Source organism: Novispirillum itersonii (assembly GCF_014205675.1).
GTDB lineage: Bacteria > Pseudomonadota > Alphaproteobacteria > Rhodospirillales > Rhodospirillaceae > Novispirillum > Novispirillum itersonii_A.
Genome location: NZ_JACIIX010000010.1, coordinates 1 through 113,925, shown reverse-complemented (window position 1 = coordinate 113,925; position 113,925 = coordinate 1). Strand labels below are relative to the sequence as shown.

The window sequence follows — 113,925 nt, the reverse complement described above, 5'->3', positions numbered from 1 at the left end:
GGTAGGGCGCCACTTCGTGGAAGCCCTCGCTCATGTTGGCCGACGGAGTGGCCCATTCCACCGCATCAACGCCCTTACGCTGCAACAGGGTGTAAATCTCACCCGGCGGAACCACGGTCGGCACCGCGCCGAAGCTGTCCTTCAGCACCGACGCCCATGCGCCGGAGGTGCGATATTTCAGCCCCTTCAGATCGTCAACCGACCGGATCGGCTTGTTGGAATGGGCAAAAATCTCGGACGTACCGACCCCGACCACCATGCTGTGCAGGCCCATCTTTTCCTTGCGGAACGCCTGAAGCAGCTTTTCGCCATCTCCTTCATACAGCCAGGTCAGGGTCCCTTCCGGCCCCATACCACCCGGAAAGCTGGCAAAGACCGCGTTGGTCGGATCGGCATTCACCAGAAAGGACGGAGTGGAATGCCCGGCTTCCACCACACCGTCCTGCACCGCCTCGTACACCTTGAAGGCGGGCACCACCACCCCGGCACCAAACGGCTGGATCTTGACCCGTCCGCCGGTCAGGCGGTCGGCGTTGTCAGCGAAGCGCTGCATGAAGTTGTTGTAAAAGAACGATCCTTCCGGAACGGCCGCGGGCATACGCCATGTCACAACCGGATCGGCGGCCTGTGCCTGCGACAGGCCGAGAACAAAGGCAGCAAGGGCTGCGGCCAGCGTTTTTTTCATTATGTAGCCTCCTGTTATCCACCGGTGATTGGAACCAGAGAGAGACAAGCCCGGCGGAGTTGTTGATTCGATTTCATGTATATTGGATACAGTATTTTTCTTGTCGACAACAGACCGAACATCGTTCCAGAGGCCTCCGGCGAACGAATCCCCTTCTCCCCTCAAGACTATACGCCCTCAGGTTTTGTCTTCCTTTCTGCACCCCTCACTGGAAGAAAAGACAAAGCTACAGGAAATCACCAAAAAAAACGGGAGCAGGACATCAGCCCTGCTCCCGTCGGTTCCGTCTTGGAAACCGCCCTTACCCGGCGGTGTAGGTGGTCTTGACGGTGGTGTAGAATTCCACCGCATAGCGGCCCTGTTCGCGCGGGCCGTAGCTGGAGCCCTTCCGGCCCCCGAACGGCACGTGGTAATCGACCCCGGCGGTCGGCAGGTTGACCATCACCATCCCGGCTTCGGCATTGCGCTTGAAGTGCTGCGCCGCCTTCAGCGAAGAGGTGCAGATGCCTGCCGACAGACCGAATTCGGTGTCGTTGGCAACCGCCAGCGCTTCGTCGTAATCGGCAACCTTGATGACGCTGGCAACCGGCCCGAAGATTTCCTCGCGGCTGATCCGCATCTGGTTGGTGGCCCCGATGAACAGCGCCGGTTCCAGATAGAAACCGTCGGTGTCGCGGGTCAGACGCTTGCCGCCGAAGGCCAGTTCCGCCCCTTCAGCCTTGCCGATAGCAACGTATTCTTCGTCCTGCGCCAGCTGGCGGGCATCGACCACCGGTCCGATGTGGGTGTCCGCCGCCAGCGCATGGCCGACGCGGACCCCTTCCAGACGCTTCACCACCGCTTCGACGAAGCGGTCATGGATCCCGGCGGAGACGATCAGGCGCGAGGATGCGGTGCAACGCTGCCCGGTGGAGAAGAAGGCACCGTTGACGCAGGCTTCCACCGCCGTGGTCAGGTCGGCATCATCCAGCACCACCATCGGGTTCTTGCCGCCCATTTCCAGCTGGAAGCGGGCACCACGGGTCACGCAGGCCTGCGCCACGCGGGCACCGGTGCCGACCGAGCCGGTGAAGGACACCGCCGCCACCTTGCGGTTTTCCAGAATCGCCTGCCCGACCACCGAGCCCGGCCCCATCACCAGATTGAACACCCCGGCCGGGGCACCGACCGCCTTCAGGGCGCGGTCGATGATCTCCGCCAGCGCCCAGGCCGAGCCCGGCACCAGATCGGCGGGCTTCAGCACCACGGTATTGCCGTAAGCCAGCGCCGGGGCAATCTTCCACGCCGGAATGGCGATCGGGAAGTTCCACGGGGTGATCAGGCCGATCACGCCCAGCGGCTCGCGGGTGACGGTGGTTTCAACGCCCGGACGGACGGAATCCAGCAGATCCCCGGCATTGCGCAGGGTTTCCCCGGCGAAGAACTTGAAAATCTGGGCGGCGCGCAGGGTTTCGCCAATGCCTTCGGCCTTGGTCTTGCCTTCTTCGCGGGCCAGCAGGGTGCCGATTTCCTCGCGGCGCTCGGTCAGTTCCTGCCCGACCCGTTCCAGCACGTCGTGGCGGACCTGCGGCGTGGTGCGCGACCACAGACGGAAGGCCTGCGCCGCCGCTTCAATCGCCGCCTCGGCCTGCGCCTTGCTGCCGGAGGCATAGTGACCGACGGTATCCGTCACATCCGACGGGTTGATGTTGGCGGTGGTGCCGTTGTCCCCGGCAACCCAGTCCCCGGCGATCAGATTAAGCTTGTCGGTCATGGCGGCTGTTGTCCTGTGATCCTGAAACGTCAGAAAGATGTGGTGGTATAAAATAAACGCAGGGACGGGCAGATCTGAAATAACAATACCATCTGGCCGTCATAGCAGAAGCCCGTCGCCCCGGCGCTGTCGGGGTGATATCAGAATGCAGGCTTTTGTATATCATTTGTCCATACAAACGCCTGCACCGCCCCCGTTACGGCAGCAGGAAGCCCTTGGTGTAGGGCTCTTCGTCATACAGGAAGATGGTGTTCAGCCCGGTGACCCAGGCCTCGCCCTGAATGCTGGGGATAATCCCCGGAGCCCCGCCGACGGTGGTCAGCGCTTCCACCCGGCCATGGAACAGGCTGCCGATGATGCTTTCATGGACAAAATCCTGCCCTTCCTTCAGATCGCCGCGGGCTGCCAGCTGGGCCATCCGGGCCGAGGTGCCGGTGCCACAGGGGGAGCGGTCAATGCCCCGGTCACCATAGAACACGGCGTTGCGGGCATGGGCCTGCCGGTGGCGCGGCTTGCCGGTCCACTGCACATGGCTCAGGCCCTTGATGGCCGGGTTGTCGCGGTGGACGATTTCGTACTTCTCGTTGACCAGACGGCGGATCAGCGGGCTGAGGCGCTGGATGTCACCGGTCGACAGGTCTTCCATATCCCGGAAGTTCGGCTGGGATTCGACGATGGCATAGAAGTTACCGCCATAGGCGACATCAAAGCGCAGCTCGCCCAGCCCCGGCACCTCCACCGACAGGTCGGTGGCATGCAGGTAGGAGGCAACGTTGCGGATCCGCACATGCGTCACCTTGTCGCCCTGCATCTCATAGCGGGCCTCGACCAGACCGGCGGGGGTATCCAGCTTCAGCAGACCCGGCACCTTCGGGCGGACCAGCCCGTGTTCAATCATCACCGTCACCGTGCCGATGGTGCCGTGGCCGCACATCGGCAGGCAGCCGGAGGTTTCGATGAACAGGATCGCCACGTCGCAGTCCGGGCGGGTCGGCGGATAGAGGATCGAGCCGGACATGGCATCGTGGCCGCGCGGCTCAAACATCAGGCCGGTGCGGATCCAGTCATACTCCGCCAGAAAATGGGCGCGGCGCTCCATCATGGTGGCACCGTCCAGCTGCGGACCGCCGCCCGCCACCAGACGCACCGGGTTGCCGCAGGTGTGGGCATCAATGCAGAAGAAGGAATGCTTGGCCATCAGTTCAGGTGTCCTGTGTCAGAAGTCAGGGCAGAAAATCAGGGGGGGGGGGGGGGAAGGGGCAGACGCTCAGAAGCGCTCCACCGCGAAGGCGGACAGCTGCGGCACCGGGGTCTGCCCCTGCGCCAGCCCGGCCAGCAGTTTGCCGGTCACCGCCGCCCCGGTCAGGCCGAGGTGGCCATGGCCGAAGCCCAGCAGCAGGTTGGACAGGCCGGGAGCCCGGCCGATCACCGGCAGCGAATCCGGCGTGGACGGACGTTGCCCCATCCACTGGGTGCCGCCCTCGGCATTCATATCCGGCAGATAGCGGCGGGCAATGGTCAGCAGGGCATCCGACCGCTTGTAATTGGCGTCGGCTTCCAGACCGGCGAATTCCGCCGCCCCGCCGATGCGCAGGCCGATCGCCAGCGGCGACAGCACAAACTTCCCCTCCGCTGAGGTGACGGGCCGCTTCAGGCTGACCCCGGAGTTGGGCAGGGTGGTGTTATAGCCGCGCTCACTTTCCACCAGTGCCCGGATTCCCAGCGGCTTCAGCAGCTTCGGCGACCACGGCCCGGCGGTCAGGGCGACAGTGTCCCCGTCCAGCGTCCGCCCGTCGCCCAGATGGATCAGGCAGCGGTCGGCAGGCCCCCGGCTGAGGCCGGTCACCACCGCATGCTCAATCACCCCGCCCAGCGCCCGGAAGTGGGCGGTCAGACCGGAGACGATCCGCCACGGATCACTGACATGGGCGGTCTTCGGGCAGTACACGCCATGGCGCAGCACCCCGCGCTGCACCGCCCCGGCCAGATCCGGCTCCATCTCCACCAGTTCCCCGGCGGACAGGGCCTGAGACTCGATCCCATGGCGGCGCTTCAGCGCCCATTCGTGGGCATCGGCATGGAACGCCGCATCGGTTTCATAGACCGTGAGGGCTCCGGCCTCGGTGACCTCGGCGGTCATCCCGGCGTCGCGCAGCAGCTCCGGCCACGCCTGCCAGGCCCCGTCCATCAGCCACGCCAGCGCCTTGGCCGCCTGCTCCACCCCGGCCGGGGTTCCGGCCCGCCAGAATTTCCACAGCCATGGGATCAGCGCCGGAACATGGGCCGGGCGCAGCGCCAGTGGCCCCAGCGGATCCAGCAGCCACTTCGGCACGCTCCAGATGATGCCGGGGGCCGACATCGGCGCGATTTCGGTGACGGCGATGACCCCGGCATTGCCGAAGGACGCTTCGCGCCCCGGCTCGCCGCGTTCCAGCAACGTCACCGCATAGCCCGCCCGCCGCAGGGCAATCCCGGTGGAAACTCCGACCACGCCGCCGCCAATGACATAGGCTTGCTTTTGTATATCAGACTGCTGCACAGACATACTCACCCCTCCATACAGATGATAGACAGCCCCGGCGGTTACAGCACCCGGAACCCGCCCCCCAGATCATCGTCCGCTTCCAGAAGAAACTCGCAGCGCCCGGCATAATGGCCCTTGCCACCGACCCGGGCCGTCACCGCCGGAACCCCGCCCAGCCACGATGTGCCGACCACACTGCCGGTAAACTCAGACCCCGTGATGCTGCGGAAGCGCCGCACCTGTCCGGCCGCAATCTGCCCCCGCGCCTGCTGAAGGGCCAGGCGGGCGGTGACACCGGAGCCGGTCGGGCTGCGGTCCACCTGCCGTTCGGCAAAAATACAGATATTGCGGGTCGGCTCCTCCGACCACGCATCGGCCCCGTCGGTCAGAATGGTGCCGTAAAGGAAGGCCAGATCGCCGCTGTCCGGGTGCGACGCATCGGGATAGGCCAGCGACACCTGCGCCCGGGCGGCCTCCGCCACCGCCCACGCAGCGTCGGTCAGGGCGGCAACGGGGGAGTCCATGGTCAGGCCCAGCCGTTGCGCCGGGAGGATGGCGTAGAACGCTCCGCCATAGCCGATATCCAGCGTCACCGCGCCGTAGCCCGGCACCTCCACCCCCACATCCAACGCAGCGGCAAAGGCGGGCACACTGTCAAACCACGCCGCCCCGGCGCGGCCATTCTCCACCGCCACCGACACCTCGACCAGACCGCAGGGACATTGCAGGCCAACCCGGGTCACCCCCTCCCGCCGCCTCACCTGTCCGGTGTCCACCGCCCAGCGCGCCACCGCCAGCGTGGCGTGGCCGCACATGGTGGAATAGCCTTCATTGTGCATGAACAGCACCGCCAGATCGGCCCCCGGCAGATCCGGCCGCACCGGAATCACCCCGTACATGTCGGCATGGCCACGCGGCTCCAGCATCAGGAAGCGGCGGTAAGCATCCAGATGGGTCTGCACATGGCGGCGCTTGGCCAGAAGGGTGTCGCCGGGGATCTCCGGATATCCGGCGGTGACAATCCGCACCGGCTCGCCGCCGGTGTGCATCTCCACCGTCTCAAACCGCAACGGCTGTCGGTCGGACAGGATCAGGTCTGTGGGCAGTCCCGGCGGCACGGCAGTTCACTCCCGGCTGGAAGATCATCCGGCAGGATTCGCCGGTTCAGCGTTTGTAGCGCCAAACCGGGCCGTCGTCCACGGGCAAGAATACTGTATATTGGATACAATGCTAAAAAAGCGGAAACCCCCGCCCGGAAACACCACGGGCGGACCGGTTGCCCGATCCGCCCGCAAAAACAGCAGACTCCACTCCGGCCACCGCCGGGGGATCTTACTCGGTGTATTCGATGATGGCGATTTCACCGGCAACGGCGGCCTCATACGGGGCCTTCAGTTCGTTGTCCGGCACTTCGTCGATTTCACCGACCTGATCGAGCTGGATATCGTCGAAACCGTCTTCTTCCAGCGCATCATAGGCGGCGTCAACGGCGGCATCGGCATCTTCAGCGGTCAGCATGACACTGACGTTCACCGGGGCGGCATCTTCAGCGGCATCTTCCGGGCGGGCCTGACCCAGCACCACATAAACGACGGTCTCAGACATGGAGCATCTCCATCAAGCAATAAGGGCTCCCGCCCCCGTCAGGATCAGGTGCGGACAATGGATGAGGCATAGCCCGTCAGCGGCAATCCGTCCAGCGACATTTAACCGCAGGCACCCGCAGGACGGATCTTTCCGCATAAAGGCGGTCTGTTGCGGAACAGGACCCGTCCTTCCCGCATCACGCGCAGCGTTCTCAAGACCACAGAACCATGATAAGTACCACAACAGTATAAGAGGTAGGACCATCCGACGGACGGACCAGCGGACCAGCCGACACACCGGGGCAGCGGAGTGACGGAGGGACGACGGACCGGTCGGACCGGCCAGACAGACCGCAGCAGCGGCATGGCCGGGAGCAACAGGGCAGACCACAGACAGGGCATGGCAGTGGATATCAGGACTCTCCTGCTGGTACAGGCGATGACCCTCACGCTGGCGCTGGCGGTGATGGTGATCCTGTATGTACGCTATCGTTCATTCCGGGGGCCGGGCTGGTGGGTCAGCGGGGCGGCGGCGGCGGCGGTCAGCCTGCTGCTGATGCTGGGCCGCAGCGCCGTTCCGGCGGACTGGTTTGCCCATCTGGGCGGGCTGGCGGTGATCGTTTCCTACAGCCTGTTCTATAACGGGATGCGTCAGTTCTCCGGCTACCGGGTTGAACCGTGGCTGCCGCTGGCGGCGCTGGTCCTGTCGCTGCTGTCACCGCTGCTGGTGCCGGTGTTTGAACCGGCGCAGGCCCGGGGCATCGTTCTGTCGGTCGCCCTCGGCACCCTGTCGGTCAGCACCGGGCTGACCCTGCTGCGGGGCCGCCACCGCCCCGGCGAGTTCGGCCGCCGCTTCACCTGCATGATCTGGCTGCTGAACGGGGTGATGATGTTCGGCCGCACCGTGCTGCTGATCAGTGACCCGGCCATGGCCGATACCTCCGGCCTCCAGAACGGGGTCGGCGCGGTGCTGATGTGGAGCGTGCTGTTCTGCTTCGCCATGGCGGCCGGCCCGGTGCTGATGACCACCGAGCAACTGGCCGACAATCTGGCCCGCCGCACCCGCGATCTGGAAAGCGAGATCGAGGAACGGCAGATGATCCAGCAGCGCCTGTCCGACAGCGAGGCCCAGTTCCGCCGCCTGATCGAAGCCGCCCCCTTTCCGGTGCTGATCCTGCATCCGCCGCGCGGCACCATCCTTTATATCAACCGCCTTGCCGCCGCCCTGTTCCGGGCCGGACCGGCAGAGCTGCTCGACCGGCCGGTGGAGGCCTTCCATCAGCACCCCGCCGCCGCCCGCTCCTTTGTGGCGGAAGTGACTGAGCGCGGGCTGGTGCTGGATCAGGAGATGCTGGCCCGCGACGCACAGGGCACCACGCTGGTGCTGCTGGTGTCAGCCGTCCGCCTGCCCTTCCACGGGCAGGACTGCATCATGGCCTGTGCCAACGACATCACCGCCCGCAAACAGCTGGAACAGGCACTGGAACAGGCCCGCGACGATGCCGAAACAGCACTGGACGTGCAGAAGCGCGCCATGAGCGAACAGCGGAATTTTCTGGCGATGGTATCGCATGAGTTCCGCACCCCGCTCAGCATCATCAGCAGCTCCGCCGACAGTCTGGCCGCCCTCCATCCCGAGGAGGAATCCCGCCTGACCCGGATCAACCGCGCTGTCCTGCGCATGCAGGGCCTGATTGACACCTGCCTTGCCCATGAATGGCTGGAAAGTGCCACGCAGGCCCGGCGGAGCGACCGCGTGGAAATCGTGCCGCTGCTCCAACGGCTGGCAGAAGAGGTGCGGGCGCTGCACCCCGACCGGGTTCTGGATCTTGATCTGTCGGCACTGGCGGAAGAGTCCCGTTGCCCGGACGGGCCGGTGATCACCGGGGATGCCACCCTGTTATCGGTGGTGTTCTCCAATCTTGTTGAGAACGCCGTCAAATATTCCCCCGCCCCCGCCCCGATCCGGCTGGAAGCGGCGGTGGAACGCGATGACATCCTGACCCTGCGGGTCAGCGACAGCGGCATCGGGATCACCCCGGAGGAACGGGAGCGGATCTTCGAGAAGTTCTTCCGCTCCACCCGGACCGAACGCACGCCCGGTGCCGGTCTCGGCCTGTATCTGGCCCGCCAGATCATCGGGGCCCACGACGGCGACATCAGCCTTGAAAATCCGGCCTCCGGGACTGGCACCGTGTTCAGGGTCTGCCTACCTCTGGCCGCTCCGGTTCCGGCGCAGGCCTGAGCCCGTCCCTGCCCCCGCCTCCGTCAGACCAGCGGCCGTCCGGCGCTGGCCGGGTGGTCCGGTGGTGGCGTGCGGCGGAAGAACGGGGCTCCCTTGCGCCACAGCCGCAGGGCTTCCCAGTGGATTCCCCCCAGCACCATCAGCCACAGCAGCGGGTGGCGCAGCCACAGCCGCAGAATGGTTGCGGCGGTCACCGGCTGTGCCGTGGCGGTCAGGGCGGCGGTCAGGCCATGGTCCGGCCCGTCCAGCCGGATGCCGACACTGATCTGGTCCCCGGCCACCCACGCCCCCGGCGGCTGGGTCCGGAAGCGGTAGCCGCCGGTCAGTGGCAGAAACGGCGAGACATGAAAGGTCTTATCCGCCCACGACCGCACCACCCGGTACGCCGCATCCTCCCGGCTGACCGGCACCACATAGCTGTGACGGTCGCCGAAGGTGTTGTTGACCTGATACAGCACCGCCCCCAGCGTGCCGTCGGCCCGGTGGCAGAAATACACCGACAGCGGATTGAACACTCCCCCCAGCACCCGGGGCATGGCCAGAAGATGCACCGGCCCGGCAGCGGCATCGGCCAGACCCTGATCGTGCAGGCGATCCCGCACCCAGTCGATCAGCCCGCTCCGCCGCCCGTCTCCGTGATCGGCCTGCCGGAACGACAGCAGCCCCGGCCCGTCAACCCCCAGCAGCGGCAGACCGTGCCAGCGGCCCCGGCGGCGCAGCTCCGGCAGGGCCGTCAGGTCAGTCAGCAGCCAGAACACCCGGTAGCGCAGGCGGTGGTGGACCGCCCCGTCACGGCGGTGCACCACCGCCCCCTGATACAACAGTCCGCCCTGCTCCATCACCGCAGTTCCCTTTCCCGGCCACCGCAGAAACACGGGGCGCTTTGCCATCTTTACGGGCTTCGCCGGTCTTTGTATCACTCTGTCCGTAAGATTACGGACAGATAACCGTCCGGGGCAGCAATTCCGGGGATGTCGCATATTCGCGAAACACCTCTTGCAGGGATGCCCGCCCCTCCCCATAGTATCAGTGTGACCGCGGCGGCGGCCTTCCCGCCACCGCCCGGCCTGATGACCGCTTCGCTTCTTCGGGCAGACTGCCCGTTCAGGAGAACACCCGACCATGGCCCCGACGCGAGATGATCCGCCCCGGAAGCCCGCAGCCAGACCCCCGGCGAAAGCTGCCCTGACGTCCGTTCCGCGAACCGGCGTCAAACCCCGGTCCGCTGCCGGAGCCACCATGATCCCGCCCCGGTCCTCCCGGGCGCAGGACGTGCGTGACGCCGCCAAACGCTGGCGCGAGGCGCTGGTGGCGCAGGGACTGGTGAAGGTGGAGCTGTGGGTGCCCACCGACCTGAAACCGGAAGCAAAAAAGCTGGAGCAGGCGCTCCGGCACCGGGCCGTGATCACCACGACCCCCCATCCGTCTCTGGAGAATGCGATGACAATGGTGAACGAAGCGCCGTGGACGGTGCAGAGCCTGAAACAGGCGCTGGAAGCCTCTGAGGCGCCCGAGGTGGCCGCCATGACCCTGTCGCTGACGCCGGGGCTGGATCCGATTCTCTGCGTCGAGATGAACGACTTCGGCGATCTGCCGGTCTATGTCAGCGTCAACGGCATGCAGATTCTCGCCTCCACCCTGCTGTGGCCGGTGACCAGCGAAGCCGACGCCGCCGCCTTCAACGATTTTGCCCTGCGCAGTCACAAGCTGATGCCGCTGTCGACCTTCGGGATCGTCACCATTGACGGCACCGACTATTACGAACTGTTCGGCGCGCTGAGCGCCCACGCCACCCTACAGGACATTGTGGTGGAACTGGTGACGCTGGCGGAAAACGCCCTCGATGTCGCCGCCGCCCGGGCCGATGCGCTGGCGGCCTGACCGCCCCCGCCTCTGCCTCCTGCCCCTTCTTCCGTTTTCAGGACACACCGATCATGAGCCTGTTCCGCAAACTGTTCAGCCTTGGCAAGGGCGCCGTCACCGAAGTCGCCGAAAGCATTGCCGACAGTCAGGCCCTGCGCATCCTCGATCAGGAAATCCGCGACGCCGAAACCGCCCTGTCGAAGGCGCGGGACGAACTGGCCGCCCTGATGGCCAAGCGCGCCCTACAGGACCGCAAAATCACCGAGCTGAAAGAGCAGATCGCCGGGTACGAAACCAAGGGCGGCAAGGCCCTGTCGCTGGGACAGGAAGATCTGGCCCGTGAAGTGGCGGAACGCATCGCCGCGCTGGAGCAGGAACTGACCGCCGCCACCACCAGCGCCGACGCCTACCGCACCGCCGAAACCAAAATGCGCGCCACCATCACCCAGACCGAAGGGCGGATCACCACCCTGAAGCGGGAGATTGACACCGTGCGCGCCACCGAAGCGGTGCAGAAGGCGCAGGCCGCCGTTGCCGCCAAGCATTCCGGCGTCAACACCGCCCTCGGCGATGCCACCGCCTCGCTGGAACGGCTGAAGGCCCGTCAGGCCGAGCAGGAAGCCCGTTTCTCCGCCGCCGAAGAGCTGGACCAGCAGAAGACCGGGGCCGATCTGGACCAGCGCCTTGCCGCCCTCGGCATCGGCGACAGCGGGGCCAACCGCACCGACGAGATTATGGCCCGTTTCAAGTCCAAGTCCTGATTTCCCGGTCATGGAGCGCCTGTCCCTTCCGGCCCGGCCTGACTGGCAGGCCTTAGCCGAACGGCTGGGCTTCGGCTTTCACACCATGTATGGCGCGCCGTACTGGGATGAGACCGTCGCCTGGCGCTTCAGCCTGACCGAGATCGAACGCGATCTGGAGGACCCCACCGCCGCCCTGCACCAGATGACGCTGGCGGCGGTGGACCGGGTGATCGGGGATGAGACCCTGCTGCGCCGTCTGGCGATCCCGGAACGGTTCTGGGACTGGATTGCCGCCTCGTGGGCACGGCGGGACCCGTCGCTGTACGGGCGGTTCGATCTGGCCTATGACGGCAGCGGACCGGCGAAGATGCTGGAATATAACGCCGATACCCCGACCAGCCTGTATGAGACCGCTTTCTTCCAGTGGGTCTGGCTGGAACAGGCGATGGAACAGAGGATCCTGCCGCCGGGGGCTGACCAGTTCAACGCGGTGCAGGATCAGCTGATCGCCCGGCTGGCGGACATCCTCCCCCCGGACGCCCTGACCCATTTCGCCAGCGTCAGCGGATCGGACGAAGACCGTGGCACCGTGCTGTATCTGGAAGACTGTGCCCGGCAGGCCGGACGCCATCCGGTCTATGTGGCGATGCAGGACATCGGCGTTGACGCCGCCGGACGCTTTGCCGATGCGGATTCGGTGCTGATCCAGCAGCTGTTCAAGCTGTATCCGTGGGAAATGATGCTGCGCGACCCCTTCGCCGAGCATCTTCTGACCAGCCCGACCCGCTTTCTGGAACCGCCGTGGAAGGCGATCCTGTCCAACAAGGGGCTGCTGCCGGTACTGTGGCAGATGTTTCCCGGCCACCCCAACCTGCTGCCCGCATGGTTTGCCGAAGACGGCCCGCCTGACGGGGCGGATCTCTCCGCCGGATGGGTCCGCAAACCGCTGTTCTCCCGCGAAGGGGCCAACGTCACCCTGCTGACCGCCGCCGGAACGGTGCGGGAAGAGGCCGATGGCCCCTATGGTGCCGAAGGCTGGATCGGGCAGGCCTATGCCCCCTTGCCCTGCATCGCCGGACAGCACATGGTGGTGGGATCGTGGGTGATCGGGGATACCGCCTGTGGTATCGGCCTGCGCGAGGACAGCAGTGCCATCACCCGGGACCTCAGCCGTTTTGTCCCCCACTTCATTCAATGATCCCCAGCGTTCCGGGAGCCGCCGATGTTTAAGTCCCTGAAGTCCCTGTTCACGCCGGACCCGCCCAAGCCGGTGGTGCCCGAACTGCTGAACCTGACCATCGGGCGCGGCGCGGAAATTGACCCGCTGATGCTGCGCCTGCGCGACAGTGCCAGCCTGTTCTCCCTGCCATCGCCGACCCTGCTGTTCACCGCACAGGGGATGAGCCAGCTGGAGGACGGGCAGTGGGTACACCGGATGTATACCGATGACAACGTGATGCTTCAGTTCGTCTGCGCCCGCTGGGATGGCGACGATGCCATCCGCGACGTGACGCTGTTTGTACCGTACCGCAGTGACTACCCGGGCGATGAGTCCGGCCTGCGCCTGTGGCACGACCGGCTGCGCCAGCCGGTGCTGACCCTGCCTGAGGGGCTGACCTTCCGCCGCCTGTGGTTTGATGGCAGCGATGCCGCGCAGGACCCGGTGGTGCTGACCGAAGACGTCTACGACGACCGCACCCAGACCACGGCCCCGCGCCGGATTGAACAGACCTGCATGCTCTATCAGCGGACTCTCGACGGCGGAGACCACGACCTGCTGCTGGCAATTCTGGAACGCCACGGCAGCGACACCAGCGTGGAGCTGATGGCCGGGATCGCGCTGGAACCCAGCCACCTGAAGGTGTAAACAGCCTGACCGCCGGGCCTGCTCCGGCGGTGACAAAGGGTTGATCCTGCCCCCGCATGATGGGACAACGGGGGCGGGATTCTGTCCTGCCTCCTCTGTTCCACAACCGGACCGACGTCGATGCTCTTCTCTCCCGAGGCCTTTCCGCTGCAAAACCTGCTGTCCTTCGCCGCCTATTTTGCCACGGCGGCGGTTCTGCTGTTCGTCTTCCAGTGGATTTACACCCGGGTCACCCCCTATGACGAAGTGGCGCTGATCAAGGCCAATAAGGCCGCCGCCGCCGTCACCTACGGCGGGGCACTGATCGGCTTTGTGCTGCCGCTGGCCAGCGTGATCGCCCATTCGGTCAGTCTGGTGGATATGGCGGTGTGGTCGGTGATTGCCGGAACGGTCCAGCTTCTGGTGTTCTTCGCCGTGCGGCTGTTTTATCCGGGCCTGTCGGCCAGCATCACCGCCAACGAACTGGCCCCGGCCCTGAAGCTGGCCTTCGTCTCTGTCGCCGTCGGCATTCTCAATGCCGCCTGCATGACCTATTGACCGGGGGCTGGTACACAATGAAACGGTCCCGCGCCCTTGCGCTGACACTCATGGCCACCGGCTCCTTCACGCTGGCCGCCTGTAATGACGACCCGCCCGCCGATGGCAGCGCCGACGCCGGAGACGGCGAATACGCCTCTTTTCAGGCCTGTGTTGACGGTGGAAAATACACCGCCTCCTACTGCGAAACCACGCTGGGGCTGGTGCCGGACCTGACCCCGCAGGACAAGGTCTATGCCACGGTGCAGGAGTGTGTCGCCGTTCCCGGCAACACCGTCGAACAGTGCACCAAGGCCTTTGATGCCGCCAAGGAGTCCCTGCCGAAGTTCCTGTCGCAGACCGACTGTGAATCCGCGCTTGGGGCCAATGCCTGCCAGACCGTCACCCACAACGGCACCTCGTTCTGGACGCCGTTCCTGACCGGCTATGTGGTGTCGCAGGTGATTGATGGCCTGACCGACCGCCGCTATGGCCGCCCGGTCTACCGCAGCCCGGACAAAAGCTGGCGTCCCTATCCGGCCTCACCGTCGCCGTCGGGTGCCAGCGGCAAGAAATATGATTCACAGTCGTGGTCGGGAACGTCGCGGTCGGCCTCTCCGCCCCCCAAGGCGGAACGCACCACCGTGATCAGCCGCAGCGGTTTCGGTGGGGGCAGCAGCAGCTGGGGCGGATAAGCCCCCCAGCTTACGGGCGCCCGAGGATCACAATCCGCTGCGGGCGGGCACCCATGCCGGTTTCCTTGCGGGCGATCGACTCTTTCTGGCGGAACAGCGCCTGCCGGAAGGCTTCCCCCTGCCGGGCCTCGCTGATGGTCAGCACCAGCCCGGAGGCATTGGACAGGCCATAGGTCAATTCCGGCCCCCCGGCGGCGTAAACGCGGGCCCGGTACGCATTTCCCAGATCCGGATCGGCAGAATGATACCGCCCGACCGCCCCTTCCCAGCTGCCGGTATCCTGCCGCAGGAACCGCAGAAAGCGGATGGCATAGGCCACATTCTTTTCCGGATCAAAGGCATCGCTGACGCTGGCGAAAGCATCGGGGTGGTACATCAGGTTGACCTGCATGCAGCCGACATCGATGCTGCGCACTCCCCGCGCCTGCAACCCCTGCACGAGGCGGACCGCCTCATCCTTGCTGTCCAGATAATAGCTGCGGCTTTCCGCATTCACCGTCCACGGCCAGGACGGTGCCACTCCGGGACGGCCACTCTCCACCCGGGCGATGGAGCGGACCAGACGGTCCGGGATCGTGGTTTTGGCTTCGGCCTCAGCAATCGCGGTCTGGCAGGCGATTTCCGGCGGCAGGGAACTGGCCTGCGCCGCAGAGGCTGCCAGACTGATCAGGGCCAGACACAGGCATCCGGCGAGCGGTTTCCACCAGCCGCCCGTCCGCATCAGCCCAGATCCGACATCGAGTACACCGCCAGCAGCATCGATACGACGACAAAGCCGACGGTCCCGCCCATGAACAGGATCATTACCGGCTCCAGCAGCGACACCATCACCTTCAGGCGGCCCTGTACTTCTTCCTGAAGGGAATAGGCGGTGCGGGAACAGATCTGTGCCAGATTGCCGGTTTCCTCACCGACGGACACCATCTGCAAAGCCGAGCGCGGGAAACCGACCACCGGCTCCAGCGACGCCGTGAAGCGTTTGCCGCGCCGCACGTCGTTCAGCGCCCGTTCCAGCCCGCTGCGGACAATCCGGTTCCGGGCAACGCCGATGGTCAGTTCCATCGCCGGAGCCAGAGACACCCCGTTGCTGAGCAGAACCCCCAGAACGGTCAGAATATTCGCCGCCTGCAACTTGCCGAGAAACGGACCGATACTCGGCAGATTCAAGGCCATCCGGTCCACGGAAACCTGAAACGGCACGCTGCGCTTCCACAGAAAGACCAGCAGCCCGACCACCAGCGCAACCGCCACAGTGATCATGCCACCGTAACGCAGAAGCATATCGCTGAACCAGAAGATGCCGCGGGTGGTGGCGGGCAGGACCTCCATCCGGTCTTCAAACAGGGTGCGGAACACCGGGATCACGTAAATCCCGAGAGCACCGATCGAGGCAAGACAGGCAATCACCAGAATCACCGGATAGGTCAGGCTGGCGACGATATCCCGCGACAGTTTCTGTTTGCGCTTATAATGTTCCTGTAGGTTATCAAGGATCACGTCCATCTGGCCGGAAACCTCGCCCGCCCGCAGCAGCGGGATCAGCAGCGGATCAAACTGCCCGGCCTCCGCCAAGGCCTGCGACAGCGACAGGCCGCGCTTGACGCCCTGCCGCAGGGTCACCGCCAGATCCGCCACCTTTTTGTCTTCAGCATTTTCAGCAATGATCTGGAGGGACCGGTCCAGCACCACGCCGTTGGCGATCAGCTCCGACAGCTGGGCAATAAAGCCGACGGTGACGCTGGAGGCGATCTTGCGGACCGCCACCTCCTTGCACTCCAGCAGGATCAGGCGGCGGGCCTTCAGCTTCTGCTCAAGGGCGGCGCGGCTGTCCGCCGACTCGCGTCCTTCCTGATGCTTGCCATCGCGGCCAACGGCGGTGAAGCGGTACTGCGGCATCAGCGGGCCACCCGCAGGACTTCTTCAACCGTGGTATGCCCGGCCAGAACCGCCTTCATCCCGGTGGCAATCATCGTCTGGAAGCCCTGCTTCATCGCTTCCGACTGCAAACTGTCGGCGGTCGGGTTGGTCAGGATGGCGTGGCGCAGCTCCGGCGTCACCACCAGCAGTTCGGTGATCGGCAGACGGCCACGGTAACCGATCTCACCGCATTCCGGACAGCCGACCGCCTCGTGGATCACCGCATCGCGCGGCACGCCGTAGCGGTCGGCCAGACTGGGATCCATGGTGGTGGGGCGGCGGCAGTGCGGACACAGGCGGCGCAGCAGGCGCTGCCCGGTGACCGCCAGCAGGCTGCTGGAGATCATATAGTCGGGGATGCCCATGTTCAGCAGACGGCTGATCGCCCCGACGGCGCTGTTGGTATGGATGGTGGACAGCACCAGATGGCCGGTCAGCGCCGACTGCACGGCGATGTCAGCGGTTTCCTGATCGCGGATTTCCCCGATGAACACCACATCCGGGTCATGACGCAGGATCGAGCGCAGAGCCCCGGCGAAAGTCATGCCGATTTCCGCATTCACCTGAATCTGGGTCAGGCCGGGGATTTCGTATTCCACCGGGTCTTCAACGGTGATGATCTTGGTGGTGCCGTTGATAATGTCTTTCAGGCCGGAATACAGACAGGTGGATTTCCCGGAGCCGGTCGGGCCGGTCACCAGAATCAGACCGTGACTGTGCCGCAGGCAGTTGCGGAAGCCGCTGATAAAGTCCTGATCCATCCCCAGCTGATCGAGGTCCAGCACCTGCTTCTTCTGGTCGAGCAGACGCAGGGCAACGTCTTCCCCGAACTGGGTCGGGATGGTGCTGACACGGATGTCCACGTCCTTACCGCTGGTGCGCAGCTTAATGCGGCCGTCCTGCGGCAAGCGGCGTTCCGCGATATCGACCTGTGCCAGAATTTTGATACGCGACACCACCGCCGGATATTCTTCGATGGTCGGGGCCGGGCGGTTGTGCAGCACGCCATCCACGCGGTAGCGCAGGTCAACCCGGGTGCGGGACGGCTCCAGATGGATATCCGAGGCCCCCATCTTCACCCCTGCCCCGATCAGGTCGTTGACCTGACGGATGATCGGCGCTTCCAGCGCCAGATCCTTCAGGTGTTCAATATCGGTGGAAGCGTAGGTTTTGCTCTCTTCCTCTCCATCTCCCATCTGGAAATGGTTCTCAAGGCGGAAGACAATTTCCGCCTCGGGGTAGAGCATCAGCTCATAGTCCGGGGCCAACTGGCGCAGCATCAGCAGAAGACCGTCGTCTTCCGGGTCGGACAGCACCAGAATCGGTTTTTCCCGCCCGCCGATCGGCAGCAGACGGTTGAACAGCAGGAATTCCGGGGCAAACGGCGGCGGTTCCAGCACCTGTCCTTTACCATCCCACACCGCCAGCCCGGTCATGGTGGAATAAACGGAAAACAGGTGCTCGTCCGACAGGGCCCCCATGTCAACCAGCGTCTGCCCGAGAGCACCGCCGGTGCGGGCCGCCAGCGTGGTCGCCTGCACCAGAAGGTCGGAGGAAATCAGGCCGCTGGCCTGCAAAGCCTGAAACAGGCGCCCACCGCTGGGCGCCCGTTCAGAAGTAGACAGCTCGGAGGGGGGGGCGCCTTTGGAGAAAAGGCGCTTCACCTCACCAATTGCCGATGTCAGCATTATCGCCCTCGCCACCGGGTTTGCCGTCCGCGCCCAGCGAATAGAGATCATACCCGACGGAGGCCTTCTTGGCCGGGAACTCATAAACGTACGGGTTGTTCCAGCCGTCCTTCGGCAGGTCCTTCTTGCGCAGATACGGGCCGGCCCAGGTGCTGACCGAGTCCGGCTTCTTCACCAGCGCATCCAGCCCTTCGGCCTGTGTCGGGTAACGGCCGGTATCAAGACGGAAGGAATCCAGCGCCGTCGACAGCATCTCAATCTGCGCCTTGGTCGACTTGCCCTTCGAGCCTTCCAGCTGGTTGAACAGCTGCGGACCGACCAGAGCCGCCAGCATGGCGATGATCGCCATCACCACCACCAGCTCGATCAGCGTGAACCCCCGCTGGTGCCGACGCCGGGAGGACTGACGGCGCAGGCGGGCGGTCAGGAGGGAAAGATTAAGGCGCAACATAGATGATTTCTCCGTGCAACGGATCCGTCCGAACCGTAAAGAGCACCGTGTCCTGTAGGCGGTCCTTGCGGACAATCGTAAACTCCGACCACAGACCGGTCCCGTCGGGATAGAAGGTGGTCACCATCTGCTGGTTTAGATACTCTGATTTTTTCGGGCGCACAATTCTCAAATCCCGGTCTTCCGCCAGCTCCAGCACATCGGGGCCGGGCTCGGTGATCAGCCTCCGGCCCTGCATCAGCACCCGGATCACCTGCCCGCTTTCAATGGCGCGGGCATGCTGCTTTTCCAGAAAAGCGACCTCGTTCGGCTGGGCCGGACGGTATGGGACGGTCAGCCGGGGCAGCACAGCGGCGGCCCCCAAGGCGATGATCGCCATCACCACCACCATTTCCAGCAGGGTAAACCCCTGCTGGCGCTTACCTGCCGACGCAGTCAAAGCGGAACTCTTGCTGGGTGGCGTCAAGCGGGGTGACCGACCGCAGCATCGCCTTGTTGTTCCCACGCTGCGCACAGCGCTGATCCGCCGCTTTCCATGCCGTGGGCTTGGCCTTGGGATCGGTGGCGGAGCCGACGATGGTGAACATCGACTCACTGGTGCCACCACTGTACTGATCAACGTCCTTGCCGTTCACAAAGAAGATGAAATTCTTTTTGAAGGCCACGGTGTTGCCGTTGTGGATCGAGACGGAGATGATGATCTCGCCATCCGGCAGGTCCGCCGGATCAGCTTTGGCCGTCTGCGGGCGGGCTTTGCCGGTGATTACCTGCACGTCATACTGGACCCGCACCGTCGACTGCGGATCGGTGCTGACGGTGAAGCCGTCATTGAGGAACCGGGCGGTCAGCAGGCTTTTGAAGCCCCGGGAGAAGGCGCTGTCATTGCCGCTGTCCACCGACAGCGGATTGTTTTCCCAGTTGGACAGGCGCAGCCACAGGGCCACTTCCCGTTCCACATTGCCCGCGACCACATCCCAGTCCTGCGCGGACTGGACCTTTTGCTGGTCCTTACCGGGGGCAGAGGTCACCGGCGGCGGAGCCGAGGAACAGGCGGACAGCGCAACCGCCAGACCGGCACAGACAAAGCCATACCACAGTCCGCTCCGGCGCGGTCCACCCTGTCGCGGTCCACCCTGCCGGGCGGATGCGTTTTTGATGGTCACGGGCAGAACAGGAGCGCTATGGTCTGCGAACAGTTGGCTCATGGCAGGGCTGGTCTTTCTGTCTTGTCAAGGCACACGCACACTACACGGAGACGGCAGGTGAAACAAGTCCGGGCAGGGCTTTATGGGCTTTTCCGCCTGCACCCGTCGCCGGGGCGGCAGGCTCTGCGGCGGCAATGGTTTCTCGGGGTTCCCGTCCTGTGGATCTTCGCCGCCGCCACCGGCGGCGATCCGGCCGGGCTCGTGGCGCTGGCCATTCTCGGGCCGCTGGCATGGCTGCTGCTGCTGTACGACATGCGATACCTGATCCTGCCGGACGGGCTGGTGGCCCTGCTGGCCCTGTCCGGTCTGGCCGTCAACGCCACCTTCGCCGGACACCCCGGAGTTCCCGGGCTGACCGAGTCTACTCTTGGGGCCTGCTTTGCCGGACTGCTGCTGGAAACCGTGCGCAGGCTGTACCACCTGATCCGGGGGTTTGACGGTCTGGGGTTCGGGGATGTCAAACTGTTCGCCGCCCTTGGCTGCTGGGTCGGCTGGACACAGGTGCCCACCCTGCTGCTGGTGGCCTGTCTGGCGACGCTGGGCGGTGCCATTCTGGCGCGCCTGCGCCCCGGTCAGGCCACAGGCTGGCGCAACCGCCTGCCGTTCGGTCCGGGACTGCTGATCGCGCTGTATTGCGTGGTCTGGCTGTCCCGGAGCGGAGGAACAATCTTAATTGGTGGTGGTTGAAGTCCCGGTTGTCGAGGTCCCGGTGGTGGACGTTCCGGTGGTGGACGTTCCGGTGGTGGACGTTCCGGTCGTCGAGGTGCCGGTGGTGGTGGTGGTAGTCGTTGTCTTCGCCGGGCAACCGGACAGACCCCGCATCGCCCCGGCGGACGCCTTAATGGCGATGATGGCGTCGATGGTGGTCACCCGGCCATCGCCGTTGATGTCAGCCGCCGCCACCGGGTTTTTCGCCCCAAGCTGGGATTTGATATAGTCAATATCCCCCTGATTGGAGACACCATCCTTGTTGGCATCGAACTTGACGGTCCCGGCACAATCGCCGGAGCCGCCGCCACTGCTGCCACCGCCACCGCTGCCACCGCTGCCGCTGGAGGAAGTCTGTACCCCGATGGTCAGATCCTTGGCCACGGTGGCCGGAAACGGGAAGCCACCGTTATAGGTGAACTCGGCTTCCGTCGAGGCTGTTTCCATCAGCTTATAGGTCTTGCCCTCGACCGTGATCCGCAACAGCAGCGCAGTGCCGTTGAAGCTCTGTTCTTTGGACATATCAATCAGATAGGTGCCATCTGAACTCAGGACGCTGCCAGTCCCGGCACTGACACCGCTGGACTTGACGACGGCATAGACACTGTTGCCGGAGGCGACCGTCACCGTTGCTGACGATTTGATGGTGCCAGCCACCCGCAGGTTTGACGGAGTCGAAACAGTCTGAGCCTGAGCGGGTAGAGCCCAAGCGGCGAGAAGAGCACCAGCGACAATCCAGGAACGCACCATCGACCTCCGACTGAACAGTCTTCTGATATACCACCACACCGCTTATCCGTCCATCCGCCCTTACAGGCAGGTCTGGCGCAGGCCGGACCACAGGCCGGGACTGCTGACCGGCAAAGCCCCCAGATCCCGGGATCCGGAACTGAGGATAACCCCATCCACCCCCGGCAGAGCCCGGAGAAAATCCGTGGCGTCATCCAGTTCCCACCGGACTGACCACAGATTTTCCGCCACACCCTCCCTGCCTTGCAGCAGGCGGGCGGGCCGCAACGAAAACGCGTGCAAAGACGGAAGAACTGTAAAGGAAAGCGGCTGGCTTGCAAGGGCGAAGGGGACCCCTTGTTGCTCCACAGCCAGATGAACCCGCGGCGGGCTCTTCTGGACCGGATTTCCGGCATAAACTTCCAGAGTGACGCCCAGATCGGCCTGTTCCGCATCGCGCAGGGTGGCAAAACAGCCCCCCTGCTGGCGGCTGACATGCCAGCCATCGAAGACTCCGGACCGGGTGGCCGCCGTATCGAAGGACCGGGCCAGACCGACCAGCAGCATCTCGGCCCACGTCTTCTGTTCGTCGAGGAAGTCCGGAAGCGGCGACAGGGCGGCGGGATCAGTCATCGGCTGCCGGTGCCGCAGTGGGGCCAACCCGACGGCAATCCCAAAAACCGGGGCATGCCACCGGCCAACGGCAATGCCGACCAGAGCCCCTTGCGCATTGAAGACGCCGCCGCCACTCATGCCGGGCAGCATCGGGATATCGGTGAGGATCAGGGACTGATCCCGCACGGTGGCGAGCCCGCTAACCTCGCCCCGGGCCAGCGATGGTCCGGGGCGATCGGGCCAGAAGGTCACCGCCGACAGGGGCCCGTCCGCCGGGGGATCCATCATCAGGATCGGCTGCGTTTCCAGATCCTGCGGACGGTCCAGCAGGCAGAGATCGGCAGAAGGAACCGCCTCCACCAGCTGGGTCTGCCAGACTTTTCCATCGCGGATCACCCGGATGCTCTCCGCCCCGGCAAGGACATGACAGGCAGTCAGCAACCGGTCCGGACCAAACGCAACGGCATTGCCAGAACCTGTCTGGCGGCTCCAGCCATAGGCCTCAACCCGGACAAAGGCTGCGGTCGGATTGACCGCGCCCTCCCCCATCGTGGCTGCACCCGACGGGGTGGGGCAGACCGCAAGAACACAAAAAGCCACAGCCCTGATCTGCACCAGTCCCCGGCGAAGCATCGTCAGCTGACCGGCCCCATCTGCTGCTGAAACTGCTCCATCAGCGTTTGCCGACCGGCAATCCGCCGGGGCACCCGGCCCCATTTGATGGCAATCTCGCCCTCGCCGGTTTCAGCCCAGGCCCCGATCACCGGTTCCCCCATCCAGTGGGTTGGCGGTTGCAACGGAACACTTGCCCCGGCGGCGGCGAGGGTGCCGTTCAGCTGTGACAGGGTGCAGACGTACAGAACATTCACCGTGGCGACTCCTGCGGGCTGGATCAACGCTTGTTGCGTTCGGATTGCAGAGTCGCCAGACGGTTAACATTTCCCATGGAAAGAATCTGCGCATAGACCAGCGGCAGCAGACCATTCGCACGCCACTCCATGAAGGTTTCCTGCGGAAGAGCCGAAAACTTCTCAACATCCACAACGCGGAAACCCTGCAAACTGGAGATCGGCTGACCGTTTTCCTGCACGGTGATCTCCTGCTCAACCAGAACCGGCTCCAAAGCGGACAGAAGTGATTCTGTATAGACCGCAGCACCGTCAAGATGCGCCAGAAACTCAATAATCGTCTTCAGCGCAGCGCTCGGTTCACCATCCGGTTCAAACAGGGGAGTCCCCTCCCCTTCTTTCAGGGTCGGCGCGGACACTTCAAACAGAACAGAGGCCTCACCGTTCTCATTCCGCCCCTGCAACATAAACGGCCAGCGTCGGAAGTGTGCCGGAATATAGTCAGCAAGCCATTTTCCATCTTCAGCCACAAACAGGTTGGTCCCATGGTCCAGAGACAGCAGCACCTGCGGAGCATAAGAGGCAAGGGGGAACACAATCGGATAGATCCGGGCAGCGTTAACCATTTCGCTGAAAGCAATCGGCGCGGTCGTGCTGTTCTTCGCGAAAGAAAATCCAGCGCCGGGCAACAGGCCCAGAGAGCGGTGCAGGGTAGCATCAAGAGCAATCAGGGACTGAAACATTATAAGGTCCTATCAGCGAGAGGATCTAACCAACCACGCATGAAGCTACTGTGGTTTCTAGCCGCTGCAAACAAAAAAAGAGGGGGGCCGAAGCCCCCCTCCCCTCCTGCCGAAGCAGAAGATCCGGTCGATTAACGGCCGAACTTGAACGCAGTGTTCGCAGCAGAGAAGTAAACGAAGGCACGATCACCCTTGGCCAGAGCGGTCAGAGTGTTGGTGGTCGAGCCCTTGAACCAGGACTTCTGGGCATTGCCAGAGCCGACGACGATGATCGCCGCGACCTTGTTGGTGTCAGCCCAGGTGGACAGGGAGGCAGACGCCACGGCCTGTTCCACGGTCAGCAGGGACCACTTGCCAGCACCGGCGTTGAACGCAGTGCTGTCACCCGAGATCGGGTAGAACACCGAGAACGGCTCGGTAGCAGAGATGGTGGTATCGGTATCAGTGCTGGTGATGCTGTAGACACCGGCAGTGTCGTCACGCACGAAGCTGCCCGACGGATTCTTCAGGGCCAGCGCCAGACCACCGTCAACGTTCTTCAGACCGTCGATGGAAGCGGAACCGATCTGCAGGGCAGAGGCGGTCACGTTGTTCTGGAGCAGGAAGGCTTCGTCGTCCGCAGCACCCGCAGCACCAGCGTCAAAGCCCCAGGCCGTGACCGGCTGACCGGTGGTCGGACGGATGGAGACCAGCAGACGGGTGGCATCGACCGGGGTCGCCTTCAGGACGGCATTGCTGTTACGGGCAATGGCACCCTGGAAGCCGACCAGCTGCCAACCGGTGGTTTCAGACACCGAGGAGGAAGCGATCTTCGCCAGGTTGACGGTGCCGAGGTTGCCACCGATCACACCGGAGGCCACCACGTTGCTGGCGAACGGCAGGTAGTTGGCGAACGACGGAACGGCAGAGGTCAGACCGGTGAAGAACTTATCAGCCGGCTGCTTGGAGGAGACCAGCACGAACGCGTTGGCCGGGGCAGTGTCGGAACCGACCGCGAAGCGGAAAGCACCGGTGTTGGTGACCTGATAAACAGTATCCAGCACCTTCAGGGCCGGGCTCTTTTCAATCACCAGAGAACCGGTGGCACCAGCGGTACCGGTGACAGCACCGGTCGCGACGTTGATGGTCACCGGGTAGACCTTATTGGTGGCGTCACCGGCCGGAACGGTACCAACGTTCAGTTCAGCGTTGACAGCGCTGCCGGTCGCAGCCTGCACCAGAACCTTAACGTAGGCGTTGATGGAAGTCTTGCCCAGCTTGGCAGCGTTTTCCAGCTCGGTGTTAATGGCAGTGAAGTTGGCCGGATCAGCCGCGAGAGTGGTGCTGCCAGCCGCGCAGGAGCACGGAACGGTCAGCGAGCCGCTCTTCACGGTCGGGGCAGTGGCCATATCCACCAGGTCAGCACGGACGATGGTGCCCTTGGCCGCGGCGGCAGAGCCGTCGGTGGTCAGGGAGCCGGTCACTTCCATGGTGTACAGCTTGGTGGAGTTCTTGGCGTAGGTGACCGAAGCACCGTCATCACCGGTACCGAACGCAGCGGTTTCGTTGATTTCAGCCGGGGTGGCGTCGGTCGAAACCAGACGGTTCACCGAAGTGTGGGTCGAACCATCTTCGTTGGTGCCGTTGGTGTCATATTCCACCGTCAGGGCGGTCAGCTTGGTGGAGCCGACGATGCCCGGAGTCGGGATGTTCAGGGTCACGTAACCGGTGGCGGCAGAGGACAGGTCGATGTTGGCCTTCGGGATCGCAACTTCGATGGCGCCAGCGCCGGTGATGGTGGCCTTCACCTTGAACATGCCGTCAACGGTGGCACCGGTGGTGCCGCCGCTGGAGGCCAGGGTGACGGCCTTATCGAACTTCACCAGAACCTGGTCGATGTTGCCATCAACAGCGTTGGTGGAGCGGGTGGCGATCGCCTGAGCGATCTTCGGACCGGAGAAGGACTTGGTGCCGGTGGTGACAGTCTTGGAGCCGTCAGTGGCCAGCACGTTGGCCGGGGTCGCACCGTCGGTATAACCCGGGGCAGCACCCAGGGTCAGCACCTTGTTGGCGACCGAGGACGTCACGTTGGTCAGGGTCAGGGTGGCGTTGGTGACACCGCCGGTGGCGGTGGACACGGCACCCGCGACAGTCGCGGTGACGTTATCGTTCAGGTTCAGCAGCTGCAGGGAAGAACCACCGAAGATGAAGTCGGAGGTCTTCAGGGTCCCGGCGGTCAGCGCTTCAGAAGCGGTAATCACCAGCTTGCCGGAAACCGGGGTCGAGCCTTCGGTTTCGCTGTACACAGCGGTCTTCACCACCGGCGAAGCGCCGTCAGTGATGGTCGAGGTGGTGGTGTTGGCGTGGATATCGCGGACCTGAGCCAGAGAACCGGCACGGTCACCGGACGCAGCGTACACGTTGGTGTAAGCGATCTGCGAGTCGGTCAGGGCGAAGTCGAACGGAACCTGAGACGCGCCAGCGGTGCTGGTGGAACCGGTGTTGGTACGGGCAGCGGCTTCAGAGGTGGGGGTCACGAGGCCGGTGATGGCAGTGTCGCCGCTGTTGGCCTTCACCTGCACGACCTTGTTGCTGCTGTTCGCCAGAATGGTGGCGGCAGTGGCAACAACGTCAGCAGCGGTGGAGGGAGAACCGAGACGCTTGAACAGGATGGCACCGGTGGTGCTCGGCAGGGTGGTGTTCACCGGAGCGCCGAAGGTGACCTTCACGCCGTCCAGGGTGCCGGAGGCATCAGCGTCGCTGGTGGACACGGTCGGGGTGGCAGCCACACCGACATAGGCCACGCCGGTCAGATCGGCGGAGGTGCCGACTTCCTGGTCACCCAGAGAGGTCTTCACGACGGAAGCCTGCGGGGTCGCAGCCTTCTTGGCAATGCCGAGTTCAACCTTGGTGCCGGTCGGGTTGGCCGGATCGAAGGCGGTCGCCACAACGCCGGTGCCATCACCCTGCAGGTACAGTTCGCCGGTGTTGGCGATGCGCAGGGCGTAGTTGGCAGCAACGGTGACGGTCAGTTCCGGCGAAGCGGAATCATTGGTCACGGAGCCGAAGGTCAGGCCGGTCGGCAGCTTGACGTCTTCAGCAACGTTCAGGTTGGTGACGCTTTCCGCCAGACGGATGGTGAAGACGTTGTTACCGTCGCCGCTACGCACACCGCCGGTGGCAGTGTTGTCGTACAGCTTGGTCACGTCACCAGCGGTCTTCAGGACAACCTTGGCGGTACCGGTCGAGGCCAGCGCCGGAGCGGCGAAGGCGGTGATGGCGGTATCGGTGAAGTCCGGCATCACGTTGCCGGCGAGGTCGACCAGAGCGGCAGCGCCGAGGTTGGCAACGCGGTCAGCGTTGTCATAGTTGGCAGAGAAGTCAGCCGGGCCGGTCTTGCGGACGGTCACAACGTTACGGGTGCCAACGGCACCGGTCGAAGTGGTGGTCGCGGAGACAACCGGGTTTTCAACGTTGCTGCCGGTGGTGGCGGAGCCGAGCTGGAAGCGGATGTCAGCGCCCAGCGAGTCAGTGGCGCCCAGGTTGGTCGGGGCCAGGGTGCCAACGGCGATGGACTTGGCAACGCCGGTGTTGAACTGAATCTTGGCGTCGCTCATCACGCCGCTGGCAACGGTCTTACCGATGCTGGCGATGGCCGGACCCTTGTAGGTGCTGGTCAGCGGAATGGCATAGTTGGCGTCAACGGCCAGCATCGCGGTGACGATGGTCTGGTAGTCCGCAGTGGCCAGAGCAGTGGTGATGTCCTTACCGGTCAGAACGGTGGAGACGTTCGTCGTGGTGATGGCGTTATGATCGGTCGGCTTCAGACCCATCACGTTGGCACCGGCGTTCAGGGCGTTCGCGCCACCCGCAACGTTGGCACCATTGCTGGCAGCCATGAAGAACACCACATGGGTGGCGTTGGTCACGTTCTGGATGGTCGGGTTGAAGTCAGCGACGCTGTCGGCCGTGGCGTCAGAAGCGGCCATCTGACCGACGATGACGTTGCTGGCGCCGGTCGCGGCGTTCAGGTAGACGGCATGCAGATAGAGGGTGGAACCGGCTTCAGCAGCAGCAGTGGTCTGGAAGCCCAGACGGACCTTCTGGCCCGGGGAGACCAGCAGCTTGCCGGTGCTTTCCACGTTCCACGGGGCGGCAACCTTGGTGCCGGTCGAGAGCAGGTCACCGGCGAAAGCCGGGGTCACCATGGCGGTCGACGCCAGCAGGGCGGACGCCAGGGCAACCTTCTTGAAAGTCGAGTTCATTAAAGAAGTCCTCTGTGGGTTTAAGAGGGGCGCGGAAAAATTCCGCGCCGGGCTGATCGGGACCTTTTCTTCCTGCGCCCCCTGCGGGTGTGCCCCCCAGGCAGAAGACAGGCGGATAGACCCCTTTCAAATGCCAGCGGACTGTACCGCAGCCACACCCGGATGCCGATTAACCAATGATGAGTATAGAGGAGTGCCACAGGGAGGGGCCAACCACCCCGAATTGAATTGTGACTGCACGATGACGGTTTAAAAAATCAATTTATTTCAGATACTTAAATTAATTGTGACGCAGATCACACCTGAAAGCCATTTCCCCGGGCGTGAGGCGGGGAGACCCTGACCGGACTGGATCGCACCATGGTCTTCAGACTCTAAGGGATCAGGTGCCGAGTCGCCTGCGGGCCATCGCGGGAGGTTTGCCGATAAATGTGAACAGTCAGCAACAATTACCGGCCTGCCCGACCGGGGAAACCCCTTGAAGATCGAGTCGGGCTGTCGGGGCACCGGATCATGGCACGTCCGGCGGGGCCATCCGGACGGCAGGAGAGGCGGTTCCGGCCCAGCTGTCACTGAGGACCCGGGACCGGGGTTCATAAACCACCGTCTGCGCCAGCCCCCCGCCGTCAGGCTTTTCAGAAACCTGAATGGTGAGCGGCATTGTCTCAGGGGCCGAGGTCATGACAGCCTGATCAAATTTGGCCGCCGCCGTCACCCCAATGACATCAGACAGAATTTGTTCCGACTTTTCACCGTTCAGGTGATCAATGGCCCGCTGAACCTCGCTGGGGCGGAGGTCAGCCAGCGCCCCGATGATGTCTGCGGTATTCTCCTTCAGGCTGACCCGGCTGTCCGTTCCCGCCAGCGAGAAGTTCTGCCGCAGGAAATCCACCAGATCGGGAGACGATCCGGCCAGCCAGTACAGCTCAGACCAATCGGCAATCACCGCCTGCCGGGCCTTGTAGGGCGAAGCCGCCGCATTATAGACCGCCTCCGGCACCCCGGCCCCCGCAACGCTGGCATCCCCGCGCCAGTGCCGGAGCGCGATGATCAGCGCCTCTGCCCGGATTTCTGACAGCCCCAGATACTGGAGGTAGCGCTTCAAAGCCAGCGGCGGCAACGTGTTCAGGTTCGGCCGCGCGGAAACCGGCAGAACCGTCACGGAAAATACTTTCCCGCCGATGGTCAGGGTCTGATTGTTGCCAATAGAAAACAGGGCTTCCTGAGTAAAACTGGAGGACTTGCCTTCCGGGATTTCCGACAGGGACTGACGCAGACTCGACAGACGGTTGGTGGTGGTACTGCTGTTCGGCACCTCGATCTTGAACCCGACCTGATTGAGGGTTTCCGCCAGCTGTGCCACCGCAGCGGAAACACCATTGGATTGGGAATACTCGATCTCGGAAATCGAATTCTGCGCCTGCCAGCGGGAATCGGCGGTCACCGTGGTTTTGCCCATATGGCTGGCGACAAAATCGGCGACATTCTCCAGTTCCCGCTGCCGCAGGGGAATCGTCGCCAGCGACTCGGTGACGGTGGTCTTGCCCGCCGACTGCGCATAGCTGGCCAGCAGCAGGCTGCACCCGGCGAGAATCCACAGCACGAAAATCAGCACAAAACCGCGCTGACCCCGGAAACCGCGCTGGCTTCGGGTCAGGCGGGCCGGACCACGGGGCATCATCCCGAAGGACACACCGGTCGAATCCATCGTCATCGCGGTCCCTTTCATCCCGACATGCCAAAAGCTCCGGCGTGTCGGTCAAACTGTTTATTTTGCTTTTCTGTCGTCCTGAGTCCGCGACCGGGGATTCAGGCTGGAGGTCGGCATCACCAAGGGCAGATCCGCCGTCAGCCGCACCAACGGCGGCAGCGCGCTTTCATCGGTCCAGCGTTCCACCCAGTCCCGGCTGTCGCGGTCCCAGCGGTTGAAACCGCCGTTGGCCGGAATGGCGAACAGCGCCCCTTCATAGGCCGTCGGGCTGCCGCGCAGCCGTTCAAGATCAAACTGGCTTTCGCGGTCTTCCAGCTTCCACCACGGCGGCAGCGGAACCTCGCGGTAGCGCAGTTCTCCATGATCAATGCGGTAGAAAGCCACCACCGGCGGGCCATCGTGCCCATACAGGGCGCTTTTGCGGGTGACAAAGGTCAGCCGGTCCCGCTCAAACCGCACCAGATTGAAGGTTTTGTTCAGTGTCAGGTCCTGATTGGCCAGCTGCCCGCGCAGGAACTGCTGGGCAATCCACACCCGCTGCGCCGACACAATGCTGGTTCCGGCCCGTTGCACGGTGGAATACAGGCCGACCGCCATCATCACCACCAGCGCCGACAGCGCCATGGCGATCACCACTTCCATCAGGGTAAATCCCCGGTGCCTCCTGATCCTGCCGGTCATCAGCGGGCCTTGGGCAGCAGGCCCGGCATCAGCAGGGTGACCGTACGGCCCCGGTCACTGGTCCAGGTATAGGTCTGATAGGGGCTGTAGCCGAGACTGATCGGCACGGTGTAGGGGGTGGTGCTGAAATTATCAATACGGGTCAGCGGCTTTGCCCCGGCCCCCTGAAAGACCTCCAGATGGTCTTTGACCAGCCGCACGTCATCTTCTTCTTTTTTGCGGATATCAAACAGAACCACGGTGTTCATCAAGGCGTTGATGTCTTTCAGGTGCCCCTGCACCCGGATGTGATAATCCATGATCGCCTGAGTCCGTTCCAGCACCATAGACCCGACCGCTGTCAGGACCGTCAGGGCAATGATGACCTCCAGCAGCGAAAACCCGCGTTGCGGGGATCGGCGCGACAGAACGGATCGGCGGGGAATCATCACGCGCGGCTTTCTCTGGTCAGATACCCGGGGACAGAGCCGGGCGTTTACTTGCCCTGCAAAGCCCGGCGGGCATCGACGATATCCAGCGAGTTGAAGACACCGTCGCGGTTGACGTCATAGACCTGAATGACCACCGGACCACTACCGGCCTGACCGCCCAGACCGTTGTAAAGCTGCTCGATGTCCTTTTCGTTGAACACACCGTCGCGGTTGACATCCCACGGGGACAGCCCGCCACCGGGGACAGGCGGCTCGGCCTGACCGGGCAGACGGACCGTAACGGTCTTGTTCACACGGGACGGAAACGGGAAGCTGCCCGCGAAGGGGAATTCTGACAGCCGCGTCCCTTCATACAGCCCATAGGTTTTGCCCTGCCACGTCATGGACAGCTGCATCACCCGCCCGTTGAAGGAATTGGACTGCATCATTTCAACAAAAAAGGTGCCGTTGGCGTCGATGACCGCCCCGGTGCCGACCGTACTGCCGTTGTCCCGGTCAATCACCGAAACCACGGCCCCCGCCAGAGAAAGAACCTGCGCCACGTCCGGGCTGACAACCCCGACCACCTGCAGGCTGGATGGCAGTTCCTGCGCCAGCGCCGGTCCGGTGTGGACCGCAGCGGCAGCCAAGGCAGCAAGAAACACCATCGGTGTAAGTCTGGTCATATCCCCATCCGCAAAGGACTGCGCCGAACACCTGTAACCCCGTTCTTTTGTAAAAAAACGTGATCCCCGGATCAAGCGCTATACCGCACACCCAACCTTACGCGATGTGACAGTGGCCGCACGGTACCCGTTTTTGTGAGACAGGCCAAGCCGTCAGGCACACTCTTAAGAAAAAATGTCTGCCCGGCAAAAGCATAGCGAGTCATTGGCGGTCCCCGGAAGCTGACCGCCCACATCCAAACCCGGCCAATCAGACTCTGGCCCCGCCACCGGTGCGGATCAGGGACGCCACCCACTCCACTTCCTCCGCCGTGCAGGCCGGGGTGTAGCTGCTGACAAACACATCCTCCGCCCCGGTTTTCCCCCCGGCCCCATGGGTGAGGACCCGAATCCGGCAGGCCTGCGCCAGCGCGGTCTCCGCCGACTCCGGCAGGGTGAAGTCACTGCCGATCACCACCAGACGCCACGCCTGCGGGTCTTCCTCCAGAATCGCCAGCAGTTCCAGCGGGTCGGTGACCTCCGTCAGATCATCGGTCACCGTCAGCAGCACCTGTACCACGTCATCGCGGGTGGCATCATCGGTGATGGCGACCAGAACCGGCAGATCCTTCAGCGTGGTCCGCGTCGCATCGGCCAGCGGCAGCCAGACGGTGGCGGTGGTGCCCCGGTTCGGCTCCGACTCCAGAGTCAGCTGACCGCCGTGGGCATCGACGATCAGATAGCTGATCGCCAGCCCCAGCCCGCCCTGGCCGGCGGCCTTGGTGGAAAATCCGGGCTCGAAGGCAGAAGCCAGCTGCTCCGACGTCATGCCGTGGCCGCTGTCAGCGACCTTGACCACCAGCCCGCGCTCCTCGGTGCGCAGGGAGACCGTAATGCTGCCGCCCGGCGGGGTCGCGCGGATGGCATTGCCGATCAGATTGACCAGCACCCGCAGAATCTGGGTCGGGTCAATTTCCGCCACCCCACCGGGGATGATATCGGGTTGCAGGGTGATCCCGCCGGCGGTGGCTGCCGCCATCTGCAGGCGCACCGCCTCCGCCACCAGCGGCCAGGCTTCTTCGGTGCGGAGCTCCGGCATCTGGAACGGCTGGCGGGTTCCCAGCTGGTGCAACATCTCGCGGCCACGGGCTGCCGCCTGTAGAATCGCCAGCAGGCTGCTTTCCAGTTCCTCCCGCAGCGGCGGCGGCAGCGCATGGCGGATGTGGGACAGGTTGCCCTCAATCGCCAGCATCAGGTTGGAGAAGTCGTGGGAGATCACCTTCGAGGTCATCTGAATGCCCTTGACCCGCTCCGCCACCCGCTGGCGGAACTTGGCCTGCTCGCGGGAGGTCACATCCTCGGCGATCACGCTGAAGCCGCGCAGTTTCTGCTGCAACCGGATCGGCATCGCCGTCACCTGAATAAAGCGGGGCGAGCCTTTCAGCACCACTTCAAGAATCTGCGACGCCCCCGACCCACTGCGCAGGACCATCCCAATCCCCGGCAGCCAGCGCTCCAACGGCGCATGGGTCATCGCCCCGCCGTCAGCCAGAAGCTGCGCCGCAGCGGGGTTATGGCGCATCACCGTCCCCGCCGCATCCAGCTCGGCAATCACCAGCGGGCTGTGCTGCATCTGGTAGTCGCGCAGCTGGCGTTCCATCTCCAGCCGCTCATTCAGGGCCTGAAGATTGGCGATGGTGGCATGGGCCTCCAGAAAGTCCTGCCGGACCGTATGAATTTCCTGCTCAATCGCATGCCACAGCGAAAACACCTCGGCCACCGGCCGGGCGGGCAACAGCATGTTGCGATACGCCGCCAAGGCGGCATAGGCCACCCCGACCAACATGGCCGGAACCGCCACCAGCGCATAATGTGGTGCTTCCAGATGGATGTTGCGCCCGCCCATCTCCAGCCCGTAACTGAGCAGGGAATAGGACACCAGAAAGGTTGCGATCCCGCAGCCGATGCCAAAGCCAATCGCCAGCGGCACCATCAGGTAGCGCCGCAGGGCCTCGTAAAAGACCGCCACCACCACCGATGCCAGAACAATCGCAAAGGCCAGACTGACCTGCTGCTGCAACGAAAACAGAAAATAGCTGGGCAACGGAATATAGTGCCCCAGTTCCCGCACGAACTCGCTGTGGGCGATGCTGGCGGCGGCGGCGGCAATCAGCGTGAGGATATAGGCCCGGGCCGCCTTGGTGCCATCAAGGGCATAAATCAGCCCGGCCGCCACCACCAGCGGCGGCACCAGAGCCACCAGCGGGGCATTGAACTTCGACGCGCCAAGCTCGCTCCACCACCCGATCTTCAGAAACTGCCAGATCAGGATCGTCTCAACCGCCCCCAGCGCAAACAGCGGGGCCAGCGTGACCCGCGACCGCGCCATATGCAGCAGGACCACCAACCCCAGCGCGGCACTGAGCAGCGCCAGAGCGTAGTACCCGGTGACGGTCACAGGGACTCTCCCCGCCGCTTGCTGCCACGCTTGCGCAGGATGGAGCGGATCTGTACCCGCACGGTATGAATGCTGCGGTCAAGGTCGGCGGCAATCTGCTTATCCTGCAACCCTTCCTTCATCAGCTGGAAAACCTTGCGCTCCTGCGGCGACAGCAGGGTGCCGCGCGGGAACAGCAGACTCATCGCCACAAAGCCGCCGGTATTGTCGTCCCACAGGAACGGGTCTTCGGCTGGCGGCAGGGTCGCGGCCTGCTCAATGGCGCGGACCACGTCATCAAACGGGATGTTCTTCGGGATAAACGCCTTGGCGCCATAATCAAGGGCCATGGCGATCTCATCACGGTCAATGGCGCCGGAAAGGATGACGCAGGGCGGCAGGGCGGCAGGGCGCGGTTTTCCGTCAGAAGATCGGTCCCGAAACTGCCCCCGAGATCAAGGTCCAGCGACAGCAGGTCGTAGGTCCCGGCGTCCAGAAGGCTCCGGCATTCCGCCAGGGTATGCGCAACAGTGACCTGTAGTCCCCGGCCCCGCAGACAGGCCGCGATGCCATCCGTTACCAAAGGATGATCGTCAACGATGAGGATATGCATCCCACATTCCTTTGTTCTTGAAGGACTTCACATAATGAAAGACAATGTGTCTCAGTCTTGTCCAGATCAAAATCCGCAGGCCTTTCCGGCCCGCGCCCACACGGCGCAGGCCCGCAGGAGAGATCTCCCCCCGGCCCGGCGGTCAGGTTGCGCCGGGCCTGCGGCGACAGCGGACCCTAAATCGTTAACGGAATGGCTTTTTTCCGGTAAAGCACTCCGGTGTCTGCGCGTTATGTTTTAAAACCTATGTACTAGCGGGCGTGCCTTGAGTTCCCGTCCACACCCTGCGATAATGCCGCCCCTTTTGTTCGCAGGATGCTAAGGCCTAGACATGGTTCCTGTTTCATGCACATTATCCCCGTGCCTGACAACAGGGTTTTCTATTTTCCTATCTGGTGGCTTGCGGTACCGTTCTCGGACCCGGCCCGCTGCACGAGGCGTGGCAATGACCGAATTTTACCGCTCGAGGGTGGTGCAACTGGGCGGGATTGCAGCTCTTTTGCTCGGAGCCCTTCTGTTCCGCCAGTATGGGGATGTTCCTGCGGGTCTCCCGGATTTTCAGAGCAATGCCTCCCTTGAGGCCAAGGCCCAGTCCATGCGTCAGATTATCGCGACGCAGGAGAGTGTCAGTTCCGCCTATATGCAGGCGGTGGAGCCTTACGCCATCACCATGGCCTCCGCCCAGACCCTGATGCCGAAAGGGCAGGATCCCCGCGCCTTTCTTGAACGCATGGTCCGCGACGCCATCACCCAGCATGGCCCGGTGCGGGACCTGTCATTGGTGGTGGGGGAAGGTGCCGCCAGAGGCGATGGCATTCATCAGCTGCGCATGACCCTGTCGTTTGTCGGCGGCGACCGGACCGCCCTGGGCATCATTTCGGCCCTCGGCCTGCCGGAACGCGGCAGCCTGTGGGATGAGCTGACCGTAACGGCAGACCCCAAATCCAAAACCGTTTCCGTCAGCGGGCAGCTGGTGGCGATGGTGATTGAGGCGGCAGAATGACGCTCTCCCTGATTCAGGCCAACCGCCTGCTTCCTCTGGTAACCGTTCTGATTGCCGTGGCCTCCGGGGCCGCCTCGGTCTTTTCGGCCCTGCCGGACAGGCAGGACGCAAAGACGGTCACCCTGCCGTCAGTCTCCCAGCAGGACCTGCCGGACCACACCCCGGTCTGGCCGGACGGCAATCCGTTCTCGGCCGACGGGGAGCCCTGGATTTTGCCGGACCCCGGACCGAAGGCCACCGCACAGGGGCCGGCCGGACCCGGCAGGGTCACAGGCATCATCAGCTTACCCGGGGGGCCCCAGGGCGTGATGGTCGATAAAAAGTTTGTCCCCCTCGGGGCTCCTCTGGCCGGGGGACACCTCGTTTCCGTCAGCAGCGATCGGTATGTTATTGAAATTGACGGCGTCACTCAAACCAAGCTCCTCGACTCGTCCCGTAAAGAGCGCCTTGACCGTTTGCTGGGGAAACATTGAAATGCGCAGACATGTGAAACTTGTTTCTCTGGCTTTGCTGTCATGCCTCAGCCTGTCCGGCTGCCAGACCCTGGAGCAGCTGTTTGAACCCAAGGCCCCGCCCAGTAAGGAAGAGCTGGTGCAGCGGGATCAGGCACCTGTGGACACCCGGCTTCTGGCCAACCCGATGGCACAGAATAATGCCAACGATGACAAAGCCGTGATGACGATGCCCAAGCGCCCGAACGGCGGGGTGATCGGCGATGCCACTCCGGTGATCCGCAGCAAGACCAACCACGGCCTGCCGGCGGTGTCGGTCAACGAGGAACCGGTTGAGCTGTCTTTTGTCGATGCCAGCCTGAAGTCTGTCATCGAGCTGCTGTTTGATCAGTACATCCACCAGCCCTATACCTTCCTGCCCGATTTCAAGGATCAGACCGTCAGCTGGATTGTCTCCGGATCCTATGACAAGGACACCATCGTCCGCATGGTCGAATCGTTCCTTGATCTGCACGGGGTGAACATCATCCGTCAGGGCGATGTCTATGCCATCTCCGCCAATTCGGCGAAGGCGGCGGAAGACAGTTCTCTCGGCCAGACCAGCGGCACCTGGCGCCTGCGGTATCTGGATGCCAAGGACGTGGTGACCATCGGACGCCAGTTCCTCGCCAAGCCGGACCGCCTTCAGGTCGTCGATAATGCCAATATGGTGGTGGCCATCGGCAGCGGGCCGGAAATGCGCAACCTTGACAAGTTTCTGGCCAACATTGACGTGCCTGCCCTTCAGGACCGCAATGTGATGGTCTATGGCCCGCAGTATCTGTCAGCCCAGGCGATCGTCTCCCTGCTTCAGAACTTCCCGAAGGCCCTTGGCATGCCCATGGCCGGGGAAGGCAAAAAGCTGGTTGAGGCCGAAGTGGTGACCAATGCCCAGCGGGTGGTGGTCATCACCAAGGGCGAGGAGATGCGTCAGGCTGTCCTGAAGTATCTGTCGCAGGTTGACCAGCCGGGCAAGGACACCAAGCAGGTGTTTGTCGCCCCGCTGCGGTCGCAGAAAGCCAGCGAACTGCGGGCGGTGATCGAGCAGGTCCTGACCGCGATGTTCCAGGACCGCGACAAGGTGACGGTGGTCTCCGATGACCGCACCAACAGCCTGCTGGTGACGTCCTCGGCCGACGAATACTATCAGATCCGCAAGGTGATTGACCGCCTCGACAATGTCGCCCCGTCGGTGCTGATCGAAAGCAGCATCATCGAAGTGCAGCTGACCCAGTCGATGGCTTACGGCGTTGAATGGTTCCTCAGCGGCCGTGGCGGCAAGGTGCGCGGCGATATGAGCACCAGCCTGCGCAGCTCCGGCATCACAATCACCGACGGTCTGGCCGCATCGGGCAGCACTCTCGGGGTGGTCAGCCTGAAGGACAATACCTTCGCCACGCTCGATCTTCTGGCCGCCGAGACCTCGGTGCAGGTGCTGTCGCGCCCGCGCGTTCTGGTCAAGGACCAGAAGACGGCGACGATCAAAAGCACCAAGCAGGTCCGCGTCCTGAAGTCGGAACTGCCGACCAACGTCAGCACCAGCGGCACCACCCAGATTTCCAACCAGTATGAGGAAAAGGAAGTCGGGGTGACGCTGGAAGTGACCCCGCTGGTCGGCTCCGACGGTTCGATCACCCTCAAGGTGAAGATCGAAGACTCCAATCAGGGCGCCGTCGATTCCGCGACCAAACAGCCGACCTTCGACAAGCGTGAGGTCAACTCGGAATTCGTTGTCGCCCATGGCGAGACCGTGTTCATCGGCGGCCTGATCAAGCGGCGGAACTCGGCCGGGACCAACAAGATCCCGGGCTTCGCCGATATCCCGATCCTTGGCAATGCCTTCTCCAATCAGTCCAATTCCGATGAAGGCAGCGAGCTTCTCGTTCTCGTCACGCCCTATATCGTTGTTGATCAATATGCCGCCCGTCTGGTCAGCGAGGCCTTCTCCGGGATCCAGACCTCTGAACAGCGGGAGAAGAAGAAATGAGTGTGGCTCTGCTTCCCCGCCGGATCCTGGCGTTGTCCTCCGGCGAGGAACACGAGTTTATGCTCCGTGTCCGCTGGGATGGCGATTTTCACGTCACCCCGTGGGGCAAAAGCCGCTGGCCCGGTCCGGGCACGCTGGTAGCGATTGATCCGGCCTATTGTCTGCGGCGGCGGATGCGGCTGATGCCGCGCACAGCGGCAGAACTGGACGCCATTGCCGCCGACCTGTTTCCGTTTGATCTGACAGACTGGCATCTGGCCCTGTATCAGGGCCCGGACAGTCTGGAGGTCTGCGCTCTTGATGAAAAACAGTATCAGGCCCTGACCGCCGTCGCCTCCACCGCCATCATCGCCCCGGCGTCTGCCGATGCCATCGGCGATGCCCTGCGGCAGCGGTTACGGCACGGAGCCCTGTTCGATTTTGTCCCCAAGACCCGGTTTCTGATCGGCCCGGCCCCGCTGTTCGCCGCCGCCAACGCCACCGCCCTAATTGCCGTCCTCGGCATCATCGCCGGCCTGTTCGTGATGGGGCAGTCGTCGCAGACAAGGGCCCTGCGTGCCGAGATCCTGAGCTTGCAGGATAAGGCGGCGCAGGTGACCCAGCGCCGCCAGGCTACGGCGATGATGGTCCGCAGCGTGAATGAACTGACGGTCTTTGCAAAACAGCCCGGCGGCACCCTCGCCCCTGACCTTGGCCGCCTTCTGGCCGCCGTCCCCGAGGGCACCGCCGTTGATAAGATCCTGTGGAAGGGCCAGAAGCTGGTGATCAGCGGACTTGGCAACGATGCCCTGACCTGGCTTCAGCCCCTCGGGATTCCTGAACAGGCGGTCGAAATCAACGACAATCCGAAACTGGACCGCTTCACCGTTACCCTCTCCTTGACTGCACAGTGAGTTAAACCATGCTGAAAGCGCGCTTTTTCATGCCGGTCCTGCTGGGGGCAGCCCTTCTTTCCGCGTGTGCACCTGCTGACCGTTCCTCGCTGGTCATCGACCGGGACGCCGCCAAGGGGTATGAGCGCCAGCTCCAGCCCAATTTTGACATGACCTCGGTTCTGGTGGTCCGCTTTGATCTGGACGGACAGACGCTGGAGGCCCTGAGCCTGTTCCCGCTGTCCCTGCCGTCAAGCGTCACCCCGGAGACCGGCAAGGCCCGTACCTGGTTCTGGTTTGATGCCGACCGCACCGTTCTGCGGGTGATGACCACCCCCAATGAGGGAGCCATCAGCTTTCTGGAAGTCCCGGTGGCGGACCTGAAACCCGGCCTGTCTCTCGAAATTCCTGTCATACAGGCTGATGGCAGTGCCAGAACCAGCACGGTCACCATCACAGAGCTCCTGAAAAAGCCATAATGTCCCGGCACCTGTATACCGGCGACGGGCGAGTCCGCCCCACCTTTTCCTGAGAGATGGTCCCATGAAACGTTTGGTATCCCGCCTTCTGGTTGTCGCTCTGCCCTTTCTGATGTCTTCGCCGGTCTGGGCGCAGGCTCCGGAAATGCCATCCAATCTCCAGATTGTCGGGACCATCCGGGCCACGGGCGATGCCCCGCCCCCCAAGGCCGGAGATACGGTCAAGGTTGTTGAGGACAAGGAAAACGGGGCAGTCTCCGCCACCGGTTCTGTCCTCGACGATCAGGGAACCTTCTACGTCGAGATGAATAAGCAGGCCCCCTATAACGGCACGCCGCTCCGCCTTCAGATTGTCACTGGCGGGCAGGATTTCCCGCTGAAAGAAGGCAAGGCTGAGGTCCGGATCAGCTTCAAGGGCGGTTTCCCGTTCCCCAAGCGGGAAGACCGGACCCTTTACTACGGCGATGGCTCGGAGCCGGTGGCAGCCCCGGCCGCAGCCAAGGCTGCTCCTGCCACCGCCGCAGGGACGCAGGTCTGTCCGGCCTCCCTGCCGAAGTGTGATGTCAACGGCGACGGGACGTTCACACAGGCGGATCTTGACCTTGTGAAGGCAGAACTGAAACTGAAGACCCCCTCGGCAAAAGCCGACATCAACGGCGACGGTCAGGTCAATTCCGCCGATCTGGTGCAGGGCATCAAAGAACTGAAGCTGAAGAAATAAGCCACGGAAACATGGCCCTTCCTCTCCGTCAGCAGAGAGGGAGACCCCCCGGGCCGGGGATTCTGACCGACCGGTCCCCACCGGTCGGTCGAATTATTTTAAGGCTGGCGCGCGTGGCGTCCGCCACCGGAGGCTGTTACACTGACAGCATCATGCCCCCGGCGCGGAGCCCGCCATGCCTCCTCCCCCGCCAGACACCGGTCCCGCCCCCGACAGCGCCCTGCCCCCTGAGGCGGAGCGGATCCTCTCGATCTCCGGCGATGTCTACTTCCGGGGTCTGCCGGATGGCATCCTGACGGATGTCAGCGCCTCGGTTCTTGGCGTGGTCGGGTACCCGCGCGAGGCCCTGATCGGCCAGCCGATCGCCGCCCTCTACGTCAATCCGGACCTGCGCGGGGCGTTTCTGGATACCCTGCGGCGGAATAACGGAGTGATCCGCGATCATCCGATCCAGATCCGCCATGCCAACGGCCGCACGATCTGGATCTCCACCAGCTGCCACCTGCTGTACGATGCCGACGGTACGGAAACCGGAATTGAAGGGGTGGTGCGGGAAATCACCACCCGCCGGGAAACCGAGCTACAGACCCGCCGTCAGGCCAATCTGATCAGCGCCCTGCTCGATGCCTCCCGCGATGCCATCATGCTGATCGACCGGACTGGTCTCCTTCTGGCGGCCAACCGTATTTTTGCCGCCCGCTTTGGCTCGACACCGGAGGCGATCCGGGGCCGCAACCTGTTCAGCATGTTTCCGGCCGATGTTGCCGCCCAGCGGCGGCAGGTGGTGGATCAGGTCATCCGCAGCGGACAGGCCCTGCACACCCGCGATATCCGCCCGCCTCTGGTTCTGGACAACAACATCTATCCGGTTTCCGGCCCCGACGGCACGGTCGAAATGGTGGCGGTCTTTTCCAGCGACGTCACCGAGCAGGTGCGGGCCGAAGACCAGAATCAGAGCTATATCAAAGAAATTGAACGGTCGAATGACGACCTCGCGCAGTTTGCCTATGTTGCCTCCCACGACCTGAGGGAACCTTTGCGGACCCTGATCAGCTATTCCACCCTGCTGGAGCAGCGCCACGCCGCCGCATTGGATGAAGAAGGACAGGAGTTTCTGGGCTATATCCGGACCGCCGCGCGGCGGATGAATGCCCTGATCGAAGATCTTCTGGCCTTTTCACGGGCCGGACAGGACGACTGCCCCGATCAGCCGCTGGACACCGGGACCCTGGTGCAGGCGGTGATTGATGATCTTGCCCTGCTGACGGCAGAAACCGGCGGCCGGATCCATCTGGAAACGCCCCTGCCCGGCATCATGGCCGCCCCGGCCCCGATTGAACGGCTGTTCCTGAATCTGTTCAGCAATGCCCTGAAATATCACCGTCCGGGTTCCGCCCCGGATGTCCGCGCCGGTTTTTCTCCGGAGACCGGCCATTTCTATGTCCGCGATGACGGCATCGGCATCGCCCCGGAACATCACGCCCGGATTTTTCAGCTGTTTCAGCGCCTTGAGAACGCAGACGGCAGCACCGGAACCGGTATCGGTCTCGCGGTCTGCAAAAAGATCGTCGAACGCCTGCACGGAACCCTTCAGGTGATCTCCACCCCCGGACAGGGCGCGACGTTCCTGTTTACCCTGCCGCTCGCCCCGTCACCGTCAGCGGCCCCGTCACCGCCGGACACGTCTCCGCCGTGGTGATGTCTGCCGGGTCCGCCCTCTTCAGGCTTCCCCTCCTTTAACCCGGAGTTCCCATGCGCCGTTTTCTTCCGTCCCTGTCGGTGTTTCTTCCGGTCCTCTGCCTTGCCCTACCGCAGGCACAGGCCGAAACGCCGCTGTCAGGCACCTATACCGTTCAGGGGATCGCCGCCAACGGCTCCGTTTCCTATGCCGGGAAAACCACGGTGATCCAGACCGGCCAGACCTATCGGGTGGAATGGTCCCTCTCCGGCGGGCGGGAACAGTATGTCGGCACCGGCATCCGCAGCGGCGACACCTTCGCCGTGGTGTACACCGCCCCGCAGAATGCCCCCAATGCCGCCGTCAAGGCCCCGGGGCTGGTGGTCTACACCATCCAGCCCAATGGATCCCTGACCGGTTATTACACCACCCACGGCGCCAAGACCGTCAGTGCCGAGGCCTGGAACCCCACCCGGTTCTGACCACCGCCCTTAGTTTAGTCCCTCAGACCACGCCCAGCTGTTGCAGCAGCGGCCGGATCTTGCCCTGGAAATGGGTCAGCCGGTTGCCCAACTCCACCACGGTTTCCTCTTCCGAGGTCAGGGTCTTGCCATCGGTGATCAGCCGCTGGTTCAGCTCCCGCAGACCGGCCATAGCGGTCAGGGTCGGATCCCGGCCCTCCCGCTCGGCGGCCAGAAACAGCTGGTGCACCCGGTCCACCGCCACACCACCGCCACAGACCGGCGAAGCCAGAACGCTGATCGCCGCCGAATGCATCGCCCGGTCCAGCGCAAAGCGGTTAAAGCGCGCCGTCACCATGGCCCGCCCGGCATCCCCCGCCGCAGACCGGCAGGGGGCAACCCAGTTCTGTGAACACAGGATCACCATCGCCTGCAACAGCGCCGAAAACGGCATGGAGGTGATGCCGGCCCGGTCGACCAGATCCCCGAAGGTGGCAGGCCCCTGCGCCAGCTGGTCGAGAATCGGCGCGTAAATCTCCTGCTTCATATCCACCTTCCCGACCGGGAAGGTAATGCTGGTCGGAACCGTATCCCGGGGCACCACCAGCGCAAAGCGGGTGGCCCGCACCTGCCGGATCTGCTCAACCCCTGGCAGCCGGATTGCCCCACGCACATAAAGATCCCGCCGGAACTGCTGGTTGACCAGATAATCCTTCAGGGTTTCCTTCAACGCCGGATCCGTGGTCTGCCGCAGCAGTTCCAGCCCCTTGGCATTAAAATTCACCACATCAACCTGCTCAGACAGGGTGGCGGTGGCGGCAAACGCCAGCTTGGCCTGCGAGAATTCCCGCGCCACATCGGCGTGATACATCGGGACCCAGTCGCGGTTGAAATACTCGTGGGCCAGATAATTCCGCGACATGCCCTGCAGCCGTTCCAGCCGTGGCCCAACCTGCGGATTGGTCCCGAAATATCCTGATCCGCCTTCCTGTACCTTTTTGGCAAAATCGAGCGAGCGGCCGATCCGGGCGGTGATTTCTCCGGCATCCGCCCCGGCGTGCAGGGTCATCAGCTCCCGCAGCGGCATCATCGCCGCCCAGCCCGGCAGGGCATTGTAGCTGACATAGACCACACCGCCCGGCTTCAGGGTCCGGCGGATGAACTCAACAATCGTTCCCCGGTTCTCCGGGCTGATCCACGACAGAATGCCGTGCAGGACGATCATGTCAAACTGCGGCATCCCACCGCCTTCGCTACGGGCCAGCAGCTCGGCAAAGCTGTCGTCATGCAGGGTCAGGTTGGTCACCCCGGAGCGGTCCGCCAGCTCCCGCGCCCCGACGGCATGCGCCGGGTTGAAATCAGTCCCGAGGAAAGTTCCGCCCGGGTTGGCCGCGGCGTGGATCGTCAGGGAGACCCCCTGCCCGAAACCGAGTTCACAGTACGCGAACCCCCCGGCATCCGGATCCGGGGACCGCAGCCCCTTCGCCAGCAGGGCGAATCGCAGATGCGCCGGATTCAGCTCACGATAGTAACCGTGGGTGTAATCAATATCGGATACATATCCCTCGGACCAGTCGGTCATTCCAGTGCGTCCCCCTAACCAGTGCCGCCAGCCGTCCCCCGGTCTGGCCAGTAACCGGCGAAAGGATAGGCGGCGTTACACTTTTTGCGCAAAGGGTTTTCAGGTCCCGACAGCACCGGAAGCACCGGATCGGGATAAATCAACGCTGATTGAGGAGAAAACTGTGACTTTCCGGCCAAAATCCAAGGTGGGTGATTGAGCGCACAGGGGCGGAAGGGTAGAACTGTAGAGTGTCGTAGTCTGGCCTGCTGGAAACCTTAAGACGGGGACAGGCCCCAGGCTGCGGCGGATGAGCACGGATTTATCAGGTTTATCAGGTCTGCTGCACATGAGTGCAGAGGGCGGAGGGGCATCATGCTGAACGGGACCATTACCGGACTGGAATCAAACGGACAGGCTTCCGGCGCGGACCATGCGCCCGCACCGGGCGGTGCGCATCTGGTCCATGCGGACGGATCCGGCAGCGTTACCATTCCCGGCGGGGCCGCCCTGCTGGGCGGGGCCGACTACAGCCGCTCCGGCTCTGATCTGGTGATCAAGGGGCCCCACGGTGAGGAAATCGTCGTCCGCGACTATTTCGCGACCGATCATCCGCCACAGCTGGTTTCCACCAGCGGTGCATCGCTGGATGGGGATGTGGTGGCCCGGCTGGCCGGGCCGCGTGTCTCCGGGCAGTTTGCGCAGGCCGGGGGCAGCCAGACCGATGCCGGAACCGAACTGGTCGGGATCGGCAAGGTCAAGAGCCTGAAGGGTGAGGTCACCGTCAAGCACCCTGACGGCACCACTTCGGTGCTGAAGGAAGGGGATATCGTCTATCAGGATGACGTGATTGAGACCGGTGCCGGATCCTCCGTCGGTCTGGTCCTTGCCGATAAATCGACCTTCTCCCTTGGTGCCAAGGGCCGGATGGTCCTTGACGAAATGATCTACGACCCCAACGCCGGGGACGGAAAGTCTGCCATCGCCGTGCTGTCGGGGACCTTCTCCTTCGTGTCCGGGCAGATCGCCAAGGCCAACCCGGACGGCATGCAGATCAAGACCCCGGTCGCCACCCTCGGCATCCGCGGCACCACCGGCCATGGCTCGGTGGAAGGGGAAAACACCGCCGTCGCCCTTGTTCCTGATGCCGACGGGCAGGTCGGGGAAATCCTGATCAGCAACAGTGCCGGGATCAGCGTGCTGAACCAGCCGTTGACCCTGTCGACCATTACCGGTGCTTTCAGCCCGCCCTCTCCGCCGGTGGTTGTCCCGCCGTCATCGCTGACGTCAATGTTCGGGGATTCCATCTCATCCCTGCCCAACCCGATGACGCTGGCCCCCACTGATCTGCCTCCGGCGGCGACACAGGGGTCGCGCCCGGCTCCGACACCGGAGCAACAGCAACAACAGCAACAGAACCCCGCTCCCGGAGAACAGCCGCAGCAGCAGGGAAACACCGGCCCGACGCCGGAGCAGACCGCAGGTACGGAGTCTCCCCAGACTCCGCCCGTCAGCGTCAACAGCAACTCTTCGCTGTCCTCGACCCTTGATCCGACTGCCAGCATCGACAAGCTGCTGAATACCGCCATCGGATCGAAAGACCCGATCGTCAATCCGGCACAGGGGGATACCAAGACCGTCTCGGGGGCCACCGGATCAGACAACGCGAACACGTCCGGGCCGAACACCGGCACCGGCACCGGAACCGGCACGGGAAGCGGCACCGGCCCCACCGGGGTAACCACACCGACCCCGCCGTCGTCACAGCAGAATGATCTGCCGATCACCCCGACGACGCCGACAACCCCAACCACTCCGACCACACCCACAACCCCGACCACGCCCACCAATCCGACCACACCGACGGATCCCACAACCCCGACCAACCCGACGAACCCAACCACCCCCACAGATCCGACAACCCCCACAGATCCGACCACGCCCACAGATCCGACGACACCCACCAATCCGACCACCCCGACCGACCCCGGAACCCCGAGCAATCCAAGCAATCCAAGCAATCCAAGCAATCCAAGCAATCCGGGGGGATCGGGTGGATCCGGAGGGGGAACAACGACTCCGCCGACCCCGACACAGCGGAGCGGTACGCTGGTTGACCCCTATGTCAGCGGGGCGACCGTCTGGCTGGACAGTGATAATGACGGGGTGAGGGACGCCGGAGAAATTACGGCGGGGACCAGTGCTTCCGGCACCTTCGTGCTGAACGACTCCAACGGCGGATCGCTGTCCGGCGTCCTGCGGGCCACCGGCGGTACGGACGGTGCCACCGGGGCCGCCATTACCTGGGTGATGTCGGCCCCCACCGGTTCCACGGTCATCACCCCGCTGACAACGCTGGTGCAAAGTCTGGTGCAGTCCGGAAAGTCGCAGTCGGAGGCTCTGTCCACCGTTCAGACCGTCCTCGGGCTGTCGGGGTCAACCAACATCCTGACCATGGATCCGCTGTCGGCCCTGTATAGCAACGGGGCCGATACACAGGCGGCCGCAGTTCTGCGCGCCGGGATGGCGGTGTCCAACCTGATGGCGGTCGGCGTTGCGACGCTGACAACGATGGGAGTCAGCGCCGCTGCCGCCCAGACCGCCATGCTGAACAGCCTGAGCAGTTTCGTCAGCGCCGGGGGGGCCTCAGCGCTTTCCACCGGTCTCGGCGACACCTCCACCCTGACTTATCTGTTCGGTGAGGCCGCCACGGCAACCAGCATCACCATGGACACCACCTTCAAGGATCAGCTGGCACAGGCTCTGGGGTCCATCAACAGCTTTGCCCTCAATACCGCCAATTCGCTGGAAGATGCCGCCCGGGCAGCGGCGCTGGCCCAGCGCACCATGACCGATGAGATCAAGACCCTTGGGACAACCCCGACCGATCTCAGCACGGTTGCCAATTACACCAGCGGCCTTACCTCCTCGCTGACCACCGTCAACATCGGTCAGATGACCCCGAGTCTGGGCGGAACCGAAGGCGATGACACCTTCAACCTCACCACTCCCCTGGGCGGGGTCGCCTACTTCGGCAAGGGCGGTAACGACACCATCTATGGCACCGTCAACAACGACCGCCTGCACGGCGATGACGGCAACGACATCCTCTACGCCGGGGACGGGGACGATACGCTGCACGGCGGTGCCGGGAATGACACCCTCCACGGTGGCGCTGGCAACAACACCTTCTACGGCGAGGGCGGGAACGACACCATTTATGCCGAGGGCACCAAGGACACCGTCATCTTCGACGGCACCTCCTACGGCAACGATGTGATCAACGCCGAGGACAACGGCACGCTGTACCTGCGCTATACCTCTGAGGGCCCCGGTCTCGACGATATCGCCGTCGAACCGGACGGGGCGCTGCGCCTGAGCTATAAGGACGGCTCATACACAAGGATCGAGGGGCTGACCGCCCTGTCACAGATCGGCAGCATCTACGACGGCCACACCAACAAAACTCTGACCATTGGCATTGACGACACGACGGACATTTACGTCGGATCCGATGCGGATGACATTATGTACGTCAGCAACGCCAACCGCATGGTCTTCGGCGGGTATGGCAACGATGAAATCAACGGCAGCAGCAGCAGCGACGAGCTGTTCGGCGGCTCCGGAAATGACATCCTGAACGGCTATCAGGGGAACGACACGCTCCGCGGCGGGCTCGGTGACGACACCCTGTATGGCGGGGAAGGCAACGATACCCTCTACGGCGGCGACGGCAACGACACCTTCAAGATTTCCACCGGCCATGATGTCGTGCAGGATTTCGTCCGGGGTCAGGACAAGATTGATCTCCGTGACTACGCGTCCCTGTTCCTCGGGGAAGGGAAGGGAACCCCGATCAGCAGCTTCGACGCTCTGAAATCCCTGCTGTCGCAGACGGCGGATGGCGACACCCTGATCACCCTGACTGCGGACACCGGTGACGTCAGCACCATGACGATCAAGGGTGTCACCCCGGATGTCCTGACCGTGGATGACTTCCGGATCGCCGCTCCGCCGATTCCCCTTCAGGCCGGCGTTCAGTATTCCAATGTCGCCGCCACCGGGCTGGCAATCAGCTATGGCACGGAAGTGACAGTCTCCCTGACCGGAGACCTTGATGCCTTCTCCCTGGACCTCAACGTCGGCGACAGCGGTGCCACGGCCCAGTTCCTGACCTCCAAATCCCTGAAAATCACCGGCACCACCGCACAGATCAACGCCGCACTGGCCCAGACGGAAAAAACCGGTCTGGTCATCCGCGGCCTGAGCGGCACCAGCGGCACGCTCCAGCTGGCGGTGACCGGTGGCGAGACCTCTGAAGGTGTCCTGAACGTCGTCGCCGAGGACATAATTGATTTCAATGGCACGTCTCTCCTGATGGAAGACACCGGAGCCTGGAGTAAGATCCCGACGGCTCTTACCCGCGGTCGCATCGTCAATCACTCCGGCACCGTCAGTTCCGGTGTCACCCTGACACTGGACAGTTTTGAGACCAGCGCCGGAAACGGTGTCAGCCTACAGGGAACACTGATTACGCATGGCGACAATACGGTCGGAGCCCATACAACCCTTGCCATCTACGGCGGAGGGGCCCTGTGGGGGTATGGTACAACCACCATTGAAGGAGTTCTGCGCCTCTACAGCACGATTGATGCCAGCGGAAACGCTGCCAACGACAAACTGGGGGCCATCCTCGGTGTCAGCAACACCGTCGTGATGGAAGGCAATGACTTCAGCATTGCCAACAAGTTCATCCTACAGGGGCGACTGGTGCTTGCCAGCAGTCTGGATCTTGATTTCAGCGGAAAGACCCTGACCGGCGGCGGCGTCCTTGAACTGGATGACACAATGGTTGAGGTGTCCGTCGACACCGCCAATGCCTCGTTTGACGGAACCCTGGACGTCGGGGCCGGAACATTCTCCATCAATGGCGGCCAGACCTTCTCCGCCGGATCCGTCGAACTGCACCGCAGCCGGTCCATGCCCGGCCGGATTGAGGTGCATGGCGGCGGCACCCTGAACGTGACGGAAGGCGAGCTGCGGAACTCCGGATATCTCCGCACCGTCGGCAACGGCACCGCAACCATCGATGCCCAGAACGGCTACAATGATTACTGGCAGAGCCTGCTGGAGGCCGGGGCCACCAATACAGTCCTCGACGTCGGTACCAAATCCCTTGAAACCAGCGGGATCATCGGCATCAATTCCTCCAGCACCCTGACCCTGAAAGGCAACAGCTTCTCCCTGTTCCAGGGGGACAGCGAAATCCCCGGCGGCCGCCTGATCGGCAGCGGAACCCTGGACGGCAGTGCGCTGAATTCCTTTGTCCTGTCCGGCACCATCCGCCCCGGCGACTACGTCAATACCGAAGCCTTCCCCAGCATCGTCCATCAGACCGGCACCCTTGGCCTGAAAGGGGACGCCTGGTTCACCGAAGACACGCTGGTCGAGGTCCAGGCTGGCAGCAGCAGCTCCGACGCCCTGACCTTTGACGGCGGCCTGCATCTGGCCGGAACCCTGCGGATGACCCTGACCGGGACCCCGCTGTCTCCGATCACCTTCATTTCCGCCACCGCAGGCGGTCTGGACGATGCCCTGCATGGTACGTTCAACCTGCTCGACTTCCGGGGAATCAACAGCGGCCTGCTGATTGATCCCGCCTATAACACCACCACCAAAACCCTGACCCTGACCACCATCACCACCGGTATCAGCAACACCACCAGCGGCATCGGGGTTCCGGACTACGTCTGGAATGACGACAACAGCGGCGACTTCACCATTTCCGGGGCCGATGTGGTGTATGGCAACGGCGGGAACGATATCTTCCGGATCTCCTCCTCTGACACCTCCTTCCATCTGCTGGACGGCGGCGACGGGGCCGATACCCTGAAGATCGCCGGGGGCGGCACCACCTTTGACCTGTCAAACCTGATCGGCCGCGTTCAGGCGATGGACATCGTCGATATTTCCGATGTCAACGCCGGAAAGCTGACCATCCTTGACGCCGCCACCGTCCGCTCCTTCAACGCCGGGGTCGATATCACCGGTCCGACCCCGGTGCACTCCAGTGCCAACGCCATTTCCGGGGACCACGACGCCCTGTTCATCACCGGCGATGCCAACGATACCCTGCACCTGAAGGATCCCGGATCCTGGGTCAGCCTTGGCAAACTGGCCTATACCATCGATGGGGTCACCCAGCTGTACCGGCACTATACCGCCGACAACGGCCAGACCCACCTGTACGTTGATGCGGACGTGACGGTCGATAATCTGACCCCCAATGACCCGACCTATTCCGTCACCCTGCCGTCGGCGTTGACAATGGTGACGGACGGGGAAGCCCTGCTGTCGGTGGACACCTCCGGACTGGCCTCCCTGCCCGCCGACCAGCGGCTGAAGGTCCGGCTGTCGGTTTCTGCCGGGTCTCTCAGTTTCTCAGATGATCAGCAGCTGGCCCGGGAAGCGACAGCAGGCTACGATGTGGTGCTGTTTAATAAAACCGCCGCGCAGATCGCCGATATTCTCGACAGCCTGAACTATGTTGCCTCCGGGTCGGAAACCAACCGCTCGATCATCCTCACGCTGACCGACAGCGACGGGGTCAGCACTGCCAGCTACACCACCATCACCACCAATACCTCGACCACGCAGGTCTGGGTCGGGCTTGGGGACGGCGAAACCCTGAACTCGCCCGCAAACTGGGGCGTGGGTTCGCTCAGCCCCTATGACCGCCTGCAAATCGATCAGGGGGCCGGTGACCAGATCCTGTACAGCGGGCAGTCAATGACCGCTGACTCCCTGGTTGTGAACGGCACCGGCGACGCCAGCAATCCGCTGCTGTCGATTCAGGGGCATCTCACCGTCAACGGCTCCGGCACGTCCTCTGCCTTCAAGGGGGAAGATCTGGCCCTGACAGGCGGAGAACTGACCGTCAACGGCAATGGCACCCACGCCTTCACCGTCTTCACCAATTCCAGCGTCCAGAACGGAACCGGCACCCTTTCCGGAACCGGCCACATGCTGATTGCCGGGGCTCTGACCCTGTCTAACGCGACCCTGAACAGCTCCCTTTCCACCCTTGAGGCCAGCAACACGGGGGGGGACATCTATCTCACCGACAGCACGCTGAACCTCAGCGGTGTCGCCAGCCTCGACATCACCGGAAACAGCGGGAATGACACACTCGACGGCACCCTGACGGTGTCCGGCACTTCCATCCTGAATCTTAGCAGCAATGCCTCGGTGGATATCAGCGGCAAGCTGATCCTGACCGCAGGCAGCACGCTGAACGTCAGCGGTGCCGGTCTTCTGGAATTCTCTGCTCCCAGCGAAAGCGGCCACGCTGACATCGTGCTGCGCAGCGGGGCAATCCTGAATGCCACCCCGTATAACAGCGATCACGGCGGGGCGGCACTGGCGATCAACCATGCCAACCTGTCCATCGGCCCCAATTCTTCGGACACCGCCACACTGGCCGGGAACTTTGAGTTCGGGGGCGATACGGAGCTGAAAATCCGTGTCGAGCATGACGGCTCCACAACGGCCAACAGTTACATCATCAACGGCGATGCCGGCTTCAAGCAGGCCGATGTGCAGTTGCAGCTCGGCTCCTATCTTGGGGATAGCGACTTCACCGCGCTTGACCTCAGCGGGACCATGACCTCGCTGTGGAAGGACATTCACTACTCCAATGTTTCCGACACCCAGATTTTCCGGCCGTATCTGAACGGAAACGACCTGAAGGTGGAAATCATCACCAACGGGATCTCCACAACCAGCCAGGAGGTCCTAAATGATCCCAATGCCAACTATGTCTACGCCGAAACCGGCGCCGACGTGTTCTACGTCAAGGGGGCAGATGTGATCTTCGCCAATGACGGGGATGACCGGGTGTACATCCAGGACCAGAACGGCTCCAACGGACCGGCGTTTGCCTTCCTCGACGGCGGCAGCGGCACCAACACCCTGTCGCTTCAGGTCGATGGTGGCCAGCACAACCTCAACGCCTATGCGCCCTGGGTGCAGAATTTTGACGTGGTCGCGATGGATAAGAGCGGCAGCGCCGAGCAGGTGTACATCGGGGCTGACGCGGTTCAGTCCATCCTTGGCGACAAGGAGACCGCCGATGGTGCCCCGACAGCGCATGCCCTGATCATCAACGGGGGTGCCGAAGACATCGTCAACCTGACCAGTGCGACCGGCAACGACTGGACCTCCGGCGCTGCCTATCTGTCCGGTTACACCGGATACACCAGCACCGACAGTGCCGGGCGGGAAGTCCACCTGTACATACAGGACGGCGTTGTGGTCCAGCAGATGATGTCCGCCTGAGGTTCACAGGATGGTCCACTGACAAACCGCCGGAGGTCTCCTCCGGCGGTTTTTTCATGTCGGACCGCAAGGCGGAGATCCCGGCCACACATATTGTGTGGCAGGATAGCGATATGATATCTTTGTGGATCAATTGTATTTCAAAGTGATATCATCCCGATATCATTCAGCGTGTTTTCTGCGGCACATCCGTCTCCGCCTGTGCTGAAACCGCACCTGAGGTTACCCCTCCCTGCCGGTCCCGCTTCCGGGACAACGGTGGCATCTCTGAGGACCGCTGCACCGATGATCCTTGCTGTTGCCCAGACCAAGGGCGGAGTCGGTAAAACCACTCTCGCCGTCAATATCGCCATCGAGCGCCTGCGCCTCGGCCATGACGTGCTGCTGGTGGATGCCGATGATCAGCGCACCGCCTCTGACTTCACCGCCCTGCGGCAGGATCTGACCGGCAGCACCGGCTATACCGCCATCGAACTCTCCGGGGCCGCCGTGCGGGCGCAGGTGCTGAAGCTCGCCCCGAAATATGACGACGTGGTGATTGATGTCGGCGGCCGCGATACCGCCTCGCTGCGCGCCGCCCTGACCGTGGCCGATGTGGTTCTGGCCCCGTTTATGCCCCGGACCTTTGATGTCTGGACATTGGGAAAGATGGCCGAGCTGGTGGCCGAAGCCCGGATCTATAACGAAGGCCTGCGCGCCTATGCGGTCCTGAACCTGTGTGATCCGATGGGGGGCGACAATATGGCCGCCGCCGAGGCCCTGAAAGGCAATCCGGAGATCCTGTACCTGAATGCCCCGGTCGGACGGCGCAAGGCCTTCCCCAACGCCGCCGCTGTCGGAAAAGGCGTGGTCGAGATGGAGCGACGCGATTCCAAGGCCTGCGGCGAACTGTCCTACCTTGTTGCCAAGGCATTTACAGCGTAAAGACAATCTCTGCACAGGAGATATACAATGGCTATCGCCCCGAAACCCCAACGCAAAGCAGCCGCCGATATTGATGCCTTCATCGGCGGTGCCGCCGCCACTCCGGCAGAGGTCCCTGCCCCGGCCACCGCGACCGGCAGCGCCAAGGGCCGCAAGGTGCCGGTGATGCTGCGGCTGGATGAAGATCTTCTGGCGCGGATCGACACTGCCTCCCGCCACAGTTACCAGAGCCGGACGGCGTGGATTGCCGGAACGCTGGCAAAAATCCTGAAAGAAGAAGGTTTCTGAGGTCTCCCCCGGCCCGGTCCGGCCCCCTTTCAGGGCCCCTCCGTCAGGTCGCGCTGGCCCTTACCATGGCAGTTCCCCCAGATCATCGGTCAGGCTGCCGCTGGGGCCGTCTTCGTCCAGCATTGCCATATGGATCGCGGCCTGCACCCCCTCTTCCGGGCAGACGGCATTCACCTTGATGCCCTGCTCTCTCAAGGCCTGCGCATAATGCCGGGTCAGGCCATTCAGGGCCGCGGCAACGGTTCTGATCCCCGGGTCGGGTGCTTTTTCCGCGACAAGAGGCTGAGCGCAGCCCGCGCGGGAGGTCAGAATCACCATCCTTCCCTGACCGGACGCTGCCAGCAGCGGGATCAGCGCCTCGGTCAGCACAACCACTTCAGCTCTCAGGCGGTCCCGGTCGCCCTGTCCCGGCACAAGTCCCAGCGGCAATGCCTGATGAATCAGGCCATCAAGGGGACCATGAATGTCCCGGATCCAATCCGCCAGCGCCTGCACGCTATCTGGCCGGGCAAGATCCAGCCGGAATGGACGGACCTCCCCCGGTGCCACAGGGTCATGTCTCCCAGACGGCCTATCCCCGGCAAGCAGAACGGCGACACCACGGTGGGCCAACCCGGCGGCAATCGCCTGCCCGATGGCAGTACCGGCCCCATTGACCAGAGCAAGACGCCGGGATTGGATCACAGCCATCAGTCCTTGTCCCTCTTCCCTGCACAGGCCCGGTCCAGCCGGGGACCGGGCTTGCGCTGACAAACAGACCGTTGGTATAGAACCTCAAGTATGGTTAAGGTCAAGCGAGGATCTGATGACAGCCGGCCACCGCCCCCTGCCACTGTTGTTGACCATTGGCGACGTCTCACGCCGCAGTGGCCTCGCCATCTCCACCCTGCATTTTTATGAATCCAAAGGGCTGATTGCCGCTCACCGCAGCCCCGGGAACCAGCGCCGTTACACCCGGGATATCCTGCGCCGGGTGTCAATCATTCGCGTTGCCCAACGCCTCGGGCTTCCGCTGGCAGAAATTTCTGCCCTGCTGGCTCCGTTTCCACCCGGTCAACCGCTGACGACGGCTGATATCCAGACTATGGCCTCCGGCTGGCGCGAGGCTCTGCAACGCCGGATCGATGGCCTGACCCGGCTGCGGGATCATCTGGATGGCTGTATCGGCTGCGGCTGCCTGTCGATGGAAGACTGCCCTCTGCGCAACCCGGGCGACCATCTGGGGGCAGAAGGGCAAGGCCCGCGCCTGCTGGAAGGCCCCGACCCTCTGGAAGGAACACAAACAGGCGGGACAGCCGTATAGAAGCCTGCCGGTGTCCAGAGAAGGCCGGTTTCCCAGACAGAGGGGGGCTTTGCCCCGGTTATACCGTCCCGACATGACCTGACCCGTCGGATCAGGTCATGTCGGGACCGTGACGCTGAGACGCCGCACGGGCTTGTCGGCCCCCAACGGATCAGTTCAAAGGGCAGCCGCCGCTTATTCCTTTCCGGCGTGCTGACGCAGGAAATCCCGCAGTGCCTGCCCGGCCTCGCGGATATGCACGGCCAGATGGGCCGCCGCCTGTTCAGCCTTGCCGCTGCTGCACAGGTCCAGCAGGGCCCGGTGCTCGGTCTGGGCCTTGACCACGCCATCAGTATAATGCAGCTGCATGCGGGTATAGCGGTCGATCTTGCGCTGAAGGCCGTTGACCACCGCCCAGGTCTGCGGCCGCCCGGCTGCCCCGCACAGAATCCCGTGAAACCGCCAGTTCAGGTCCCCCCAGCTGCCGACATCGCCCGCCGCCAGCGCCGCATCGTATTCGGTCAGCACGGCGTCCGCCGCCGCAAAATCCGCCGCCGTCAGGTTCGGCAGCGACAACACCAGCAGGTGCGGTTCAAGGATCGACCGGATCTCGAAAATCTCATCAATATCGCTGAGGGACAGCGACGCCACGATCGAACTGCGGTGGGCATGGCTGACGATCAGCCCTTCCGCCTCCAGCTGGCGCAGGGCTTCCCGCACCGGGATGCGGCTGACATCATACTGCCGGGCAATCGCATCCTGCCGCAGCTGGGTGCCTTCGGGGATTTCCCCGCTCAGGATGGCCTTCCGCAGCAGATCGGTCAGGCCTTCAGTCATGGTCTGGCGCTTAAGCATAGAAGTCAGAATATCACCTGCGGAATCATGGGCCGCTCCCCGTCCGGCCCGTGACCGGTGAGGGACCTCTGCTATGGTACAGAAGTGCGGATCCTTATACCAGACAGAGCACGGCTGTCTGCCCCCCGGTTTCAGGCCGCAGGCAGTTTCCCGCCCCGCCCCGGCAAGACCTGCGCCCCCTCCGGCCCCGGTCCGGCATATTTTGCCGCCCCGGAGCGGCAGCGGCCTCCCTCCCCGGCCCCGGAAGCAGCCGGGGCAGATCCCCTATCCTGTTCTTCCAACGCAGGAAACCGCAACAGAAAGCGTTAATCTTTTCATGGCATGGTTCGTGCTTGCCTGATCTGCCAGTTTTGGCCCTGCTTTTCCCGGGGAACAGTCTCATGACCTTCACTGACGCCATCGACCTCAAGGCCGCCCACACCGGCAGCGGCGGTGTGTCCTCGCAGCGCCGCGACCGGATCATGACCCGGACCATGTACGCCCGGCATCTGGAAACCTTCGCCGACGACGCCCTGAAGCAGCAGATGGCCCGGACCTGCGGCCCGCTGGTTCAGCCGGAGATTGAGGCTCTGGCCGCCCGGCTGGCCAACCTGAAGACCCGCTATTACTCCGCCCTGCTGGAAGTCGGCAAGAACCGGGGCCTGCCGCAGCCGGAACAGTTCCGCGAGCTTCAGGCCCTGCGGGCCTACTGCGAGGAACTGGAAGCCGGTTTCATCGCCCTGACCCGCGAGATCGAACAGGGCGCGATCCCGGTCGAAGGCGTGACCGATCCGGTCTACTGATATCCATCCAATATCAAAATGATATACAGCCGCTATCCATTGGATGGCGGCTGTCTGCTTTTTATCAGCCTTTTGATATCATGGGGCCTTCCCGTCCGGCGCGATCACCTCGCCCCGGCTGACGAAGGAAATCGACCGCGTGCCGAACAGGTCGGTATGCAACGCCTCCACCAGCAGCGGGCTGGCCGCCCCCTCCGCCTCCCACGTCACCACCAGACTGCCGCCGCTGCCCCCGGCGGTATCGCGGTTCTCAATAAAGGTCGCCATTGAGGCCAGCGGGGCCAGCGTCTTCGGTTCGGTCACGTACTCCCGCAGCAGGGTCCCTGCACCGTCATAATACCGCGCCGCCGTGATCCGCACCGGCAGGCGGGGATCGGTATTGCGCAGGGACACCATCACCGACAGCAGCCACTCCCCCGGATTGCCGCTGCGGTCCTGATTGCCGTGCAGCACGCTGGAATAGACCGGAACGTACAGGGTCTGGCCCCGGCTCCGCCCCGCCGGATCCGCCGCCACCGCGCCCGGTGCCACCGCCATCCCGGCCAGCAGCAGCGCCAGCAGCCCTGCCCGCATCCGTTTCATGCCCCGCATCATCGGTGTCCTGCTCCGTCGTTCCCGCTTTCCAGTGTGCCATAACCGCTGCTGCGGTGTCCTGCCAGACAGCGTTCGATAATGTCATCGGCAATCCCCATCGACCGCAGCGCCAGCCCGGCCATCTGGAAACTGACCTCAATCGCCTCCGGCACCACCTGCGCCGCCCCGGCGGTGCGCAGAACTCCCTGCTGGCGCAGATCATGGGCCCGGGCGATGATCGGCAGGCCCGGCGCATGGTCATGCACCGCCCCCACCGCCCGCTCCGCCCCCCGGGCATTGTTGACGGTGACAATCACCGCCCGCGCCCGGTCAATGCCGATGGAGCGCAGCACCCCGGCCTGACTGACATCGCCATAGAACACCGGCAGGCCTTCCGCCCGCGCCTGCGCCACCCGCTCGGCATCCAGATCCAGCGCCACGTAGGGGACGCCGTGTTCCTGCAACAGCCCGGCAATGGTGCGCCCGACCCGGCCATATCCGGCAATGATCACATGCTGCTGCACCTCTTCGGTGCCGGTCGGCACCAGATCCAGCCCCATCCGCCGCTTCAGCTTCTTCGACCAGCGCCGCCCGGTGGAGGACAGCAGCGGCGTCAGGATCATCGACAGGGCGACGGTGGCGGTCAGGGTCTGGGTGGTGGTGTGGTCCAGCACCCCCAGCGCCCCCGCCTTACCGAACACCACAAAGGCAAACTCCCCGCCCTGTGCCAGCAGCAGGCCGACCCGCAGCACCGTGGCCCAGTCCACCCGCAGCAGCCGGGCCAGCCCGGTCAGCACCAGCGCCTTGACCGCCAGCAGCCCCAGCGTCACCGCCAGCACCAGCAGCAGGTTTTGCGCCACAAACGGCAGATCGACGCTCATCCCCACCGTCATGAAGAACAGCCCGAGCAGCAGCCCCCGGAAGGGGTCAATATCGGCTTCCACCTGATGGCGGTACGGGCTGTCGGCCAGCAGCAGACCGGCAAGAAACGCCCCCAGCGCCATCGACATCCCGGCCATTTCCGTCACCCACGCCACCGTCAACACCAGCAGCAGGTTGGCGGCGGTAAACACCTCCGATGTCCGGCGGGCGGCGATAAAGCCGTACAGCGGGCGCACCACATAGCGGCCCAGCACAAAGATCAGCGCCATGGCGACACAGGCCTTGGCCAGCGCCAGCCCCAGTGCGGTGCCGATATCATGGCCGGTCCCGGCCAGCAGCGGCAGCAGCGCCAGCACCGGCACCACCGCCAGATCCTGAAAGATCAGCACGGCGATGCTGACCCGGCCGGTCTGGGTCACCGCCTCGTTGCGTTCCACCAGAATGGCCAGCACGGTGGCAGTGGAGGAAAAGGCCAGCGTCACCCCGACCAGCACCGCCGCCTTCGGCGACAGGCCAAGGGCGAAGGCCAGCCCGCCCAGCACCGTCGCCGTCACCAGCACCTGCAATGCCCCCAGCCCGAAGATATAGCGCCGCATGGTGCGCAGCCGCGACAGCGGCAGCTCCAGCCCGATGGCAAACAGCAGGAACACCACCCCGAACTCGGCCAGCGGCAGGGTCGATTCCACATCGATCACCACCCCCGGCGTATACGGCCCCAGCGCCGCCCCGGCCGCCAGATAGCCCAGAACCGACGGCACCCCGAACCGTTGCAGCACCGGCACCGCCACCACCGCCGCCAGAAGCAGCCACAGAATGTCATAAAGAGTGGAGTGAAACTCCGCCATGCCTGCCTCAAAGGTTTCCGGTTACCGCGTCTTTCGGGGTATATCGGCCCCACCGGGCCGCTTCAAGAGACGATACTGTCAAACTCTCGCGAAAACAGCGGATACCCGTGATCCGGGTCCGGTTTTTCTGCGTAAGATTAGAAAAGCTTCCAATCGACCGCAGCCCGGACGTCCGTCATGTCGCATATCGACTCTCCCTACCGCCCCCTTCCCGACGCCCGGCGCATTGCCGTCATCGGCAGCGGCGCCGCCGCCCTTGGTGCGGCCTGGGCCCTGTCCCGGCGCCATGTGGTGACGGTGTTCGACAGCGAACCCCGCCCCGGCGGCCATGCCAACACGGTGGAGGTGCCGGGGGCCGACGGACAGCCGGTGGCGGTCGATACCGGTTTCATCGTCTACAACATCCGCACCTATCCCAACCTGATCCGCCTGTTCGATCATCTGAAGATGCCGACGCAGGACACCGGCATGTCCTTCGCCGTCACGCTGGATGAGGCCGGGCAGCGCGGGGTGCTGGAATATTCCGGCAGTGACCTCTCCGGCCTGTTCGGCCAGCGCGGCAACCTGCTGCGCCCCCGGTTTTACGGCATGCTGCGCGATATCCTGCGCTTTTACCGGCAGGCTCCGGTCGATGCCCAGACGGTGGGATCCGGACTGTCGCTGGGCGACTATCTGCGGCAGAACGGCTATGGCCAGGCCTTCATCGACGATCACCTGCTGCCGATGGCCGCCGCCATCTGGTCGGCACCGCCGGAAACGATGATGGCCTTCCCGATGTCCAGCTTCGTGCGGTTCTGCACCAACCATGGCCTGTTGCAGATCACCGACCGCCCGCGCTGGCGCACCGTGGTCGGCGGCAGCCGGGAATACGTCCGCCGCCTGCTGGCCGATACCCCGGCCACCCTGCGCCTTGGCGAGGCCGTCACCCGGGTGATCCGCTGCACAGGCGGGGCAGGGGTCCGGGTACTGACCGAAAGCGGATCCGACGACCTGTTCGATGCGGTGGTGATCGGCACCCACGCCGATCAGGCGCTGGCGATGATCGAGGCCCCGCACGCGCAGGAACAGCGGCTGCTGGGGGCTTTCCGCTATCAGGACAATCTGGCGGTGCTGCACGGCGACACCGCCCAGATGCCGGTGCGCCCCCGGGTGTGGTCGGCATGGAATTACCGGGCCCGGCGGGGCCCCGGCGGCACGTCGGACCTGTGCGTCACCTACTGGATGAACCGCCTGCAAAACCTGCCGGATCACACCCCGCTGTTCGTCACCCTCAATCCGCACGATACCATTGATCCGGCGAAGGAATACCGCCGCTTCACCTATGCCCATCCGGTGTTTGACGCCGATGCGATGGCGGCTCAGAAGGCCCTGCATCAGGTGCAGGGGACGGACCGTCTGTGGTTCTGCGGATCGTATTTCGGCTACGGCTTCCATGAGGATGCCTTTTCCTCCGGCCTCGCCGCCGCCCGCTCCATCGGCTGCCCGCCGGTGTGGGAAACCGCCGGGACCGCCACCCACAGCCCGGCGGCCTAAGCCCGGCAGACCGAGCCCTTACAGACCGGTAAAGCGCCGGACCGCCGCGAAATACCAGCGGTCCGGCAGACACCGCAGCAACTTCATGGCAGCGGCAAAACGGGATGGGAAGGCAATCTCGAACCGGCCCCGCTCCAGCCCGCGCACAATCGCCAGCGCCGCCGCTTCGGCCGTGATCAGATCCGGCATCGGAAATGGATTTTGCCGGGTCAGCGGCGTATCGACAAAGCCGGGATTGACCAATGTCACCCGCACCCCGCTGTCAGCCAGATCCAGTCGCAGCGATTCCGCCAGCGCGATCACCGCCGCCTTACTGGCGCAGTACCCGGCTGCTGTCGGCAGTCCGCGGTATCCCGCCACCGACGCCACCAGCACCAGATGGCCGCTCCGGCGGGCCCGGTACAGCGGCAGCAGGGCTTCCACGCAATGAACGATGCCCATCAGGTTGGTGTCGATCAGGCTTTGCACCGCTGCGGCGGAAAAGTCATCGCCGGGCGTCGGGTGATGGGTTCCGGCGCACAGCACCGCCATCATCGGCAGCGACGGTTCCATCGCCGCCACCGCCGCCTGCACCGCTGCCCGGTCGGTGACATCCAGCGGCACCGGCACACAGCCGGGACACTGCGACGCCAGCGCCTGTAACGGGGCCGCCCGGCGGCCACTGGCGGTCACCGGCCAGCCGACTGCCCCCAGATGCCGGGCCAGCGCCGCACCGATCCCGGTGCCCGCCCCGGTGATCCACACCCCGCCGGGGGGCTGGGGCAGCGAAACCGTATGGGGCGGGGGTGTCATCGGACGGATCATCAGCCGCTTACCCCCGTGCTTCCGCTGTGCTGCGGCCACCGTCGGCACCGATCACCTGCCCGGTGATCCAGCCCGCCGCCGGAGACAGCAGGAACGCCGCCAGAGCCGCCACATCCTCCGCCTCGCCGGTCCGCTTCAGCGGATGCCGGGCCGCCATCGCCTTAACCATGGCGTCGTTGCCCATCAGTCCGGCGGTCAGCGGGGTCCGGGTCAGGCTGGGGGCGATCACGTTGACGCGGACCTCCGGGGCCAGATCCGCCGCCAGCGACAGCCCCAGCCCTTCCACCGCGCCCTTGGCGGCCCCGACCACCACATGCGACGGAAACCCCCGCCGCGCCGCCACCGAGGAAAACAGCACCACCGATCCCCCGGCCGCCTTCAGGGCGGTCCGCGCCGCCTTGATGGCGGTGAAGGCCCCGATCACATCGCGGCGGTAGGCGTCCAACAGATCCTCCGCCGTCGCCGACGTCACCGCCTTCAGCGACAGGGTGCCGACGGCGTAAACCAGCCCGGCCAGATGCCCGTTTCCGGCGTCCACCGCCGCCTCCGTCACCTGCCGCACCGCTTCGGGGTCCATCACGTCCGCCGCCTGACCGGGGCAGGAGAGGGAGGAGCACAAAGCCTCCAGCGGCTCCGCCCGGCGCGCCGACAGATACAGCGGCTGCCCGGCCTGCGCCAGCTGCCGGGACAGGGCAGCACCAATGCCGCCGCTGGCCCCGAACACCAGAACCGGCGCGGCGGAAGAAGAATGATCGCTCATGACGGGTCCCCGATCTGTGATCCATGGGGGCCTCAGGCCGGGTCCGGGTCCGCAGACACCGGTGCCCCCTGAGATCCCCTTCACACTCTACGCACCGGGTTCCGGCCCGGATCACCGGTCCCGGAGGCCCCGTTACAGATCAAGGAACGGATTGATCAGGCGACCGACCAGCCCGGTCAGCTTCAGGGGGGCCGTCGTCACCGCCAGACACAGGCACGGGTCCCCGGCATCGGCCACCGGACGGTGCACCCCGCCATCGGTCATCACCGCCACGTCGCCCGGCCCGTAGTGGCCGTGACCATCGGTGAACCCGCCGCCCAGCACCAGCGTCATTTCCAGTCCGCCGTGGCTGTGTTCCGGCACCCCCATCCCCGGGGCAATGCGGTACAGCCGGGCCCGCGCCTGCGGGCGGGTCACCACCGGCACCTGCTCCAGCCCGCCCGGCAGCCGCTTCCACGGCAGGCGGGCGGTGTCGGCCCCGACATACTCGCGCAGCGGCTTCGGCAGCAGACCGGGCAGGGGAGGGCGCACCGGAGCCGGGCGCAGCGGGCGCGACACCGGGGCCGCCGGTCCCAGCCGGGCCAGCACCGAGGCCAGGGCGGAGTCCGCCAGTGCCGCCGGGGGCAGATCCTCCAGCAGGGTGCCGCCGACCGCCTCGGCCTCGCCCGCCATCCGGCGGCAGTCCGGGCACAGGGTCAGGTGGCAGGCCACCAGCAGGGCCGACGCTTCTTCCAGCGATCCGGCGGCATAGGCCAGCAGCAGGTCTTCAGGGGGATGGAAGGTGGCGCTCATCGCAGGTCCTCCACCGGTCCGGCGGCATCGCCAAGGGCAGCCCGGATCCGGCTCATCGCCAGCCGCAGCCGCGATTTGACGGTCCCGAGCGGAATGCCCAGCCGGGACGAAATTTCTGAGTGTGGGGCGTCTTCGTAAAAGGATAGGGCAATCACTTCGGCCTGTTCCGGGGGCAGGGTGGCAACGGCAGCGCGCAGGGTGCGGTCGCGCTGCTGGGTCGCCAGCACGTCATCGGGCGGGGTTTCGGGGTCAGGGACCAGCGCCGGATCCTCGGGATCCAGTTCCGGGCGGCGGTCCCGCCGCAGGCGGTCAATCCGCAGGTTGCGGGCGATGGCGAAGATCCAGGTCCCGGCGCTGGCCTTGGCCGGATCAAAGTATCCGGCCTTGCGCCACACCGTCAGCAGGGCTTCCTGCGCCAGTTCCTCCGCCACCGCATCCTCGGCTCCCAGACGGCGGAGATAGGTCTTGATACGGGGCGCGTAATACTGGAACAGACAGATGAAATCCGCCTGATCGTGCGTCTGCGCCAGCGCCGCAAGGCGGCGGGTCATCTCTGCCGCCACCGGATCCGCCGTCATGCCGTGTCCTGTCCGCTGTTTTCTGCCCCGTCCCGCCGTTGTGGTGCCGAAACCGGCAGCGAGCCGGTAGCGCACCTGTCCGGGCGGGCCGGACGGCGGAATTCTGTCGGGATCATGGAGGGATACCGGGGAAAAATCCAGCATGTCCGGTGTGATCCTGTGGAAGGGGCGGGGCGCGGAACGGATCCGGGCACAGGCCGCTGACTGCGATCTGTAATCCTTCTACGCTGCCGCCGCCGGACTGGATCACCCGTCTTCCGCCGCTTTTTCAGGCCCGCTTTTTTCAGACCCCGCCGCCGCCTGACGCCGCCGGTCCAGCCGGGCCGCCTTCAGCACGGCGGCGATCCGCTGCGGCGCGTGGGCCAGCCCACCCAGCGGCAGGGCCAGAAACAGCACCAGCACCAGCCCCAGATGCCACCCCAGCACCAGCCCCATGGCCGCCGTGCCGCGCAGGGCCAGCAGGGCCAGACCGGTCGCCGCCACCAGCGCCAGCAGGATCAGCAGCCCCTGCTGCCCCGGCGGCGTCCGCACCGCTGCCGCACTGCGGCGGTTTTCCCGCCACAGCCCGCCACAGCCCGCCAGCATCAGCAGCCCTCCGACCGTGCCCAGCCCGACCGGCAGGCTGAGCAGCGGATAGGGAGCGATCCAGCCAAACCCGTGATGCCACAGGGTGGCCACCGCCGTGGCGGCAAAACACAGGGCAAAACCGCCGGTCAGGGCATGGTGGGCGCGGCGGCGGCGGGGATGATCCAGATGCCGCAAAGTCAGGGCCTGCCGCAGCCCGGTCCGCCAGTCGGCCCATGTCAGCCGGTCCGGCCCGCCCCCGGAGCCTCTGCCGGAGACATCGATATGCCGCCAGAACCAGACCATCCGCCCCAGACTCAGCGCCACCGCCAGCAGCAGCGCCCCCCCGGCCAGACCGCTCAGCCAGCCCCACGGCAGCACCGCATAAAAGGCCCCCGGACCGGTATGGACGGCAAACAGCACCTCCGGCGGGATCAGCCCCAGCATCAGCAGCGGCAGCAGGCCACTGGCCGCCAGCATCACCGCAAGAAGGCGACGGCGCAGGCCGGGCAGGGGGGTCTGCTGCCGCCGCCGCACCGCCGCCAGAGTCTGCGGCACGGCAATCGCATAGGCATGCGGCGGCGCATACTGGCAGGCATCCCAGCAGGCGCGGCAGCCATGGCACAGGCTGGCCAGCCAATCCACATCGGCATTGGTGAAGGCCGGGGCCTGCCCCGCCCCGGGCAACGCCCCGCCAACCGCATCGCGCTGCCGGAACACCGGACAGAAGCCGTCACAGTATTTACACACCGCGCACAGGGTCAGGGTCTGCCGTGCCACCGCATAAAGCGCGGCATCCTCTTCCGGCAGCAGAGGGGAAGGGGGGAAGGGATCAGCTCCGGACATAGCGCGCCGCCTCCTCTCCCGCCCGCCGTCCGGTGACGGCGGAAACCGTCAGCGCTGCCCCGGCAATATAGCCGCTGCCCAGAATCTGCGGGGCGATGATCATCCCGGCGGCATACAGGCCGGGCCAGTGGCCGCCATCGGCCCGCTGCACCCGCAGGGCGGGATCGACCGTCAGGCCCAGTCCGGTAAAGGTCAGGCCGGGGTGGACCGGCACCAGCAGAAACGGCGGCTCCAGCCCGCTCAGGGCCGCTTCCATCGCCTGCGGCGGGATTGCCGCCAGCGCCGCCGCCTCCGCCGCCGTGGCACAGGGCAGGGGCGGGTAGACCCGCATCGGCAGCTCCGCCGCCCGGCGGGCTTCCACCACCAGCACCGCCCGGCCCCCAGCCCCGGCGGCCACCCGCCGCCCCCACGCCGAATAGCGCGGCGGCCCGGTTTCTCCCGGCGGGGTCAGCAGGGTTCCCGCCGCGTCAATCACCCGTCCACACCCAAAACCATCCACCCGGGTGACAATGCCGCCGTCATGGCGCGGCGACCGCCCGTCCACCGCCACCAGATGCCCCCGCCCCGGCGCGCCGGAGGGCTGGGCCCCGGCCTGAAGCAGGTGGCGCAGCACCTGTCCGTCGGCATGCGGGGTGCCCCGGTTGTGCAGGGTCGCCGCCAGCGGCCCCCATTCCGCCGCCAGCCAGTCGGGATTGGCCTGATAGCCGCCACAGGCCACCACCACCGCCCCGGCCTGCACGGCAGCGCCGCTGTCCAGCACCACCCGCAGCGGCCCGGAGGAGAGGCCGGAGGAAGAACCATAGGAAGAGGAGAGGGGATCCACCGCCGCCACCCCGGCATGCAGGCGCACATCAATGCCGCTGCGCGCCGCCGTTGCATACAGGCTGTTGACCGCCGCCTTGCCGCCGCCGAGAAAAAACGCCGTTTTGCGGGAATAGGGCAGATGCTCGGTCTGGAAGTGCACCCCGCAGCGGGCCAGCCAGTCGGCCAGCCGCACCGATTCGGTGGCCAGCAGGGCATGCAGGGCCGGGTCGCCGTCGCCTTTGCTGGCACGGCGCAGATCGGCGATGAACTCTTCGGCCCGGTAGCTGCCGGGCATCAACGGCCCCGGCGCATCATGGGTCAGCCGCAGATTGCGGGAATGCCGGGTGTTGCCGCCGCGCAGGGCCGGGCCGGCCTGTTCCAGCAGCAGCACCCCGGCCCCGGCCTGCCGCGCCGCCAGCGCCGCACACAGCGCCGCCAGACCGCCGCCGACCACCACCACATCGGCCCGGTCCGGCAAGCGGACAGACGGAGACAGCGGCGAAGAGGGGGGAACAGCGGACACGCGGTGGCTCCGGCAGCAAGGACCTGTTCCGGGATAAGCCGGAACCCGGCCAAGATCAAGCCGCCGTCACTTTCCTTTCTGGTGGACCGGTCGTAGACTGGGACACATAGACTGTTGTCAGGACTTCCTTTTTATCCCCCCGGAGGCTTCCCCCCATGCCGACGTTTCCCTGCACCGCCATTGTCACCGGCCATTCCCGTGGGCTGGGGGCCGCCATCACCGCCGCCCTGCTGGAGCGGGGGATTCCGGTGCTGGCCCTGTCGCGGTCGGGCAATCCGGCCCTGACCAATCATCCGCTGCTGACCGAAGTGGCGCTGGATCTGGGCGATGCCGTCGCCGTCGGCCACTGGCTGGAAACCCCGGATCTGGCCGCCTTCATCGGCGATACCGTGCCGCTGCTGATCAACAATGCCGGGACCGTCGCCCCGATCGGCCCGCTGGGCACACAGGACCCGTTGCAGGTGGTGCAGGCGGTGACCCTGAACGTCACCGCGCCGCTGCTGCTGTCCAACGCGTTGGTGGCGGCCCGGCCCTCCGGCAGCCCGGCGCGGATCCTGCATATTTCCAGCGGGGCGGCCCGCAATGCCTATGCCGGATGGGCGGTCTACTGTGCCACCAAAGCGGCGCTGGACCACCACGCCCGCGCCGTACAGGCCGACGCCTGCGACGGACTGCGGATTGCCAGTCTGGCCCCCGGGGTGATCGACACCGCCATGCAGGCCACCATCCGCGACACCGACCGCAGCCTGTTCCCGCTGCTCGACCGCTTCACCGCGCTGAAAGACAGCGGCTCCCTCAGCAGCCCGGAAGACAGTGCCGCCCGGCTGGTGGACTACCTGCTCAGCGACCGCTTCGGCACCGAGGCCACCCCGGATCTGCGGGCCCTGTAACCCGCCGACGCCGGGCCGTCCCTGCCGGATCGGGTCACACCGGACGGCCCGGGCGCACCTTGCGACATCGCAAACCGCTTTCCATGTTTGCACCGCAGTTGTCGCCCCGCTGCGGAGTTGATACAGTGGCGCCACCGGACCGGCAGGATCCTCCGCCCGCCCCGGTTCCAGTCCGCCCCGGATCCGTCCGCCTCTGTCACCGCGCCGCCGGTTGCCGCACCCTGCCCCGCAGGGGTGCGCCCTGTGGCTCCGGGTCCTTTGGCGGACAGGCCCTTTGTGCGTTTTAGGTCCCTTTTCGCGTTTTAGGTAAGGATCGCCCGATGGCATTCCCGCAGACCGTTCCGCCGAAGATCATCGCCATTGCCAACCAGAAGGGCGGGGTCGCCAAAACCACGGTCGCCGTCAATCTGGCCGCCCGGCTGGCCGCCATGGGACGGCGGACCCTGCTGGTGGACACCGACGCCCAGTCCAACGCCACCATGACCGTTGACCAGCGGCCGCAGGATCTGGCCGGGCGCGGCCAGACCCTCTATCACGTGCTGACCGGAGCAACGGCGGTGGAGGATGCCATCCTGCCGCCGATGCCGGATCTGGACATTCCGCTCGACCTGCTGGCCTCCTCGCTGGATATCGAGGACCTGTCGCTGACACTGGTGGTCCGCCCGGACTGGAGCCGCCTGCTGGAACGCCACCTGCGCAAGGTTGCCCACGCCTACGACCATATCGTCATCGACTGTCCGCCCAATCTGGGGGTGATGACCGCCAACGCCCTGACCGCCGCCGACACCGTGCTGATCCCGACCGAAGCCGAACCCTATGCGGTCTACGGCATCAACCTGCTGTTCCGCCGCATCGCCGGATTTCAGGAGGAGATCAACGCCCGCCTGTCGATCCATGGCATCGTGCCGACCAAATACAACGCCCAGCACAGTCAGGACCGCCAGAGCCTTCAGGACATCTACGACCTGTACGGCGACCACACCCGGATCTTTGAACCGATCGCCAAGGCCACGGTGTTCACGCAGGCGGCCTATGCCCGCCGCCCGCTGATCGTGCTGGACCCCAAGGCTCCCGGCATGTCGGTGATCAACGCCATTGCCGACAGCCTGACCGCACCGGTCACGGCCTGACCCTGCCCCCCCATCAAGACCCTGTGCAGACAATGGAGAACAACGGATCATGGCTTTGAAAGGGTGGAAAGGCGCGGGCGGTGCCAGCTCGGTGGTGCGCGGCGAACGGGAGCAGGGCGCCAGCCTGCTGCCCTCCGCCCGCCCGGAGATGCGCATCCACGACATCGCCCTGACCCAGCTGGTGCCCAACCCGGACCAGCCGCGTCAGGTCTTTGACGACGCCGAAATCGCCTCCCTCGCCAATTCGATCCGCGAACGCGGGCTGTTACAGCCGATCGTCGTCAAGCCGTTGCCCGATGGCACCCACTTCATGATTGTCGCCGGGGAGCGGCGGTTCCGCGCCACCCAGTCCCTCGGCCTGCCGACGATCCGTGCCGTCTGGTCATCCAGCAATGACACCGCGCTGGATGCCCTGCTGGAAAACTGCCAGCGCACCAACCTGCTGCCGCTGGAACTGGCGGATTCCCTCGCCGCCCTGATGGGCCACAGCCGGATGACCAACCGCGAGGCCGCCACCCTGCTGGGCTACCGCGAGGAACAGGTCAGCCGCCTGCTGAAACTGCGTGACCTGCCCGACAGCCTCCGCGCCGATTACTTTGCCGACCCCGGCGATCTCAGCCTGAACGCGCTGTATGAAGTGACGATGTGCAAGGACCCGGAACGCCAGCAGATGCTGTGGCTGCGGGCCCGGGACGGGGCTTCCATCGCCGAACTGCGGGCCCTGCGCCAGCAGCCTGCCCACAGCGAAGAGCCCGCAGACGGCACCGGAGCAGATCCGGAAGCGGAGACCGGTCTTTCCGCCACTGCGGCAGAGGCTGACACCGGACCGGCCCCCCGCCGCAAAACCCCGGTTGATCAGGTGGTCCAGACCAGCATCCGCACCATTTCCAAGCAGATCATGCGCATGGGCCGCCTTGGCCCCCTGAACAGCCAGCAGAAGCAGCAGATCCGCATTCTGCGGCAGGCCTTGGGTGTGCTGATCGACGAGGAAACCTGATTTTCCCGGGAACACCGGTCCAGACCACAAAACAGCCCCGGAGTCTGCGACATCGCAAACTCCGGGGCTGTTGCATCAGGGGCTCCGGCAGACACGCCGCAACCGGGACCACAGGGGAGGGGAACGCTTACGCCCCGTCGCCCCTCTCCGGGACAAACATCCGCAGGCGGTGACCATCGGGGTCCAGCCCGACGAACGTATAGCCAAAGTCCAGCGCCACCGGGGCCTGCGCGATCGGCACCCCCGCCGCCTGCCATGCGGTATGGCAGTCTTCCAGCGCCGCGCGGGACGGCAGGGTCAGCGCCAGTTCCGAACCACCGCTGAGAAGGTCCGGCACCGGGCGGGCTGCCGGTTCAACCGTATGCCGCGACCACAGGCCGACCTTAGTGCCGTCATCGAGGATAAACAGGGCGAAGGTCGGGCTGACCTCCACCGGCTGACGCGACAGCGCCTGAGTGTAGAAGGCCGCGCTGGCAACCGGGCTTTCGACATAGAACAGCAGGTAGGTCTGGGACGGCATCATTCGATCCTTTGCTCTGGAGATCTTCACTCCGGGGCGGACCATCCCGCCCCCTGTGAAACTCATCCTGCCCCCGGCCTGTGTCAGTTTCTGTCAGCAGGATCGAGCATATCGAGGGAAATCTGTTCCGCCGCGCTCCATTCCTTCAGCAGCACCGCCCGCCGCCGGGGATACCGCTCTCCGGTATCCTCCACCCCCAGAATGCGGTCGGTGCGGAAATGCCGGAAAGCCTGCCGGGTTTCACACCAGCCGCCCACCACTTCTGACGTATCGAAATACCCCAGAACGAACGGCCAGATCCGCCGTTGCGTTTCCGTGCCGTCGCCATCGCAGTAGGTCAGGCTCACCACCCGCTCCTCACGAAGACAGCGGCGCAGCAGGGCCATTAGATCAGGCGGCGGGGGAGGGGGGAGATTGCTTCCCGGAGCCCGCCGCTGTCCCGGTCCGACGAACAGGGTCCGGTTTTCACGCAAATCCCCCCAGCCGGGGGGCAGGACTGCGGCAATCTTCGCCAGTGCCGCCACCGCCGACCGGCGCAGATGCGGATCGGTGCGGGCCGCCACCCAGCGCATGCCCAGCACCAGCGCATCCAGTTCCTCATCGCTGAACATCAGCGGTGGCAGCAGGTAGCCATCGCGGAGCTGATAGCCCAGCCCGGCCTCGCCATCAATCACCGCCCCCTGTTCCTGCAAGGTGGCGATATCGCGGTAAATGGTGCGGATGCTGACCTCAAGGCGTTCCGCCAGCCGGGCCGCCGTCACCGGATGGCGGTGCGCCCGCAGTTCCTGCACCAATGCCAGCAGCCGGGCTGACCGTGCCATATGCCTCTCCCATTCCGGATATGCGACATCGCATACCTTTCCGGTTCCGTGCCCACCATGCCACGGGACAGGCGGAAGCGGGCGGTACATCAGTACCGTTCTAAAGCAAAGGGGTCCCCCGTTGACAGCCCCCCCCGCCGGAGGGCAGCATGCCGCCATGATGCTGAAGTCCAACACCGTCTTTCCGGTCCGACGGACCGCCCGCTCCGGCCCTGCGCCGGGGGCGGCGGCATGGATGGTGTTTGCCCTGTCGCTGCATCTGATCCTGTCCGCCGTTGCAGGAATCGTGGCGGCTGATCCGTCCGGGCCGATCCGCCCGTTGGCGGCGGCTGATACGGTGCTGTGTACCGGCAGCGGGATGCGGACCCTGCCCACCGCCACCGGCAGCCCGGGGGTGCCCCTCGCCTCTGCTGATAGCCTGTGTGCGTTGTGTGTGCCGGTTCTGCCGGATGATCTGCCTGCGGTGCAGGCACCGTCCCCAGCGGTGTCCGCCTTTACCCGTCAGGCGGTTTCTCCGGCCCGGTCCGCGCCCGCCCTGCCTGCGCTGCACCGCCCGCAACCACGGGCCCCCCCGATCCTGACCTGACTGTTCCGCCCCCCCCTCTGGCTCCGCCCGGACCTCTTTCCGGGCCGGGGAAACTGTCAGGGTCCGGCCTGTCGCCGGACCGATCTAAGGATGATGACCATGCTGTCTTTCCGTTCCCGCCTCGCCGCCCCGCTGCTGGCCGCCGCCGTCGCTGTCACCCTGTCCGCCGGGGCACTGGCCCACGGCTACACCGTCGGCAAGCTCGCCATCGGTCATCCGTGGGCGAAGGCATCCGCCGGGATGGCCGCCAACGGCGCCGCATTCCTGAAGATCACCAACTCCGGCGAAGCCGACCGTCTGATCGCCGCCAAGACCACCGCCGCTGACCGCGCTGAACTCCATACCCACACCATGGACGGCGGCGTGATGAAGATGCGGCAGGTTGAGGCGATCGAGATTCCGGCGGGCGGCACCGTCGCGCTGGAACCCGGCGGGCTGCACGTCATGCTGTTCGGCCTGAAGGCGCCGCTGAAGGAAAATGACAAATTCCCGCTGACCCTGACCTTCGAAAAGTCCGGCAGCGTTGACGTCGAGGTGAAGGTGGAACCGCTGACCACCACTCCGGCGGAGGCCCACAAGGCGCATTGATCCACCGGGTCTGCCTGTCTTGTTGCCACAACGGCTGCCGGGGTTCCTCCGGCAGCCGTTCTTTTTTCAGGACAGTCTGGTCCCGACTCGATGGTGACCGATGGCCCCGACTCGGGGAATAATGATTCCTGACGAGGAATCTTTCCGCTTTTTATCCAGCGGCAACAGCGTCTTCCAGATAGTCCAGACGGTCCTGCCCCCAGAACAGTTCGCCCTTCCAGACATAGGTCGGCGCGCCGAACACCCCGGCAGCCAAAGCCTCCGCCGTATTGGCAACCCGCTGTGGTTCAGCTTCTGCCGCAGCCGCCAGCAGGGCGTCAGCCTCCAGACCAGCCGCCGTCAGAATCGCCCGGACCTCGGCGGGATCGGCAATGTTCCGCTCCTCCGCCCACAGCCCTCGGCCCAGCGCCAGCGAGACCGCCAGCGCATCGGCCCCGGCCTGCTCCGCCGCCACAATCACTCCGGCGGCCAGCGTGTCGTCGCAGGGATAAAAGGCCGGATGCAGGGTCAGCGGCAGCCCATGGCGGCGGCTGATCCGGGTCAGCTCGACCAGCCGGTAAGCCTTCCGGGCCTCCGGGCGCTGCGCCAGCGGCAGCCCGCCGGTGGCGGAAAAAACCTCGCCGATCCGCACCGGCTTACAGCGCACCGCGCAGCCGTACCGGGCGGCCAGCGCCATCAGCCGGGGGGTCCCGAGATAGGCAAACGGCGACATTGGCGAGAAATAGTAATCAATTGCCGGAGTGTTCTGAGACAACGTCATGGAAGGGGGAGTCCTTGCCGTAAAAGAAAACACCGGACAAAACGGTCCGGGCCGGTTCAGCCTGCCGCAGCCACCGCTCCCGGGCAATCCCGGAATGGCCGGAGGGCCGTCACACCTGCGTGATCCAGCCCCCGGCACGCCCCGGCTCCGACTGTTTCCCGGAATCTTTTTTAGTGCCGGAGTTTTTTATTGAATAGGTTTCCCTCAGGGTGCGGTTACAGGCATCCTGCTGTTCCGGAACAGCACAGAGGCCGATCTTGAGACAGTCCCCAATGGATCCCCAGACACTGCACACCCTGTTGACCACCGGGATGGCCCGCCATCAGGCCGGAGACCTCGAACAGGCCGAGGCCTGTTACCGGCAGGCGCTTGCTGCCACCCCTGACCATCCGGATGCCCTGCACCTGCTGGGGATCATCCACTATCAGCGGGGCCAGCACGGTCCTGCCGCTGCGCTGATCGAACAGGCCATCACGCTGAACGACGCAGTTCCGGCCTATCACTGCAATCTCGGCAATGCCCTGAGGGCTCTCGATCAGCTTGAAGACGCCCTGACTGCCTATGAAGACACCCTGCGGCTGGCGCCGGAGCATGTGCTGGCCCAGTCCAACCGGGGCAATGTCCTGCTCGATCTCGGCCGGGCCGCCGAAGCGCTGACCGCCTATGAAACCGCGTTACAGATCCGCCCGGACTATGCCGAAGGGCATTCCAACCGCAGCCGGGCCCTGATGGCGCTTGGCCGCCCCGATGAGGCCGCCGCCGCCTGCGAAACCGCCCTCTGCCTGCGCCCGTCTCTGGTCGAGGCCTATATCAGCCTCGGCAGTGCCCGCCGTCAGCTCGGGCAGACACAGGCCGCCGTTGATGCCTTTGACGCCGCCCTGTGCCTGCAACCGGACTCCGCCCGCCTCCACTGCGACCGGGGGGCGGCTTTGGCAGCCCTCGGGCGGACGGATGAGGCCCTTCAGGCCTTTGACACCGCCCTCAGCCTGCAACCGGACTGCGCCGAGGCCTTCTGTAACCGGGGCTTTGCCCTGATGGATGTCGGCCGCACCGAAGAAGCCATTACGGCCTATACCGCCGCCCTTGACCTCCGGCCGGATCTGGCCGAGGCCCATTTCAACCGTGGCATGGCCCGGTTGGTGTGTGGCGATTTCAGGGCTGGCTGGCAGGACTATGAATGGCGCTGGCGCTGCCCCGGCTGGCCCGGCGGCACCGCCCGGCACCAGCATCTGCCGCGCTGGCAGGGGGAGGGGGCCCCCTCCGGCCAAACCCTGCTGCTGTGGGCGGAACAGGGTCTGGGCGATACCCTCCAGTTTGCCCGTTATCTGCCGCAGGTGGTGGCACTGGGGTGGTCGGTGGTGCTGGAAGTCCAGCCGGGGCTGGAAACCGTTCTGGCACCACTGGCCGGGCCAGCGGTGCAGATCATCCCCCGCGACGCCCCGCGTCCTGCCGGGGTCGCGCCCAGCGCCCAGTGCCCGCTGCTCAGCCTGCCGCTGGTTCTGAAGACCACTCTCGACACCATCCCTCCGCCTGCCGCGCTACAGGCGGATCCGGAGCGGGTGCGGACACTCCGCGCCCGCTTGCCACAGCAGGGCCTGCGGATCGGCATTGTCTGGCAGGGCAACCCCAACCACCACAACGACCGCAACCGCTCGGTCCCGCTGTCGCGGTTCGCCCCTCTGGCGGCGCTGCCGGGCGTCCATCTGATCAGCCTGCAAAAGGGTCCGGGCTGCGAACAGCTGGGGGACGCTCCCATGGTCCAGTCTCCGGGGCCGGACTATGACGGCGGCGACTTTGCTGAAACCGCCGCCACCGTCGCGGCGCTGGATCTGGTGATCACCGTTGACACCGCCATCGCCCATCTGGCCGGGTCGCTCGGGGTGCCGGTGTGGGTGCTGCTGCCCGCCATCCCGGACTGGCGCTGGCTGACGGACCGGGACGACAGCCCGTGGTATCCGTCGCTGCGGCTGTTCCGTCAGCCGCAGCCGGGGGACTGGGACAGTGTGTTCCAATCCCTGACCAACGCCGTCCTCCAGCGGTTAGAAGCGGACCGTGCCACTGATGCCGACCGCCAGCGGTTCGCCCTGACTGACCAGCACACCGTTGCCGAGATCGGCCCCTGACACGATGTAACGTTCATCGGTCAGGTTGCGGCCCCACAGGTGCACGCCGTAGTGGTCGTTCTCCACCCCGATGCGGGCATCCACCACCCCGTAACCGTCCTGCGCGATGGTGTTGTTGACATCGAAATAGGATTTGGAGCGATAGCGGTAGCCCAGCGCGGCGGAGCCGGTCAGATCCCCGACACCCAGCGACCAGTCATAGCCCAGCTCGGCGGTGCCGGTCAGCTTGGAATGGTACTGCTGCTGCTTGCCGCTGGCATCCCGTGATCCGGTGCCGCCGGTGGCCGGGGCATTCTTGAAATCCACATAGGTGGCATCGGCATAGCCGACCCCAAGAGCCGCCCGCCAGCCATCGCCAAGCTGAACCTCGCCGGACAGTTCCCCACCGTAAGACCGGCTGCGCGAGGCATTAACGGTTGAGGTGGACTGGGCCGCACTGTCAAAGGCCAGAACCTGCTGGTCTTTCCAGTCGATATAGAACAGGGCACTGTCGAGCCGCAGCCGCCCGCCGAACAGGCTGTTTTTCATCCCGACTTCATAGTTGGTCAGCCGTTCCTCAGCAAATTCGCTGGGAGAGGACGGATAGATCAGCCCGTTGTTAAAGCCCCCGGACTTATAACCCTGACTGACACTGCCGAAGACGCTGTTGTCATCATCCAGATGATAGCGCAGCCCGGCCTTGGGCGTGGCGTAGGTGGCACTCAGGCTGTCGTCATAGGCCCGGGCCACCGTGTTCAGCATCAGGGCTGTGTAGGAGGCATTGGTTGAGCCGAGGCGGTACTGGTAGTCCTTTTCCTCATACCCGACCCGCAGCCCGCCGAACACATCCCACGCCTCGGTCAGGGCATAGGACCCGTCGCCGAACACTGCCGCCGCCCGGGTGTCGGTGGTGCCGTCCATCGACAGCGACACCCCGGTGCCGGACAGCACCGCATTGTTCTGCCAGCTGCTTTCCGCCCCGTAGGTGCGTTCGCTGCGCGACACCTCGCCATAGGCCCCCAGCACATAGCGGAGCGGCCCGGTCTCCGGCGAGGTCAGCCGCAGTTCCTGCGTCATCTGGGAAAACGACCCTTCAAACGGGTTGTTGAACCGATGGTCATAGCCCGTCACCCCGAATGCCTGCATCTGGGCATTGGTCGGCGCAAAGTAGGAGGTCGGGGCGGAGCGCCCGGCATAGTCCGTATCCTGACGGCGCAGCCCGGTCAGACTGGTCAGGGTGTAGCCCCCGGCCAGATCGTGGGTCAGCTCCGCCCGCCCGCCGAGGCTTTTCATCTCTCCATGGAACGGGTTGTCAACGCTGACGCCGTCATCCCCGGCCCGGAAGGAGGCGAGGGTCTGCGAAACCCCGTCGCGGAATGTCTGGGTCTGCCCGTCAACGCTCAGCATCAGCCGGGTGCTGTCGTTCACCTCGGCCGTCACGCTGCCCCGGGCCTGCGTCGCGGTGCGGGCATTGGCGTTTTTGGTCCCGGCGGCGCGGTTATCGGTATAGCCGTCGCTGCGATCTTGCGATATCGCAAGACGGACCGCCGAGGTACCCGGCACCACCGGCGCATTGACCATCCCCTCCAGCCGGATCTGGCCGAAGCTGCCGTATCCGGCGGTCATCCGGCCTTCGGTCCGGGTCGGGTCCGCCTTGCGCGACACCAGATTGACCGACCCGCCAAGGGTGTTGCGGCCATACAGCGTCCCCTGCGGGCCGCGCAGAATTTCCACCCGCTCCATATCCAGCAGGCCGCTGGTGTAGGACTGAGTATCACTGACCGGCACCCCATCGACGAACATACCGATCGAGGCTTCGGCATCGTTGAGGTCGGAACCGACCCCACGGATTGCCATATACGGGGTATAGGCGGCACCGGTGGCGCCGCCGTTCATATGGGCATTGGGGGACGACCGCAGCAGATCGGGGGTCTGAAGGATCCGCTGCTCCTCCAGCCTGTCGCCGCTGCGCACATCCATGCTGATCGGCACAGCGGCGGCGTCTTCCGTCCGCTTCTGGGCGGTGACGGTGACCGGGGCCAGCACCGCTGGCGACTGGGATGACGGCACGGTCTGCGCCACCGCCATCCCCGGTCCGAACAGTCCCGGTTCCAGACCTCCGCTCAGGGCCACTCCACTGAAGGCCACCCCGCTCAGGGCCACCGTCTTGATCCGGCGGGTCATTCCCCCCATAGGCCGGTCACTCTTCAGGCTGCGCATCGTACCCTGTCCTCCATGCTGTGATGTCCGATCGGCCCATTAAAGCAATTAAGTCTCAATTGCATAAATCAGGCAGATCCCGCCGTCATCCGCCGTATTCGCCCCGCAGTGCCGTGCGGCCACGGGACGGAACCGGCGGCGCACACCATGCACCGCTGCCGCCACAGCGGCCAGCCCCGGGACAAAAACCGAAAGGAATTTCCCGGAAATCGAAAGTCTGGACCGTGGCTGCCCGCCGGATCGCCCCGTAGCATCCGCCACACCGGCCTCAGGCCTCCACCACCCCGGACCACAGCCCCGATGCCTTCCACCTCTCCCCCGGTTCCCCCACCGCCTGTTTCAGGATTCGCCGACGCCCTCGCCCCGGACCGTCTCCGGCTGGGCCTGACCCTTGGCCTGTCCGCCCTGACCGCCCTGCTGGAGCTGGCCCCCTACGGGCTGGTGTGGGCGATCGGAGCACTTCTCCTCGGCACCGCGCCGTTTGCCGGAGCCGGAGCCACACCCGGGGCAGACCCGGCGCTGCTGCTGGCCCTCGCCGGGCTGACGCTGCTGTGCGTCATGGCCCGTACCGTCTGTCAGGGCGCGACCCTGCTGCTGGCGCACCACATTGCCTTTGCGGCGGAAACCCGGCTGCGGCACCGGCTGATTGACCATATCGCCCGCCTGCCGCTGCTGCGGCTGGACGGAAAGGCCGCCGCCCTGAAACGCACGGTCATGGAGGATGTCGGCCGCCTGAACGGTGTTCTCGGCCACACTCTGCCCGATGTTGTCACCGGGCTGCTGCTGCCGGTCGCCGCCACCGCCGTCCTGCTGGCGGTGGACTGGCGGCTGACTCTGGCGGTGCTGGCCCTGCTGCCGCTGGCGGTGCTGGCGCAATGGCGGATGGCGGGGGGATCGGCCGACCAGTACGCCCGCTGGATTGCCGCCGAGGCCGAGGCCGGGACCGCGCTGGCCGCCTATGTGCGCGGGCTGGTGACCCTGCGCGCCTTCAACCGGCAGGCCGATACCCTGTCACAGGTCCATGGGGCAATCACCGCCGTCAGTCAGCTCGCCGCCGCCATCACCCGCCGGGCCGCCGCCCCCTATGCCGTTTTCGGCATGAGCATGACCTACCCGCCGATGGTGGTCCTGGCGGCGGGCCTGCCGCTCTATGCCTCCGGGGCGCTGCCTGCGGACCGGCTGCTGCTGTTTGTCGCCGTCGGCGGCACCACGCTGCTGCCGCTGGGGCGGGCGGTGCTGGCCCTGCATGGCCTGCGGGCGTTACAGGCCAGCGCCGGGCGGATCAATGCCCTGCTGGCCCTGCCGGGGATGCCGGATCCGGTCCCCCCGGCCCCGCTGCCGCAGGACACCACCCTGACTTTTGACGCGGTTTCCTTCCACGCCGCCCCGGAAGCAGGGCAGGGTGGCGGCCACTGTCTGCTTGACCGGGTCTCCTTCACCGCCGCCCCCGGCACCACCACGGTGATCGTCGGTCCGTCCGGGGCGGGCAAGACCACGCTGGCCCGGCTGGCCGCCCGGCTGGATGACTGCTCCGGCGGGCAGATCCGGCTTGGCGGCACCGACCTGCGGGCCCTGTCGTTGCAGGATCTGCGGTCCCGGATCGCCGTGGTGTTTCAGGATCCTGTCCTGTTTGACGGCAGCCTGCGCGACAGCCTGCGCATGGCCCGCCCCGGTGCCAGCGATGCAGACCTGACAGCGGCCCTGCATGCCGCCGGGGCCGCCCCCCTGCTGGACACTCTGCCCGGCGGTCTGGACGCCCGGGTCGGGGACCACGGCACCCGGCTGTCCGGCGGGGAACGGCAGCGGATCGCGCTGGCCCGGGCCTTCCTGAAGGATGCCCCGATCCTGATTCTGGACGAGGCCACCGCCCATGTTGACCCGATGGCGGAGCGGGAGATCCGCGCCGCCCTCCACACCCTGATGCGCGGCCGCACCGTTCTGGTCATCGCCCACCGCCTGCGCGGGCTGGAAACCGCCGACCAGATCGTGGTGCTGGAGTCCGGCCGCCTGACCGCCTGCGGCCCGCACAGCCAGCTTTTGACCACATCCCCCACCTACAGCCGCCTGTGGGCGGGACAGGCCCGCACTGACGACTGGAGTCTGCGCGCCCGGACGGAGACCGACCGATGCGACACCTGATACTGTCCCGCCTTGGCTTTGATCTGGCCGGGCAGGAGGATCCCCGCCTGTGGCGGGGCATGCTGTTCAGCAGCCTTGGCGCCGTGACCGATGCGCTGCCCTGGGCCCTGCTGGCGGCGGTCCCGGCGCTGGCCTCTGCCGGGCTGCCGCCGCTGCTGCTGGGGGCACTGCTGGCCGGGCTGACGGTGGCCGGACTGGTCATCGGCTGCGCCGTCAAGACCACAGCGATGAACGACAACTTCAGCGCCACCTATCAGATGGTCAGCCAGACCCGGCTGCGGCTCGCCAATCACCTGACCCGGATCCCCGCCGGGCGGATCCTGTCGTGGCGGCAGGGGGCACTGGCCGATCTGCTGACCGCCCGCTTCGGGCTGTATCAGGACATCATCACCCATGTCTGGGGGCTGATCGTCGCCGGGGTCGCCTTCCCGCTGCTGCTGTGGGGCCTGCTGCTGTGGCTGGACTGGCGGCTGGCCGTGGTACAGGCCCTGTCGGTGCCGCTGGCCTTCCTCAGCATCCCGTGGAGTTACCGCCTGCTGGACCGCGCCGGGGCCGCCGTCACCGGGCTGCGTGAACAGGCGGTGGTCGCCGTTACCGAGACCGCCGCCGGAGCCCGGGATCTGGCCTTCTTCGATCCCGCCCGGACCCGGCGGGCCCACGCCCATACCACCCTCGACCGGCTGCGGCAGGCCAGCATGAAGACCGAGGCCGCCCCGGCCCCGGCCCTGACCGTCTATGGTCTTCTGCTGAATCTGGGGCTGGTGGCGGTGATTGCCACCGCCGTCCTGACCCTGCCACCGGAAGCAGGAAGCACCGCCGCCCTGCCGGTGGCGATCAGCCTGCTGATCGCCCTGCGCCTGACCGCCGCCCTCGGCGATGTCGCCGCCTTTCTGGCGGAGCTGCGGTTCTCCCGCAGTGTGCTGGCCGGTCTCCGCGCCGTGGCGGCGGAAACCGCGCTGCCGCTGCCCGCACGGGGCCAGCCGCCCGCCGGGGCCGATCTCTGCTTCGAGGACGTTCACTTCTCTCACCACGGCACCGCCGACGGGGCTGTTCCCCCCGGCGGACGGCACGAAACCCTGTGCGGCATCAGCGTCGCCCTGCCGGCCGGCAGCATCACCGCCCTCGTCGGTCCTTCCGGGGCCGGAAAAACCACGCTGGCCCTGCTGGCGGCGCGGCTGTGGGATGTTGACTCCGGGGCCATCCGCATCGGCGGCACCGATCTGCGCGATATGGATGAAGCCACCCTGAACCGCACTGTCAGCATGGTGTTACAGGATGTCTCGCTGTTCGGGCTGTCGGTGCGGGACAACATCCGCCTCGGCCGCCCGGACGCCCCGCAGGCCGAGGTCGAGGCCGCCGCCATGACCGCCGCCATCCACAGCCGGATCCTGACCCTGCCGGAGGGCTATGACACCGTGCTGACCCCGGCGGTGCTCGGGCAGCTGTCCGGCGGGGAACAGCAGCGGCTGGCCATTGCCCGCGCCGTGCTGAAGGATGCCCCGGTGCTGATCCTCGACGAGGCCACCGCCAGCCTTGACCTCGACAGCGAAACACAGGTGCGCGAGGCTCTTTCCGCCCTGTGCCGGGGCCGGACCGTGCTGGTGATCGCCCACCGCCTGTGGACCATCCGCGACGCCGACCGAATTCTGGTGCTCGACGGGGGTCGTCTGCGGGAACAGGGCCCCCACGCGGAGCTGCTGGCCCGGCAGGGCCTGTATGCCCGGATGTGGCAGGCCCAGACCGGGGAGGGGGCACCGGACATAAATTAAGAGTGATACTCACTTGCATATTTGGGGCGGCGGGCCGTATCCTGATCCGGTCATGACCCAGCCTTCCGCCCCGCCCCCCGGTGGCCCCGCCACCGGAACCGCCTACACCCCGCGTGACCAGTATGCCCTGGCCCGGCGCTGCGGCTACCGCTATCGCGGGCTGGCCCTGTCCGGCACCCCGACCCCGCCGGACGACACCCGGGAAATGATGCGCGGCCACACCGTGGTGCTGCCGGTCCGCCCCGGCCTGACCCTGATGCTGGTCGATGTGCTGCACTTCCATGACTTTTCCGCCGAGGCCGACATGGCCCCCGGCCTCCTGACCGGCCTGTGTCTGGCCGCCCCGGTCAGCGGCTGGGCCGAAGGGGCCGGGGCACTGTCCACCCCGACCGGGCAGGGGATGACCCTGACCTTTGGCCGCCCGTCGGTGATGACCGGATGCCAGCCCCGGGGCGTGCGGCATCAGACCGTGTTTGCCTATGCCACCCCCGACTGGCTGGAGGAAAACCGGCTGCCCGCCGGGCCGGAGTTCTCCGGCAGCGGGCAGGTGACCGCCCGGCCATGGCGGCCCGACGCCGCCCTGTGGGACCGTCTCAACGGCCTGTTTCCCACGGCGGGGGCGGTCGCCGCCGACAGTCCGTTCCAGCGCCTGCACTGCGAGGCGCTGACCCTTGACCTGATCTGCGGCGGCCTTGCCGTCCCGGCGGCCTCCTCCGGTCCCCCCGGCCCACAGGCCCGGCTGCAACGGGTGCATGACTGCCTGCTGGCCGATCCGGGACGGGACCACAGCCTGTCGGCGCTGGCCCGCGAGGCCGGAATCAGCGTCAGCGTGCTGAAGGCCCGCTACCGCGACACCTTCGGCGAAACAGTGTTCCAGACCCTGCGGCGGGCGCGGCTGGAACTGGCGCGCAGCCTGCTGCGGGACGGTGGCGATATCGCCCGGGTGGCGGCGCAGGTCGGCTATGACCATGTGTCCAATTTCACCACCGCCTACCGCCGCCGGTTCGGCACGCCGCCCCGGCGCGATATCGGCTGAGACAGCGGCAGCGTCACCGGCGAAGACACCGGCTTTTGGCATAACCGATCCGGCCCGGCGCAAAAGCCGGGACCATTGATGCCCCCGGCTCCCGCCCCCTACAGTTTCCGACAGAGAGTAAAACTCATTCGCATCTTCGGAACACCTGTGGAGGGACCCCGATGTCCGGCCCCCTGATCCGCTATTCTCCTGATACCAGCCGCTTTCCGCTGGTGATCCTGCCCGCCGCTCCGGCCCCGCTGTCGGAGGCGGACAGCACCGCCCTGATCGCCACCCTGACCACCCTGCTGGAGGACGGACGCCCCTACGTGCTGATCGCCGAAAACGGCCCGCCCCCGCTGTGCGATGCCGGGACCCGCGCCTTTACCCACTGGTTCCGGCAGGAACGGGACCGCCTGCACCGCCTGTGCCGGGGCATGGTGATGCTGCTGCCCGCCGGACCCGCCGTGGCAGCGGCAGAACAGCAGGTGGCCCGGATGACCGCCGCCCCCGGCTGGCCCTATCCGGTGGTCGTCCACACCACCGCCGACAGCGCGCGGGCGTGGGCGGAAGCCCGTCTGTGCGCCCCGGCGACGGCAGAAGGGTGATATCATGGAACAGCCAGACGACACCGACGGGTGGTCGCTTCCTCTCGATGGTCCGTTGCACCTGCGGGCGATAACCCTCCCCCCTCACAGCAGCATCAATCTGCCCGATGGCCGCCGCCTGTGCCTTCAGGCCGTCTCCGGTCACGGGCAGATCCTGCACCGGCAGCAGTCCGCCGGACCCGTCACCCCTGAGTCGCTGCTGGTGCTGGAGGGCGGCCCCGGCTGGACCCTGAGCACCAGCGGAGCCGATCCTTTGCAGATGGTGGTGCTGACCACGGCCCGGACCCATCCCGGAACCGGCGACAGCCCGGCCAGCCTGCGGCGGTTTTCCCCCGGTTTCCGCACACTGGCCGCCCAGATTCTGGTCTGCCCGTTGCAGGGCCGCGCCCGTGACCTGTTCCGCCGGGGCAAGGGACTGGAACTGGCGGCGATGACCCTGCACCGCTGCGGATCCTCCCGACCGGATCCCGCCACCGACCATCCGGAGGCGGCCCGGCTGGTCTGCGCCGTTCTCAACAGTCTTGACGGATCCTTCACCCCCGCCCCGGACCCGGAGGATCTGGCCCGCCGCCTTGGGGTCACCGCCCCGCATCTGTCCGCCGCCTTCAAGGCGGTCAAGGGCGTCAGCCTGCACCGCTTCCTTCAGGAACGGCGGCTGGCCGAGGCCTTCCGCCTGCTGGCACAGGACGGGCTGAATGCCTCCGTCGCCGCCTACCGGGTCGGCTATACGCCCGCGCACTTCTCCACGGTGTTCCGGCAGCGCTTTGGCCTCAGTCCCCGCGATGTAACTCCCCGCCGCGCTGCCGGAGCTTAAAAAACCCTCCGGGGCAGCGCTTTGGCCTCAGTCCCCGCGATGTAACTCCCCGCCGCGCTGCCGGAGCGTGAAAAACCCTCCGGGGCAGCGCTTTGGCCTCAGTCCCCGCGATGTAACTCCCCGCCGCGCTGCCGGAGCGTGAAAAACCTCTTTGGGGCAGCAGGGTCTGTCAAAAAACTTTTGCACTGGCGAAGAATCGGCGTTCAAATGCCCGGGCGTCGTTGCTATAAACGATAGCTTTGTTTAACCCCCAGCTTATGGGAATCACCATGTCTCACTTCGTGGCTTCCGGTCCCCGCGTCGCTGTTGTTGGCGTCACGGGTGCCGTCGGGAAGGAGATGGTGAACGTGCTGCATGACCGCGCGTTTCCCCTCTCCGAACTTCGTCTGTTTGCCTCCGCCCGTTCGGCTGGCAAAACTACCGAGACTCCCTACGGCACTAAAACCATCGAAGCCTTCACCGTTGACGCGGTGGCGGAGTGCGATATTGCCCTGCTGGCCGTTTCCGGCGACTTCGCCAAGGAATTCGCGCCACAGCTGGCCGCCCGTGGCGTGACCGTCATCGATAACTCCTCGGCCTTCCGCTATGACGACGACAAGCCGCTGGTGATTCCGGAAATCAATCCGGATGCCGTCGGGGATGCCCGTATCATCGCCAACCCCAACTGCACCACCGCCATTCTGGCTGTGGCGCTGTGGCCGCTGCACAAGGCCTTCGGGCTGAAGAAGGTCATCGTCTCCACCTATCAGGCGGCTTCGGGCGCCGGGGCGGAAGGGATGAGCGAGCTGGAAGATCAGGCCCGCGCCTATCTGGACACCGGCAAGGCCGATAATAAGGTGTTTGCCCATCCGCTGCCGTTCAACCTGATTCCGCACATCGATGCGTTCCAGGACAACGGCTACACCAAGGAAGAGATGAAGGTCACCTGGGAAAGCCGCAAGATCATGGGGATCCCTGATCTGGCGCTGTCCTGCACCGCCGTGCGCATCCCGACCTCCCGCGCCCATGCCGAAAGCGCGGTGATCGAGTTCGCCAGGCCGGTGACCCCGGACGCCGCCCGCGCCCTGCTGGCCGATGCCCCCGGGGTGAAGGTGGTGGATGATCCCGCCGCCAAGGTTTACCCGATGCCGCTGAATGCCTCCGGCAAGTACGACGTCGAAGTCGGCCGGATCCGTCAGAATCTGGTGTTCGGCGACCATGGTCTGGAACTGTTCGTCTGCGGTGACCAGCTGCTGAAGGGCGCCGCCCTGAACGCGGTGCAGATCGCCGAAGTGGTGCTGGACCGTCGCGGCGAAAGCCTGCGCCGGTCGGCGTAACGGCCATCTGACGTACTATTAAGAAGGGCAGGGGGGCCGCAGGGCTCCCCTGTTTTCTTTTACCTGTTCCTTTTATACCGGCTGGCGTTTGATTTGACGTGCCGAAGGCGCTCTGGCCGACCGGCAAGCCCGAGTGGTGCCTGCCCCTCACCATCCCAGCATAACTGGCCCAGCATGAACTGGCCAAGCGGATCCGTTCATTGGCCGGGTGGTCTTATCTGTGATCAGGCATCCGGTGGCAGCCTCACCGGGGCCGGGGCCGGACCCGGTCGAAGCTGTCACGCAGCATCTGCGGCAACCGCGCACACTGCCGCACCGCCGACACCACCGCCGCCCGGTCTGCCCGGTCAAACCGCGACGGATCCACCCGCACCCCCGGAACGGTCCCGGCCCGCAGGTCATCCCCCTGCTGACGCAGAATGACCCGGATCAGACAATCCTGCGCCGCCAGCAACGGTTTCAGGTCCGCCTCCGGCAGGATCTGGCGTTGTAACAGCGCCAACAGACGGTCCGCCGTCGCGGTGGCGGCAATCCCCTGATGCAGGGCCATGATCCGCGCCCCGGCCACCAGCGGAAACAGGCCGTGCCGCTTCAGGTCAACCCGGCCCTGCTGGGTTTTCAGGCGTCCGAACAGGCCGACCGGCGGAGAGATGCCATCCAGATGCGCCGCCATCCCGTGCAGGAAGGACAGGGCACCGCGGCTGCGCTCCGTCACCTCATCCCGCAGGGTCGCCGCCAGACCGGCATCACCGAACACCGGCATGAAATCAAAGAAGATATCAGCCTTCAGCAGGCTTTCGGGATCGGGATGTTCCAGCCAGCGCCCGACCTGCCGCCGCCAGCCGTCCAGCGAGTGCCGCCATTCCGGCCGCGAGGCCATCACCCCACCTTTGCAGAACGGAATCCCGGCGGCATCCAGCAGGGCACTCAGCCGGATTCCGGCCTCGGCAAACCAAGGATCGTCCGCCTCCGTCCCAGCGTGCAGGATCGCGTTGTCCTGATCCGGGGCCAGCAGACTTTCCCCCCGTCCGCCCGAGCCCAGAATCAGCACGGTCCAGCGGGCCGGAGCCGGACCGAAGGCCGGATCGGCCTGAAGGGCCGACTCGGTCAACTGGGCCGCCCGACGGGTCATATCGGCGTAAACTGCCGACACCACCGCCGCCACCTGCACCGCCGTCAGCCCCTCGGCCAGCAGCGACTCCACCAACTGCGGTAACTGGGTCCGCGCCTCCGCCAGACCGGTGGCATCCGTGGCAGCCCGGACCGCATCGCCGATGCGCAGGCTTTCCGCCGCCCGCAGCCGCAGCAGATCCCGCGCCGTCACCAGCCCGATCACCCGTTCATGGCCGTCAATCACCGCCAGATGCCGGATGTTCAGACGGTCCATCCGCCCCAGAGCCATGTAGACAAACGCATTTTCACGCACAAAGGCCACCGGGGATGACAGGAACCCGGCCAGCGGAGCCACCGCCGCCCCGTCCCGCAGCCGGGTCAGGGCCCGCAGCACATCTTTCTCGGTAATGATTCCACAGGCCTGACCGGCGGCATCAATGGTGAACAGGGCACTGACATTCTGCTCCAGCATCACCGCCGCCGCCGTTGCCAGATCACAGTCCGGCCCGACCGTCACCGCCGGGGTCCGCATCACCTCCCGCACCCGGTGGCGGTAGGGAAAACTGTCAAGCCCGCGCAGCGACTCCGGAACCATGCCGCACCCCTTCCTCCGCCCCATCCCCTGCCAGCAGGGCAGTCATCAGACTGTCCGCCATCAGCATCCGGCCCTGCCGGTCACAATGATGCACCACCCAAAGCCGGAACGTATGGCGGATCTGTGCCGCATCCCAGTCCACCAGATCACGGTTGAAGGGCAGGGTGTCCAACAGGACCCGGAACCCCGGATCAAAGGCCGCCTTGATGTCAGCCCGGTCGGGCAGGGGCTGATCAAGACGCCGGGCAAAGGCGGAGCAGGCGGCCGGATGGAACTCCGGCCCCACCGCCTGCGGCGGGGATCCCAACGCCGTCAGGGCGTCGGCATACAGCTCCGGCACCTGCCGCCGCAGACGGTCGGCCCCGGCCGGAAGCCCGGCCAGCCACCACAGCAGCATATCAGCCAACACCGCCGCCGCCGTCTGCCAGCGGCACGGCTCCATCCGGGCGATGAATTCCGGCTCCGACACCAGCTTATCCTGCTGGCGGCCAACCCGGGCCCGGCAATAGCCATAGGCGGTCTTCTGCACCGTAAAAGCCGCCTCCGCCGCCAGAAAACGGATCAGCTCCTCCCGGGTGGTCACCGTCTTCCGGCGCCAGCCACTGACCGGTCCCAGACCGATCAGGCGGCCGATCATCTCTGTCAGACCTTTCATGGTTCCTCCCCGGTCTACAGGCGGCCCCATCTGAAGCCCCTTCTGTTTATACCCCTATATTTCCTGATTTTATTCCGCAGGAAGAAATAGCCTAAATGCTGTTGTGCAAAATATCTCTCGCTGACGCAAAAACAGCACATTTATAGTATGGGATAACGCTATCATTTTCACATACACGGATCCATATCCTGATTTTTTCTTTTCGCGACAAAACTTGATTGCTGATAAAATAATGCCACTGTAATACGATAACACTATGGACTGCACATTCCCGTACACAAGGGGTGCCAGTCCATCAAAATGTCCGCAGCCTGACACCGGGCTGACGGACCCAAGAAAGGATCGGGTACCCCGGCGGGCAGCAGGCCGACGGGCCCGTCAAAGGCCTCGCAACGAAAAGGCCCGGACGGTCCGCGTTCCGTTCCCCTCCGCCGGTGCGGTCAGAAGAACATGTCCCCTGTCAGACCGGATCCCCGGCCGCCCTTGTGCGCCCGCATCTCTGTCTGCACAGATCCGACAGTATTCCGAAACAGGAAATCTGGGAGGTTTTCCATGTCCACGATTTCACCGGAACAGGCACGGGCACATTGGGCGAAATCAAAATCGCTGATGTGGATCAGTCTGGCAGTCTGGTTTGTCTTCTCCTTCGGGATTCATTTCTTCGTCAAAGATCTGAATGCTATCACCTTTATCGGCTTCCCGCTCGGCTTCTACATGGCCGCCCAGGGCAGTTTGCTCGCCTTCGTCATTCTGTGCTTCTGGTTTGCCAAACGCCAGAACGAGATTGATGAAGAGTGCGGCGTCAGCGAAGACTGAAGGGGGATACAGCAATGAAAGGTGGTTTCCTCGACAATCTCGGTAAAGTGTACGGTATCTATACCGGCACCTTTATCGGATTCGTGATTTTTCTCGCCATCCTTGAACAGCTTGGCGTCCCCAACAAGATCATCGGCTATCTGTTCGTTTTCATGACGATCGGCATTTATGCCCTGATCGGTATCCTGTCCCGCACCACGCAGGTGTCGGAATATTATGTGGCCGGACGGTCGGTACCCGCCGTTTACAACGGCATGGCCACCGGCTCCGACTGGATGTCCGGTGCCTCCTTTGTCGGCATGGCCGGCACCTTCTATGCCTCCGGCTATGACGGCTTGGCCTATGCGCTGGGGTGGACCGGCGGCTTCGTGCTGGTGGCGGTGCTGATGGCCCCGTATCTGCGCAAGTTCGGGGCCTATACGGTGCCGGACTTCCTCGGCACCCGCTACGGCGGCAACTTCGCCCGCGCCGTCGGCATTATCGTGCTGCTGTCCTGTTCCTTCACCTATGTGACGGCGCAGATCTACGCCACCGGCATCATCACCAGCCGCTTCCTCGGCCTGTCGTTCGAGGTGGCGGTGTTCGCCGGGCTGGTCGGGATTCTTGTCTGCTCGATGCTGGGCGGCATGCGGGCGGTAACCTGGACCCAGGTGGCCCAGTACATCATCCTGATCATTGCCTACCTGACCCCGGTTGTGATCCTGTCGGCCAAGGTCACCGGCGTGCCGATTCCGCAGATCATGTACGGCCAGGTCCTACAGGAAATCGCCAGACTGGAGCAGACCAGCGAGTTCCTCGCCACCGTGCGGGAACAGAACCTGTTCCACACCGCGCCCTTTACCCGTATGGATCCGGTCAACTTCTTCGGTCTGATCTTCTGCCTGATGCTGGGCACCGCATCGCTGCCGCATGTGCTGATGCGCTTCTTCACCACCCCGTCGGTGCGTGAGGCCCGGGTTTCGGTCGGCTGGTCACTGCTGTTCATCTTCCTGCTGTACTTCACTGCCCCGGCTTATGCCGCGTTTGCCAAGTACGAGGTTTATGCCAACCTGCTCGGCAAGCCGATCACCGATCTCCCGGCGTGGGTCGCCATCTGGAAAAATGTCGGTCTGGTCACCATCACCGACATCGGCAAAGACGGCCTGCTGCACTTTGCCGACCTGAAACTGAACAACGACGCCATCGTGCTGGCGACTCCGGAAATTGCCGGTCTGCCGTATGTCATCGCCGGTCTGGTCGCCGCCGGGGGCCTTGCCGCCGCCCTGTCCACCGCCGACGGTCTGCTGCTGGCGATTTCCAACGCCCTGTCGCACGACGTCTATTACCGCATGATCAACCCGCATGCCGATACGGCCAGACGCCTGATGATTTCCCGCGTGCTGCTGGTGGTGGTGGCGATTCTGGCGGCCTACACCGCCTCGACCAAACCATCGGACATTCTTTCCATGGTGGCGTGGGCGTTCTCCATCGCCGCATCGGGGCTGTTCTGCGCCCTGGTGCTGGGCGTGTGGTGGAAACGCTGCAACACCCCCGGCGCGGTGGCCGGGATGATTGCCGGCTTCGGGGTCTGCATGTATTACCTGATCGGCACCCGCTACGGCGGTATGCCGGAATGGTTTGGGGTGAAGAACATCTCCGCCGGGGTGTTCGGCATCCCCGTCGCCTTCATCACCACCGTGGTGGTCAGCCTGCTGACCAAGGCCCCGAGTCAGGAAATGCAACAGCTTATCGACGATATCCGCGTCCCGCGCGGAGAAACGTTCATCGACCGCGAAAAGAACGCGCTGGCCGGGGGACACTGATCCCCCGGAGACCGGACGCGGGACGGGCCTGACCGCACGGCCCGCACCGGTCTCCGTCTGACCTGTCAGACCGGGGGAGTCTTCCCCCGGTCCTTTCCGCCCGGAGGATGCCGATGCTTCTGGAGTACTGGTACTACCTGATTCCCAGTTACCTTCTGGCTGCCGTCATGTGGACCATGGCCGGACGGTTTCTATTGCAGTTCATGGTTCCTGATCCGTCCGGCAACTACATCATGAACGCGTTTGTGCGGATCACGGATCCGTTTTACCGGCTGTTTGCGGTGATCACCCCCGGCTTCCTGCATCCGGCCTTTTATCCGCTTTATTACGGGTTTCTGCTGTTTGTCCTCCGGCTGGCCCTGCATGCGGGGATGTTTTCCCTTGGGCTGACCCCGACGGTTTCCATGCCAGCCTGACAGCGGCAGACCCCGGCATTTACCCTGCGACAAGTCGGAACGGCCCTCCAAAGGTAAGAATGCAAATCAGTATCGCCTTCTTGCCGGAGCCCGTCCGATGTCCCAGCCCCCGCTTTCACCGCGCCCGCTGTCGCAGCTTCAACCCGGCCAGTCGGCCCGGATCACCGGCCTTGACGGTGGCAGCGCGGCCTACCGCCAGCGCCTGCTTGCCTTTGGCCTGATCCCCGGCACCGCCTTTACCCTGACCCGGGTTGCCCCGCTCGGCGATCCGGTGGAGGTGCGGCTGCGCGGTTACACCCTGACCCTGCGCCGGGACGAAGCGGCAATCCTTCGCATCGAGACGCTGTGATGACCGCCGCATCCATTATGAATTGCAAAGTCGCGCTGGCGGGCAAAGTCGTGCTGGCGGGCAACCCCAACTGCGGCAAAACCACCCTGTTCAACGCCTTGACCGGATCCCGGCAGCAGGTCGGCAACTGGCCGGGGGTGACGGTGGAGCAGAAGCGCGGCACCTATCCATGGCAGGGCAGCACGGTCGAGGTGGTCGATCTGCCCGGTCTGTACATGATCAGCGGCGATCACGGCCCGCAGGATGAACGGGTCAGCCGCGATTACCTGACCTCCGGCGAGACCGGGGTGGTGATCAACGTGATTGATGCCTCGACGCTGGAACGCTCGCTGTACCTGACCGTGCAGATGATGGAACGGCGGGTGCCGCTGGTGGTGGCGGTCAACATGATGGATCTGGCCGAAAAGGCCGGGGTGGAGATTGACCTTGCCGCCCTGTCCGCCGCCCTCGGCTGCCCGGTGGTGCCGCTGGTGGCCAGCCGCCGCCGGGGGCTGGACGCCCTGAAGAAAGCCTGCGCCGGGGGTGTCTCTGCCCCGGCTCCGGTGCCCTATCCCGAGGCGGTGGAACGGGCAATTGCCGCCCTGCGTCCGGCCCTCGGCGGACAGACCCGTCATGATCCGCGCTGGCTGGCAGTGCGGCTGCTGGAAGCGACCCCGGACTCCGATTTTGCCGCCGCCGTCTTCACCGCCACCCCCGGCCTGCGGGAGCAGGTGGAGGCCGTGCGGCAGACACTGGAACGCGAGGGCGGCGAGGATGCCGACATCCTGATCGCCGATGCCCGCTATCAGCTGATCGGGCGGATCACCGCCACCGCCTGCCGCCGCCTGCACGAGATTTCCCCGGCCCTGACCCGGCGGCTGGATGCGATTGCCCTCAACCGGTTTCTCGGGGTGCCGCTGTTTCTCGGCATCATGTACCTGATGTTCGTGCTGACCATCAGCGTCGGCGGTGCCTTCATCGACCTGTTCGATCAGGGGGTCGGTGCCCTGCTGGTGGACTGGCCGGAGCAGCTTCTGACCGCCGCCGGAGCCCCCGGCTGGCTGATGGTGACGGTGACCGGTCTCGGCAGCGGCATCCAGACCGTCGCCACCTTTGCCCCGGTGATCGGCAGCCTGTTTCTGGTGCTGTCGGCGCTGGAGGATTCCGGCTACATGGCCCGGGCCGCCTTTGTGATGGACCGCGCCATGCGCGGCATCGGCCTGCCGGGCAAAGCCTTTGTGCCCCTGATCGTCGGTTTTGGCTGCAATGTTCCGGCGGTGATGGCCGCCCGCACGCTGGACAGCCACCGCGACCGGGTGATGACGGCGATGATGGCCCCGTTCATGGCCTGCGGGGCCCGTCTGCCGGTGTTTGCGCTGTTTGCCGCCGCCTTCTTCCCCAGCGGAGGCCAGAATGTGGTGTTCGGCCTGTATCTGCTGGGCATCGCCGTGGCGGTCATCACCGGCCTGATCCTGAAAACCACCCTGCTGCGCGGCGAAGCCGCCCCGTTTGTGATGGAACTGCCGCCCTATCACATCCCGACCCTGCACGGCATTGTCTGGCATGCGTGGCAACGGCTGCGGGACTTCCTGCTCCGGGCCGGTCAGGTGATTGTGCCGATGGTGCTGGCCTTGAGCCTTCTGTCCTCCTTCACCCCCGCCGGGGAGTTCCGCAAGGACGCCGGGCGGGAGTCGATTCTGGCGGCGGTCAGTTCCGCCGTCAGCCCGGTTCTGGCCCCGATGGGTCTGCGGGAGGACAACTGGCCCGCCACTGTCGGCCTTGTGACCGGCATTTTCGCCAAGGAAGCGGTGATCGGCACCTTGAACAGCCTGTACGGCAGCGCCGATACGGCAGAGGAGGGCACTCCCTTCGTGCTGGCGGACGCCCTGCAAAAAGCTGTCGCCACCGTCCCCGCCAATCTGGCGGCGCTGGGGCAGGCGGTGCTGGATCCGCTGAAGCTCGGCACCCTGTCGCAGGACAGCACGGAAACCACGGCGGCCCTTGGCGTCAACGCCAGTGCCTTCGGGGCGATGACCGCCTATTTTGACGGCGGGGCCGGAGCCTTGGCCTATATGGTGCTGATCCTGCTGTACACCCCCTGCGTTGCCACGCTGGGGGCGATCCGGCAGGAAGCCGGGGGGCGGTGGGCCGCCTTCGCGGCGGGCTGGACCACCTCGGTGGCCTATGTGATGGCGGTGATGATCTATCAGGGGGCCACCTGGCTGAACCATCCGGGGCCTTCCGCCCTGTGGATCGCCGGGGGCTGTGCCATCCTGCTGCTGGGGGTCACCCTGCTGCGGCAGATCTCCAACCGGGGCCTGAGGGCGGCATCATGAGTCTGATTGCCCTGAAAACCTGCCTGCAACAACGGCGGCAGGCCACCCTGAGTGAACTGGCCCTGCATGTCGGCAGCAGCACCGATGCGGTGCGGGATGCCTTGCAGATCTGGGTCGGCAAGGGCAGGGTCCGCCGGATCGGTGGCGGATCCGACGCCGCCGGAAAAGCCTGCGGCAGCGGCGGCTGCAAAGGCTGCCACGGCCCGGAGGAAACCTATGAATGGGTTGATCCCTGAGCAGGCTGTGACCGAAACCGGATCAATCCGGGATATGCGACATCGCAAACCCCGAACCTCAACGCAGGCCGTAGGCCCGCAGCTTCTGGGCGATGGTGGTGTGCGACACCTTCAGCCGCTCCGCCAGCCGCCGGGTGGACGGATAGCGGGGCCACAGCCGGGCCAGCAGATCCCGCTCAAACGCCGCCTGCGCACTGTCCCAGTCCGCCGGATCGGCTGCCGGGTCCTCTCGCGGCGTTTCCGGGGCCGGTCCTTCTCCGGCCAGCGGCGGAAGGGGAGGGGGAGGGAGAACCGGCGCGTCCCCCAGATCAAAGGCCGCCGCCTCCAGCAGCGGGGCATCGGTCAGGGTCAGGGCCCGGAACAGCACGTTCTGCAACTGCCGCACATTGCCCGGCCAGTCATAGCGGCACAGGGCCTGCCGGGCCGCATCGGTCAGGCGCGGCACCGGGCGGCCAAGGCGGGCGGCGGTGCTGTCGAGAAAACTGTCGATCAGCACCGGAATGTCCTCTCCCCGGCGGCGCAGCGGCGGCACATCAACCTGCAACACCGACAGACGGTACAGCAGATCCTCGCGGAAGGTCTTGTCGGCACAGGCCGCCGCCAGATCGCGGTGGGTGGCGCTGACAATCCGCACGCTGACCCGCCGCTCCTGCTTTCCCCCCACCCGGCGGAAGGTGCCATCGGCCAGAAAGCGCAGCAGCTTGCTCTGCACGTAGGGCGACATCTCGCCGATCTCATCCAGGAACACCGTGCCGCCGTCGGCCAGTTCCAGCAACCCCAGCTTGCCATCCCGCGCCGCGCCGCTGAAGGCTCCGGGGGCGTAGCCGAACAGCTCGCTCTCCACCAGTGTTTCCGGCAGGGCGGCGCAGTTCAGGGCCAGAAACGGGGCGTCATGACGGCGGCCCGCGCCATGGATCGCCCGGGCCACCAGTTCCTTGCCGACCCCGGTTTCCCCGCCGATCAGCACCGGAGCATCAACATCGGCAAAGCGCCGGACCCGGTCCTTGACCGCCAGAATCGCCGGACAGGTGCCCAGAATCGCATCCAGCGACCCCTGTTCCCCCGGGCCGACCCGGGCCAGCGCCTGCCCCAGCCGCTGCGGATGCCGGAACACCACAATTCCACCGCCGGTTCCCCCGTCCGGCCCGGCCACAGCGGGGGAGGGGATCACCTCCACCATCCACGCCTGCCCGTTCAGGGTCACCGGCTGGGCCTGCGGCTGGCCCCGGTCGAGCATGGCCCGCACCGGATCAGGCAACACCGCCGCCCCGTCCAGAATCGCCTGTGCTGCCCGGTTGGCTGCGGCAAGACCGCCGCCGGGCTCCGCCACCACCAAAGCATCGGGGTAACTGTCGGCCAGCAGTTCCAGCGCCTGCTGGCGACGGTCGCCGGGCAGGGCCTCCACCGGGGTCACCGCCCACAGACCGGGCACCGCCAGCAGGGCGGCGCGCAGACCATCCAGTCCCGGCGGGCGCAGGCCCGGCAGCTCGGCGTAAACATGGTGGGTCACCACCTCCAGCCGCCGCACATCGTGCCCGGCCCCGGCGATCACCGTCAGAATCTCGCCGGTGATGCCGACCCGGTTATCGGCGTGAATATCCAGCAGCATCGACCCTCCGGTGTCAGATTTTTCTTACACTGGAAGATTATCTTTACATCCGCCGCCTGACAAGAGACGCAAACCGTAAGAAATTTCTTACACACCCCTCATAAACCGCTGATTTTCCCCACTGGCACGGTTCCTGCGATGACATCCCCACAACAGAAAGGCCCGCCACGGGCCAAACACGGGAGATGTTTCATGTCGAAGACCAGCGATACCGCCCAGAAGACCCCCGGTTTCGCCACCCGCGCCATCCACCATGCCTATGATCCGCAGGATCACAACGGCGCGCTGGTGCCGCCGGTCTACATGACCTCCACCTTCGCCTTCCCCGATGCCGCCACCGGTGGCCGCCGCTTCGCCGGGGAAGATCCGGGCTATATCTACACCCGCCTCGGCAACCCGACCCTGCGCCTGCTGGAAGCCCGTCTGGCCGAACTGGAAGGCGGCGAGGCGGCGATGGTCACCGGCTCCGGCATGGGGGCGATCACCTCCACCCTGTGGACGCTGGTCAAGCCGGGGGACGAAATCATCGTCGATAAAACCCTGTACGGCTGCACCTTCGCCTTCATGCGCCATGGTCTGGCCCGCTTCGGCGTGACGGTCAGCCATGTTGACCTGACCGATGCCGCCGCCCTGCGCGCCGCCATGACCGAAAAAACCGCCGTGGTCTATTTTGAAACCCCGGCCAACCCCAACATGCGGGTGGTGGACATCCGCACCGTCTCCGCCATCGCCCACGAACAGAACGCGGTGGTGGTGGTGGACAACACCTACTGCTCGCCCTACCTCCAGCAGCCGATCAGCCTCGGTGCCGATCTGGTGGTGCATTCCGCCACCAAGTATCTGGGCGGCCACGGCGACCTGACCGCCGGGGCGGTGATCGGCCGGGCGGAGATGATCACCTCGATCCGCTTCTTCGGCCTGAAGGACATGACCGGTGCCGTGCTGTCGGCAATGGACGCCAGCCTGATCATGCGCGGCCTGAAGACGCTGGAACTGCGGATGGACCGTCATTGTTCCTCCGCCCAGACCGTCGCCGACATGCTGGAAGCCCATCCGGCGGTGGCGCGGGTCTACTACCCCGGCCTGTCCAGCCATCCGCAGCACGATCTGGCCAAGGCGCAGATGAAGTTGCCGGGCGGGATGATCGCCTTCGAACTGACCGGCGGCTATGACGCCGGGATCCGCCTGATGGACAGCCTGTCGATGATCGTCTGTGCCGTCAGCCTTGGCGATGCCGAAACCCTGATCCAGCACCCGGCCAGCATGACCCATTCCAGCTACACCCCGGAGGAACGCGCCGCCTATGGCATCTCCGAAGGGCTGATCCGCCTGTCGGTCGGGCTGGAAACCCCGGCCGACATCCTCGCCGACCTCTCCACCGCGCTGGATGCCCTGTCCGCCCCGGTCAGGGCGGCGGCGGAATAAAACCGGCATCCCGGCGGGGCGGGTGGGGCCTGTCCCCCGCCCGCCCCGCCGGGATCACCGTTCCAGTTCCGCCAGCAGCAGATTGGTCGCCCGCAGGCGTCCGGCAAAAATCAGGGCGATATTTTCCAGCAACCGGAACGCCAGATCCGGAGAGGTCTGCTTCAGGGCCCGGAAATCCGCCGCCGCCAGCCGGTAGACCACGGCAGGGGCCGCAACCTCGACACTGGCCGAGCGCGGATGCGGGTCCAGCACCGCCATTTCCCCGAAGATACTGCCCCGCGTCAGGCTCTGGACCCGCAGCTTGCGGTCGGTGCCCGCCAGATCAATCACCACATCAACCTGTCCGGCAGCGACGAAATAGACACTGTCCGGCGGATCGCCCTGCCGGAACACGGCATGACCGGAGGGCAGAACATGGCGGGTCATCACCGCCCGCAGGGTCTTCAGCTGATGCAGATCCAGTCCCCGCAGCACCGCCGGAACCCCACGCCGCCCTGCCGTCGCCACCATCCCCGGCTGTGCCGTCAGGGCGGCTTCGCAGCAGGCCACCGCCCGGTCCACATCCGGCTGGAAACAGTCTTCCCCCAAGGCCGCGACCGTGCCGAGACGGTCGAAAATCCGCCACAGACGACGGTCTGCCTCCTCCCGCCGCCGTTCCGGGCCAACGGGCAGGCCGGGGGTGATCCGGCGTTCGCGCTCCACATAGGCCAGAAACAGGGCACCGCCCCGCCGCCGCAGCCGGGCGCTCCAGCGTTCCACCGCCCGCGCCCCGGTGGCATCGGCATCCTTGGCCCGGCGCAGATCGATCACCACATACTGCACGCCCTCGGCCATCAGGCTGTCGAGGCAGGCCTCCAGCGCGGCGACGGAGCCGAAGAACAGCGCCCCCTCCAGCTCAATCACCGCAATGCGGTGGCCGTGCTGCTCAATCAGCGCCGCCCGCTGCGGGTTGCCACTGATGCGGGCCGTCAGCACCGTCGCGCGATAGCAACGGCGGACCGGGCTGTGTGCCATCCGCACCACAAACAGCAGCAGCGTCAGCAGAACACCGGTCGCCACCGCCACCACCAGCGAAAAGGTCAGCGTCGCCACCACCACCACCAGCACCGCCGCCAGATCCCCGCGCGGCCAGCGCCCCGGCCCCTGCCGCAGCAGACCCAGCGTCCAGCGGTCGAACAGGCCGAGGGCCACCACCACCAGCAACCCGGCCATCACCGCCCGTGGCAGGCCCGCCACCAGCCCCCCGGCCACGGTCACCAGCATCAGCGTTCCCCCGGCCACCAGCAGGGGGCCAAGGGCAGACCGGCTGCCGCCGCCGACCAGAGCCCCGGCCCGGGCCACTGAGCCGGAAGACGGCAGCATCCACAGCAGCCCGACCGCCATGTTCCCGATCCCCTGCGCCAGCAGTTCCCGGTCCCCGGAGGACCGTCGGCCGGTCAGGGCATCCAGCGCCGCCGACGCCAGCAGTGCATCAAGGCTGTTGAGGGCCGCCATCGACAGCGCCGCCGGGATCAGCACCGCCAGCAGGCCGCCGCTCCAGCCGGGCAGCGCCGCCAGCACCGCTGACAGGGCGGCAGTCTGCGGCAATCCGCCGTCCGGCAGCGGGCCGATGGTGCCGCCCAGCCCAAGCCCCGGCATCAGCACGGTCAGAAGATGATAAACCCCCGCCCCGGCCACCAGCCCGACCAGAGACGGGGGAACCCGCCGCAGCCAGCGCCCGGCCACCATCATGAGTCCGGCGGCAGCCAGTCCCAGCAGCAGCGGCCCCGGGTGCAGCGCCTGCCAGACCGCCAGCGGACCGGCCGCCAGCACCGCCGCCGGAACACCGGTCAGGGGCGCAATCTGGCTGAACAGAATCAGCAGGGCCGACCCATTGAAAAACCCGGCCACCACCGGATAGGGAATAAAACTGACCAGCCGCCCGACGCGCAGCAGGGCAAACAGCACCTGTATCAGGCCGGACCCGGTCACAGCCAGCTGCGCCAGCGCGAGAACCAGCAGCGGATCGGCCCCCGACAGCCCCGGCAGGGCCGCCAGCTGTGCCAGCATGGTCCCATAGACCAGTGCGGTTGCCGCCCGTGGCCCGCTGACGGTGGACGGATTGCTGCCCAGCCCCACCGCCAGAAAACCGTGAACCACCGACGACAGCAGCGCCGCGACAATCCCAAAACCGGTCCACTGCGGCCCCAGCGCCGCCGTGGCAATCGCCCCGTAGGCCATGGTCTGCGGTACGGAGGCGATCAGGCACGACAGCGCCCCGGCGATCTCCCGCTGCGGATGGCGGACCAGAAAGCGGTCGGTCAGGGTCGGGAACAGCCAACGGAGCAGGCCCCGTGCCCGGTGCGGTTTAAGCTGAAAAGCTGACACGGTGGCGGGTGTCCCGAAACTGTCATACAGAGAGATCCGGGCTTAGGTCAGTGCCTGTATGAAGTCATGTTAAAGTCTGATGAAACGTCATAATGATAAACGTACGGTGACGGGCCGCCCAGACAGGGGAGATCAGACCGGGAAGATCCCTCAGTTCCGGCTGATCAGTTTCCAGCTGCCGTCCGCCTGACGGCAGGCGGTGCCATAGGCCGTGGACGGCTGGCCGCCGACCGTCACCGTCTGCCGGTAGTCCCGGCAATGGCCCCCACTGCTGTCGGTGCCGCCGCGCAGCGGGGGTGAAACCGGCGGCGGACTATACGGGCCGGGAGACGGATAGACCGGAGACGGATAGACCGGGGACGGATACCAGGACCAGCGGCTGCCGACAATCCACCACCAGCCTTCTCGGCCATCATGGCGGCCCTGCCACCACGCGCCCCGGTGCCACAGATCATCATCGGCGCTGCGGGAGGGGGGAGGGCTATAGCCACGCGCCGGAGCAGGCTGCCCCCTCCGGCCCCCATCGCCCGGACTGTCATGCCCCGGTCCTGCGGAATCCCTCCGGAAATCGGCCTGCGCCGGGGCCATCACCGCCACCAGCGCCATCAGTGCCAGACCGGCAGCCGCCACAAGACCCTTCATCTCATCTTTACTCCACCGCACCGGGGCCAATCACGGGATCCCCGGATGATACGCACGGCGGGACGGTTTCCGGCGGCGGGCTGTCAGAGGGGCCGGAGTCTGCGCCCATTCCCGGCCCATGCCGGACCCCGTGGTCCGGGTGGGACACAAAATACGACTTTCCGCGCCTGCGAAGCCCGGAAAATCAATTTTATGCGGTATACTTTCTATATATTCGCAGAACTATGCTTATTTTTGGCAATTCATGATAGATGTTCCTTCCGCTGTCAAGACACGGTAAAAATCGGGTCAGGATGAATGGCCGGATATTTGATCCGCCGGGCCTGACAGCAGCGCCCCGGACCCCGGCTGATCGGTCACTTTCTCTTCGGGTTGCATCGCAATGAAAGTCCTTGTTCTCGGCAGTGGGGTCATCGGAACAACCTCGGCGTGGTATCTGGCCAAGGCCGGTCACGAAGTGACCGTGATCGACCGTCAGGACGGCCCGGCGCTGGAAACCTCCTTCGCCAACGCCGGCGAAGTGTCCTTCGGCTATTGCAGCCCGTGGGCCGCCCCCGGCATTCCGATGAAGGCCGTCAAGTGGCTGATGATGGAACACGCCCCGCTGATCCTGCGCCCGAAGGTTGATGGCGCGATGATGCGCTGGCTGGTGCAGATGCTCAGCAACTGCACCTCGTCCCGCTATGCCCTCAACAAAAGCCGCATGCTGCGGCTGGCCGACTATGCCCGCCAGTCGCTGGCGGAGCTGCGGGCCGAAACCGGCCTGACCTATGACGAGCGGATGAAGGGCACCCTGCAACTGTTCCGCACGCAGGCCCAGCTTGATGCCTCCGCCAAGGACGTCAAGGCCCTGAAGGCCGACGGCATCCCGTGCGACCTGCTGGACCCCGACGCCTGCATCCGGGTGGAACCGGCACTGGCCCGGGTCCGCCACAAGATTGTCGGCGGTCTTCAGACCCCGCTGGATGAAACCGGCGACTGCTTCAAGTTCACCAACAATCTGGCGAAGCTGGCCGAAGCGGCGGGCGTCACCTTCCGCTGGAACGAAGAGATCCGCCGTATCGAGGCGCTGGGGGACCGCGTGACCGGCGTCGTCACCGACAAGGGCACGCTGAAGGCCGATGCCGTGGTGGTGGCCCTTGGCAGCTGGTCGCCGCTGCTGCTGAAGGACCATGCGATCCGCCTGCCGGTGTACCCGGTGAAGGGGTACTCGCTGACCATTCCGATCACCAACCCGGAGCTGTCGCCGGAATCCACGGTGATGGACGAAAGCTACAAGATTGCCATCACCCGCTTGGGTGACCGCATCCGCGTCGGCGGCATGGCGGAAATCTCGGGCTATAACAACATTCTGGAACCGGCCCGCCGCCGCACGCTGGAACATTCGGTCACCGACCTGTTCCCCGGCGGCGACATGTCAAAGGCTGATTTCTGGAGCGGTCTGCGCCCGATGACCCCCGATGGCACCCCGGTGATCGGTGCCACCCACCTGAAGGGCCTGTACCTGAACACCGGCCACGGCACCCTCGGCTGGACCATGAGCTGCGGCTCCGGCCGTCTGCTGGCCGATCTGGTGTCCGGCAAGACCCCGGAGATCGATGCCCGTGATCTGGCGATCAGCCGTTACGCCTGATCCGGCCTTTTCCCCTGAGAGACATAGCCCGCCGGAGACGCCTCCGGCGGGCTTTTTGCATTTATGTCGCCGCAGGGTGGCAGAAGGGTCGACGGCCCCGGTGGTTTCCGATAGCCTGACACACTGATTGCCAGACAATATCACCAGACATTTTCCGGTTACTGGTCACTGGCATCCACCACAGCCGCAGGGAACGCCCATGTCAGACCCCCAGACTTCCGGATACAGCCCGCCCGAAACCCCGGCAACCCGCACCCGCTTTGATCTGCCGGACGGGGTGATCTACCTCGACGGCAATTCCCTCGGGCCGCTGCCGGTGGGGGTGGCGGACCGCGTCGCCCGCACCCTGACCGCAGAATGGGGTGGCCAGTTGATCCGGGGCTGGAACAGCGCCGGATGGATGGTGCAGCCGCGCCGCGTCGGCGACCGCATCGCCCGGCTGATCGGGGCCGAGCCCGGCAGCGTGGTGATGGGCGATACCCTGTCGATCAAGGTCTATCAGGCGGTGGCCGCCGCGCTGGCGATGCGCCCGGATCGCCGGGTGATCCTGTCCGATTCCGGCAATTTCCCCACCGACCTGTACATGGTCGAAGGGCTGATCGAAACGCTGGGGCAGGGGCATACCCTGCGGGTGGTGGAGCCGGAGGCGGTGGCCGACGCCATCACCGATGAAGTCGCCGTGCTGATGCTGACACAGGTCGATTACCGCAGCGGGCGGCTGCACGACATGGCCGCCCTGACCGCCAAGGCCCACGCCCACGGCGTGGTGACGGTGTGGGATCTGGCCCATTCCGCCGGGGCGCTGCCGGTGGATCTGGCCGGGGCCAGGGCCGATTTTGCCGTCGGCTGCACCTATAAATACCTGAACGGCGGCCCCGGGGCCCCGGCCTTCATCTATGTGGCCCCCCGCCATGCCGACAGCGCCCGCCCGGCCCTGTCCGGCTGGATGGGCCATGCCGCCCCCTTCGCCTTCGATCCCGCCTACCGCCCCGGCGAGGGGGTGGAGCGGATGCGCGTCGGCACCCCGCCGGTGATCGCTCTGGCAGCGCTGGAGGCGGCGCTGGATGTCTGGGATGGCGTTGATATGGCCCAGATCCGCCGTGATTCCATGGCCCTGTGCGACCTGTTCATCTCGCTGGTGGAAGCCCGCTGCCCGACCCTGACGCTGGCCTCGCCCCGCGACGGCAGCCAGCGCGGCAGTCAGGTATCGTTCCGGCATCCGCAGGGCTATGCGGTGATGCAGGCCCTGATTGACCGTGGCGTCATCGGCGACTTCCGCGCCCCGGATGTGCTGCGCTTTGGCTTTACCCCGCTGTACATCGGGGCCGCCGATGTCCGCCGGGCGGTGGATATCCTGCAACAGGTGATCGACGGGGCCCTGTGGGACCGCCCGGACTACCACAAGAAGGCGATCGTGACATGAGCAAGCCCTATGATCCGGCCCACGAAGGGGCCCAGATGACCTTTGACGGGCGGATGTCCTACGGTGACTACCTCCAGCTCGACCGTATTCTGGGGGCGCAGACGCCCCTGTCCACCGCCCATGATGAGATGCTGTTCATCATCCAGCATCAGACCTCGGAACTGTGGATGCGGCTGGCGCTGTACGAAATCCACGCCGCCCGCGCCGCCCTGCGGGACGGCCAGCTTTCTCCCGCCTTCAAGATGCTGGCCCGGGTCGCCCGCATTTTTGAACAGCTGAACGCGGCATGGGATGTGCTGCGCACCATGACCCCCAGCGAATACACCCGGTTCCGCGATGATCTCGGGCAGTCGTCCGGCTTCCAGTCCTATCAGTACCGGGAAATTGAATTCCTGCTCGGCAACCGTAATCCGGCGATGCTGCGCCCGCATGCCCACCGCCCGGAGATTCTGGTCCGGCTGGAGGAGGAGCTGACCCGCCCCAGCCTGTATGACGAGGCCCTGCGGCTGCTGGCCCGCAACGGCATCGCCGTTCCGGCCGAGGTGCTGGAGCGCGATGTCCGCCAGACCCATCAGGCCCACGATGGGGTGACGGAGGCGTGGCGACAGGTCTATCAGGCCCCGGAACAGCACTGGCCGCTGTATGAGCTGGCGGAAAAGCTGGTGGACTTTGAGGACTACTTCCGCCGCTGGCGTTTCAACCACGTCACCACGGTGGAACGGGTGATCGGCTTCAAACGCGGCACCGGCGGCACCGGCGGGGTACCCTACCTGCGCAACATGCTGGCGGTGGAACTGTTCCCGGAGCTGTGGCGGGTTCGCACCGTCCTGTAACGCCGCCATCAAGGAGCAAACCCCGATGATCTCCCCCACCCGCATCACCGACTGGGATGACGCCTACAGCAACGGTGCCTATATCCCCGGCGGCGACGCCTACCCGCAGCGGTGGGCGGCACAGGCCGCCGCCTTCCGCGCAACCCTCACCGCCGCCGGGCGGGCCGACCTCGACCGGCCCTATGGCAGCGGTGCGCGGGAGCGGTACGACCTGTTCACCCCGACCGGTGCCGCCCGGGGGACGGTGGTGTTCGTCCACGGCGGATACTGGATGGCCTTTGACAAAAGCAGCTGGTCCCATCTGGCCGCCGGAGCCTTGGCCCATGGCTGGGCGGTGGCGATGCCCGGCTATACCCTGTGCCCGGACAGCCGGATCAGCGGCATCACCCGGCAGATCGGGCAGGCGGTGGAGGCCATCGCCGCCCACTGCCCCGGCCCGCTGCGGCTGACCGGCCATTCCGCCGGGGGACATCTGGTCAGCCGGATGGCCTGCACCGATGCCCCGCTGCGGCCGGAGACGGCGGCGCGGATCACCCGCGTTGTCTCCCTCAGCGGGCTGCATGACCTGCGGCCGCTGCTGGCCACCCGGATGAACGCCACCCTGCGTCTGGATGCGGCGGAAGCTGCCGCCGAAAGCCCGGCCCTGCGGATACCGCGCCCGGATCTGCCGGTGATCTGCTGGGCCGGGGCGGAGGAACGGCCGGAATTCCGGCGGCAGAACGCCCTGCTGGCCTCGGTCTGGCAGGGTCTGGGGGCGGCAACCGCCGTCGTCGAATCCCCCGGACGCCACCACTTTGATGTCATCGACGCTCTGGCTGACCCGGACTCCGCCCTGATCCGGACCCTGCTGGCAGACTGACAGCCATCAACACCGAGAGAGATCTGGCCCGCCGGAGGAGACTGCGGAAACCCCGGGGTTCCCCCGTCCTCACTCTCCTGATACCTCCCCACAGCCACCTCTGGCGGCACACCCTGAATAGAAGTACATACAGACACAATCACCCCCGGCGGAATGCCCCCTTGGGCCATGACGCCGGATCCGGTCTGTATTTTACGGAAGCGAAATGAATGACCGAAAGGGATTATGCTCTGTGTGGCTGGCGCGTCCGCAGCGTGTTGCCCCTGCCCGAACTGGCCCTCTGGACAGGTCCAGACGAAGCCGCCGTCGATGTGTGGATTAACGCCGGAGCCTTGCCTGCGGTCCCGGCCTCAGCCCCGTGGCTGGCGGTGGACAGCCAAGGATCCGTCCGCCTGCGGGTTCCCGATCTGGCGCAGTTTCTGATCGAAGGAGGCCGCCGGATCACCGTCGATATCCTCGGTCAGGAGACGGCTCCCGCCTGGCGCCTGTTCCTGCTGGGGATGGCAATCGGCGTTCTGTGTCACCAACGCGCAACGTTCCCCCTGCATGCCGCATCCCTGAGCATCGGTGGCCGCACGGTGGCCCTTCTGGGGGCCAGCGGTGCCGGAAAATCCACCCTGGCGTTGGCCCTGCTGCGCCGGGGGCATCATTTGCTGTCAGATGACCTGACTGTTCTTGACCCCGCAAACAGGACCGTTCTGCCGTCTTTCTGCCGTCTTAAGGTGTGGCGAGATACGCTTGAGGCGATGGGGGAGGATATGACCGGATTGCAACGGGTGCGCGACGCACTGGAAAAGTATGACCTGCCCCCCAGACAGGACTTCGATACATCGCCGCGTCGGCTGGAGGGTGTTCTGCTGTTGGCACGTGGCAAGGCCCCGGAGCGGATTGCCGTGCCTGCAACAGCGGCAGTTCCGTTGATCCTCAGCCATGTGTCCCGTCCTTCCGTCGGCCGGATGCTCGGCCGGCAGGCTGATCTGTTCAGGGCCGCCGGGGGGCTTGCCGGCACCGTTCCGGTGGCACGGCTGATCCGGTCCCTTGACTATGCCGATCTGGGGGAAACGGTCCGTCTGGTCGAAGACTTTATGGACCGGGGATAAGGGGGCAGCCGGTGGAAAACGGATTATTCTGGATCGCCTCCTATCCAAAATCGGGCAATACGTGGGCCCGGTGCCTGATCGACAGCCTCAGCCATGGCGGCGCGGCCCCGGATCTGGAGCAGCTTCACTGGCACTACCCGCAGCCATCGGCCCGTTCGTGGCTGGAAGCCGTCACGGAAGTGCCAACCGACGACCTGACCACAGCGGAACTGACCGGACTGCGCCGCAGCGCCTATCACGCCCTGATCACCGAAACCCCGCTGGCCCGGCTGGTGGCACCGGGGGTCCGGTTCCTGAAAATCCATGATGCCTACGATCCGCACGGCTTTCCGCCGGACCTGACCGCCGGAGCAGTCTATCTGGTGCGTGACCCCCGGGATGTGGCCCCATCGTGGGCCAATCATTCCGGTTCCACCATTGATGAAACCATTACGGAAATGGCACGGCCGGACAAGGCGATCGGACAGAAGACCTCCCACTGGGCCCCAAACGCCCCCGAACAGCTGGGAACATGGTCGGACCACGTCCGGTCATGGCTGGATGGGTTCCCCGGCCCCCTGCTGGTGATCCGGTATGAGGACATGCTGGCCGATCCCCATACCGTCGTCGGACGGTTCGCACGGTTTCTCGGCCTGCCCTCAACCCCCTCCGTCGTGGCGGCAGCGGTGGCAGCCTGCGGCTTCCCGGCCCTTGCCGCCATCGAGGAAGCCCATGGCTTTCCCGAACGGCCAAAAGTCCAGAACCGGTTTTTCCGGCAGGGCAAGGCAGGACGCTGGAAAACCGATCTGACGGCGGAGCAGGCCGCCGCCCATGGCCCCGTCATGGAAAGACTTGGCTATCATCCGTCAGCGGCCCCCTCCTGATTCAACCGGCCACGCCCCCGCTGCCCGGAAACAGGGGGTGGAATACCTGGCCTGACCGGCGCAACCACCCCGCGCCCGGACCGCAGGGGTGCCGGACTGTGCCGCCACAGCCAGCCGGACCTGCCTTGATCCTGAACGGTCCCGGTGCCCCTGCTCCCCGGGACGGACGCCGGACCGTCCACGGCTGGATCCACGCCGCAGACTGATGGTCCGTACAATCAGAGAACAGCACACCAACCCCGGATTACTCTCCAATAAAACCGATCGTTCTCTTCAAGTACACGCCTGAAAATAATGACGGTTCTTAACTTCCTCCCCGCATGCCCCTCTGCTATATGTAAATTTTGAAATTAACGTCAAGGATATAAGGAGAATTCTGATGGAACCGAAAGCACCGATTGCGGTCGGGCCTCCCTCCCCCTCCCAGACACTCACCGCGCCTCAGGCCGGTGGCCGTGAGCCTTGGGCCAGCCCCCGGCTGAGCATTCTGCCCGCCGATCAGACTGCCGACGGGTGGTCCCCCGGCAATGACGGCCAAGGGGTTATGTCAGGTTCATGAGTGATTTTGCCGGTCTGTGGCGGCTTGACGGGCGGCCGGCAGATCACCATGATTCCGTCAGGCTGGCACAGGGCCTGGCGGGTCGCGGAAGTGCCGATCCCCGTATCTGGCGTCAGGGATCATTTACCCTCGTCCATCGCCAGCATGTCTTCACCCCCGAGGATGACCGCGAGCGGATGCCCCTGACCGGGCCGTCCGGGGCGGTTCTGGCAGCAGATGTCCGCCTGTCGAACCGGGGCGAACTCGCAGATACCCTGGGCCTGTCCGGTAACGCGGCAGCCCTTCCCGACGGAGCCCTGTGCCTGAGGGCACTGGAACGGTGGGGGACCGACGCCGTGTCGCGGTTTTATGGCGACTTCGCGCTGGCCCTGTGGCTGCCGGGGGAACACCGGCTGGTGCTGACCCGCGATCCATCGCAGAACCGGTCCCTGTTCATCCACCGCAGCGCCCATCTGATTGCCTTCTCAACCCGGCTCCGCCCGCTGCTGGCCCTGCCGGAGATCCCCCGGGATCTCGATGATCTGGCGGTGGCCGATCATCTGATCCTGAACACCGAACCCGGGGACCGGACGATTTATGCCGGGATCAACCGGGTCCGCATGGGACATACCCTGACCCTGACCCCGGAGGCGACACGGTCGCACCGCTGGTGGTCCCTGCCGCATCCCGGAACCCGGCGCTTCAGCCGCCATGAGGACACGGTGGCCGCCGCCGCCGAAGTGATCGACCGGACCGTTGCCGGATCCGTCCGCGCGGTCGGCATGGTCGGTGCCTCCCTCACCGGGGGGCTCGACAGCCCGACCGTCCTGCTGTCGGCCCGCCGCTGCCTTGAGCCGGACCGGCTGATCGCCCTGACCCGGATCCCGGGGGGACCAACCCCGCAGAATGGCCCGATCCGCTTTTATGATGAAGCCTCCCGCGCCCGCGCCTTCGTTGACCATCACCCCGGCCTGATCTGGCATCCGGTCGGCGAGGATGGGCAGGACTGGGGCGAATCTGACCGCCGCCGCTGGTTCCTCGAAGCAGGAACCCCCGCCGATAACCTGATCAACGGAGCCTGGTTTTTCCCGCTGTTCCGGTTCATCACCGCACAGGGCGGGCGGGTGATCCTGAACGGGGAGGGTGGAAATCACTTTTACAGTTCTCACGGGGGAACGGTGGAAACGGCCCTGCTGCGTCAGGGGCGGCTGCTGGCCCTGACGCGCCTGCTGTGGCAGCGCAGCCGGAGAAGCGGGCAGAGCCTTCCGGCCCTGATCCGGCACCGGCTGCTCGCCCCGCATGAGCCGCTGTGGCTGCGCGGCCGACGCAAGGGATGGACAACCCCGTGGGGACGGTTCGCCGCCCTCAACCCCACCTTCGCGGCGGACATGAACATGCTGGACCGCCTTGACCCTGACCGTTACCGGGTCCGGACCGGCAGCCCTCATTCGTCGGTGCAGACAACCCGGGAGTGGTTTCAGGGGGATGAAGGGGTCGGGCAGTGGGCGGTGGCGGCCCGGGCCCTGCACGGCGTCGACTGGCGGGCACCGCTGGGCGACCGCCGGGTCATCGAATTCTTCGCCAGCCTGCCGCTGGAAGACTTCATCCGCGACGGAGAACCCCGTTCGCTCGCCCGGGCCGTTTTGGCCGGACAGGTGCCGGATCAGACACGGCACGAAACCCGCCGGGGCAGCCAGCTCGGCGAATGGTTCTCGATCCTGACCGCCCGGCGCCCGCAGATGCTGGCCTCGCTGGAACGCCTCAAGGCATCGCGGACCGCCGGGCAGGTCGTCGATCTGGCCCGGCTGGAAAGCCTGCTGCTCGACTGGCCCGCAGATCTCGAAGCCGCAGAAAAGCGGCGGATGGAGTATTATTTCCTGCTGACCCGGGGACTGGAAACCGCCGAATTCCTTGCCTGGCATGAGGGCGGCAATCACTGAAACACCGCGCCTGACAGAAGGATCAGGCGCGGTGTTCCGGGCATTCAGGATCAGGGCCGGTTTACTTTCCGGCCTTCGAGGCTTCGTAACGGGCCTTATTCTCTTCGTTCGGCGGATACAGGCCGGGCAGGGGGGTTCCGGCTTCCACCTGCTCCATGATCCAGCCTTCCAGCCGTTCCTGTTCCGGGCCCAGCTTGACCACCTCATCAACCAGCGCCGCCGGAATCAGCACCGCGCCGTCATCATCCACGACGATCACATCATCCGGGTAGACCGCCACGCCGCCGCAGGCGATCGGTTCCTGCCAGTTGACGAAGGTCAGCCCGGCCACCGACGGCGGGGCGGCCACACCGCTGCACCACACCGGCAGGCCGGTGGCCAGCACCCCGGCGACATCGCGCACCACGCCATCGGTGATCAGGGCGGCAACACCCTTCTTCGCCATGCGGGCGCACAGGATATCGCCAAAAATCCCGGCATCGGTGATGCCCATGGCATCAACCACGGCGATGCAGCCTTCCGGCATCGCCTCAATCGCCGCGCGGGTGGACTTCGGCGAGGACCACGATTCCGGGGTTGCCAGATCTTCGCGCGCCGGGACGAAGCGCAGGGTGAACGCCCGGCCGACCAGACGCGGCTGCCCCGCCTTCAGCGGACGCGCCCCGCGCAGCCATACATTGCGCAGCCCCTTCTTCAGCAGGATGGTGGTGATGGTCGCGGTGGTGACCTTCGACAGAACCTCAACGATTTCGGCATGAGTGGCCATAACAGGATCCTTTCAGGGTCAGATCAGAGGCTGGGAATCAGGCCGCCATCCACACGGATGACGCTGCCGGTCAGATACGCGGCGCGGGTGCTGGCCAGAAACGCCACCACATCGCCGTATTCCTCGGGGTTGCCGTAACGGCCGACCGGGATGGAAGCGATGCTTTCCGCCGCCACCTCCTCCACCGGGCGGCCTTCGCGCCTGGCCTTCTGCTCATCAAGGAAGGTGATGCGCGGTGTGGCGATGCGGCCGGGCAGAACGATATTACTGGTGATTCCGTCCCGCCCGACTTCCCGCGCCAGCGTCTTCGACCAGCCGACAAGGGACACCCGCAGGGCGTTGGACAGGCCAAGGTTGGGAATCGGCGCCACCACCCCGGAGGAGGTGGAGGTGATCACCCGGCCCCAGCCCCGGGCCTTCATGCCCGGCAGCACCCGGTCGGTCAGGCTGATCACCGACAGCACCATCGACTGGAAGTATTTGGCCCACACCTCGGCAGACTGCCCGGACACCGGGGTCGGCGGCGGGCCGCCGGTGTTGTTGACCAGAATATCCACCGGGCCGAAGATTTCCTCGATCCGGCTGACATTGCCGTCAATCTGGCTGAGGTCGCCAAGATCCCAGGTCAGCGGCAGGGCGCGGCCATGGCGCGGCGGTCCCGCCACATCCCACGTCAGGGGCAGGGCCCGGCCCCCGGTTTCGTTGATCTCGGCAGCGGTCCGTTCGACCGCCTCCGTCGACAGATCCCCAAGCGCCACCTGTGCGCCCTCGCGGGCCAGCGCCCGGGCAATCGCCCCGCCAAGGCCACCCCCGGCCCCCAGAACCAGCGCGGTTTTTCCCTGAAGTCCCAGATCCATAAGCGTTTTATCCTTCTTCTCGGCAGAGGGGAGGGGGGTTAGGCCAGCGTGGCGCAGGCGGCGGCAATCCGGGCGCAGGCGGTTTCCAGCCGCTCCGTCGCCGTGGCGAAGGAAATGCGGAAGTAGGGGGCCAGACCGAAGGCCGATCCCGGCACCACGGCCACCCCGGCGTCTTCCAGCAGGAAGGTGGCGAAATCCACATCGCTGCCGATCACCCGGCCATCCGGGCGGCGGCGGCCAATCATTCCGGCACAGGAGGGGAACAGGTAGAACGCGCCGTCCGGGGTGCGGCAGGACAGGCCATCAATGCTGTTGAAGGCGGTCAGGCACAGGTCGCGGCGGTTCTGGAACACCGCATTGCGCTCGGCGAGGAACTCCAGCGGGCCGGTCAGGGCCGCCACCGCCGCTGCCTGACTGACGGAACTGGGATTAGTGGTGCTCTGCGACTGGATGGTGGCCATGGCGCGGATCAGGGCTTCCGGCCCCCCGGCATAGCCGATGCGCCAGCCGGTCATCGCATAGGCCTTCGACACCCCGTTGCAGGTCAGGGTCCGGTCGAGCAGGCGGGGTTCCACCGCGCCGATGGTCACGAACTCCCAGCCGTCATAGCGGATGTGTTCATACATATCATCGGTCAGGATCATCACCTGCGGGTGTTGCAGCAGCACATCGGCCAGCGCCCGCAGCTCTGCCGCCGTATATCCGGCCCCGGTGGGGTTGCTGGGGGAATTCAGCACCAGCCAGCGGGTGCGCGGGGTGATCACTGCCTGCAATCCGGCGGCTGTCAGCTTGAACCCATCGTCCTCGCCGCAGGCGACCGTCACCGGCACCCCACCGGCCAGCCGCACCATGTCGGGGTAGGACACCCAGTAGGGGGCGGGGATGATCACCTCATCCCCCTCATCCAGCGTTGCACACAGGGCATTGTACAGCACCTGTTTGCCACCGGTGCCGACGCTGATCTGGGCCGGGGTATAGGTCAGGCCGTTTTCCCGCTGGAACTTCTCGACAATGGCGCGCTTCAGCTCCGGGGTGCCGTCAACATCGGTGTATTTGGTCTGTCCGGCATCAATCGCCGCCTTGGCCGCCGCCTTGACATGGTCCGGCGTATCAAAGTCCGGCTCGCCCTGCGACAGGCCGATGATGTCACGCCCCTGACGGCGCAGCTCGTTGGCAAGGCGGGTGATGGCAATGGTCGGTGACGGCTGCACCGCCGACATGCGGGCGGCGAGGTGAACGGACTGGGACATCGCGGCGGGCTCTCCTGCTACAGGGCTGCTGTGCCTTCAGGATCGCATTCCGGGCTGAAAAGAAAATATGTGGTTTTATGGTTTCAGAGTTCAGAAAATATGGTGTTTACTCTCCCCGGTTCCAGACCGGAGACAGCCATGGATACCCGCTTCCTGCAAACCCTGCTGGCCGTGATCGAGCATGGATCCGTCGCCGAGGCGGCACGGCGGCTGAACCTGACGCCGTCGGCGGTGGTGCAGCGGATCCGGGCGCTGGAAGACGACATCGGCCAGCCGCTGGTGCAGCGGGCCGGGCAGACCATGCAGGCCACCCCGGCGGGGACCGCCATCCTGCCGGAGGCCCGGCGGCTGCTGGCGGCAGAAGCGGACCTGAAGGCCGCCGCCACCGCCGGGCAGGATGTCGGGCTGCTGCGGATCGGGGTGATCAACTCCGTCCTGACCGGGCTGCTGCCCGATGTGATGGTGTCGCTGGAACGCAGCCATCCGGGGATCGAACTGTATATCCTGCCCGGCATGTCCAGCGATCTGCACGACCGCGTCGCCGAAGGGGGGCTGGATGCCGCCATCCTGATCGAGCCGCCGTTCGTGCTGCCCAAAACCCTGCGCTGGACCCCCCTGCGGCGGGAGGCCCTGCTGCTGATCACCCCGCTGTCGGTGCAGGAGGACTCCCCCGCCGCCATCCTGCGGCAGGCCCCGTTCATCCGCTATGACCGCAACCACTGGGGCGGACGGCTGGTTGAGCAGTATCTGCGCCGGCAGCGGCTGCATCCACAGGAACGCCACGAGCTGGACTCGCTGGAAGCCATCACCGTTCTGGTCAGCCGGGGGCTGGGGGTCTCCCTGATTCCCGACTGGCTGCCGCCGTGGCCGGAAGGCACCGACCTCCGCCGGATTGTGCTGCCGGAGGCCCCGGCCCGCACCATCGGCCTGCTGACCCCGGTTGCCTCCACCCGGCAACGGTTGATCGGGGCCTTCTGTGCCGTCGCCCTCCGCCTGTGTGACCATAAGGGGAAGAGCGGCGAAAGGAATGCGCCCTCTGGTGAGGAAGCCACAGTCTCCGTAAGATAGGAGCCCCGGCTGAGAAGGACTCCTGCATGACACCGCCACCGCCGCAGATCCGCATTCCCGCCACCTATATGCGTGGCGGTACCAGCAAGGGGGTGTTTTTCCGTCTGGACGACCTGCCGGAGCGCTGCCGGGTTCCCGGCCCGGCCCGCGATGCCCTGTTGCTGCGGGTGTTGGGCAGCCCGGACCCCTATGGCAAACAGACCGATGGCATGGGGGGGGCGACGTCCAGCACCAGCAAGGCGGTGATCCTGTCGCGCAGCGCCCGGCCTGACCATGATGTGGACTATCTCTATGGGCAGGTTGCCATTGACCGCGCCACCGTTGACTGGTCCGGCAACTGCGGCAACCTGACCACCGCCGCCGGGGCCTTCGCCCTGCATGGCGGGCTGGTCGATCCGGCCCGACTCCCCGATACCGGCCTGTGCACGGTGCGGATCTGGCAGGCGAATATCGGCAGGACCATCCTCGCCCATGTGCCGGTCCACGGCGGACAGGTGCAGGAAACCGGCGCCTTCCTGCTGGACGGGGTGACCTTTCCGGCGGCGGAAATCGCGCTGGATTTCCTCGATCCCGCCGAAGACGGGGAGGGGGCGAGCGGCCTGTTCCCGACCGGGAACGCTAGCGATGTGCTGGTCTGCCCGGACAGTCTGGTGCCCGGGGGACGCCTGACCGTCACCCTGATCACCGCCGGGATTCCCACCATCTTCGTGGCCGCCGCCGACCTTGGCTATACCGGCACCGAAACGCAGGACGCCCTCAATGGTGACCCGGCAGCGCTGGCACGGTTCGAGGCCCTGCGAACCCTCGGGGCGCTGAAGATGGGGCTGATCGACCACCCGGAGCAGGCCGCCACCCGCCTGCATACCCCGAAGATTATCCTCGTCGCCCCACCGGCTGACTATATGACCTCCGCCGGGAAAACCGTGCGGGCCGACGAGATTGATCTGTTGGCGCGGGCGCTGTCGATGGGCAAACTGCACCATGCGATGATGGGCACCGCCGCCATTGCCCTTGCCGCCGCTGCCGCGATCCACGGAACCGTCGTCCATCAGGCCGCCGGGGGAAGGGAGCGGTCCAGCCTCTGTTTCGGCCACCCCTCCGGCACCCTGCGGGTCGGCGCTGCCGCCGAACGGCGCGGCGATGGCTGGGCCATCACCCGCGCCAGCATGAGCCGCAGCGCCCGGATCCTGATGGAAGGCTGGGTGCGGGTGCCCGCCGATTGTTTCTGACCTTTTGTTCTTCCCCCGTTTAACAGGAATGCCCCGATGTCCACCCGTAAAACCCTCCGCCAGCTTGCCGAAGCCCGCCGGGGCGTGATCGTCCCCGGGGCTTTTAATGCCCTGTCCGCCAAGGTGGTGGAAGATCTGGGGTTCGAGGCGATCTATGTCACCGGCGCTGGCGTCACCAACATGTGGTTTGGCCTGCCTGATCAGGGCTTTATGGGGTTATCGGATATCGCCGACCACACTGCCCGCATCCGCGATGCCGTCTCGGTGCCCCTGATCGTTGATGCCGATACCGGTTTCGGCAATGCCCTGAACGTCCGCCACACCGTGCGGACGCTGGAGCGGGCCGGGGCTGACTGCATCCAGCTGGAAGATCAGGTGGCCCCCAAGCGGTGCGGCCATTTCTCCGGAAAGGATGTGATTTCCACCGAGGAAGCGGTGAACAAGATCAAGGCCGCCGTCGATGCCCGGCAGGATGCTGACCTGCTGATCATGGCCCGTACCGATGCGGCGGCAGTCCATGGCTTTGATGCCGCTATTGAGCGGGCACAGGCCTTTGCCGAGGCCGGGGCCGACATTCTGTTTGTCGAGGCGGTGACAACGGCCGAGGAAATCCGCGCCCTGCCACAGCGCCTGCACCAGCCGCAGCTGATGAATATGGTGATCGGTGGCAAGACCCCGATCTTCAACGCCACGGAACTGGCCGATCTGGGCTATGGCATCGTGCTGTATGCCAACGCCGCCCTACAGGGGGCGGTCGCCGGAATGCAGAAGGCGTTGACAGTACTGCGGGATGACAAGCAAGTCACTGAAGCCAGCGGTCTGGTGACGCCATTTGCCGAACGGCAACGGCTGGTCGGCAAACCGGAGTGGGACGCACTGGAAAAGACATACAGCTGAGTGTGAGGGCGGAGGAGGGGGCTCAGCCAGCCTCTTCCGCCATCGCATCCAGATAGGCCTTCACGGAGTCCTTCACGTGGCGGAAGCGGTCCCCACCGAGGTGGGTGCCGCCATACCAGCGGGTGACCACCACGATATGATCGCGCAGACCGGCCCCCTCCAGCGTCCGCAGAATCAGCATGCCTGCGCCACTTTCGCCATCGTCATTCTTCAGGGATCCCTCTTCGCAAAGAAGGGCCCAGGAATTATGGGTCGCCTTAGCGAACTTCTTGTTCCGCTTCAGCTCTTTCAGGAACAGTCGCGCCTCTTCGGCGCTCCGTGCCGGGCCACCGGACACCGCATATTTTGAACCGCGATCGGTCAGGACATGGTCGATGATTTTCATGGCACCAGCATAGGAGCGGGGCAGGGGAGGATCAAGCCCGGGCACTCCTGTTGCCCCATCGTACTGTTCGCAGGGCTTTGCCCTGTCCCCACCAAGGGCCTCAGGCCCTTGGGTCCCGTTTTTCGGAACGTGCTCGGGGGGTATCGGTAAAACCCGCACCACCCCCGAAACGCAAAAGCCCCCCAGCGTAAGCTGGAGGGCTGTTGAGGTATGTGGTTGCGGGGGCAGGATTTGAACCTGCGGCCTTCAGGTTATGAGCCTGACGAGCTACCGGGCTGCTCCACCCCGCGGTGTGGTGTTTC

General features: G+C 65.4%; 99 protein-coding genes, 1 tRNA gene and 1 pseudogene (1 of these 101 only partly in view). 51 read left to right on the top strand and 50 right to left on the bottom strand.

The annotated features are described in order from the left end of the window. From dctP to FHS48_RS13500, 6 genes are all read right to left on the bottom strand, one after another. Positions 1–685 carry the 5' portion of a TRAP transporter substrate-binding protein DctP gene (gene dctP, locus FHS48_RS13525; RefSeq protein ID WP_184264102.1) on the bottom strand. Its footprint begins 380 nt before the window's first position, so only the first 685 of its 1,065 coding nucleotides appear in the window; its start codon is at positions 683–685; its stop codon lies off the left edge, out of view. Between the two features lie 301 nt (positions 686–986). Further along, positions 987–2,438 carry an aldehyde dehydrogenase family protein gene (locus FHS48_RS13520; RefSeq protein ID WP_184264101.1) on the bottom strand — a complete coding sequence of 484 codons (1,452 nt, stop codon included), beginning with the start codon at positions 2,436–2,438 and terminating at the stop codon, positions 987–989. A 196-nt stretch (positions 2,439–2,634) separates the two neighbouring features. Continuing rightward, positions 2,635–3,636, bottom strand: a complete 1,002-nt coding sequence (locus FHS48_RS13515) for a 4-hydroxyproline epimerase (protein ID WP_184264100.1) — start codon at positions 3,634–3,636, stop codon at positions 2,635–2,637. 69 nt (positions 3,637–3,705) lie between these two features. Further along, positions 3,706–4,983: an NAD(P)/FAD-dependent oxidoreductase gene (locus tag FHS48_RS13510; protein WP_221443511.1), complete on the bottom strand. Its 1,278-nt coding sequence runs from the start codon at positions 4,981–4,983 to the stop codon at positions 3,706–3,708. Between the two features lie 38 nt (positions 4,984–5,021). Next, a complete protein-coding gene (locus FHS48_RS13505; RefSeq protein WP_311769141.1) occupies positions 5,022–6,080 on the bottom strand; it encodes a proline racemase family protein in 1,059 nt (352 codons plus the stop codon). 214 nt (positions 6,081–6,294) lie between these two features. Further along, positions 6,295–6,567, bottom strand: a complete 273-nt coding sequence (locus FHS48_RS13500; RefSeq protein WP_184264098.1) for a transcriptional regulator — start codon at positions 6,565–6,567, stop codon at positions 6,295–6,297. Positions 6,568–6,948: 381 nt separating this feature from the next. On the opposite strand from FHS48_RS13500, the gene FHS48_RS13495 reads away from it, so the two are divergent. After that, positions 6,949–8,793 carry a PAS domain-containing sensor histidine kinase gene (locus tag FHS48_RS13495; protein WP_184264097.1) on the top strand — a complete coding sequence of 615 codons (1,845 nt, stop codon included), beginning with the start codon at positions 6,949–6,951 and terminating at the stop codon, positions 8,791–8,793. A gap of 23 nt (positions 8,794–8,816) precedes the next feature. On the opposite strand, the gene FHS48_RS13490 is transcribed toward FHS48_RS13495, so the two are convergent. Beyond that, positions 8,817–9,683: a DUF1365 domain-containing protein gene (locus FHS48_RS13490; protein WP_184264096.1), complete on the bottom strand. Its 867-nt coding sequence runs from the start codon at positions 9,681–9,683 to the stop codon at positions 8,817–8,819. 349 nt (positions 9,684–10,032) lie between these two features. On the opposite strand from FHS48_RS13490, the gene FHS48_RS13485 reads away from it, so the two are divergent. The 6 genes from FHS48_RS13485 to FHS48_RS13460 all read left to right on the top strand — a co-directional run bounded on the left by FHS48_RS13485 (position 10,033) and on the right by FHS48_RS13460 (position 14,477). Beyond that, complete coding sequence (locus FHS48_RS13485) at positions 10,033–10,674, top strand: YjfI family protein (protein ID WP_184264095.1); 642 nt, start codon at positions 10,033–10,035, stop codon at positions 10,672–10,674. A gap of 53 nt (positions 10,675–10,727) precedes the next feature. Next, the gene (locus FHS48_RS13480; protein ID WP_184264094.1) at positions 10,728–11,417 is read left to right on the top strand and encodes a PspA/IM30 family protein; all 690 of its coding nucleotides are present in this window, start codon (positions 10,728–10,730) and stop codon (positions 11,415–11,417) included. A 10-nt stretch (positions 11,418–11,427) separates the two neighbouring features. Then, entirely contained in the window at positions 11,428–12,597 is a 1,170-nt protein-coding gene (locus FHS48_RS13475) for a glutathionylspermidine synthase family protein (RefSeq protein ID WP_184264093.1), read from the top strand. 24 nt (positions 12,598–12,621) lie between these two features. Next, a complete protein-coding gene (locus FHS48_RS13470; RefSeq protein ID WP_184264092.1) occupies positions 12,622–13,266 on the top strand; it encodes a DUF2491 family protein in 645 nt (214 codons plus the stop codon). Positions 13,267–13,386: 120 nt separating this feature from the next. Continuing rightward, entirely contained in the window at positions 13,387–13,803 is a 417-nt protein-coding gene (locus FHS48_RS13465) for a DUF350 domain-containing protein (protein ID WP_184264091.1), read from the top strand. A 17-nt stretch (positions 13,804–13,820) separates the two neighbouring features. Further along, positions 13,821–14,477, top strand: coding sequence for a DUF1190 domain-containing protein (locus FHS48_RS13460; RefSeq protein WP_184264090.1), 657 nt, complete (start codon positions 13,821–13,823; stop codon positions 14,475–14,477). Between the two features lie 10 nt (positions 14,478–14,487). On the opposite strand, the gene FHS48_RS13455 is transcribed toward FHS48_RS13460, so the two are convergent. Genes FHS48_RS13455 through FHS48_RS13430 form a run of 6 tightly spaced genes read right to left on the bottom strand, consistent with a single transcriptional unit; the run spans position 14,488 to position 19,738 of the window. Beyond that, entirely contained in the window at positions 14,488–15,198 is a 711-nt protein-coding gene (locus tag FHS48_RS13455; protein WP_184264089.1) for a lytic transglycosylase domain-containing protein, read from the bottom strand. Next, positions 15,198–16,373: a type II secretion system F family protein gene (locus FHS48_RS13450; RefSeq protein ID WP_184264088.1), complete on the bottom strand. Its 1,176-nt coding sequence runs from the start codon at positions 16,371–16,373 to the stop codon at positions 15,198–15,200. The genes FHS48_RS13455 and FHS48_RS13450 overlap by 1 nt, the downstream gene beginning before the upstream one ends. Then, positions 16,373–18,082, bottom strand: a complete 1,710-nt coding sequence (locus FHS48_RS13445; protein ID WP_184264087.1) for a GspE/PulE family protein — start codon at positions 18,080–18,082, stop codon at positions 16,373–16,375. The genes FHS48_RS13450 and FHS48_RS13445 overlap by 1 nt, the downstream gene beginning before the upstream one ends. Beyond that, positions 18,060–18,533, bottom strand: coding sequence for a type II secretion system major pseudopilin GspG (gspG, locus tag FHS48_RS13440; protein WP_184264086.1), 474 nt, complete (start codon positions 18,531–18,533; stop codon positions 18,060–18,062). Before gspG ends, FHS48_RS13445 begins: the two co-directional genes overlap by 23 nt. Beyond that, on the bottom strand, positions 18,520–18,972 hold the full coding sequence (locus FHS48_RS13435; protein WP_221443510.1) for a type II secretion system protein: 453 nt from the start codon (positions 18,970–18,972) through the stop codon (positions 18,520–18,522). Before FHS48_RS13435 ends, gspG begins: the two co-directional genes overlap by 14 nt. Then, positions 18,953–19,738, bottom strand: a complete 786-nt coding sequence (locus tag FHS48_RS13430) for a hypothetical protein (RefSeq protein ID WP_184264085.1) — start codon at positions 19,736–19,738, stop codon at positions 18,953–18,955. The genes FHS48_RS13435 and FHS48_RS13430 overlap by 20 nt, the downstream gene beginning before the upstream one ends. Positions 19,739–19,795: 57 nt before the next feature. Between FHS48_RS13430 and FHS48_RS13425 the strand changes: the two genes are divergently transcribed. Continuing rightward, positions 19,796–20,425 carry a prepilin peptidase gene (locus FHS48_RS13425; RefSeq protein ID WP_184264084.1) on the top strand — a complete coding sequence of 210 codons (630 nt, stop codon included), beginning with the start codon at positions 19,796–19,798 and terminating at the stop codon, positions 20,423–20,425. Here the strand turns inward: FHS48_RS13425 and FHS48_RS13420 are convergent. From FHS48_RS13420 to FHS48_RS20615, 12 genes and pseudogenes are all read right to left on the bottom strand, one after another. Beyond that, on the bottom strand, positions 20,408–21,196 hold the full coding sequence (locus FHS48_RS13420) for a dockerin type I domain-containing protein (RefSeq protein WP_184264179.1): 789 nt from the start codon (positions 21,194–21,196) through the stop codon (positions 20,408–20,410). The two genes, FHS48_RS13425 and FHS48_RS13420, sit on opposite strands and share 18 nt — an antisense overlap. A 60-nt stretch (positions 21,197–21,256) precedes the next feature. Further along, positions 21,257–22,339, bottom strand: a complete 1,083-nt coding sequence (locus FHS48_RS13415; protein WP_184264083.1) for a S1 family peptidase — start codon at positions 22,337–22,339, stop codon at positions 21,257–21,259. Between the two features lie 86 nt (positions 22,340–22,425). Beyond that, on the bottom strand, positions 22,426–22,659 hold the full coding sequence (locus tag FHS48_RS13410) for a hypothetical protein (protein WP_184264082.1): 234 nt from the start codon (positions 22,657–22,659) through the stop codon (positions 22,426–22,428). 23 nt (positions 22,660–22,682) lie between these two features. Continuing rightward, positions 22,683–23,381: a SapC family protein gene (locus tag FHS48_RS13405; RefSeq protein ID WP_184264081.1), complete on the bottom strand. Its 699-nt coding sequence runs from the start codon at positions 23,379–23,381 to the stop codon at positions 22,683–22,685. 131 nt (positions 23,382–23,512) lie between these two features. Beyond that, positions 23,513–27,625, bottom strand: coding sequence for a beta strand repeat-containing protein (locus FHS48_RS13400; protein WP_184264080.1), 4,113 nt, complete (start codon positions 27,623–27,625; stop codon positions 23,513–23,515). 511 nt (positions 27,626–28,136) lie between these two features. After that, the gene (locus tag FHS48_RS13395; protein ID WP_184264079.1) at positions 28,137–29,333 is read right to left on the bottom strand and encodes a type II secretion system protein GspK; all 1,197 of its coding nucleotides are present in this window, start codon (positions 29,331–29,333) and stop codon (positions 28,137–28,139) included. Between the two features lie 60 nt (positions 29,334–29,393). Beyond that, positions 29,394–30,017 (bottom strand): PulJ/GspJ family protein, encoded by a 624-nt coding sequence (locus tag FHS48_RS13390; RefSeq protein ID WP_184264078.1) that lies wholly within the window; start codon positions 30,015–30,017, stop codon positions 29,394–29,396. Further along, on the bottom strand, positions 30,017–30,445 hold the full coding sequence (locus tag FHS48_RS13385) for a type IV pilus modification PilV family protein (protein WP_184264178.1): 429 nt from the start codon (positions 30,443–30,445) through the stop codon (positions 30,017–30,019). The genes FHS48_RS13390 and FHS48_RS13385 overlap by 1 nt, the downstream gene beginning before the upstream one ends. A 47-nt stretch (positions 30,446–30,492) precedes the next feature. After that, complete coding sequence (locus FHS48_RS13380) at positions 30,493–31,113, bottom strand: dockerin type I domain-containing protein (protein WP_184264077.1); 621 nt, start codon at positions 31,111–31,113, stop codon at positions 30,493–30,495. Positions 31,114–31,363: 250 nt separating this feature from the next. Further along, positions 31,364–33,550: a sensor histidine kinase gene (locus FHS48_RS20475; RefSeq protein WP_184264076.1), complete on the bottom strand. Its 2,187-nt coding sequence runs from the start codon at positions 33,548–33,550 to the stop codon at positions 31,364–31,366. Beyond that, positions 33,547–33,879, bottom strand: coding sequence for a response regulator transcription factor (locus tag FHS48_RS20150; protein ID WP_260402476.1), 333 nt, complete (start codon positions 33,877–33,879; stop codon positions 33,547–33,549). The genes FHS48_RS20475 and FHS48_RS20150 overlap by 4 nt, the downstream gene beginning before the upstream one ends. Before the next feature lie 74 nt (positions 33,880–33,953). Beyond that, positions 33,954–34,142 (bottom strand): annotated as a pseudogene (locus FHS48_RS20615) (response regulator); the annotation flags it as partial. Positions 34,143–34,641: 499 nt separating this feature from the next. Between FHS48_RS20615 and FHS48_RS13360 the strand changes: the two are divergent. The 8 genes from FHS48_RS13360 (at position 34,642) to FHS48_RS13325 (ending at position 41,855) form a co-directional block, all read left to right on the top strand. Next, positions 34,642–35,145 (top strand): hypothetical protein, encoded by a 504-nt coding sequence (locus tag FHS48_RS13360; protein ID WP_184264073.1) that lies wholly within the window; start codon positions 34,642–34,644, stop codon positions 35,143–35,145. After that, positions 35,142–35,618: a hypothetical protein gene (locus tag FHS48_RS13355; RefSeq protein WP_184264072.1), complete on the top strand. Its 477-nt coding sequence runs from the start codon at positions 35,142–35,144 to the stop codon at positions 35,616–35,618. Before FHS48_RS13360 ends, FHS48_RS13355 begins: the two co-directional genes overlap by 4 nt. Before the next feature lies 1 nt (position 35,619). Then, a complete protein-coding gene (locus FHS48_RS13350; RefSeq protein ID WP_184264071.1) occupies positions 35,620–37,623 on the top strand; it encodes a type II secretion system protein GspD in 2,004 nt (667 codons plus the stop codon). Beyond that, a complete protein-coding gene (locus FHS48_RS13345) occupies positions 37,620–38,516 on the top strand; it encodes a hypothetical protein (protein WP_184264070.1) in 897 nt (298 codons plus the stop codon). The genes FHS48_RS13350 and FHS48_RS13345 overlap by 4 nt, the downstream gene beginning before the upstream one ends. 8 nt (positions 38,517–38,524) lie before the next feature. Then, on the top strand, positions 38,525–38,974 hold the full coding sequence (locus tag FHS48_RS13340) for a hypothetical protein (RefSeq protein WP_184264069.1): 450 nt from the start codon (positions 38,525–38,527) through the stop codon (positions 38,972–38,974). Between the two features lie 64 nt (positions 38,975–39,038). Beyond that, the gene (locus FHS48_RS13335; protein WP_184264068.1) at positions 39,039–39,695 is read left to right on the top strand and encodes a dockerin type I repeat-containing protein; all 657 of its coding nucleotides are present in this window, start codon (positions 39,039–39,041) and stop codon (positions 39,693–39,695) included. A 175-nt stretch (positions 39,696–39,870) separates the two neighbouring features. After that, positions 39,871–41,394: a sensor histidine kinase gene (locus FHS48_RS13330; RefSeq protein ID WP_184264067.1), complete on the top strand. Its 1,524-nt coding sequence runs from the start codon at positions 39,871–39,873 to the stop codon at positions 41,392–41,394. A gap of 53 nt (positions 41,395–41,447) precedes the next feature. Next, positions 41,448–41,855 carry a hypothetical protein gene (locus FHS48_RS13325; protein WP_184264066.1) on the top strand — a complete coding sequence of 136 codons (408 nt, stop codon included), beginning with the start codon at positions 41,448–41,450 and terminating at the stop codon, positions 41,853–41,855. Between the two features lie 22 nt (positions 41,856–41,877). Here FHS48_RS13325 and FHS48_RS13320 read toward each other — a convergent pair whose 3' ends face one another. Beyond that, the gene (locus FHS48_RS13320; RefSeq protein WP_184264065.1) at positions 41,878–43,416 is read right to left on the bottom strand and encodes a class I SAM-dependent methyltransferase; all 1,539 of its coding nucleotides are present in this window, start codon (positions 43,414–43,416) and stop codon (positions 41,878–41,880) included. Between the two features lie 354 nt (positions 43,417–43,770). Between FHS48_RS13320 and FHS48_RS13315 the strand changes: the two genes are divergently transcribed. From FHS48_RS13315 to FHS48_RS13305, 3 genes are all read left to right on the top strand, one after another. Then, positions 43,771–51,732: a FecR domain-containing protein gene (locus FHS48_RS13315; protein WP_184264064.1), complete on the top strand. Its 7,962-nt coding sequence runs from the start codon at positions 43,771–43,773 to the stop codon at positions 51,730–51,732. A 285-nt stretch (positions 51,733–52,017) separates the two neighbouring features. After that, complete coding sequence (locus tag FHS48_RS13310) at positions 52,018–52,656, top strand: AAA family ATPase (RefSeq protein WP_184264063.1); 639 nt, start codon at positions 52,018–52,020, stop codon at positions 52,654–52,656. A 27-nt stretch (positions 52,657–52,683) separates the two neighbouring features. Further along, a complete protein-coding gene (locus FHS48_RS13305; protein ID WP_184264062.1) occupies positions 52,684–52,944 on the top strand; it encodes a hypothetical protein in 261 nt (86 codons plus the stop codon). Between the two features lie 60 nt (positions 52,945–53,004). Here the strand turns inward: FHS48_RS13305 and FHS48_RS13300 are convergent, their stop codons facing one another. Next, positions 53,005–53,634, bottom strand: coding sequence for an SDR family NAD(P)-dependent oxidoreductase (locus FHS48_RS13300; protein ID WP_184264061.1), 630 nt, complete (start codon positions 53,632–53,634; stop codon positions 53,005–53,007). A 115-nt stretch (positions 53,635–53,749) separates the two neighbouring features. Between FHS48_RS13300 and soxR the strand changes: the two genes are divergently transcribed. Then, on the top strand, positions 53,750–54,247 hold the full coding sequence (soxR, locus tag FHS48_RS13295) for a redox-sensitive transcriptional activator SoxR (RefSeq protein WP_184264060.1): 498 nt from the start codon (positions 53,750–53,752) through the stop codon (positions 54,245–54,247). Positions 54,248–54,421: 174 nt separating this feature from the next. Here soxR and FHS48_RS13290 read toward each other — a convergent pair whose 3' ends face one another. After that, on the bottom strand, positions 54,422–55,081 hold the full coding sequence (locus FHS48_RS13290; RefSeq protein ID WP_184264059.1) for a GntR family transcriptional regulator: 660 nt from the start codon (positions 55,079–55,081) through the stop codon (positions 54,422–54,424). Between the two features lie 380 nt (positions 55,082–55,461). On the opposite strand from FHS48_RS13290, the gene FHS48_RS13285 reads away from it, so the two are divergent. Further along, complete coding sequence (locus tag FHS48_RS13285) at positions 55,462–55,863, top strand: hypothetical protein (protein ID WP_184264058.1); 402 nt, start codon at positions 55,462–55,464, stop codon at positions 55,861–55,863. A 78-nt stretch (positions 55,864–55,941) separates the two neighbouring features. Here FHS48_RS13285 and FHS48_RS13280 read toward each other — a convergent pair whose 3' ends face one another. Both FHS48_RS13280 and FHS48_RS13275 read right to left on the bottom strand, forming a co-directional pair. Continuing rightward, positions 55,942–56,445, bottom strand: a complete 504-nt coding sequence (locus FHS48_RS13280; RefSeq protein ID WP_184264057.1) for a DUF3124 domain-containing protein — start codon at positions 56,443–56,445, stop codon at positions 55,942–55,944. An 8-nt stretch (positions 56,446–56,453) separates the two neighbouring features. Next, complete coding sequence (locus FHS48_RS13275; RefSeq protein ID WP_184264056.1) at positions 56,454–58,163, bottom strand: monovalent cation:proton antiporter-2 (CPA2) family protein; 1,710 nt, start codon at positions 58,161–58,163, stop codon at positions 56,454–56,456. A 177-nt stretch (positions 58,164–58,340) separates the two neighbouring features. On the opposite strand from FHS48_RS13275, the gene FHS48_RS13270 reads away from it, so the two are divergent. Further along, positions 58,341–59,696, top strand: a complete 1,356-nt coding sequence (locus tag FHS48_RS13270) for an NAD(P)/FAD-dependent oxidoreductase (protein WP_184264055.1) — start codon at positions 58,341–58,343, stop codon at positions 59,694–59,696. Between the two features lie 18 nt (positions 59,697–59,714). On the opposite strand, the gene FHS48_RS13265 is transcribed toward FHS48_RS13270, so the two are convergent. From FHS48_RS13265 to tcuA, 6 genes are all read right to left on the bottom strand, one after another. Then, complete coding sequence (locus FHS48_RS13265; protein WP_260402475.1) at positions 59,715–60,488, bottom strand: SDR family NAD(P)-dependent oxidoreductase; 774 nt, start codon at positions 60,486–60,488, stop codon at positions 59,715–59,717. Between the two features lie 19 nt (positions 60,489–60,507). Beyond that, positions 60,508–61,260 (bottom strand): SDR family NAD(P)-dependent oxidoreductase, encoded by a 753-nt coding sequence (locus FHS48_RS13260; protein WP_184264053.1) that lies wholly within the window; start codon positions 61,258–61,260, stop codon positions 60,508–60,510. Positions 61,261–61,392: 132 nt separating this feature from the next. Beyond that, complete coding sequence (locus FHS48_RS13255; protein WP_184264052.1) at positions 61,393–62,052, bottom strand: ChrR family anti-sigma-E factor; 660 nt, start codon at positions 62,050–62,052, stop codon at positions 61,393–61,395. Next, positions 62,049–62,630, bottom strand: a complete 582-nt coding sequence (locus tag FHS48_RS13250) for a sigma-70 family RNA polymerase sigma factor (RefSeq protein ID WP_184264051.1) — start codon at positions 62,628–62,630, stop codon at positions 62,049–62,051. Before FHS48_RS13250 ends, FHS48_RS13255 begins: the two co-directional genes overlap by 4 nt. A 246-nt stretch (positions 62,631–62,876) precedes the next feature. Beyond that, positions 62,877–64,040: a tricarballylate utilization 4Fe-4S protein TcuB gene (gene tcuB, locus FHS48_RS13245; RefSeq protein WP_184264050.1), complete on the bottom strand. Its 1,164-nt coding sequence runs from the start codon at positions 64,038–64,040 to the stop codon at positions 62,877–62,879. Beyond that, on the bottom strand, positions 64,027–65,367 hold the full coding sequence (tcuA, locus tag FHS48_RS13240; protein ID WP_311769140.1) for an FAD-dependent tricarballylate dehydrogenase TcuA: 1,341 nt from the start codon (positions 65,365–65,367) through the stop codon (positions 64,027–64,029). The genes tcuB and tcuA overlap by 14 nt, the downstream gene beginning before the upstream one ends. 155 nt (positions 65,368–65,522) lie before the next feature. On the opposite strand from tcuA, the gene FHS48_RS13235 reads away from it, so the two are divergent. From FHS48_RS13235 to FHS48_RS13225, 3 genes are all read left to right on the top strand, one after another. Beyond that, positions 65,523–66,257 (top strand): SDR family oxidoreductase, encoded by a 735-nt coding sequence (locus tag FHS48_RS13235; RefSeq protein WP_184264049.1) that lies wholly within the window; start codon positions 65,523–65,525, stop codon positions 66,255–66,257. Positions 66,258–66,577: 320 nt separating this feature from the next. Then, positions 66,578–67,387 carry a ParA family protein gene (locus FHS48_RS13230; protein ID WP_184264048.1) on the top strand — a complete coding sequence of 270 codons (810 nt, stop codon included), beginning with the start codon at positions 66,578–66,580 and terminating at the stop codon, positions 67,385–67,387. Positions 67,388–67,436: 49 nt separating this feature from the next. Beyond that, the gene (locus tag FHS48_RS13225) at positions 67,437–68,384 is read left to right on the top strand and encodes a ParB/RepB/Spo0J family partition protein (protein ID WP_184264047.1); all 948 of its coding nucleotides are present in this window, start codon (positions 67,437–67,439) and stop codon (positions 68,382–68,384) included. 127 nt (positions 68,385–68,511) lie between these two features. On the opposite strand, the gene FHS48_RS13220 is transcribed toward FHS48_RS13225, so the two are convergent. Both FHS48_RS13220 and FHS48_RS13215 read right to left on the bottom strand, forming a co-directional pair. Continuing rightward, on the bottom strand, positions 68,512–68,907 hold the full coding sequence (locus FHS48_RS13220; RefSeq protein WP_260402474.1) for a VOC family protein: 396 nt from the start codon (positions 68,905–68,907) through the stop codon (positions 68,512–68,514). Positions 68,908–68,987: 80 nt separating this feature from the next. Then, on the bottom strand, positions 68,988–69,725 hold the full coding sequence (locus tag FHS48_RS13215; RefSeq protein ID WP_184264046.1) for a helix-turn-helix transcriptional regulator: 738 nt from the start codon (positions 69,723–69,725) through the stop codon (positions 68,988–68,990). Between the two features lie 121 nt (positions 69,726–69,846). On the opposite strand from FHS48_RS13215, the gene FHS48_RS13210 reads away from it, so the two are divergent. Together FHS48_RS13210 and FHS48_RS13205 are read left to right on the top strand one after the other, a co-directional pair. Further along, a complete protein-coding gene (locus FHS48_RS13210) occupies positions 69,847–70,311 on the top strand; it encodes a hypothetical protein (RefSeq protein WP_184264045.1) in 465 nt (154 codons plus the stop codon). Positions 70,312–70,410: 99 nt separating this feature from the next. After that, positions 70,411–70,899 carry a copper chaperone PCu(A)C gene (locus FHS48_RS13205; protein ID WP_260402473.1) on the top strand — a complete coding sequence of 163 codons (489 nt, stop codon included), beginning with the start codon at positions 70,411–70,413 and terminating at the stop codon, positions 70,897–70,899. Positions 70,900–71,050: 151 nt separating this feature from the next. Here FHS48_RS13205 and FHS48_RS13200 read toward each other — a convergent pair whose 3' ends face one another. Further along, positions 71,051–71,659: a 2-hydroxychromene-2-carboxylate isomerase gene (locus tag FHS48_RS13200; protein ID WP_184264044.1), complete on the bottom strand. Its 609-nt coding sequence runs from the start codon at positions 71,657–71,659 to the stop codon at positions 71,051–71,053. Between the two features lie 272 nt (positions 71,660–71,931). Between FHS48_RS13200 and FHS48_RS13195 the strand changes: the two genes are divergently transcribed. Further along, positions 71,932–73,782 carry a tetratricopeptide repeat protein gene (locus FHS48_RS13195; protein ID WP_184264043.1) on the top strand — a complete coding sequence of 617 codons (1,851 nt, stop codon included), beginning with the start codon at positions 71,932–71,934 and terminating at the stop codon, positions 73,780–73,782. On the opposite strand, the gene FHS48_RS13190 is transcribed toward FHS48_RS13195, so the two are convergent. After that, entirely contained in the window at positions 73,699–75,981 is a 2,283-nt protein-coding gene (locus FHS48_RS13190; RefSeq protein WP_184264042.1) for a TonB-dependent receptor, read from the bottom strand. The genes FHS48_RS13195 and FHS48_RS13190 overlap by 84 nt on opposite strands. A gap of 300 nt (positions 75,982–76,281) precedes the next feature. Here FHS48_RS13190 and FHS48_RS13185 point away from each other — a divergent pair, with 300 nt between their 5' ends. The 6 genes from FHS48_RS13185 to FHS48_RS13160 all read left to right on the top strand — a co-directional run bounded on the left by FHS48_RS13185 (position 76,282) and on the right by FHS48_RS13160 (position 83,642). Further along, positions 76,282–78,120, top strand: a complete 1,839-nt coding sequence (locus FHS48_RS13185) for an ABC transporter ATP-binding protein (protein WP_184264041.1) — start codon at positions 76,282–76,284, stop codon at positions 78,118–78,120. Beyond that, complete coding sequence (locus FHS48_RS13180) at positions 78,108–79,889, top strand: ABC transporter ATP-binding protein (protein WP_184264040.1); 1,782 nt, start codon at positions 78,108–78,110, stop codon at positions 79,887–79,889. The genes FHS48_RS13185 and FHS48_RS13180 overlap by 13 nt, the downstream gene beginning before the upstream one ends. A gap of 52 nt (positions 79,890–79,941) precedes the next feature. Then, the gene (locus FHS48_RS13175) at positions 79,942–80,925 is read left to right on the top strand and encodes a helix-turn-helix transcriptional regulator (protein WP_184264039.1); all 984 of its coding nucleotides are present in this window, start codon (positions 79,942–79,944) and stop codon (positions 80,923–80,925) included. Between the two features lie 161 nt (positions 80,926–81,086). Next, entirely contained in the window at positions 81,087–81,512 is a 426-nt protein-coding gene (locus tag FHS48_RS13170; RefSeq protein WP_184264038.1) for a hypothetical protein, read from the top strand. Positions 81,513–81,516: 4 nt separating this feature from the next. Beyond that, positions 81,517–82,326: a helix-turn-helix transcriptional regulator gene (locus FHS48_RS13165; protein ID WP_184264037.1), complete on the top strand. Its 810-nt coding sequence runs from the start codon at positions 81,517–81,519 to the stop codon at positions 82,324–82,326. 269 nt (positions 82,327–82,595) lie between these two features. Next, the gene (locus FHS48_RS13160) at positions 82,596–83,642 is read left to right on the top strand and encodes an aspartate-semialdehyde dehydrogenase (protein ID WP_184264036.1); all 1,047 of its coding nucleotides are present in this window, start codon (positions 82,596–82,598) and stop codon (positions 83,640–83,642) included. 244 nt (positions 83,643–83,886) lie between these two features. On the opposite strand, the gene FHS48_RS13155 is transcribed toward FHS48_RS13160, so the two are convergent. Both FHS48_RS13155 and FHS48_RS13150 read right to left on the bottom strand, forming a co-directional pair. Further along, on the bottom strand, positions 83,887–85,350 hold the full coding sequence (locus FHS48_RS13155; protein WP_184264035.1) for a DUF294 nucleotidyltransferase-like domain-containing protein: 1,464 nt from the start codon (positions 85,348–85,350) through the stop codon (positions 83,887–83,889). After that, positions 85,322–86,005 carry a hypothetical protein gene (locus tag FHS48_RS13150; protein ID WP_184264034.1) on the bottom strand — a complete coding sequence of 228 codons (684 nt, stop codon included), beginning with the start codon at positions 86,003–86,005 and terminating at the stop codon, positions 85,322–85,324. The genes FHS48_RS13155 and FHS48_RS13150 overlap by 29 nt, the downstream gene beginning before the upstream one ends. Positions 86,006–86,557: 552 nt before the next feature. Between FHS48_RS13150 and FHS48_RS13145 the strand changes: the two genes are divergently transcribed. From FHS48_RS13145 to FHS48_RS13120, 6 genes are all read left to right on the top strand, one after another. Beyond that, positions 86,558–86,821, top strand: coding sequence for a DUF4212 domain-containing protein (locus FHS48_RS13145; RefSeq protein WP_184264033.1), 264 nt, complete (start codon positions 86,558–86,560; stop codon positions 86,819–86,821). A 14-nt stretch (positions 86,822–86,835) separates the two neighbouring features. Beyond that, complete coding sequence (locus FHS48_RS13140) at positions 86,836–88,623, top strand: sodium:solute symporter family protein (protein ID WP_184264032.1); 1,788 nt, start codon at positions 86,836–86,838, stop codon at positions 88,621–88,623. 113 nt (positions 88,624–88,736) lie between these two features. Then, on the top strand, positions 88,737–89,039 hold the full coding sequence (locus tag FHS48_RS13135; protein ID WP_184264031.1) for a YggT family protein: 303 nt from the start codon (positions 88,737–88,739) through the stop codon (positions 89,037–89,039). 97 nt (positions 89,040–89,136) lie between these two features. Continuing rightward, positions 89,137–89,388, top strand: a complete 252-nt coding sequence (locus tag FHS48_RS13130; RefSeq protein ID WP_184264030.1) for a FeoA family protein — start codon at positions 89,137–89,139, stop codon at positions 89,386–89,388. Continuing rightward, on the top strand, positions 89,388–91,703 hold the full coding sequence (gene feoB, locus FHS48_RS13125) for a Fe(2+) transporter permease subunit FeoB (RefSeq protein ID WP_260402471.1): 2,316 nt from the start codon (positions 89,388–89,390) through the stop codon (positions 91,701–91,703). Before FHS48_RS13130 ends, feoB begins: the two co-directional genes overlap by 1 nt. Continuing rightward, a complete protein-coding gene (locus tag FHS48_RS13120; RefSeq protein ID WP_184264029.1) occupies positions 91,700–91,939 on the top strand; it encodes a FeoC-like transcriptional regulator in 240 nt (79 codons plus the stop codon). The genes feoB and FHS48_RS13120 overlap by 4 nt, the downstream gene beginning before the upstream one ends. Positions 91,940–91,997: 58 nt before the next feature. Here the strand turns inward: FHS48_RS13120 and FHS48_RS13115 are convergent, their stop codons facing one another. Then, positions 91,998–93,548, bottom strand: a complete 1,551-nt coding sequence (locus tag FHS48_RS13115; protein ID WP_184264028.1) for a sigma 54-interacting transcriptional regulator — start codon at positions 93,546–93,548, stop codon at positions 91,998–92,000. Positions 93,549–93,740: 192 nt separating this feature from the next. Between FHS48_RS13115 and FHS48_RS13110 the strand changes: the two genes are divergently transcribed. Next, entirely contained in the window at positions 93,741–94,973 is a 1,233-nt protein-coding gene (locus tag FHS48_RS13110; protein WP_184264027.1) for a methionine gamma-lyase, read from the top strand. 54 nt (positions 94,974–95,027) lie between these two features. On the opposite strand, the gene FHS48_RS13105 is transcribed toward FHS48_RS13110, so the two are convergent. Both FHS48_RS13105 and FHS48_RS13100 read right to left on the bottom strand, forming a co-directional pair. Further along, complete coding sequence (locus FHS48_RS13105) at positions 95,028–97,340, bottom strand: SLC26A/SulP transporter family protein (protein WP_184264026.1); 2,313 nt, start codon at positions 97,338–97,340, stop codon at positions 95,028–95,030. A gap of 150 nt (positions 97,341–97,490) precedes the next feature. Beyond that, positions 97,491–97,982: a hypothetical protein gene (locus FHS48_RS13100; protein WP_184264025.1), complete on the bottom strand. Its 492-nt coding sequence runs from the start codon at positions 97,980–97,982 to the stop codon at positions 97,491–97,493. 382 nt (positions 97,983–98,364) lie between these two features. Here FHS48_RS13100 and FHS48_RS13095 point away from each other — a divergent pair, with 382 nt between their 5' ends. The 7 genes from FHS48_RS13095 to FHS48_RS13065 all read left to right on the top strand — a co-directional run bounded on the left by FHS48_RS13095 (position 98,365) and on the right by FHS48_RS13065 (position 107,171). Continuing rightward, complete coding sequence (locus FHS48_RS13095; protein ID WP_184264024.1) at positions 98,365–99,615, top strand: D-amino acid dehydrogenase; 1,251 nt, start codon at positions 98,365–98,367, stop codon at positions 99,613–99,615. Positions 99,616–99,814: 199 nt separating this feature from the next. Continuing rightward, the gene (kynU, locus tag FHS48_RS13090) at positions 99,815–101,038 is read left to right on the top strand and encodes a kynureninase (protein ID WP_184264023.1); all 1,224 of its coding nucleotides are present in this window, start codon (positions 99,815–99,817) and stop codon (positions 101,036–101,038) included. Continuing rightward, complete coding sequence (gene kynA / locus FHS48_RS13085; protein ID WP_184264022.1) at positions 101,035–101,871, top strand: tryptophan 2,3-dioxygenase; 837 nt, start codon at positions 101,035–101,037, stop codon at positions 101,869–101,871. Before kynU ends, kynA begins: the two co-directional genes overlap by 4 nt. A gap of 25 nt (positions 101,872–101,896) precedes the next feature. Continuing rightward, positions 101,897–102,730 carry an alpha/beta hydrolase gene (locus FHS48_RS13080; protein ID WP_184264021.1) on the top strand — a complete coding sequence of 278 codons (834 nt, stop codon included), beginning with the start codon at positions 101,897–101,899 and terminating at the stop codon, positions 102,728–102,730. A gap of 209 nt (positions 102,731–102,939) precedes the next feature. Further along, positions 102,940–103,830 carry a hypothetical protein gene (locus FHS48_RS13075; RefSeq protein WP_184264020.1) on the top strand — a complete coding sequence of 297 codons (891 nt, stop codon included), beginning with the start codon at positions 102,940–102,942 and terminating at the stop codon, positions 103,828–103,830. An 11-nt stretch (positions 103,831–103,841) separates the two neighbouring features. Then, entirely contained in the window at positions 103,842–104,693 is an 852-nt protein-coding gene (locus FHS48_RS13070; RefSeq protein WP_184264019.1) for a sulfotransferase domain-containing protein, read from the top strand. A 555-nt stretch (positions 104,694–105,248) separates the two neighbouring features. Then, positions 105,249–107,171, top strand: coding sequence for an asparagine synthetase B family protein (locus tag FHS48_RS13065; RefSeq protein ID WP_184264018.1), 1,923 nt, complete (start codon positions 105,249–105,251; stop codon positions 107,169–107,171). A gap of 61 nt (positions 107,172–107,232) precedes the next feature. On the opposite strand, the gene FHS48_RS13060 is transcribed toward FHS48_RS13065, so the two are convergent. The 3 genes from FHS48_RS13060 to FHS48_RS13050 are packed head-to-tail and all read right to left on the bottom strand — an operon-like array spanning position 107,233 to position 110,044. Beyond that, on the bottom strand, positions 107,233–107,937 hold the full coding sequence (locus FHS48_RS13060) for a ribonuclease activity regulator RraA (RefSeq protein WP_184264017.1): 705 nt from the start codon (positions 107,935–107,937) through the stop codon (positions 107,233–107,235). A gap of 23 nt (positions 107,938–107,960) precedes the next feature. Continuing rightward, positions 107,961–108,794 (bottom strand): SDR family oxidoreductase, encoded by an 834-nt coding sequence (locus FHS48_RS13055; RefSeq protein ID WP_184264016.1) that lies wholly within the window; start codon positions 108,792–108,794, stop codon positions 107,961–107,963. Positions 108,795–108,832: 38 nt separating this feature from the next. Beyond that, on the bottom strand, positions 108,833–110,044 hold the full coding sequence (locus FHS48_RS13050) for a pyridoxal phosphate-dependent aminotransferase (protein ID WP_184264015.1): 1,212 nt from the start codon (positions 110,042–110,044) through the stop codon (positions 108,833–108,835). Between the two features lie 138 nt (positions 110,045–110,182). On the opposite strand from FHS48_RS13050, the gene FHS48_RS13045 reads away from it, so the two are divergent. Genes FHS48_RS13045 through FHS48_RS13035 form a run of 3 tightly spaced genes read left to right on the top strand, consistent with a single transcriptional unit; the run spans position 110,183 to position 113,238 of the window. Further along, the gene (locus FHS48_RS13045; protein WP_184264014.1) at positions 110,183–111,112 is read left to right on the top strand and encodes a LysR substrate-binding domain-containing protein; all 930 of its coding nucleotides are present in this window, start codon (positions 110,183–110,185) and stop codon (positions 111,110–111,112) included. Positions 111,113–111,138: 26 nt separating this feature from the next. After that, positions 111,139–112,341, top strand: a complete 1,203-nt coding sequence (gene prpF / locus FHS48_RS13040) for a 2-methylaconitate cis-trans isomerase PrpF (RefSeq protein ID WP_184264013.1) — start codon at positions 111,139–111,141, stop codon at positions 112,339–112,341. A gap of 36 nt (positions 112,342–112,377) precedes the next feature. Then, positions 112,378–113,238: an isocitrate lyase/PEP mutase family protein gene (locus FHS48_RS13035; RefSeq protein WP_184264012.1), complete on the top strand. Its 861-nt coding sequence runs from the start codon at positions 112,378–112,380 to the stop codon at positions 113,236–113,238. Positions 113,239–113,260: 22 nt separating this feature from the next. Here FHS48_RS13035 and FHS48_RS13030 read toward each other — a convergent pair whose 3' ends face one another. Together FHS48_RS13030 and FHS48_RS13025 are read right to left on the bottom strand one after the other, a co-directional pair. Next, positions 113,261–113,668, bottom strand: coding sequence for a YigZ family protein (locus FHS48_RS13030; RefSeq protein WP_311769139.1), 408 nt, complete (start codon positions 113,666–113,668; stop codon positions 113,261–113,263). A gap of 168 nt (positions 113,669–113,836) precedes the next feature. Beyond that, positions 113,837–113,913: transfer RNA gene (locus tag FHS48_RS13025), tRNA-Met, on the bottom strand. Between the last annotated feature and the right edge of the window lie 12 nt (positions 113,914–113,925).

What these genes read in the sequence shown, in the direction of transcription:
- FHS48_RS13510 (WP_221443511.1), bottom strand. Translation starts at nt 4,983, where the DNA reads ATGTCTGTGCAGCAGTCTGATATACAAAAGCAAGCCTATGTCATTGGC.
- FHS48_RS13475 (WP_184264093.1), top strand. Translation starts at nt 11,428, where the DNA reads ATGGAGCGCCTGTCCCTTCCGGCCCGGCCTGACTGGCAGGCCTTAGCC.
- FHS48_RS13200 (WP_184264044.1), bottom strand. Translation starts at nt 71,659, where the DNA reads ATGACGTTGTCTCAGAACACTCCGGCAATTGATTACTATTTCTCGCCA.
- FHS48_RS13520 (WP_184264101.1), bottom strand. Translation starts at nt 2,438, where the DNA reads ATGACCGACAAGCTTAATCTGATCGCCGGGGACTGGGTTGCCGGGGAC.
- FHS48_RS13500 (WP_184264098.1), bottom strand. Translation starts at nt 6,567, where the DNA reads ATGTCTGAGACCGTCGTTTATGTGGTGCTGGGTCAGGCCCGCCCGGAA.
- FHS48_RS13195 (WP_184264043.1), top strand. Translation starts at nt 71,932, where the DNA reads ATGGATCCCCAGACACTGCACACCCTGTTGACCACCGGGATGGCCCGC.
- FHS48_RS13480 (WP_184264094.1), top strand. Translation starts at nt 10,728, where the DNA reads ATGAGCCTGTTCCGCAAACTGTTCAGCCTTGGCAAGGGCGCCGTCACC.
- FHS48_RS13220 (WP_260402474.1), bottom strand. Translation starts at nt 68,907, where the DNA reads ATGATGCCGTCCCAGACCTACCTGCTGTTCTATGTCGAAAGCCCGGTT.
- FHS48_RS13485 (WP_184264095.1), top strand. Translation starts at nt 10,033, where the DNA reads ATGATCCCGCCCCGGTCCTCCCGGGCGCAGGACGTGCGTGACGCCGCC.
- FHS48_RS13380 (WP_184264077.1), bottom strand. Translation starts at nt 31,113, where the DNA reads ATGACCAGACTTACACCGATGGTGTTTCTTGCTGCCTTGGCTGCCGCT.
- FHS48_RS13140 (WP_184264032.1), top strand. Translation starts at nt 86,836, where the DNA reads ATGAAAGGTGGTTTCCTCGACAATCTCGGTAAAGTGTACGGTATCTAT.
- FHS48_RS13470 (WP_184264092.1), top strand. Translation starts at nt 12,622, where the DNA reads ATGTTTAAGTCCCTGAAGTCCCTGTTCACGCCGGACCCGCCCAAGCCG.
- soxR (WP_184264060.1), top strand. Translation starts at nt 53,750, where the DNA reads ATGACAGCCGGCCACCGCCCCCTGCCACTGTTGTTGACCATTGGCGAC.
- FHS48_RS13415 (WP_184264083.1), bottom strand. Translation starts at nt 22,339, where the DNA reads ATGGGGGAGGGCGCGGTCAATCCGACCGCAGCCTTTGTCCGGGTTGAG.
- FHS48_RS13175 (WP_184264039.1), top strand. Translation starts at nt 79,942, where the DNA reads ATGACCCAGCCTTCCGCCCCGCCCCCCGGTGGCCCCGCCACCGGAACC.
- FHS48_RS13045 (WP_184264014.1), top strand. Translation starts at nt 110,183, where the DNA reads ATGGATACCCGCTTCCTGCAAACCCTGCTGGCCGTGATCGAGCATGGA.
- FHS48_RS13130 (WP_184264030.1), top strand. Translation starts at nt 89,137, where the DNA reads ATGTCCCAGCCCCCGCTTTCACCGCGCCCGCTGTCGCAGCTTCAACCC.
- FHS48_RS13265 (WP_260402475.1), bottom strand. Translation starts at nt 60,488, where the DNA reads ATGACACCCCCGCCCCATACGGTTTCGCTGCCCCAGCCCCCCGGCGGG.
- FHS48_RS13285 (WP_184264058.1), top strand. Translation starts at nt 55,462, where the DNA reads ATGACCTTCACTGACGCCATCGACCTCAAGGCCGCCCACACCGGCAGC.
- FHS48_RS13215 (WP_184264046.1), bottom strand. Translation starts at nt 69,725, where the DNA reads ATGGCACGGTCAGCCCGGCTGCTGGCATTGGTGCAGGAACTGCGGGCG.
- FHS48_RS13160 (WP_184264036.1), top strand. Translation starts at nt 82,596, where the DNA reads ATGTCTCACTTCGTGGCTTCCGGTCCCCGCGTCGCTGTTGTTGGCGTC.
- kynA (WP_184264022.1), top strand. Translation starts at nt 101,035, where the DNA reads ATGAGCAAGCCCTATGATCCGGCCCACGAAGGGGCCCAGATGACCTTT.
- FHS48_RS13430 (WP_184264085.1), bottom strand. Translation starts at nt 19,738, where the DNA reads ATGAGCCAACTGTTCGCAGACCATAGCGCTCCTGTTCTGCCCGTGACC.
- FHS48_RS13275 (WP_184264056.1), bottom strand. Translation starts at nt 58,163, where the DNA reads ATGGCGGAGTTTCACTCCACTCTTTATGACATTCTGTGGCTGCTTCTG.
- FHS48_RS13165 (WP_184264037.1), top strand. Translation starts at nt 81,517, where the DNA reads ATGGAACAGCCAGACGACACCGACGGGTGGTCGCTTCCTCTCGATGGT.
- FHS48_RS13465 (WP_184264091.1), top strand. Translation starts at nt 13,387, where the DNA reads ATGCTCTTCTCTCCCGAGGCCTTTCCGCTGCAAAACCTGCTGTCCTTC.
- feoB (WP_260402471.1), top strand. Translation starts at nt 89,388, where the DNA reads ATGACCGCCGCATCCATTATGAATTGCAAAGTCGCGCTGGCGGGCAAA.
- FHS48_RS13235 (WP_184264049.1), top strand. Translation starts at nt 65,523, where the DNA reads ATGCCGACGTTTCCCTGCACCGCCATTGTCACCGGCCATTCCCGTGGG.
- FHS48_RS13150 (WP_184264034.1), bottom strand. Translation starts at nt 86,005, where the DNA reads ATGAAAGGTCTGACAGAGATGATCGGCCGCCTGATCGGTCTGGGACCG.
- kynU (WP_184264023.1), top strand. Translation starts at nt 99,815, where the DNA reads ATGTCAGACCCCCAGACTTCCGGATACAGCCCGCCCGAAACCCCGGCA.
- FHS48_RS13340 (WP_184264069.1), top strand. Translation starts at nt 38,525, where the DNA reads ATGCTGAAAGCGCGCTTTTTCATGCCGGTCCTGCTGGGGGCAGCCCTT.
- FHS48_RS13145 (WP_184264033.1), top strand. Translation starts at nt 86,558, where the DNA reads ATGTCCACGATTTCACCGGAACAGGCACGGGCACATTGGGCGAAATCA.
- FHS48_RS13065 (WP_184264018.1), top strand. Translation starts at nt 105,249, where the DNA reads ATGAGTGATTTTGCCGGTCTGTGGCGGCTTGACGGGCGGCCGGCAGAT.
- FHS48_RS13190 (WP_184264042.1), bottom strand. Translation starts at nt 75,981, where the DNA reads ATGCGCAGCCTGAAGAGTGACCGGCCTATGGGGGGAATGACCCGCCGG.
- FHS48_RS13185 (WP_184264041.1), top strand. Translation starts at nt 76,282, where the DNA reads ATGCCTTCCACCTCTCCCCCGGTTCCCCCACCGCCTGTTTCAGGATTC.
- FHS48_RS13330 (WP_184264067.1), top strand. Translation starts at nt 39,871, where the DNA reads ATGCCTCCTCCCCCGCCAGACACCGGTCCCGCCCCCGACAGCGCCCTG.
- FHS48_RS13075 (WP_184264020.1), top strand. Translation starts at nt 102,940, where the DNA reads ATGACCGAAAGGGATTATGCTCTGTGTGGCTGGCGCGTCCGCAGCGTG.
- FHS48_RS13155 (WP_184264035.1), bottom strand. Translation starts at nt 85,350, where the DNA reads ATGGTTCCGGAGTCGCTGCGCGGGCTTGACAGTTTTCCCTACCGCCAC.
- FHS48_RS13315 (WP_184264064.1), top strand. Translation starts at nt 43,771, where the DNA reads ATGCTGAACGGGACCATTACCGGACTGGAATCAAACGGACAGGCTTCC.
- FHS48_RS13170 (WP_184264038.1), top strand. Translation starts at nt 81,087, where the DNA reads ATGTCCGGCCCCCTGATCCGCTATTCTCCTGATACCAGCCGCTTTCCG.
- FHS48_RS13515 (WP_184264100.1), bottom strand. Translation starts at nt 3,636, where the DNA reads ATGGCCAAGCATTCCTTCTTCTGCATTGATGCCCACACCTGCGGCAAC.
- FHS48_RS13290 (WP_184264059.1), bottom strand. Translation starts at nt 55,081, where the DNA reads ATGCTTAAGCGCCAGACCATGACTGAAGGCCTGACCGATCTGCTGCGG.
- FHS48_RS13270 (WP_184264055.1), top strand. Translation starts at nt 58,341, where the DNA reads ATGTCGCATATCGACTCTCCCTACCGCCCCCTTCCCGACGCCCGGCGC.
- FHS48_RS13135 (WP_184264031.1), top strand. Translation starts at nt 88,737, where the DNA reads ATGCTTCTGGAGTACTGGTACTACCTGATTCCCAGTTACCTTCTGGCT.
- gspG (WP_184264086.1), bottom strand. Translation starts at nt 18,533, where the DNA reads ATGTTGCGCCTTAATCTTTCCCTCCTGACCGCCCGCCTGCGCCGTCAG.
- FHS48_RS13230 (WP_184264048.1), top strand. Translation starts at nt 66,578, where the DNA reads ATGGCATTCCCGCAGACCGTTCCGCCGAAGATCATCGCCATTGCCAAC.
- FHS48_RS13495 (WP_184264097.1), top strand. Translation starts at nt 6,949, where the DNA reads ATGGCAGTGGATATCAGGACTCTCCTGCTGGTACAGGCGATGACCCTC.
- FHS48_RS13445 (WP_184264087.1), bottom strand. Translation starts at nt 18,082, where the DNA reads ATGCTGACATCGGCAATTGGTGAGGTGAAGCGCCTTTTCTCCAAAGGC.
- FHS48_RS13355 (WP_184264072.1), top strand. Translation starts at nt 35,142, where the DNA reads ATGACGCTCTCCCTGATTCAGGCCAACCGCCTGCTTCCTCTGGTAACC.
- FHS48_RS13320 (WP_184264065.1), bottom strand. Translation starts at nt 43,416, where the DNA reads ATGACCGACTGGTCCGAGGGATATGTATCCGATATTGATTACACCCAC.
- FHS48_RS13400 (WP_184264080.1), bottom strand. Translation starts at nt 27,625, where the DNA reads ATGAACTCGACTTTCAAGAAGGTTGCCCTGGCGTCCGCCCTGCTGGCG.
- FHS48_RS13050 (WP_184264015.1), bottom strand. Translation starts at nt 110,044, where the DNA reads ATGTCCCAGTCCGTTCACCTCGCCGCCCGCATGTCGGCGGTGCAGCCG.
- FHS48_RS13120 (WP_184264029.1), top strand. Translation starts at nt 91,700, where the DNA reads ATGAGTCTGATTGCCCTGAAAACCTGCCTGCAACAACGGCGGCAGGCC.
- FHS48_RS13280 (WP_184264057.1), bottom strand. Translation starts at nt 56,445, where the DNA reads ATGAAACGGATGCGGGCAGGGCTGCTGGCGCTGCTGCTGGCCGGGATG.
- prpF (WP_184264013.1), top strand. Translation starts at nt 111,139, where the DNA reads ATGACACCGCCACCGCCGCAGATCCGCATTCCCGCCACCTATATGCGT.
- FHS48_RS13060 (WP_184264017.1), bottom strand. Translation starts at nt 107,937, where the DNA reads ATGGCCACTCATGCCGAAATCGTTGAGGTTCTGTCGAAGGTCACCACC.
- FHS48_RS13225 (WP_184264047.1), top strand. Translation starts at nt 67,437, where the DNA reads ATGGCTTTGAAAGGGTGGAAAGGCGCGGGCGGTGCCAGCTCGGTGGTG.
- FHS48_RS13055 (WP_184264016.1), bottom strand. Translation starts at nt 108,794, where the DNA reads ATGGATCTGGGACTTCAGGGAAAAACCGCGCTGGTTCTGGGGGCCGGG.
- FHS48_RS13455 (WP_184264089.1), bottom strand. Translation starts at nt 15,198, where the DNA reads ATGCGGACGGGCGGCTGGTGGAAACCGCTCGCCGGATGCCTGTGTCTG.
- FHS48_RS13255 (WP_184264052.1), bottom strand. Translation starts at nt 62,052, where the DNA reads ATGAGCGCCACCTTCCATCCCCCTGAAGACCTGCTGCTGGCCTATGCC.
- FHS48_RS13205 (WP_260402473.1), top strand. Translation starts at nt 70,411, where the DNA reads ATGCTGTCTTTCCGTTCCCGCCTCGCCGCCCCGCTGCTGGCCGCCGCC.
- tcuB (WP_184264050.1), bottom strand. Translation starts at nt 64,040, where the DNA reads ATGTCCGGAGCTGATCCCTTCCCCCCTTCCCCTCTGCTGCCGGAAGAG.
- FHS48_RS13460 (WP_184264090.1), top strand. Translation starts at nt 13,821, where the DNA reads ATGAAACGGTCCCGCGCCCTTGCGCTGACACTCATGGCCACCGGCTCC.
- FHS48_RS13310 (WP_184264063.1), top strand. Translation starts at nt 52,018, where the DNA reads ATGATCCTTGCTGTTGCCCAGACCAAGGGCGGAGTCGGTAAAACCACT.
- FHS48_RS13035 (WP_184264012.1), top strand. Translation starts at nt 112,378, where the DNA reads ATGTCCACCCGTAAAACCCTCCGCCAGCTTGCCGAAGCCCGCCGGGGC.
- FHS48_RS13405 (WP_184264081.1), bottom strand. Translation starts at nt 23,381, where the DNA reads ATGTTTCAGTCCCTGATTGCTCTTGATGCTACCCTGCACCGCTCTCTG.
- FHS48_RS13100 (WP_184264025.1), bottom strand. Translation starts at nt 97,982, where the DNA reads ATGAAGGGTCTTGTGGCGGCTGCCGGTCTGGCACTGATGGCGCTGGTG.
- FHS48_RS20150 (WP_260402476.1), bottom strand. Translation starts at nt 33,879, where the DNA reads ATGGCCCTTGATTATGGCGCCAAGGCGTTTATCCCGAAGAACATCCCG.
- FHS48_RS13395 (WP_184264079.1), bottom strand. Translation starts at nt 29,333, where the DNA reads ATGGATTCGACCGGTGTGTCCTTCGGGATGATGCCCCGTGGTCCGGCC.
- FHS48_RS13490 (WP_184264096.1), bottom strand. Translation starts at nt 9,683, where the DNA reads ATGGCAAAGCGCCCCGTGTTTCTGCGGTGGCCGGGAAAGGGAACTGCG.
- FHS48_RS13390 (WP_184264078.1), bottom strand. Translation starts at nt 30,017, where the DNA reads ATGACCGGCAGGATCAGGAGGCACCGGGGATTTACCCTGATGGAAGTG.
- FHS48_RS13110 (WP_184264027.1), top strand. Translation starts at nt 93,741, where the DNA reads ATGTCGAAGACCAGCGATACCGCCCAGAAGACCCCCGGTTTCGCCACC.
- FHS48_RS13180 (WP_184264040.1), top strand. Translation starts at nt 78,108, where the DNA reads ATGCGACACCTGATACTGTCCCGCCTTGGCTTTGATCTGGCCGGGCAG.
- FHS48_RS13080 (WP_184264021.1), top strand. Translation starts at nt 101,897, where the DNA reads ATGATCTCCCCCACCCGCATCACCGACTGGGATGACGCCTACAGCAAC.
- FHS48_RS13350 (WP_184264071.1), top strand. Translation starts at nt 35,620, where the DNA reads ATGCGCAGACATGTGAAACTTGTTTCTCTGGCTTTGCTGTCATGCCTC.
- FHS48_RS13385 (WP_184264178.1), bottom strand. Translation starts at nt 30,445, where the DNA reads ATGATTCCCCGCCGATCCGTTCTGTCGCGCCGATCCCCGCAACGCGGG.
- FHS48_RS13260 (WP_184264053.1), bottom strand. Translation starts at nt 61,260, where the DNA reads ATGAGCGATCATTCTTCTTCCGCCGCGCCGGTTCTGGTGTTCGGGGCC.
- FHS48_RS13250 (WP_184264051.1), bottom strand. Translation starts at nt 62,630, where the DNA reads ATGACGGCGGATCCGGTGGCGGCAGAGATGACCCGCCGCCTTGCGGCG.
- FHS48_RS13325 (WP_184264066.1), top strand. Translation starts at nt 41,448, where the DNA reads ATGCGCCGTTTTCTTCCGTCCCTGTCGGTGTTTCTTCCGGTCCTCTGC.
- FHS48_RS13345 (WP_184264070.1), top strand. Translation starts at nt 37,620, where the DNA reads ATGAGTGTGGCTCTGCTTCCCCGCCGGATCCTGGCGTTGTCCTCCGGC.
- FHS48_RS13450 (WP_184264088.1), bottom strand. Translation starts at nt 16,373, where the DNA reads ATGCCGCAGTACCGCTTCACCGCCGTTGGCCGCGATGGCAAGCATCAG.
- FHS48_RS13095 (WP_184264024.1), top strand. Translation starts at nt 98,365, where the DNA reads ATGAAAGTCCTTGTTCTCGGCAGTGGGGTCATCGGAACAACCTCGGCG.
- FHS48_RS13335 (WP_184264068.1), top strand. Translation starts at nt 39,039, where the DNA reads ATGAAACGTTTGGTATCCCGCCTTCTGGTTGTCGCTCTGCCCTTTCTG.
- FHS48_RS13300 (WP_184264061.1), bottom strand. Translation starts at nt 53,634, where the DNA reads ATGGCTGTGATCCAATCCCGGCGTCTTGCTCTGGTCAATGGGGCCGGT.
- FHS48_RS13305 (WP_184264062.1), top strand. Translation starts at nt 52,684, where the DNA reads ATGGCTATCGCCCCGAAACCCCAACGCAAAGCAGCCGCCGATATTGAT.
- FHS48_RS13420 (WP_184264179.1), bottom strand. Translation starts at nt 21,196, where the DNA reads ATGGTGCGTTCCTGGATTGTCGCTGGTGCTCTTCTCGCCGCTTGGGCT.
- FHS48_RS13115 (WP_184264028.1), bottom strand. Translation starts at nt 93,548, where the DNA reads ATGCTGCTGGATATTCACGCCGATAACCGGGTCGGCATCACCGGCGAG.